The 112,401-nt window shown below is 66.2% G+C and carries 98 protein-coding genes and 1 other RNA gene (1 of these 99 running past the window's edge); 34 read left to right on the top strand and 65 right to left on the bottom strand.

What is annotated here, in order from left to right:
- Positions 1-111: the 5' end (the start) of a M48 family metallopeptidase gene (locus XnspCFBP7698_RS09825; RefSeq protein WP_047693730.1), read on the bottom strand. It extends 417 nt beyond the left edge of the window; the window shows 111 of its 528 coding nt (coding positions 1-111); it begins with the start codon at positions 109-111; its stop codon lies beyond the left edge, outside the window.
- Positions 112-506: 395 nt separating this feature from the next.
- Here XnspCFBP7698_RS09825 and XnspCFBP7698_RS09820 point away from each other — a divergent pair, with 395 nt between their 5' ends.
- Positions 507-680 carry a DUF1328 domain-containing protein gene (locus tag XnspCFBP7698_RS09820; protein ID WP_003489471.1) on the top strand — a complete coding sequence of 58 codons (174 nt, stop codon included), beginning with the start codon at positions 507-509 and terminating at the stop codon, positions 678-680.
- Between the two features lie 132 nt (positions 681-812).
- Here XnspCFBP7698_RS09820 and XnspCFBP7698_RS09815 read toward each other — a convergent pair whose 3' ends face one another.
- Positions 813-1,067 carry a DUF2789 domain-containing protein gene (locus tag XnspCFBP7698_RS09815; RefSeq protein WP_104581567.1) on the bottom strand — a complete coding sequence of 85 codons (255 nt, stop codon included), beginning with the start codon at positions 1,065-1,067 and terminating at the stop codon, positions 813-815.
- Positions 1,068-1,209: 142 nt separating this feature from the next.
- Between XnspCFBP7698_RS09815 and XnspCFBP7698_RS09810 the strand changes: the two genes are divergently transcribed.
- Positions 1,210-1,476 carry a DksA/TraR family C4-type zinc finger protein gene (locus XnspCFBP7698_RS09810; protein WP_047693724.1) on the top strand — a complete coding sequence of 89 codons (267 nt, stop codon included), beginning with the start codon at positions 1,210-1,212 and terminating at the stop codon, positions 1,474-1,476.
- A gap of 125 nt (positions 1,477-1,601) precedes the next feature.
- On the opposite strand, the gene XnspCFBP7698_RS09805 is transcribed toward XnspCFBP7698_RS09810, so the two are convergent.
- The 5 genes from XnspCFBP7698_RS09805 to XnspCFBP7698_RS09785 all read right to left on the bottom strand — a co-directional run bounded on the left by XnspCFBP7698_RS09805 (position 1,602) and on the right by XnspCFBP7698_RS09785 (position 6,375).
- Entirely contained in the window at positions 1,602-2,195 is a 594-nt protein-coding gene (locus XnspCFBP7698_RS09805) for a mechanosensitive ion channel family protein (protein WP_039406540.1), read from the bottom strand.
- 408 nt (positions 2,196-2,603) lie between these two features.
- Positions 2,604-2,789 (bottom strand): hypothetical protein, encoded by a 186-nt coding sequence (locus XnspCFBP7698_RS09800; protein WP_029221706.1) that lies wholly within the window; start codon positions 2,787-2,789, stop codon positions 2,604-2,606.
- Positions 2,790-2,977: 188 nt separating this feature from the next.
- On the bottom strand, positions 2,978-4,354 hold the full coding sequence (locus tag XnspCFBP7698_RS09795) for an Hsp70 family protein (RefSeq protein ID WP_104581568.1): 1,377 nt from the start codon (positions 4,352-4,354) through the stop codon (positions 2,978-2,980).
- 124 nt (positions 4,355-4,478) lie between these two features.
- The gene (locus XnspCFBP7698_RS09790; protein ID WP_047693718.1) at positions 4,479-4,952 is read right to left on the bottom strand and encodes a peptidylprolyl isomerase; all 474 of its coding nucleotides are present in this window, start codon (positions 4,950-4,952) and stop codon (positions 4,479-4,481) included.
- A gap of 340 nt (positions 4,953-5,292) precedes the next feature.
- Positions 5,293-6,375 carry a cation diffusion facilitator family transporter gene (locus tag XnspCFBP7698_RS09785; protein WP_146093285.1) on the bottom strand — a complete coding sequence of 361 codons (1,083 nt, stop codon included), beginning with the start codon at positions 6,373-6,375 and terminating at the stop codon, positions 5,293-5,295.
- Between the two features lie 96 nt (positions 6,376-6,471).
- Between XnspCFBP7698_RS09785 and XnspCFBP7698_RS09780 the strand changes: the two genes are divergently transcribed.
- The gene (locus XnspCFBP7698_RS09780) at positions 6,472-6,807 is read left to right on the top strand and encodes a zinc ribbon domain-containing protein YjdM (RefSeq protein WP_104581570.1); all 336 of its coding nucleotides are present in this window, start codon (positions 6,472-6,474) and stop codon (positions 6,805-6,807) included.
- Between the two features lie 207 nt (positions 6,808-7,014).
- Here the strand turns inward: XnspCFBP7698_RS09780 and XnspCFBP7698_RS09775 are convergent, their stop codons facing one another.
- The 3 genes from XnspCFBP7698_RS09775 to XnspCFBP7698_RS09765 all read right to left on the bottom strand — a co-directional run bounded on the left by XnspCFBP7698_RS09775 (position 7,015) and on the right by XnspCFBP7698_RS09765 (position 10,383).
- Positions 7,015-7,815 carry a hypothetical protein gene (locus tag XnspCFBP7698_RS09775; protein WP_104581571.1) on the bottom strand — a complete coding sequence of 267 codons (801 nt, stop codon included), beginning with the start codon at positions 7,813-7,815 and terminating at the stop codon, positions 7,015-7,017.
- Between the two features lie 182 nt (positions 7,816-7,997).
- Complete coding sequence (locus XnspCFBP7698_RS09770) at positions 7,998-9,047, bottom strand: L,D-transpeptidase (RefSeq protein WP_047693714.1); 1,050 nt, start codon at positions 9,045-9,047, stop codon at positions 7,998-8,000.
- 241 nt (positions 9,048-9,288) lie between these two features.
- Positions 9,289-10,383 carry an alkene reductase gene (locus tag XnspCFBP7698_RS09765; protein ID WP_047693712.1) on the bottom strand — a complete coding sequence of 365 codons (1,095 nt, stop codon included), beginning with the start codon at positions 10,381-10,383 and terminating at the stop codon, positions 9,289-9,291.
- Positions 10,384-10,627: 244 nt separating this feature from the next.
- On the opposite strand from XnspCFBP7698_RS09765, the gene XnspCFBP7698_RS09760 reads away from it, so the two are divergent.
- The 7 genes from XnspCFBP7698_RS09760 to XnspCFBP7698_RS09730 all read left to right on the top strand — a co-directional run bounded on the left by XnspCFBP7698_RS09760 (position 10,628) and on the right by XnspCFBP7698_RS09730 (position 16,169).
- Positions 10,628-11,836 carry an MFS transporter gene (locus XnspCFBP7698_RS09760; protein WP_199680132.1) on the top strand — a complete coding sequence of 403 codons (1,209 nt, stop codon included), beginning with the start codon at positions 10,628-10,630 and terminating at the stop codon, positions 11,834-11,836.
- Between the two features lie 277 nt (positions 11,837-12,113).
- Entirely contained in the window at positions 12,114-12,290 is a 177-nt protein-coding gene (locus XnspCFBP7698_RS09755; RefSeq protein WP_104581608.1) for a hypothetical protein, read from the top strand.
- A gap of 212 nt (positions 12,291-12,502) precedes the next feature.
- A complete protein-coding gene (locus XnspCFBP7698_RS09750) occupies positions 12,503-12,958 on the top strand; it encodes a PA2169 family four-helix-bundle protein (RefSeq protein ID WP_104581572.1) in 456 nt (151 codons plus the stop codon).
- A gap of 271 nt (positions 12,959-13,229) precedes the next feature.
- Positions 13,230-13,829, top strand: a complete 600-nt coding sequence (thpR, locus tag XnspCFBP7698_RS09745; protein ID WP_104581573.1) for an RNA 2',3'-cyclic phosphodiesterase — start codon at positions 13,230-13,232, stop codon at positions 13,827-13,829.
- Between the two features lie 45 nt (positions 13,830-13,874).
- Complete coding sequence (locus tag XnspCFBP7698_RS09740; protein ID WP_104581574.1) at positions 13,875-14,480, top strand: hypothetical protein; 606 nt, start codon at positions 13,875-13,877, stop codon at positions 14,478-14,480.
- Between the two features lie 63 nt (positions 14,481-14,543).
- Entirely contained in the window at positions 14,544-14,726 is a 183-nt protein-coding gene (locus XnspCFBP7698_RS09735; RefSeq protein WP_047693696.1) for an oxidoreductase-like domain-containing protein, read from the top strand.
- Positions 14,727-14,795: 69 nt separating this feature from the next.
- Positions 14,796-16,169, top strand: coding sequence for an AcvB/VirJ family lysyl-phosphatidylglycerol hydrolase (locus XnspCFBP7698_RS09730; protein ID WP_104581575.1), 1,374 nt, complete (start codon positions 14,796-14,798; stop codon positions 16,167-16,169).
- A 294-nt stretch (positions 16,170-16,463) separates the two neighbouring features.
- Here the strand turns inward: XnspCFBP7698_RS09730 and mprF are convergent, their stop codons facing one another.
- Entirely contained in the window at positions 16,464-19,028 is a 2,565-nt protein-coding gene (gene mprF / locus XnspCFBP7698_RS09725) for a bifunctional lysylphosphatidylglycerol flippase/synthetase MprF (RefSeq protein ID WP_104581576.1), read from the bottom strand.
- Positions 19,029-19,326: 298 nt separating this feature from the next.
- Between mprF and XnspCFBP7698_RS09720 the strand changes: the two genes are divergently transcribed.
- Together XnspCFBP7698_RS09720 and XnspCFBP7698_RS09715 are read left to right on the top strand one after the other, a co-directional pair.
- Positions 19,327-20,004, top strand: a complete 678-nt coding sequence (locus XnspCFBP7698_RS09720; protein ID WP_104581609.1) for a DUF998 domain-containing protein — start codon at positions 19,327-19,329, stop codon at positions 20,002-20,004.
- Positions 20,005-20,014: 10 nt separating this feature from the next.
- Positions 20,015-20,362 (top strand): RidA family protein, encoded by a 348-nt coding sequence (locus tag XnspCFBP7698_RS09715; protein WP_039412318.1) that lies wholly within the window; start codon positions 20,015-20,017, stop codon positions 20,360-20,362.
- 152 nt (positions 20,363-20,514) lie between these two features.
- Here XnspCFBP7698_RS09715 and XnspCFBP7698_RS09710 read toward each other — a convergent pair whose 3' ends face one another.
- The 18 genes from XnspCFBP7698_RS09710 to XnspCFBP7698_RS09625 all read right to left on the bottom strand — a co-directional run bounded on the left by XnspCFBP7698_RS09710 (position 20,515) and on the right by XnspCFBP7698_RS09625 (position 40,083).
- On the bottom strand, positions 20,515-21,585 hold the full coding sequence (locus tag XnspCFBP7698_RS09710) for a cyclopropane-fatty-acyl-phospholipid synthase family protein (protein WP_047693688.1): 1,071 nt from the start codon (positions 21,583-21,585) through the stop codon (positions 20,515-20,517).
- A 17-nt stretch (positions 21,586-21,602) separates the two neighbouring features.
- Entirely contained in the window at positions 21,603-22,385 is a 783-nt protein-coding gene (locus tag XnspCFBP7698_RS09705; RefSeq protein ID WP_104581577.1) for a DUF1295 domain-containing protein, read from the bottom strand.
- Positions 22,382-22,927, bottom strand: a complete 546-nt coding sequence (locus tag XnspCFBP7698_RS09700; RefSeq protein WP_047693684.1) for a DUF2878 domain-containing protein — start codon at positions 22,925-22,927, stop codon at positions 22,382-22,384. The genes XnspCFBP7698_RS09705 and XnspCFBP7698_RS09700 overlap by 4 nt, the downstream gene beginning before the upstream one ends.
- Positions 22,924-24,216, bottom strand: a complete 1,293-nt coding sequence (locus tag XnspCFBP7698_RS09695) for a class I SAM-dependent methyltransferase (RefSeq protein ID WP_104581578.1) — start codon at positions 24,214-24,216, stop codon at positions 22,924-22,926. The genes XnspCFBP7698_RS09700 and XnspCFBP7698_RS09695 overlap by 4 nt, the downstream gene beginning before the upstream one ends.
- Complete coding sequence (locus XnspCFBP7698_RS09690; protein ID WP_104581579.1) at positions 24,213-25,097, bottom strand: DUF1365 domain-containing protein; 885 nt, start codon at positions 25,095-25,097, stop codon at positions 24,213-24,215. The genes XnspCFBP7698_RS09695 and XnspCFBP7698_RS09690 overlap by 4 nt, the downstream gene beginning before the upstream one ends.
- Entirely contained in the window at positions 25,097-26,347 is a 1,251-nt protein-coding gene (locus XnspCFBP7698_RS09685; protein WP_104581580.1) for an FAD-dependent oxidoreductase, read from the bottom strand. Before XnspCFBP7698_RS09685 ends, XnspCFBP7698_RS09690 begins: the two co-directional genes overlap by 1 nt.
- The gene (locus tag XnspCFBP7698_RS09680; RefSeq protein ID WP_104581581.1) at positions 26,344-27,342 is read right to left on the bottom strand and encodes an acyl-CoA desaturase; all 999 of its coding nucleotides are present in this window, start codon (positions 27,340-27,342) and stop codon (positions 26,344-26,346) included. Before XnspCFBP7698_RS09680 ends, XnspCFBP7698_RS09685 begins: the two co-directional genes overlap by 4 nt.
- A gap of 346 nt (positions 27,343-27,688) precedes the next feature.
- On the bottom strand, positions 27,689-28,522 hold the full coding sequence (locus XnspCFBP7698_RS09675) for an anti-sigma factor (protein ID WP_199680131.1): 834 nt from the start codon (positions 28,520-28,522) through the stop codon (positions 27,689-27,691).
- The gene (locus XnspCFBP7698_RS09670) at positions 28,519-29,082 is read right to left on the bottom strand and encodes a sigma-70 family RNA polymerase sigma factor (RefSeq protein ID WP_039412353.1); all 564 of its coding nucleotides are present in this window, start codon (positions 29,080-29,082) and stop codon (positions 28,519-28,521) included. Before XnspCFBP7698_RS09670 ends, XnspCFBP7698_RS09675 begins: the two co-directional genes overlap by 4 nt.
- A gap of 58 nt (positions 29,083-29,140) precedes the next feature.
- Entirely contained in the window at positions 29,141-29,506 is a 366-nt protein-coding gene (locus tag XnspCFBP7698_RS09665; RefSeq protein WP_047693671.1) for a DUF4345 family protein, read from the bottom strand.
- Positions 29,507-29,591: 85 nt separating this feature from the next.
- Complete coding sequence (locus XnspCFBP7698_RS09660) at positions 29,592-30,380, bottom strand: hypothetical protein (protein WP_104581583.1); 789 nt, start codon at positions 30,378-30,380, stop codon at positions 29,592-29,594.
- Between the two features lie 173 nt (positions 30,381-30,553).
- The gene (gene rnfB, locus XnspCFBP7698_RS09655) at positions 30,554-30,973 is read right to left on the bottom strand and encodes an Rnf electron transport complex subunit RnfB (RefSeq protein ID WP_104581584.1); all 420 of its coding nucleotides are present in this window, start codon (positions 30,971-30,973) and stop codon (positions 30,554-30,556) included.
- 7 nt (positions 30,974-30,980) lie between these two features.
- Positions 30,981-31,571: an HAD family hydrolase gene (locus XnspCFBP7698_RS09650; RefSeq protein ID WP_047693667.1), complete on the bottom strand. Its 591-nt coding sequence runs from the start codon at positions 31,569-31,571 to the stop codon at positions 30,981-30,983.
- Between the two features lie 411 nt (positions 31,572-31,982).
- Positions 31,983-34,067: a methionine--tRNA ligase gene (gene metG, locus XnspCFBP7698_RS09645; RefSeq protein ID WP_104581585.1), complete on the bottom strand. Its 2,085-nt coding sequence runs from the start codon at positions 34,065-34,067 to the stop codon at positions 31,983-31,985.
- Between the two features lie 312 nt (positions 34,068-34,379).
- Positions 34,380-34,829, bottom strand: a complete 450-nt coding sequence (locus tag XnspCFBP7698_RS09640; protein ID WP_047693663.1) for a DUF2147 domain-containing protein — start codon at positions 34,827-34,829, stop codon at positions 34,380-34,382.
- 221 nt (positions 34,830-35,050) lie between these two features.
- Positions 35,051-38,647, bottom strand: a complete 3,597-nt coding sequence (locus XnspCFBP7698_RS09635; RefSeq protein WP_104581586.1) for an ABC transporter permease subunit — start codon at positions 38,645-38,647, stop codon at positions 35,051-35,053.
- A 12-nt stretch (positions 38,648-38,659) separates the two neighbouring features.
- Positions 38,660-39,553 carry an ABC transporter ATP-binding protein gene (locus tag XnspCFBP7698_RS09630; protein ID WP_047693660.1) on the bottom strand — a complete coding sequence of 298 codons (894 nt, stop codon included), beginning with the start codon at positions 39,551-39,553 and terminating at the stop codon, positions 38,660-38,662.
- Positions 39,554-39,693: 140 nt separating this feature from the next.
- Positions 39,694-40,083 carry a VOC family protein gene (locus tag XnspCFBP7698_RS09625; RefSeq protein WP_104581610.1) on the bottom strand — a complete coding sequence of 130 codons (390 nt, stop codon included), beginning with the start codon at positions 40,081-40,083 and terminating at the stop codon, positions 39,694-39,696.
- Positions 40,084-40,673: 590 nt separating this feature from the next.
- Here XnspCFBP7698_RS09625 and XnspCFBP7698_RS09620 point away from each other — a divergent pair.
- The 4 genes from XnspCFBP7698_RS09620 to mmuM all read left to right on the top strand — a co-directional run bounded on the left by XnspCFBP7698_RS09620 (position 40,674) and on the right by mmuM (position 44,762).
- Positions 40,674-41,366: a hypothetical protein gene (locus tag XnspCFBP7698_RS09620; protein WP_104581587.1), complete on the top strand. Its 693-nt coding sequence runs from the start codon at positions 40,674-40,676 to the stop codon at positions 41,364-41,366.
- Positions 41,367-41,422: 56 nt separating this feature from the next.
- Positions 41,423-41,848, top strand: a complete 426-nt coding sequence (locus tag XnspCFBP7698_RS09615) for a hypothetical protein (RefSeq protein WP_104581588.1) — start codon at positions 41,423-41,425, stop codon at positions 41,846-41,848.
- A gap of 551 nt (positions 41,849-42,399) precedes the next feature.
- A complete protein-coding gene (gene mmuP, locus XnspCFBP7698_RS09605; RefSeq protein ID WP_104581611.1) occupies positions 42,400-43,797 on the top strand; it encodes an S-methylmethionine permease in 1,398 nt (465 codons plus the stop codon).
- Positions 43,794-44,762, top strand: a complete 969-nt coding sequence (gene mmuM, locus XnspCFBP7698_RS09600) for a homocysteine S-methyltransferase (RefSeq protein WP_104581589.1) — start codon at positions 43,794-43,796, stop codon at positions 44,760-44,762. The genes mmuP and mmuM overlap by 4 nt, the downstream gene beginning before the upstream one ends.
- A 129-nt stretch (positions 44,763-44,891) precedes the next feature.
- Here mmuM and XnspCFBP7698_RS09595 read toward each other — a convergent pair whose 3' ends face one another.
- The 3 genes from XnspCFBP7698_RS09595 to XnspCFBP7698_RS09585 form a co-directional block, all read right to left on the bottom strand.
- A complete protein-coding gene (locus XnspCFBP7698_RS09595; RefSeq protein ID WP_039564068.1) occupies positions 44,892-46,841 on the bottom strand; it encodes a DUF885 family protein in 1,950 nt (649 codons plus the stop codon).
- A 195-nt stretch (positions 46,842-47,036) separates the two neighbouring features.
- The gene (locus XnspCFBP7698_RS09590; RefSeq protein ID WP_104581590.1) at positions 47,037-47,813 is read right to left on the bottom strand and encodes a queuosine precursor transporter; all 777 of its coding nucleotides are present in this window, start codon (positions 47,811-47,813) and stop codon (positions 47,037-47,039) included.
- A 4-nt stretch (positions 47,814-47,817) separates the two neighbouring features.
- Positions 47,818-48,492 (bottom strand): DUF502 domain-containing protein, encoded by a 675-nt coding sequence (locus tag XnspCFBP7698_RS09585; protein WP_039409647.1) that lies wholly within the window; start codon positions 48,490-48,492, stop codon positions 47,818-47,820.
- Positions 48,493-48,970: 478 nt separating this feature from the next.
- On the opposite strand from XnspCFBP7698_RS09585, the gene XnspCFBP7698_RS09580 reads away from it, so the two are divergent.
- Complete coding sequence (locus tag XnspCFBP7698_RS09580) at positions 48,971-50,338, top strand: hypothetical protein (RefSeq protein ID WP_104581591.1); 1,368 nt, start codon at positions 48,971-48,973, stop codon at positions 50,336-50,338.
- 288 nt (positions 50,339-50,626) lie between these two features.
- Here the strand turns inward: XnspCFBP7698_RS09580 and XnspCFBP7698_RS09575 are convergent, their stop codons facing one another.
- Entirely contained in the window at positions 50,627-52,180 is a 1,554-nt protein-coding gene (locus tag XnspCFBP7698_RS09575; RefSeq protein WP_199680129.1) for an alginate export family protein, read from the bottom strand.
- A gap of 343 nt (positions 52,181-52,523) precedes the next feature.
- Here XnspCFBP7698_RS09575 and XnspCFBP7698_RS09570 point away from each other — a divergent pair, with 343 nt between their 5' ends.
- Entirely contained in the window at positions 52,524-52,886 is a 363-nt protein-coding gene (locus tag XnspCFBP7698_RS09570) for a PadR family transcriptional regulator (RefSeq protein ID WP_104581592.1), read from the top strand.
- On the top strand, positions 52,883-53,800 hold the full coding sequence (locus tag XnspCFBP7698_RS09565; protein ID WP_104581593.1) for a sensor domain-containing protein: 918 nt from the start codon (positions 52,883-52,885) through the stop codon (positions 53,798-53,800). The genes XnspCFBP7698_RS09570 and XnspCFBP7698_RS09565 overlap by 4 nt, the downstream gene beginning before the upstream one ends.
- Positions 53,801-53,886: 86 nt before the next feature.
- On the opposite strand, the gene XnspCFBP7698_RS09560 is transcribed toward XnspCFBP7698_RS09565, so the two are convergent.
- The 3 genes from XnspCFBP7698_RS09560 to XnspCFBP7698_RS09550 form a co-directional block, all read right to left on the bottom strand.
- Positions 53,887-53,962, bottom strand: a non-coding RNA gene (locus XnspCFBP7698_RS09560) — sX9 sRNA.
- 114 nt (positions 53,963-54,076) lie between these two features.
- The gene (locus XnspCFBP7698_RS09555; RefSeq protein ID WP_184369851.1) at positions 54,077-55,420 is read right to left on the bottom strand and encodes a polyhydroxyalkanoate depolymerase; all 1,344 of its coding nucleotides are present in this window, start codon (positions 55,418-55,420) and stop codon (positions 54,077-54,079) included.
- A gap of 372 nt (positions 55,421-55,792) precedes the next feature.
- Positions 55,793-56,395 (bottom strand): class I SAM-dependent methyltransferase, encoded by a 603-nt coding sequence (locus XnspCFBP7698_RS09550; protein WP_104581594.1) that lies wholly within the window; start codon positions 56,393-56,395, stop codon positions 55,793-55,795.
- Between the two features lie 73 nt (positions 56,396-56,468).
- Between XnspCFBP7698_RS09550 and XnspCFBP7698_RS09545 the strand changes: the two genes are divergently transcribed.
- Complete coding sequence (locus XnspCFBP7698_RS09545; RefSeq protein WP_039409600.1) at positions 56,469-56,915, top strand: CopD family protein; 447 nt, start codon at positions 56,469-56,471, stop codon at positions 56,913-56,915.
- A gap of 241 nt (positions 56,916-57,156) precedes the next feature.
- Here XnspCFBP7698_RS09545 and XnspCFBP7698_RS09540 read toward each other — a convergent pair whose 3' ends face one another.
- From XnspCFBP7698_RS09540 to lpxD, 7 genes are all read right to left on the bottom strand, one after another.
- Positions 57,157-58,116, bottom strand: a complete 960-nt coding sequence (locus XnspCFBP7698_RS09540) for an acetyl-CoA carboxylase carboxyltransferase subunit alpha (RefSeq protein WP_104581595.1) — start codon at positions 58,114-58,116, stop codon at positions 57,157-57,159.
- Between the two features lie 158 nt (positions 58,117-58,274).
- Positions 58,275-61,868, bottom strand: coding sequence for a DNA polymerase III subunit alpha (gene dnaE / locus XnspCFBP7698_RS09535; protein ID WP_104581596.1), 3,594 nt, complete (start codon positions 61,866-61,868; stop codon positions 58,275-58,277).
- Between the two features lie 174 nt (positions 61,869-62,042).
- A complete protein-coding gene (locus tag XnspCFBP7698_RS09530; protein ID WP_123137391.1) occupies positions 62,043-62,768 on the bottom strand; it encodes a ribonuclease HII in 726 nt (241 codons plus the stop codon).
- Positions 62,765-64,051, bottom strand: coding sequence for a lipid-A-disaccharide synthase (lpxB, locus tag XnspCFBP7698_RS09525; RefSeq protein WP_147423590.1), 1,287 nt, complete (start codon positions 64,049-64,051; stop codon positions 62,765-62,767). The genes XnspCFBP7698_RS09530 and lpxB overlap by 4 nt, the downstream gene beginning before the upstream one ends.
- Before the next feature lie 29 nt (positions 64,052-64,080).
- Complete coding sequence (lpxA, locus tag XnspCFBP7698_RS09520) at positions 64,081-64,872, bottom strand: acyl-ACP--UDP-N-acetylglucosamine O-acyltransferase (RefSeq protein WP_104581598.1); 792 nt, start codon at positions 64,870-64,872, stop codon at positions 64,081-64,083.
- A gap of 23 nt (positions 64,873-64,895) precedes the next feature.
- Positions 64,896-65,357 (bottom strand): 3-hydroxyacyl-ACP dehydratase FabZ, encoded by a 462-nt coding sequence (gene fabZ / locus XnspCFBP7698_RS09515; RefSeq protein WP_039415369.1) that lies wholly within the window; start codon positions 65,355-65,357, stop codon positions 64,896-64,898.
- Positions 65,354-66,367 carry a UDP-3-O-(3-hydroxymyristoyl)glucosamine N-acyltransferase gene (gene lpxD, locus XnspCFBP7698_RS09510; RefSeq protein ID WP_104581599.1) on the bottom strand — a complete coding sequence of 338 codons (1,014 nt, stop codon included), beginning with the start codon at positions 66,365-66,367 and terminating at the stop codon, positions 65,354-65,356. Before lpxD ends, fabZ begins: the two co-directional genes overlap by 4 nt.
- Before the next feature lie 128 nt (positions 66,368-66,495).
- Between lpxD and XnspCFBP7698_RS09505 the strand changes: the two genes are divergently transcribed.
- Complete coding sequence (locus tag XnspCFBP7698_RS09505; RefSeq protein WP_104581600.1) at positions 66,496-66,687, top strand: hypothetical protein; 192 nt, start codon at positions 66,496-66,498, stop codon at positions 66,685-66,687.
- Positions 66,688-66,767: 80 nt separating this feature from the next.
- Here the strand turns inward: XnspCFBP7698_RS09505 and bamA are convergent, their stop codons facing one another.
- From bamA to XnspCFBP7698_RS09420, 16 genes are all read right to left on the bottom strand, one after another.
- Entirely contained in the window at positions 66,768-69,173 is a 2,406-nt protein-coding gene (gene bamA, locus XnspCFBP7698_RS09500) for an outer membrane protein assembly factor BamA (protein ID WP_199680127.1), read from the bottom strand.
- An 83-nt stretch (positions 69,174-69,256) separates the two neighbouring features.
- Complete coding sequence (rseP, locus tag XnspCFBP7698_RS09495) at positions 69,257-70,615, bottom strand: RIP metalloprotease RseP (protein ID WP_104581602.1); 1,359 nt, start codon at positions 70,613-70,615, stop codon at positions 69,257-69,259.
- A gap of 26 nt (positions 70,616-70,641) precedes the next feature.
- Positions 70,642-71,832 carry a 1-deoxy-D-xylulose-5-phosphate reductoisomerase gene (locus tag XnspCFBP7698_RS09490; RefSeq protein WP_104581603.1) on the bottom strand — a complete coding sequence of 397 codons (1,191 nt, stop codon included), beginning with the start codon at positions 71,830-71,832 and terminating at the stop codon, positions 70,642-70,644.
- A gap of 2 nt (positions 71,833-71,834) precedes the next feature.
- Positions 71,835-72,662 (bottom strand): phosphatidate cytidylyltransferase, encoded by an 828-nt coding sequence (locus XnspCFBP7698_RS09485; RefSeq protein ID WP_047693617.1) that lies wholly within the window; start codon positions 72,660-72,662, stop codon positions 71,835-71,837.
- Entirely contained in the window at positions 72,659-73,420 is a 762-nt protein-coding gene (gene uppS, locus XnspCFBP7698_RS09480) for a polyprenyl diphosphate synthase (RefSeq protein WP_166743292.1), read from the bottom strand. The genes XnspCFBP7698_RS09485 and uppS overlap by 4 nt, the downstream gene beginning before the upstream one ends.
- A gap of 17 nt (positions 73,421-73,437) precedes the next feature.
- Positions 73,438-73,995: a ribosome recycling factor gene (gene frr, locus XnspCFBP7698_RS09475; RefSeq protein WP_039412023.1), complete on the bottom strand. Its 558-nt coding sequence runs from the start codon at positions 73,993-73,995 to the stop codon at positions 73,438-73,440.
- Positions 73,996-74,193: 198 nt separating this feature from the next.
- Positions 74,194-74,916: a UMP kinase gene (gene pyrH / locus XnspCFBP7698_RS09470; RefSeq protein WP_039412029.1), complete on the bottom strand. Its 723-nt coding sequence runs from the start codon at positions 74,914-74,916 to the stop codon at positions 74,194-74,196.
- A gap of 106 nt (positions 74,917-75,022) precedes the next feature.
- A complete protein-coding gene (locus XnspCFBP7698_RS09465) occupies positions 75,023-76,546 on the bottom strand; it encodes a GGDEF domain-containing protein (protein ID WP_039412032.1) in 1,524 nt (507 codons plus the stop codon).
- A 284-nt stretch (positions 76,547-76,830) separates the two neighbouring features.
- Positions 76,831-77,709, bottom strand: a complete 879-nt coding sequence (gene tsf, locus XnspCFBP7698_RS09460) for a translation elongation factor Ts (RefSeq protein WP_104581605.1) — start codon at positions 77,707-77,709, stop codon at positions 76,831-76,833.
- A gap of 168 nt (positions 77,710-77,877) precedes the next feature.
- Complete coding sequence (gene rpsB, locus XnspCFBP7698_RS09455) at positions 77,878-78,681, bottom strand: 30S ribosomal protein S2 (protein ID WP_047693612.1); 804 nt, start codon at positions 78,679-78,681, stop codon at positions 77,878-77,880.
- Between the two features lie 458 nt (positions 78,682-79,139).
- Complete coding sequence (locus XnspCFBP7698_RS09445; RefSeq protein WP_104579998.1) at positions 79,140-79,847, bottom strand: fimbria/pilus periplasmic chaperone; 708 nt, start codon at positions 79,845-79,847, stop codon at positions 79,140-79,142.
- Positions 79,848-79,849: 2 nt separating this feature from the next.
- Positions 79,850-80,176 carry a hypothetical protein gene (locus XnspCFBP7698_RS09440; protein ID WP_104579997.1) on the bottom strand — a complete coding sequence of 109 codons (327 nt, stop codon included), beginning with the start codon at positions 80,174-80,176 and terminating at the stop codon, positions 79,850-79,852.
- Between the two features lie 48 nt (positions 80,177-80,224).
- A complete protein-coding gene (locus XnspCFBP7698_RS09435; protein WP_199680125.1) occupies positions 80,225-81,259 on the bottom strand; it encodes a spore coat U domain-containing protein in 1,035 nt (344 codons plus the stop codon).
- Positions 81,256-83,604, bottom strand: a complete 2,349-nt coding sequence (locus XnspCFBP7698_RS09430) for a fimbria/pilus outer membrane usher protein (RefSeq protein WP_104579996.1) — start codon at positions 83,602-83,604, stop codon at positions 81,256-81,258. The genes XnspCFBP7698_RS09435 and XnspCFBP7698_RS09430 overlap by 4 nt, the downstream gene beginning before the upstream one ends.
- A 16-nt stretch (positions 83,605-83,620) precedes the next feature.
- On the bottom strand, positions 83,621-84,388 hold the full coding sequence (locus XnspCFBP7698_RS09425) for a fimbria/pilus periplasmic chaperone (protein ID WP_146093196.1): 768 nt from the start codon (positions 84,386-84,388) through the stop codon (positions 83,621-83,623).
- Between the two features lie 8 nt (positions 84,389-84,396).
- Entirely contained in the window at positions 84,397-84,948 is a 552-nt protein-coding gene (locus XnspCFBP7698_RS09420; protein ID WP_179455047.1) for a spore coat U domain-containing protein, read from the bottom strand.
- A gap of 290 nt (positions 84,949-85,238) precedes the next feature.
- Here XnspCFBP7698_RS09420 and map point away from each other — a divergent pair, with 290 nt between their 5' ends.
- The 7 genes from map (at position 85,239) to asnB (ending at position 93,895) form a co-directional block, all read left to right on the top strand.
- Complete coding sequence (map, locus tag XnspCFBP7698_RS09415; RefSeq protein WP_039410342.1) at positions 85,239-86,015, top strand: type I methionyl aminopeptidase; 777 nt, start codon at positions 85,239-85,241, stop codon at positions 86,013-86,015.
- Positions 86,012-88,621, top strand: coding sequence for a [protein-PII] uridylyltransferase (locus XnspCFBP7698_RS09410; RefSeq protein WP_104579994.1), 2,610 nt, complete (start codon positions 86,012-86,014; stop codon positions 88,619-88,621). The genes map and XnspCFBP7698_RS09410 overlap by 4 nt, the downstream gene beginning before the upstream one ends.
- A gap of 17 nt (positions 88,622-88,638) precedes the next feature.
- Positions 88,639-89,784, top strand: a complete 1,146-nt coding sequence (dapD, locus tag XnspCFBP7698_RS09405) for a 2,3,4,5-tetrahydropyridine-2,6-dicarboxylate N-succinyltransferase (RefSeq protein WP_047693603.1) — start codon at positions 88,639-88,641, stop codon at positions 89,782-89,784.
- A gap of 396 nt (positions 89,785-90,180) precedes the next feature.
- The gene (locus XnspCFBP7698_RS09400) at positions 90,181-90,537 is read left to right on the top strand and encodes an arsenate reductase (protein ID WP_104579993.1); all 357 of its coding nucleotides are present in this window, start codon (positions 90,181-90,183) and stop codon (positions 90,535-90,537) included.
- A gap of 241 nt (positions 90,538-90,778) precedes the next feature.
- Positions 90,779-91,909: a succinyl-diaminopimelate desuccinylase gene (gene dapE, locus XnspCFBP7698_RS09395; protein ID WP_104579992.1), complete on the top strand. Its 1,131-nt coding sequence runs from the start codon at positions 90,779-90,781 to the stop codon at positions 91,907-91,909.
- 21 nt (positions 91,910-91,930) lie between these two features.
- Positions 91,931-92,071: a hypothetical protein gene (locus XnspCFBP7698_RS21540; RefSeq protein ID WP_158255441.1), complete on the top strand. Its 141-nt coding sequence runs from the start codon at positions 91,931-91,933 to the stop codon at positions 92,069-92,071.
- A gap of 129 nt (positions 92,072-92,200) precedes the next feature.
- Positions 92,201-93,895 (top strand): asparagine synthase B, encoded by a 1,695-nt coding sequence (gene asnB / locus XnspCFBP7698_RS09390; RefSeq protein ID WP_104579991.1) that lies wholly within the window; start codon positions 92,201-92,203, stop codon positions 93,893-93,895.
- A gap of 54 nt (positions 93,896-93,949) precedes the next feature.
- Here the strand turns inward: asnB and hpaM are convergent, their stop codons facing one another.
- The 3 genes from hpaM to XnspCFBP7698_RS09375 all read right to left on the bottom strand — a co-directional run bounded on the left by hpaM (position 93,950) and on the right by XnspCFBP7698_RS09375 (position 100,802).
- Positions 93,950-95,002, bottom strand: a complete 1,053-nt coding sequence (hpaM, locus tag XnspCFBP7698_RS09385) for a type III secretion-associated outer membrane-bound protein HpaM (RefSeq protein ID WP_039410325.1) — start codon at positions 95,000-95,002, stop codon at positions 93,950-93,952.
- A gap of 289 nt (positions 95,003-95,291) precedes the next feature.
- On the bottom strand, positions 95,292-97,430 hold the full coding sequence (locus XnspCFBP7698_RS09380) for a TonB-dependent receptor (RefSeq protein ID WP_047693597.1): 2,139 nt from the start codon (positions 97,428-97,430) through the stop codon (positions 95,292-95,294).
- Between the two features lie 978 nt (positions 97,431-98,408).
- A complete protein-coding gene (locus XnspCFBP7698_RS09375; RefSeq protein ID WP_104580157.1) occupies positions 98,409-100,802 on the bottom strand; it encodes a penicillin acylase family protein in 2,394 nt (797 codons plus the stop codon).
- Positions 100,803-101,059: 257 nt separating this feature from the next.
- On the opposite strand from XnspCFBP7698_RS09375, the gene bfr reads away from it, so the two are divergent.
- The gene (gene bfr / locus XnspCFBP7698_RS09370; protein ID WP_068838502.1) at positions 101,060-101,545 is read left to right on the top strand and encodes a bacterioferritin; all 486 of its coding nucleotides are present in this window, start codon (positions 101,060-101,062) and stop codon (positions 101,543-101,545) included.
- 87 nt (positions 101,546-101,632) lie between these two features.
- Here the strand turns inward: bfr and XnspCFBP7698_RS09365 are convergent, their stop codons facing one another.
- From XnspCFBP7698_RS09365 to XnspCFBP7698_RS09355, 3 genes are all read right to left on the bottom strand, one after another.
- The gene (locus tag XnspCFBP7698_RS09365) at positions 101,633-102,289 is read right to left on the bottom strand and encodes a thiopurine S-methyltransferase (RefSeq protein WP_104579990.1); all 657 of its coding nucleotides are present in this window, start codon (positions 102,287-102,289) and stop codon (positions 101,633-101,635) included.
- A gap of 247 nt (positions 102,290-102,536) precedes the next feature.
- Positions 102,537-104,780, bottom strand: a complete 2,244-nt coding sequence (gene parC / locus XnspCFBP7698_RS09360) for a DNA topoisomerase IV subunit A (protein ID WP_047693589.1) — start codon at positions 104,778-104,780, stop codon at positions 102,537-102,539.
- A gap of 60 nt (positions 104,781-104,840) precedes the next feature.
- The gene (locus XnspCFBP7698_RS09355; RefSeq protein ID WP_104579989.1) at positions 104,841-105,692 is read right to left on the bottom strand and encodes a helix-turn-helix transcriptional regulator; all 852 of its coding nucleotides are present in this window, start codon (positions 105,690-105,692) and stop codon (positions 104,841-104,843) included.
- A 122-nt stretch (positions 105,693-105,814) separates the two neighbouring features.
- Between XnspCFBP7698_RS09355 and XnspCFBP7698_RS09350 the strand changes: the two genes are divergently transcribed.
- The 5 genes from XnspCFBP7698_RS09350 (at position 105,815) to XnspCFBP7698_RS09330 (ending at position 112,260) form a co-directional block, all read left to right on the top strand.
- Complete coding sequence (locus XnspCFBP7698_RS09350; RefSeq protein ID WP_039410307.1) at positions 105,815-106,255, top strand: MarR family transcriptional regulator; 441 nt, start codon at positions 105,815-105,817, stop codon at positions 106,253-106,255.
- A complete protein-coding gene (locus XnspCFBP7698_RS09345) occupies positions 106,252-107,766 on the top strand; it encodes an AdeC/AdeK/OprM family multidrug efflux complex outer membrane factor (RefSeq protein ID WP_104579988.1) in 1,515 nt (504 codons plus the stop codon). The genes XnspCFBP7698_RS09350 and XnspCFBP7698_RS09345 overlap by 4 nt, the downstream gene beginning before the upstream one ends.
- Positions 107,767-107,776: 10 nt before the next feature.
- Entirely contained in the window at positions 107,777-108,970 is a 1,194-nt protein-coding gene (locus XnspCFBP7698_RS09340; protein ID WP_104579987.1) for an efflux RND transporter periplasmic adaptor subunit, read from the top strand.
- A 6-nt stretch (positions 108,971-108,976) separates the two neighbouring features.
- Positions 108,977-110,557, top strand: coding sequence for a DHA2 family efflux MFS transporter permease subunit (locus XnspCFBP7698_RS09335; RefSeq protein WP_047693582.1), 1,581 nt, complete (start codon positions 108,977-108,979; stop codon positions 110,555-110,557).
- 269 nt (positions 110,558-110,826) lie between these two features.
- Complete coding sequence (locus XnspCFBP7698_RS09330) at positions 110,827-112,260, top strand: serine hydrolase domain-containing protein (protein ID WP_233548952.1); 1,434 nt, start codon at positions 110,827-110,829, stop codon at positions 112,258-112,260.
- The last annotated feature ends 141 nt before the right edge of the window (positions 112,261-112,401 follow it).

Here is a 112,401-nt window from a genome sequence, read left to right as displayed (position 1 = left end):
GGCAAGCTTGTCCTGCGCTATCAGCGCGCGCACCTGATCCAGGACGGCGGGCGGATAACCGGCGAGATAACGAAGAGTGTCCATGGCCAATGCAGGCTGCGAGAACTCCATGATCGCGCATGCGGAGGATGCTGGCTAATCCGTGTCATTGGACTGTAGCGCGCAGCTCTCTAAACGCAGCGGATGGCAATGGGTGTCGCCCGGCAACGCGGGCGTGCGCCGGGCAAAGGATGCAGCCGGCGTGATGGCTGCGATGGTGCTGCGGTCACGCGCGGTGATTCGCACGGCAGCGCTCTGGCCACGTCAACGCGCGGTCAATGGCGATCCGCACGCCCCCGCATCTGCGGGGCGCCGATACTGCGCAACGCAGCAATGTGGCAGCGTGTGTCATGCGTATTCACGAATGCGGCACGCCGGAATCGGTAGCGTGCAGCGCATGTTTTGCGGCGACGCGTCGCAAGCACACGATCGAACAACGGCGCTGTGCCGGATTAGGAGACGACAACATGATCAAGTGGGCCATTATTTTCGCCATCATCGGACTGATTGCCGGTGCGCTCGGTTTCGGCGGGATGGCAGGCGCTGCGATGGGAATTGCCAAGTTCCTGTTCTGGGCCGGCATCATCATTGCCATCGTGCTATTTGTGCTGGGCATGACGATTGCCAAGAAGGTGACCTGACGCGCAACCGCAGCCGGACGCCATGTGCCGTCGGCTGCAGTCACGCAAAGAGCGGCCATTGGCCGCTCTTTTTTTGGGGCGAAACTCAACCGCAAGGATCGCTGCCGGGCTCGACCGTCAAGTGACGGTCGATCAGACGCCGGTGTCGTCCGCTGTGGTGTGCAGCGCGATGTTCAATTGATCGATGGTCACGATCCAGTCGGCATCGTCGAGACGCTCTTCACGCAGCAACTGTGCCTGTGCCGGCGTCCAGAACGGCGCTTCTTCCAGGCGCATGTCGCCCGGCAACGGCGAATGCGCGGCGATGAACGTGCGAATGCTGGCTTCATCGGATGGCAAGCCGAGCTGGGCGAACAGTTCGGAGAAGGGGTGGACCGGTTGTTCCATTGCAAATCCCTCGTAGGTGCGGATGACGGGTGCGGATGAATGAATGGTAGAGCACCTGGCTTGAGGACACTGTGCACGGCTGGCTTGGATTTGCCTGCGGCCATGACCATAGTGTCTGCCTGACCAGCAAGGCGAGACGACCATGGCAACCGGATGGGCGGGTGATGGGGCGGTGCAGGACCAGATCGATGCCACCGTCGAGGACGCGATCAAGCGTGCGCGGAGCCAGTTGCACCAGGGCCCGAGCCTGACCCACTGCGAGGAATGCGAGGCGCCGATTCCCGACGCGCGTCGCAAGGCAGTGCCTGGCGTGCATCTATGTGTGCAGTGTCAGCAAGCGCATGACCAGGAGCAGGGCGCGCTAAGTGGCTTCAACCGTCGTGGCAGCAAGGACAGTCAGCTGCGTTGAACCAGCGGCGTCGAAGCTGGACCGACCAGTGTTATGTAATGGCCCGATGCGCTACAGCGATAGATACGCAATGCACGCGCGCGAAGGCTCCGGGAATGTGCGGAGCGCAGCTGCGTCTCCTGTACTCAGTTGGCGTTGAAGCCGCTGCTCTCGCGCCAACGGCGCGTGGTGCGCTGGAAAAACAGGCTGTTGGGCACTTGCAGCACGCTGCCGGCATGGTCGCCGGTTTCTTCGAGCGTGGTGTAGATCACGTTGATGTCGATCACGCGGCCTTTCAGGCCGGGCTTGTCGCCGCCTTCCAGCAGCTCGATGTGATCGTGCAGCCGGAACGGACGCGTGGTGATGATCAGGAAGGTGCAGAAGATATTCGACAGCACGCTCCATGCAGCGAAGAACGCTACTGCGCCGACGGCCGCGAAGCTGGTGAAGGCGGTCCACAGTACGCCGGTGGAGACACCGAGGATATGCAATGAGATCAGGACGGCGCTGAGCGAGATCACGAAGCTGCCCACACGCCGGATGCCGATCGTGATCTCGACAGGCACGTTGTAATGCGCGCACAGCCGCCGGAGCAGCTGCCGCAGCAGCAGCCGCGTCAGCGCGGCAACCGCCAGGATCAGGACGATGTTGATGGTGGGCACCGCAACCGCCAGCCATTCCGGATTCCAGTGCGGCAACAGGCTTCGGATCATTGCGGGCAAGGCGTCGGGCGCGGACATCACATCATGCGAAAGCAAAAGAGCCGCCATTGTAATGGTGCACCCTGCGTGCACCAGATGCGTGGGATGAATGCATGCTCATCCGGCAGTGCGCCGGGCGCGCCGCGCGAGATGTGAGCGGCGCTGGATGCGGATGTCTTCAGTGGCGACACATCATTCGGTGGCTGCCCAGGGCGACGGCCGGGCAACTGTGCCGGCAAAGCGCCTGCCTGCGACGCTCGGCGCGGCGAACGGTGGCATCACACTGAAATCGCACTCCGGGTCGATACGCCCCGATGACGCCAGGAGGCCGGAAACAAACGTGCCACCTTGCGGTGGCACGTCGGTTCAACACTTCAAGGCAACCCTTGCAGGCAGCTACCGGTCTGCACGCGTAGCGGCGGGCATCGACGGCAGCCTGTTTGCCGCTCAGCCGATCTTGTCGCCATCGTTGCGCGCGGGGCCGAAGTTGGTGGTGAGCACTTCGATCCGGCCGCCGGTCTTGCGGAACGCGGCGATGTCGGCAGCGATACGCTCACGACTGAGCGGCTGCGACTTGCCTTCGCTGCGAGCGATGCTGGGCTGGGATTTCTGCTTGGTCGCGGGACGTGCCATGTGGCCTCCTGTAGCGGGGAAGTGCAAGGACACCGCATGCGGCAAGGGTGGCGCGCGCGGAAGCGGTGTCGAGAGGTGCGAGTGCGTTCGGTGCGCAATCGCGGCGGCACGGCGGGCGTGCCTTGCAGACAAGACGGCGGGGCGTCAGGCAGCAACCGCGTATTATAGGCGCCAAGTACCGATTTGTGTTAATGCTCCGACGGACGGGCGTCGCCCGCCGCGGCCCAGGCCAGGCCCTGCACCACGCCGAAGGACGGATCGCCGTGCACCATGCGCGATTCCGGAAATGCCGCCGCCACCGTGTCGCGGATGTAGCCGGCACGCGACATGCCACCGGTGAGAAACAGCGTGGCCGGAGGCGTGGGCAGGTCGGCGCGCACCTGCGCCAGCAGTCCTGCCAGTTCCTGGAGGTAGTTCGAGGCGGACGCAACCAGTGCGCTGGCCTGCACGTCTACGTGCAGGGCGCGTTCGATGAACTCCAGCGATGCCTGGTGCTGGTCGAGCTCGCTGAGCGCGATCTTGCAGGCTTCCACGGCGCGATACAGGCGCGCGGTGTTGCCGGTGTCCTGCAGGGCCTGCAGGCGGGTGTCGAACGGGGCAGGGACGTCGCGGTACGTGTGCAGGCGGAATTCGCGTTGCCGGGTCATGTCCTGCACCATCGCCGCTTCCACGTAATGGTGCGCCGGAACGCGGGTGATGCCGCGGCCGAACAGCGGCATGTAGGCGGCCAGATTGAGCGCCAGATCGATATCGGTGCCGCCGCGCGCGATCCCCCAGGCGCGATGCACCTGCGGTGGTGCGCTGCCGCCCACGCTGGCATGGGCGATATCGGTGGTGCCGCCGCCGATGTCCACCACCACGGTGTCGTGCCGGGCGTCGTGGCTGACGTGGTAGTGCATGGCGGCCGCGGCGGGCTCTTCGAGAAAGTCCACGCTGTCGAACCCGGCGGCGATGGCGGCGGTCTGCAGGATCTCCAGCGCCTGTGCATTGCCGGCTTCGCCGATCGAACTGCGAAATTGCACCGGGCGGCCGATCACGGCGCTGCGGATGGTGACGTCGAACTGACGCGAGGCAGTGAGGCGGATGTGCTCCAGCACGTGCGTGGCGATGCCGGTGATGGTCTGGCGGGCACGCGGGTGCAGGTTGTAGCCCAGCATCGATTTGGGGCTTTGCACCAGATTGCCTTCGCCTTCCAGGAAGTACGCATCCAGCGCGTCGTCGCCGTAGACCGCGTTCTGCAGCAGCGCCGCCGAACTGCGTGGCTCGCGCACCTGTTCTTCCATCCATTGGCGACGCACGATGCGCAGCGCTTCGCGGCGCAGACTGTCCTGAGTCGGCGTGCGGCCGGCGGCGGTGGCGTCGCGGCGCGCGGAGTCGATCAGCCGCTCCATCTCGTATTCCAGCGCGGGCGTGAGGCTGAAATCCTCCGGGTCGCGCATGGTCTCGGGAAAGTACACCGTAGTGCGGAACTGCAAGGCGTCGCCGAAGCGCACCGGTTCCACCTGGCCATCGACGATTGCGGCGGCGGCGGAGTTGCTGGTACCGAAGTCGATGCCGAGTTTCATGCAGACAGGCCTTCAAAGCGGGCCGCGCACTTTACTACGGCCGCCGCAGCTGCCGTCCAGACCGGCGTGCCAGGCGGCGTGCCGGCCGATGCGCCGCGCGCCGCCTGGCACGCGACGCGCCGGCTCAGGCGGCGATGTCGTCGACGTGGCCCTGATTCAACTCATCGGTGGTGGCTTCGCGCACGTCCACTACTTCCACCGCAAAGTGCAGGGTCTGGCCGGCCAGCGGGTGATTGCCATCTACGGTGACCTGTTCCGGGCCGACCTCGGTGACGGTGACCAGCACCGGGCCCTGCTGGGTGCGGGCTTCGAACTGCACGCCCGGGACCACGTCCACATCGGTGGGGAAGGCCTCGCGCGGAACGTGCTGGATCAGCTGCTCGTGGCGCGGGCCGTAGCCTTGTTCGGGCGCCACGTCGGCGGTGAGTGTGTCGCCCACGCGCCGGCCGTCCAGCGCCTGCTCCAGGCCGGGCACGATGTTGCCGGCACCGTGCAGATAGCTCAACGGGGTGTCGGGAGTGGAGCGGTCCAGGACCTGGCCGCTGTCGTCGGAAAGGGTGTAGTGAATGGTCGCAACGCGACCCTGGCTGATTTCCATCGGAAACCTCCATGCGGGTGATCGAGGGGGAAGTGCATCGGCTGATTCACGATGCCAAGAGGTGCTGCACCCACACCGTAGGCAATCGCACCGGATCATGCAACCGCTGCGGAACCTGCGGTTGGGCGAGGATCAGGTTCGCCGTCGTCGTGCATCGCTGTGGACGTGCGGCAGGCATTACGGGGTGAGGACCGACCCTGCTGCGGCCCGATGGAGAGTGCGGCAGCGGCCCCGGCCTGACGTTGACCGCGATTACCCGGCATTTCCGCTCACCGGCAACGCCGCTGATGTCGTGACCATTGCGGCGCCTGTGGTGGCCGTAGCCCGTGCACGTGGTTGCCTACTCGGTCTGCGCGCCGCGTTCGATCTGCGCGCGACGTGCGCGCCAGGTTTCCGGTGTCTGCGGTTTGACGAACAACGCGGTGAGTTCAGGATGCTGGCGCTTGGCGGCGGCTTCGATGCGCCCCACGCAGGCTTCGATCTGCGGCGTGCTGCGGCTGTCTTCGAATTCCGCGCTCAATGCGGCAACGACCTGGTTGGGGCCCATCTGCATGGTCAGCACGCCGTTGGCGGCGCGCACGTCCGGGTCGCCGGCGGCAATGCGCAGCAGCGAGTCGGTGACGTGCGCATGGGCCGGCTCGCCGATCAGCAGCCCCTTGGTCTCGCGCGCCAGCAGGAAAGCGGTAAAGGCCAGCACGCCGGCGATGCCGATCGATGCGATGCCGTCGAGTTCGGGCATGTCCAACAGCTGCGCACCGGCCAGGCCGAGCAAGGCCATGAACAGGCCGATCAATGCGGCGCTGTCTTCCAGCAACACGGTAAAGGTGCTGGGGTCCTTGCTCTGGCGAAATGCTTCGAAGTAGCCCATGCGGCCCTTTTTTGCACGGAATTCGCGCAGTGCCACGATCCAGGAAATGCCTTCGAACACGATCGAAACGCCGAGCACGCAATACGCGATGAGATGACTCTTGGCCGGCTCGGGGTGACGCAGGTGCACGATGCCCTCGTACAACGACACGCCGGCACCCATCGCAAACACCAGCAACGCGACGATGAAACTCCAGAAATACAGTTCGCGCCCATAGCCGAAGGGATGCGTCGGCGTGGGAGCCTGCGCAGCGCGACGTAGACCATAGAGCAGCAGCACCTCGTTGATGGTGTCCACCAGCGAATGCACGCCCTCGCTGAGCATGGCCGAGCTGCCGGAAATTCCGGCGGCAATGAACTTGGCCACCGCAATGGCCAGGTTGCCGGCCAACGCGACGTAGACGACCAAATGCGCGCCCTTGGGCTTGCCGGGGCGCTCTGCGGGACTGTCGGGATGGCCTGGCGCGCCAGACGCGTTGCCAGGCTTCAGGGTGGCTGGTGCGGCGCCTGGCGCGGGGTGGACTGGCTCGTTGGACACGCGCAACCTGCAGGGCATTCGATAAGCGCTGCACTATCGCGCCGCCGCCGTGCCGGATGCGTGATCGCGCGGCCGTGGCGCTACAATCCACGCCCGTTTCGATCAAGGAATCGCATGTCTACCGTTCCCGCCTGCCCGCAATGCGGCCAGGACAACACCTATGCCGACGGCGCCTTGTCGATCTGCGCGGACTGCGGTTTCGAATGGAGCGCAGCCGAGGTCGCCGCGAACACGACCGTGGTGCGCGACAGCAACGGCAATGTGCTGCAGGCCGGCGACACGGTGACGGTGATCAAGGATCTCAAGGTCAAGGGCTCGTCGATTCCGCTCAAGCAGGGCACGGTGATCCGCAATATCCGCCTGGTCGAGGACGACGCCGAACATATCGAAGGCAACTCGGAAAAGATCAAGGGCCTGGTGCTCAAGACTTGTTTTCTGCGTAAAGCCTGAGTCCGCTCCCGTAGGAGCGCGGCTGAGCGCGACAGGTACACCGATAACGCCTCATATCGCGCGAGCACGCGCCTGCGGTTCGTGCGCAGCTCGAGCCGCCCGGCGGCAAGACGCGGGTGACGCGCCTCAACGCGATGGCGGTACCGATCGCACCACGCCACGCGCCAGCGTGTCCTGCCCGGCTGGTACCGCGCCGGGTGTGGCGGCTCAATCGCGCGGGTAGACCGCCGCCACTGTGCAGCTTTGGCGCATGCGCGAAAACTTGCCGCCGCGCGAGGTGCTGAGGTCGCCTTGCTGGCCGGCGCCCACGCCTGCGCCGGCAATGCCGATTTCGTCGAGCACGTCGACCTTGTCGCCGGGGTTGCCGCAAATCGCATTCAGGCCCATGCCGGATACGAAGCGGATCGGCGGTGCGCCGCTGAGCTCGCGGCAGCTGTCCATCAATTCGACGCGATAATGGCGGTGCGCGCCGGGATGGCGCGGCGACACTTCCACCACCAGACCCTGCGCGTCCTCCGACCACGCCCGCACCATGCCGGGCTGGAAGCAATAGCTTGCGGAGCCGGCGAAGTTGCGACGACGCGCTTGCCGCACGCTCACGCCGTCCAGGGTGGGGATGCCGTCGGCCTGCCGCTGACGGGCCATGCTGGCGTAGTCGCGTGCACTGAGCGGGGCGACCTGGCTGATCGCGCACCGTTGCTGCCCGGTGCTGACGGATGCCTGTGCACCATTGCAGACCCAACCGTGCGGTGCGAGCACGGTGGCGTCTGCGTGCACGGTCAGGCGCGGGCAGTCCTGTGCCAATTGCAGGCGGAACAGGCGGCCGTCGCGTTCGGCAACGGCCAGGGTCCGCGCATCGGTCTGATGCAGCTCGCTCACCTGGCGGGCATCCAGGCACTCGGGACCGGGCGCGGCAGGGCGCGGGGAGTGCGCCGCTGCGCCGCCCACCGTGCAGGCCATGATGCTGGTGCCGAGCAGGACCACAGGGAGCAGGCGCATCACGCACATCCTTGGCAATGAGATGGCTGCATCATGTGCCGGCGTCGGCGCCGTGACAATCGCCCGGCAGCGGGACGCGGGCGTGTGCCGCGATCAAGCCGGCACACCCAGGCAGGCCCTACACGGCGTGGGCGCCGTATCGGCAAGCCGAGCTTGGCGAACCCTGCGCCACGCGTTGGTGCGCACGTGCGCTACGGCGTGTCGGGCGGGTCCGAATCCAGCACCTGCAGCTTGCCGCCGGTGGTCTCCGGCAGGATGCGCTGGTCGGTGGCGACCAACACCACGCCCGGCGTCAGCAGCGGCAGCAGATTGGCCAGGAATGCCGGCGGCACCTGCAGGCGCGCAATGGTGTCGGCATCCAGCGCCTGGCCTGCCGCCGCAGCGCTGCCGGGAATGCCGATGCGCATCCAGTTGGGCATGCGATGACCGGGCAGGCCGGGAATGTCGCCCGGCAGGAAGCCCTGGCCGACGATGAAGGCCTGCGTGCCCAGCGGCGCTGCGCCAGGGGGTGCGTGCAAGGCCACCTGCGCGCGGCCGATCTCCATGCCATTGCGGTACACCACCAATTGCTGGTCGGTGCTGCTGATCAGCATCGAGATCGGGCCGGTGGGCGCCAGCGCCGGTTGCCAGGCAAATGCCTGGCCATTGGGGAGCGGCAACACGGGGCGCTCGGCGCCGGTGGTCGGGTCGATCGGGCTGAGCGCGCGTGGATGCACCACATCGTCGGCACTGACACCGGCCTGCGCGACCACCACCACCATGCCCATGTTGGAATTGTCGAACAGCAACCGGGCAAATTCCGATGGCAGATGCACGCAGCCATGCGACTCCGGGTAGCCCGGCAGGCCGCCGGCATGCAGCGCCACGCCGTCCCAGGTGAGCCGCTGTTGATACGGCATGGGTGCGGCGTTGTAGAGATTGGAGCGGTGGTCCTTGTCCTTCTGCAGGATGGTGAACACGCCGGTGGGTGTCTCGTGCCCGGGCTTGCCGGAGCTGATGGTGGACACGCCGATCAGGATGCCGTTGCGATACGCATAGGCGCGTTGCTCGGTGAGGCTGACGATGACGGCCATCGGGCCCCAGCCTTTACTGACACCGCCCCAGATCCATTCGCCCGGTTTGAGCTGGGCCGGCAGGGTATCGGCGGGACTGGACTGGCGCGCACCCCAGAACGGCACGGCCAGCGCCTGGCCACCGATCAGCAATGTGCAGAGCAGCGCAAATGGAAGAAGGCGGCGCATGGGCGTTCCAGGATCAGGGGCTGCCTGGATGCTAGCGGGGAGCGCTGTGCGCGTCATGTGGCGACGGCGCGCAAGCGACGTGCGAAGCGAACCTGTCGGTGCGGTCCATGCGGCCAACCGGCCACTGCGATGGATGCGGAAAGAGAGCGCTTAGGCAGTGCGTGGTGCGCGGACGCGACGCGCCACCGGCCGGCCATCGCCGCGCTGGATGCGGCAATGGCCGGCCAGTGTGCCTAGAGGATCACTCCGGCAGTGCGGGGTAGTCGGTGTAGCCCTTGGCGCCGCCGCCGTACATGGTGGCCTGATCGACCTCGGCCAGCGGTGCGTTCTCGCGCAGGCGACGCACCAGATCCGGGTTGGCGATGAAGGGGCGCCCGTAGGCGATCGCATCGGCATAGCCGCTGCTGATGGCCTGTTCGGACATGGCGCGGTCGTAGCCGTTGTTGGCGATCCAGGCACCGTCGAACTTGGCGCGCAGCGCCGCGTAATCGAAGGCGATGTTGTCGCGCGGGCCACCGGTGGCGCCTTCGATCACATGCACGAAGGCCAGGCCGCCGATCAGGTTCAGCCGCTCCACCGCACGTTCGAACAACGGCTGCGGGTTGGAGTCGTGCGCGCCATAGACCGGAGTGACCGGCGACAACCGCACGCCGGTGCGCTCGGCACCGATCTCGTCGGCAATGGCCTGCACCACTTCGACCAGCAGCCGGGTGCGGTTTTCGATATCGCCACCGTAGGCATCGGTGCGCTTGTTGGCGCTGTCACGCAGGAACTGGTCGAGCAGGTAGCCATTGGCGGCATGCACTTCCACGCCATCGAAACCGGCGTCGATCGCGTTGCGTGCGGCACGGCGGTAGTCCTCGATCAGCGCGGGGATTTCATCCAGCGCCAGTGCGCGCGGTTCGGACACATCCTCGAAGCCGTTCTGGGTGTAGGTCTTGCCTTCGGCACGAATGGCGCTGGGCGCGACCGGTACTTCGCCGGGGGGCAGTACGCTGGTGTGCGACACGCGGCCGACATGCCACAGCTGGAGCACGATCTTGCCGCCACGGCGATGCACTTCATCGGTGACGGTGCGCCAGCCGGCGACCTGTTCCGGAGTGTGGATGCCGGGCGTGTCCAGATAGCCCTGGCCGAGCGGACTGATCTGCGTGCCTTCTGCCACGATCAGGCCGGCGGTGGCGCGCTGGCCGTAATACTCGGCGGCAAGCGGCGAGGGCACCTGCCCGGCACCGGCGCGGTTACGCGTCAGCGGCGCCATGATCACGCGGTTGGCAAGATCCAGCGCGCCCAGGCGCACCGGGGAGAACAACGGAGATTCAGTGGATTTGGACATCAGCAACCAGTGTTTGGGATCACACGCAAGGCGCGGCGCCACGACGATCGCGGTGCCCCACAGCGATGGTGGCGCGGCGGGCGGGATTCGAGCAGCGTCAGTAGGACACAGCGTCTTCTGCGGGCATCCAAGCCGAGCGAACCGTGACCCGCGAGGCCTTGGCGCGGCATCGCTGTGACGTGCGGCCTTTCGTCGAATGCTGCATTGCACAATAATAAGCTGCCCCGTCATTCTGGAGTCGGGCATGTCCGATACCGAGCTGTCCGCGCCGCGCGTGCCGCGCCGCGATTACGTGCTGATCCTGCTCGCGCTGGCGATGGGCGGATTTGCGATCGGCATCAGCGAATTTTCCACCATGGGCCTGATGACGCAGATTGCGCAGGGCCTGCAGATCAGCGAACCGCAGGTTGGCCATGTCATCAGCGCCTATGCCTTGGGCGTGGTGGTCGGCGCACCGCTGCTGGCGATCCTGGGCGCGCGCTGGCCGCGACGCACCTTGCTGTTACTGCTGATGGTGTTCTACGCACTGGGCAACCTGGCCAGTGCGTTGGCGCCCAGCTACCACGCCATGTTGGTGTGCCGCTTCATCGCCGGCTTGCCGCATGGCGCGTATTTCGGCGTCGCCTCGCTGGTGGCAGCCTCGATCAGCCCGCCCAATCAGCGCGCCACCGCCGTCGGGCGCGTGCTGCTGGGGTTGAGCGTTGCGTTGCTGGTCGGCAACCCGCTGGCGACCTGGCTGGGGCAGGTCGTCAGCTGGCGTTGGTCGTATGCCTCGGTCTCGGTCATCGCGCTGGGAACGGTGGCCGCGGTGGCCGCGCTGTTGCCGCCCGCACCGGATGAGCCGCGCCAGCAGCCGCTGCGCGAGCTGCGTGCGTTCAATCGGGCGCAGGTGTGGCTGGCCCTGGCGATCGGAGCCGTCGGGTTTTCAGGCATGTTTTGCGTTTTCAGTTATCTGGCGCCGACCCTCACTGCTGTTACCGGCGTGGCACCGGCACGCATTCCGCTGGCCATGGCGGCGTTCGGCGTCGGCGGTGTGCTCGGCAGCATTGCGGGCGGTTGGTTGTTCGACCGGATGCAGTTCCGTGCGGTGCCGGTGCTGCTGGTGTGGTCGATCGTGGTCATGTTGACCTTTCCGATGGCCGCGCATGCGGGGCAGTGGGTGTTCGTCTCCATCGTGGCAGTCGGCACGATGGGCGCGCTGGCGCCGGCCTTGCAGACGCGCCTGATGGACGTGGCGGCCGAGGCGCAGACGCTGGCAGCGGCCTCGAACCATGCCGCATTCAACACCGCCAATGCCCTGGGCCCCTGGCTGGGCGGCATGGCGATCACCGCTGGCTGGGGCTGGACATCCACCGGCTATGTCGGTGCAGCAACCGCGCTCGGCGGACTGTTGGTGTACGCATGTGCGGTGTGGCAGGAGCAGCGCCAGCGCAGCCTGGCGACCAACTGCTGAGCAAGTGCGCCGGGCGGCCGCACGCATCGCCCGGCGTGCACGGGCGCGCATCTCGATCGATGGCCTGCGCGTTGCGTGCTGCTGCATGCCATTCATCATCCCCGGCACTCGGCTGCACACAGACACGTGGCGAAGACCTCACTGCAGTGCCGTGCCTTGACGCGCGTGCTCGCCGTCGGAGCGGCGATGCCAACCGCGCACGCCAGCCGCATCCACAGCCAACTCACGGCACGCGCCCGAGACTGCGCGCTTGACCACAAGCGAGCAGGACCGCGCCATGACCGACTTCACGCCACCGCCGTGGAAGCGCCCCAATCCGACGTCCAAACGCGCCTCGACGCCACTGACGGACGCCCAGAAGGCAGCGGCAAAACAACGCGCCGAAGCAGCCGGGCGGCCGTACCCGAACCTGGTTGACAACATGTGGGCCAGCCGGCAACCGAAAGGGTCTTGATGCGCCGTTGGCATCGATGAATCGCGATTCATCGGCCGCACGAAGGCGTGAGGATGACGCCCACATTGCTCACATGTCGATTATGGGTGCGAGCCCAGGATGAGGCCGTACACAACGCAAGGCACCGCAATCAACGCATCGATTGCGCTTCTCCCCGAAAGCCGGCGCATTGCACCCCCGTGCAGCGCGGCCCATCCAACAAGGAGCGACACATGAGCATTCAGAGCAAGACCGAGCACAGCCTCAACGACCTCATCGCCATTTCCCGCGACGGCAAGGACTTCTACGATGAAGCGGCGTCCAAGGTGGGCGATGCAGAGCTTGCAACGTTGTTCCGCCGCATTGCCGGCGTCAAGACCGACATCGTGAGCAGCCTGAGCAGCGTGGTCACCTCGGTGGGCGGCACGCCGGAGCAGCACGGCACCATGGTCGGCAGCATGCAGCAGTTTTACGGCAAGGTCCGTGCAACGCTGGGCGACACCAAGTACGGCTACGTGGCCGAGCTGGAAGAATCGGAAGATCGTTTGCTGAAGGCGTTCGACGAAACCATTGCTGATGCAGACACGCCGGCCGCCGCGCGCGATGCCGCAGTGCGTCTGCTGCCGGAAGTGCGCGCATGTCACGACGTGATGCGTAACCGCAAGCACGCGATGAAGAGCGCCGCATAAGAGCGCGGCGCGTCCGAAGTGCATCTGGATTGATGCAGCTCCGGAGTAAATCGATACAGGCGGGAAACGGGTGGCGCAAGCTGCCCGTTTCTTTTTGTGTCAGATGCGAAGCGACAACGCGACAACGCGAAAACGCGCGGTGGCGGTTCCACGTCAGTATCGCGTTCCACGTTGAAGCCGATGGCAGGCGGCGTATTCGCCGCGCGTCGTGTCTGCTAGTATCCGCCGCCCTTCTTCACCCAGGCCTGCGCAGGCGGTCGTGGACTTACCCATGAAGCAGCAGTTTCTGTATTTGTCATCGGCCGAGGCGCAGTTGTCGCTCGGTCTGGGGGAAGAAAAGACGACCGAGCGGCTGTTCTTTGCGGTGATGGCCGATGCGGACACCGCCGAACGCGCGGGTCGTATCTGTGAGGGCCTGCTGCAAGGCGGGGTCGATGGAAAGCCGCTATCACGCGACCGCCTGCATGTGACCCTGCACCATCTCGGCGACTATGCCGGGGGTTTGCCGCCGTCGCTGGTCAGCCGTGCCAGCCAGGCCGCCGACCGTGTGGCCTTGCAGGCGTTCGAGGTGGAGTTCGACCGGGTCGGTACCTTCGGTGGACGGCGGTCGCAACTGCCTTGCGTGCTGCGCGGCGAAGAGCGCGTGCGCGGCCTGTACGAATTGCAGGGCGCGCTGGGCCGTCAGCTGGCGCGTGTGGGCATTGCCGGCGATGCGCAGTACACGCCGCACATGACGCTGCTGTATTGCAATCAGACCGTGCCGCAACGGCGCTGCGACGCGCTCGCGTGGACCGTGCGCGAGTTTGCGCTGGTACGCAGCTTCCTCGGCCAGTCGCGCTACCAGTTCGAAGGACGCTGGCCACTGCGCTGAGCGCCTGTGTGTGGGACGCAGGCCCGGGTGCGGTAGCCTGCACGGATGGATACTTCAACGCCCCTGCCGTTGCACGCCGATCACCTGGCCGCGCTGGAGCAGGCCTATGCCACGCCGCCGCGCGCCTATCACCACTTCGGCCACGTGCGCGCGCTGCTGCAGCACTATGCCGAGGTCGCCAGCGGGCCGGGCTGGCAGCAGCCGGCCGAGGTGTGGCTGGCGGTGCTGTTCCACGATGCGGTGTATCAACCCGGGCGCAGCGACAACGAGGCGCAATCGGCGGCGTGGGCGCTGGAATGCAGTGCGCGCTGGTGGCCGCAGGCCGCCGTGGATCTGCAGCGCGTACAGGCGCTGATCTTGCTCACTGCGCGGCACGGCCAACTCGAGCCGCAGGACGTTGACCAGGAGGCGGCGCTGTTTCTGGATTGCGATATGGCGATCCTGGCGGCGCCGGCGGACGTCTTCGATGCCTACGACCGGGCAATTGCCGAGGAGTACCGCGGCCATGTCCCCGCGCTGCTGTTCCGGCTCAATCGCCGCCGCTTCCTGGCTGGTCTGCTCAAGCGTCCGCGCATCTTTCTCAGCGACTATTTCCACGCGCGCCTGGATGCTGCCGCGCGGGCCAACCTGCGGCGGCGCCTGGGCCGCTGAACTGTCCGCAGCAGGCGGCTCGCATCAACCGGGCGCTGCAGGTGCGCACGCTACAATGGCTGCATGCACGAGCGCGCCGTTTCCACCGCCGATCCACGTCCGCAACCGCCACAGGCGCCGGCCCCCAACGAGTGCTGCGAAAGCGGTTGCCCGTTGTGCGTGCACGATCTGTATGCCGAGGAACTGGCCCGCTACCGCCAGGCGCTGGCCGCATGGGAAGCCCGGCAACCGCCGCAGGCGCGATAAGCGAAGCGCCACGCTTCGCGATGCCGCCTGGAACGATTATCTTTGGACCACTTTCCGCGATGGTGCGACATGCGACGACTTGAAATGTGGGGCGCGCTCTGCGGCGCGGCGGTGTTGACGCTGTCGGGATTGGCCGCCGCGCAGGCGCCTGAGCCGGTCACTCACGGCCGTTTCGAGCAGGTGCCGGTGCTGATGCCCAAGGGCGAACCGCAACGGGTGGTGATCTGGTTCGCGGGCGCCGGCAATGCCGCAACGCGCCAGGCGCAGGTCGAGGCATTGCGCGACGACGGCGCGATGGTGGCGGTGGTGGATACCGCGCACCTCTACGCGGTGGTGCGCAAGGACGGCGGCGCCTGCGCGTTTTCGGTCGGCGACGTGGAGAATTTCTCCCGCTATGTGCAGGCCTTCTATCACATCCCCACCTATCGTCTGCCGCTGCTGGTCGGCGACGGCGAAGGCGCAGCGTTGGCCTATGCCATCGGCGCGCAGGCCAAGCCGCATGTGCTGGCAGGCGTGCTCACCGATGGCCTATGCCCGGCGACGGTCTCCGACCAGGCGATCTGCCAGCCGGGCGTGCGTCCGGGCAGCAACACGCTGGTGCCGTCGCCGCTGCAGATTCCGTGGGTGCTTGCCGGCAGCCAGGACAAACGGTGCCCTGCGGCGGCCGAGGCGGCCTTCATCAAGCAGATCCCGCAGGCGCGCACCTTCACGCGCTCTGCCAAGGGCGACATCCTGCCGGGCCTGCGCGCTGCGGCGCGCTCGCTGGGCGAGCAGAAGGGCGTGGCGTTGCCGCCGCCGCCCGGTGGCCTGGCCGACCTGCCGGTGGTCGAGTTGCCGGCCAAGCCGGACGGCGACAGCGACGACGACACCTTCGTGATCTTCGTTTCCGGCGACGGCGGCTGGGCCGGACTGGATGAAGAAGTGGCCGACGCGCTGGCCGCGCAGGGCATTCCGGTGGTTGGCCTGGATTCGCTGCGTTATTTCTGGACCGAGCGCACCCCGCAGGGCTTTGCCACGGATCTGGACCGCATCGCACGGGTTTATGCGCAGCGCTGGCAGCGCAAGCGCGTGGTGCTGATCGGCTTCTCGCAAGGTGCCGATGTGTTGCCGGCGGCGATCAACAAGCTACCCGCACAGACCAGGCAAAACATTCGCATGACCGCGCTGTTGTCGGTGGGCAAGCTGGCCGACTACGAATTCCACGTCAGCAACTGGCTGGGTTCGGACGACGAAGGCCTGCCGATCGCGCCGGAGGTGCAACGCCTGCCCGCCAGCACCACGGTCTGCATCTACGGCCAGGACGACGACGACGCGCTCTGCCCCAGCCTGCCGGCGCAGGCGGCCACGCGGGTGGCGCTGCCGGGCGATCACCATTTCAAGGGCGATTACGCGACCCTAGCCAAGGTGATCATGGAGCAGTTGCACGCGCTGTCGAAGCCGTAAAAGAGCAGGGCATGTGTGAGCTGGTTCGGCCCGACGCCGGGCCGACGCAGGCCAACAACCCGGTCGTCGCCGTTCGGTTCGGCCTCCGTCCAGCCTGGCAGGCCTTCGGCGTTTCTTTCCGCAACCGCCAACAATCGGTGGTGCTTGCAAGGGTGCCGGTGTGGGACCTTGAGTGGCATGGATGCCGCGCCAGAGCCTGCATGGACGGACTTGCGGCGTGCCCCACGCCGGTACGCGTGCAAGCGCCCGAGGCAAAGCGAGGCATTCGCCTAGGACCGCAGGGATCGAGCGGCCTTACTCCTGCCGGCCCGGATCCACCGAGATCAAGCGGGTGACATCCAGCAATGCGGCCGGCAGATGCATGCCGCCAGGCGCCACCAGGTAGCGCGGGCGCCAGGTCGGGGCGAACTTCGACTTGAAGCGACGTAGCCCGCTGAACCCGTAGAAGCGTTCGCCATGGCGTGCCACCAGGCTGGCGAAGCGGTTCCAGCGGCCGGCCAGGCGATGCTCGGCCAACCCGGACAATGGCGCCATGCCCAGCGAGAAGCGCTTGTAGCCGTTGGCCTGGCCCCACAGGAACAGCTCGATGAACAGGAAGTCCATCGTGCCCTTGGGGGCTTCGGCGCTGTGCCGCATCAGGTCCACCGACAGCTCGCCGCCGGCCGGCGCCCACCACACGTTGGCGAAAGCCACGATCCGGCCTTCCGCCTCGGCCACCGCCACCGGAAAACGGCGCAGGTAGTCGGCATCGAAGCTGCCCAGCGAAAAGCCCTTTTCTTCGCCGGCCTTTTCGTCCAGCCACTGCTCGGACACCTCGGCCAGGCGCGGCAACACCGCATCCACCTGGTCGGGCTGCAGCATGCGGAAGGTCAGGCCGCTGCGCTTGCCGCGGTTCCAGGCCTGGCGCAGATCGGCGCGGTCGCGGCCCTCCAGGGTGAAGTTCTCCAGCGGCACGATCGCCTCTTCGCCCAGCTTGACCAGGGTCATGCCCATGTCCAGGTAGCTCTGCCAGTATTTCTCGCCCACCTGATAGAACACCGGACGCAGGCCCATGTGGTCGGCCTCCTCGCGGAAACGCCAGATCAGTGCGCGCGCCACTTCGGGCGGGCCCACCGGGTCGCCCATCGAAATCAGCGACCCGCCATAGCGCTGCATCATCACGAAGCCGCGGTTGCCCTCATCGAACAGGAACGCCTTGTCGCCGGTCAACGCCAGGCAGGCCTGGGTGTCGGTGCTGGTCTCCAGGATCGGCGCCAGCGCCTGCAGGGCCTGCGCATCGGCCGGCGGCATCGGCCGGCGCCCGCCGCGCAGCAACCGCGCCATGCCGAACATGATCACGCCCACGCACAGGATCAGCGCCGCGCGCAGCGCACGCGGTGCATTGGCCGAGGTGGCGAACTCCCACCACAGATCGTTGCTGTATTCGACGTGGCTGTAGACGAAGAACAGCAGCCAGAACGTGGCCACCAGCACCAGGCCCAGGTTGCTCAGCCAGCGCCAGGACCACGCTTCGTCCAGCAGCGCGCCCTGGCGGTAGAACTCGCGGCGCGCCGCCCATAGCGCCAGCGCGGCCAGTGCGGCCGACAGCGACACCGAGATATGGCTGCCGCGCAGCAAGGCCAGCGGCGGCACCAGCACGCACACGCCCAGCGCCAGCATCCAGGCCGCGTGACTGCGGCGCTGCAGGCCCTGGCCGATCAGCAGCAGCATCATGCCGCCCAGGCTGACCAGCAGGTGCGAGGTTTCGATCAGCGGCAATGGCGCCACTTCCTGGCGCGCGCGCGGGGTGGGCAGGGTGCCATCGATCATCAGCGCCGCGCCCACCGCAAACACCGCCAGGGCCAGGATCTGCGGCAACCACGGGCGCAGCGCCTTCCACACCGTGCGCGCAGTACTGGCACTGGCGCGTACCGGTGCGCCCAGCCCCGAGGCGGCGGCCATGGCCACCGAAATCAGCAGCGGCACGATGTAGTAGGTGACGCGGTACGCCAGCGCCGCGGCCAACACGGCGGCAGGCGTCACATGCGGCAGCAGCTTGAGCAGGCTCCATTCGAACACGCCCAGCCCGGCCGGCACGGTGGAGATCAGGCCGGCGACCACCGCCACCAGCCAGATACCGATGAAGCCGAAGTAGCCGGTGCCCGGGTCCGGCGGCAGCAGCACGTAGAACGCTGCAGCGGCCAGGCCCAGTTCGACCACGCTCAGGGCGGTCACGCCGAGCACGGTGGTGCGGTCGGGCAGCCAGAAGCGATGGCTGCGGATGCCGAATTCGCGGCCCTGTCTGCCCACCAGCACCAGCATGGCCACATATCCCACCAGCAAGGCGATGCCGGCGATGCGGATGGCCTCGGCGGTGATCGGCAAGGCGCGCGCGGCCGCTTCCGGTTCCAGCATCAGCGCCAGCCCGAGCAGGACCCAGGCGCCGAAGATGAAGCCCAGCGTGCTCATCAGCACCACCTGGCCGATCTCGGCCAGGGTCAGCCCGACGCTGCCGTAGCCGCGCAGGCGCACGGCGCCGCCGGTGAGTGCGGCAAAGCCCAGGGTCTGGCCCACCGCATGCGCCATGAAGGCGGTGATGCCCACCCGCGCCGGATGCAGCCGCTTGCCGGTGCGCTTGAGCCCCACCCAGTCAAAGCCCACCAGGCATGCGTAGCTGCTCAACCCCAGCAGCAGCGTCAGTGCGATCTGCCCCGCACCCAGCGCACGGAACGCCTGGCGGATCTGGCGATACCCATGGTCGGTGAACTGCGCCGACAGCGCATGCAGCGCCATCGCCAGGATGGCCAGGCTGATGATGACCGGCAGGGCGCGACGCCAACCGCTGGAAGGCGCTTCGGTAGACACGGGGGTATCCGTCATGAGGGCAACGGGATCTGCATAAGAGGGAAGGAAGACGCATGCACGAGATGTGCCGCGGGCGCGGTGGGTCTGCATGGGCCGGACGGTTGGAGAAGCATGCAGCGTGATCGCGTCAGTGCCGAAACAGGGTGAACGCACGGCGCGATCGGGCCGGCACCTGTCGGCACGGGCCGGCCGCGCGCATCATAGGGCAAAGGCACACGCAGGTGCCGCAGGGGACACAGATGCACTGCACCACAGTTGGAAGGCAGACAGGCTACTGATGGGCACTCCGGACCTTGGCGCGCCGGCAGCGCCCATGTCGGCGGCAACGTCGCCGCCGCCGCACTGGAGCGGCCAGGCCGGTGCGCTTGCCGCCGGCGCCGGCAGCGCCTTCATCGGCCTGGTGGTGCTGCTGCAATGGCTGCGCGACGACCTGTGGTGGATCGATGCGCAACTGAGCGCCTATCTGCATGGATCCTACGGCCTGCTGCTGCGCACCGCGTATTGCCTGCTGGCGGCGGCAATGGCGTGGCTGGCGGCGGGCGTTTACGCGGCGCTGGCGCCGGTGGCACGCAGCCGCACGGTACTGGGCCTGTTCTGGTGTGCGGCGCTTGGCCTGTGCGCGGTGTCGATCGGCGACAGCTGGATGCCGCAGCTGGCGCCGGATGCGGCACCGATGGTGCACGTGCTGTCGGCGGACGCCACGTTCCTGTGCGTGATCGCTGCGGTCTTGCTGCAATCGTGGTATTTCCGCCGCGATCGGGCGTGGCGCGCGCATTTTGTCGGCGCTTTCGCGTTGGGCTGGGCAGCGTTCGCGGCCTTGCTGTTCCATGTCACGGTCAGCGGCGCGCCGCTGGGCATCAGCCAGAAGATCGCCATCGTGCTGATCGTGGTCTGGATGGTGCGGGTCGGGCTGTGGCTGCGGCGCGTCGCGCGGGATGGGGCTGCACGCCTCGCGCATTCGCGGGACAATGGCCGGGTCCACCAACCGTAGGAAGTCAGAAATGCTGCAGCGATTCGATGCGGGTCCGCGTATGTCCGAGATGACCGTCCATGGCGGCGTGTGTTACCTGGCCGGCCAGATTGCCGAAGACACCAGCGAAGACATCACCGGGCAGACCCGCCAGGTGCTGGGCGAGATCGACAAGCTGCTGGCGCTGGCCGCCAGCGACAAGACCAAGATCCTGCGCGCCGAAATCTACCTGGCCGACATTGCCGACTTCGACGGCATGAACGCCGCCTGGGACGAATGGGTACCGCATGGCTTCACCCCGGCGCGTGCCACCGTCGAGGCCAGGTTGGCGCGGCCGGAATGGAAAGTGGAAATCGTGATCACCGCCGCGGCGGGCTGATCGCACGATTCGCCGCGGCGATCGAGCGGCTGCACGGGGCAAGGCGCCGCCCCGTGCACGGAAGTGCATGCACTGCGGTTCCGAGTGCGTGCCGCCTCCGATGCCTGCGACGCCAGCCATCACTGCACGCCTGTGCCAACCGCCGCGGACGATCAGCGCTTGACGAAGCGGTAGTGCGCCACGCCCCATTCGCGGCCCTGGTCGTAGCCGAACAGTTCCGCGCAGGCCAGCCAGAACATGCGCCAGCGCTGCCACCAACGCTGCGCGTCATCGCCATAGGTCTGGCGCAGCAACGGCATGATCTGGTCGCGGTGGCGGTCCTGGTTTTCCAGCCAGGCATTGGCGGTCTTTTCGTAATGCTCGCCCGACAGCACCCAGCGCTGTTCGATGACCACGTCCTGCTGAAAATGCAGCAGCGTATCGGCTGCCGGCATCAGCCCGCCGGTGAAGAAATGCCGCCCCATCCAGTTGTCTTCGCCGGCCACTTCGAACGGGTAGGCCAGATCGCGGTGGCAGAAGATATGCACGAACAACTTGCCGCCCGGCGCCAGCCAACTGCCCACGCGTGCCAGCAGGTCGCGGTAATTGCGCATGTGCTCGAACATCTCCACCGAGACCACGCGGTCGAAGTTGCCGGGTGGCAGCGCCAGTGCGTTGACGTCGGCGGTGATCACCTGCACGTTGCCCAGGCCGCGGATGCGGCACTGCTCCAGGATATGCGCGCGCTGCGGGCGTGAGTTGGACACCGCCGTGATGGTGGCATTGGGGTAACGCTCGGCCATCCACAGGGTCAGCGAGCCCCAGCCGCAGCCCAGCTCCAGGATGCGCTGGCCGTCGGCCAGTTCGGCGCGCTCGCCGTACAGCGCCAGCATGCGTTCTTCGGCCGCATCCAGATCCGGCGTGCTCGCATCCCAGTAGCAACTGCTGTACTTCAGCCGCTTGCCCAGGCACAGGGTGAAGAACTGCGGCGGCAATTCGTAGTGCTGGCGATTGGCCGCATCGGTTTCGATGGCGATGGCGCTGGCGCGCAGGCTGTCGATGAAGGCGCGCTGGCGCTCGCCGTTGGCATCGGCATCGTGGCCGCGCTCATCGCGCAGGCGCTGCGCGCACAGACGGCGGATGCCGTAGCGCAATGCGGCGTCGGGCAGCACCCCCGATTCGGCCAGGCGGGTGGCAAAGGCTTCTTCGGGCAGCGAGGAGGGCGGGGCGGTGACGGTGGACATGCAACTCTCCAGGCAACTCAGGACGAAGGGGGAAGCGGGAAAAACGCACTGGTGGTGCGCTGGTAGTGCGCGTAGTCCTCGCCACGCGAGCGCAGTGCCTGCTGCTCGGTGTAGGGAATACCGGTGAAGCGATACAGGAACACGAACATCACCACCGGCCCGAGCGCGCATAGCGCCAACGGCCAGGGCCCGGCCCCGACCGCCAGCGCCAGATAGGCAAACCAGTGCACGAACTCGAAAAAATAATTGGGGTGGCGCGAGTAGCGCCACAGCCCCTTGCGGCAGGTGGTGCCGCGATTGGCCGGGTTGGCCTTGTGCGCCGAGAGCTGCCGATCGGCCAGGGCCTCGCCACCCACGGCGATCAACCACACCACGATCGCGATACCGCTCCACACGCTCCAATGCGGCTCCGGATTGCTTGCTGCAGCCAGGAACGGCACCGCAAACAACACCACCACCACCGCCTGCGCCAGGAAGAAGCCGAGAAACTTGGCCTGGTTGCCGTTCCAATGCTCACGCAATGCGCGGTAGCGGCCGTCTTCGTGCGGGTCGCCGAACACGCGCACACCCAGGTGCCAGGCCAGGCGCGCGCCCCAGACGCCGCCGAGCACCGCCACCAGCACGCGCGGCAACGGCGCGCCGTCGGCCATCCACGCGCAATAGGGCGCGGCCAGCGCCAGGCAGCCGGCCCACAACACATCCACCGGGCCTGCATTGCCGCTGCGGCGCTGCCACAGCCAGCCCAGCACCATCACCCCCGTGGCAAATAGCGCGACATGCAGCAGCGGCCAGGCAGTCATTGCAGTTCTCCGGTCATGGTCTGCGGCAATGGTCGCGCCAGGCGCTGTGCATACAGCGACAACACGCCGCAGGCCAGGCCCCAGCCAACACTCAGCGCGAGCGCGGCATGCAGTTGCGGCGGCAACAACTCCACCGCATGCCAGCTGCGTTGCGCCAGCCAGTAGGACACCGGCCCGAACACCGCGCCGAGCAGCACCGCCAGCCATGTCCGCTGCATCACGCTGCGCAAGGAGTGGTTGAGCGTGAGCGCAAAGCCCAGCCACAACGCCAGGATCCACGGCGGCGCCAGCACGCTGCCGGGCCAGGGCGCGGCGTAACGCAGCCAGCCGCCGGCGGCCAGGGTGGTATCCAGCAACAGCCCCAGCGACAGGCCGGCAACCATCAACTGCACATCGCCCGCAGCGCGTCGCGACGGCCACAGCTGATAAAAGGCAAACAGCGCCAGCACCAGCAGCGTGGGCCACACCCGCGCATGCGCGGCGGCGCTGACGGCTACCAGCCACAGCACCTGCAGGCCGAGATAGTTGCCGAGTTGCTTCATGCGCCCGCAAGGCCCGGCACGAACTGCGGTGGACGTGCGCCGGGCTTGCTCAGCCACAGGTGCACGTCGCCGATCGAGCGCTCCAGAAAGCCGGCCTCGCAATAGGCCAGATAGAATTCCCACATGCGGATGAAGCGCTCGTCGTAGCCCAGCGCACGCACTTGCGGCAGTTGCGCCATGAAACGCTGCCGCCAGGCGCGCAAGGTCAGCGCATAGCTGGGGCCGATGTCTTCCAGATTTAACAGCCGCAGGTCGCTGGCGCGTGCGATCGCTCCGGTCATCGCCGCCACCGACGGGATGAAGCTGCCGGGGAAGATGTGGCGCTTGATGAAGTCCACCGAATGCAACGCCTGCTTGTAGCGATGATCTTCGATGGTGATGGCCTGGATCAGCGCTTCGCCGTCGTCGGCCAGCAGGCTGCCGACCTTGGCAAAATAAGTGTCCAGATACTGGTGGCCAATCGCCTCGATCATCTCGATCGAAACCACGCGGTCGAACCGGCCTTGCAGGTCGCGGTAGTCGCTCAGCAACACGGTGACCCGGTCGCCCAGGCCGGCATCGGCGATGCGTTGCGTGGCTAGGTCGAACTGCTCGCGCGAAATGGTGGTGGTGGTGACGCGACAGCCGTGCTCGCGCGCGGCATGCAGGGCAAAACCGCCCCAGCCAGTGCCGATCTCCACCACGTGATGCTGCGGACCCAGGCGCAGTTTCTGGCAGATGCGTTCGAGCTTGCGGGTGGCGGCGCGTTCCAGGGCCGCCTCGCCCTGCGCTTCTTCGCCATCGACGAAGATCGCCGAGGAGTACATCAGGTTCTCATCCAGGAACAGCTTGAACAGCGGGTTGCCCAGGTCGTAATGCGCAGCGATGTTGCGGCGGCTGCCGCTGCGGGTGTTGCGGGCTAGCGCGTGCAGGCTGCGCATCGCCCAGCCACCGATGCGTGCGGTGCCGGTTTCCATTGCATCGAGCCGCGCGCGGTTGCGCAGCAGCAGGCGCATCAGCGCGACCAGGTCGTCGCACTGCCACTGGCCATCCATGTACGACTCGCCGGCGCCCACGCTGCCGTTGAGCGCAGCCTGGCGATAGAAGCCGGGGTCGATGACGCGCAACTGCACCTGCAACGCCTGCGCGCCGCTGGCGTTGCCGAGCGTGGTGACGCCGTCGGCCTCGTGCAGGTGCAGTTGCCCGTCGCGGAGCTCGCCGAGTGTGGCCAGCAGGCGCTTGCGCAACAGGCGGTCCGTCCAGGAGGCCGCGCGCGGCGCAGCGGTATCGGGCAGGGACGTGGCGTTCATCGGGGATCTCGCACAGGCGGATGGGGATGGTCGTGGACCGGGTTGCCGCGCAGCCACAGGCGCAGTGCCTGCCAGTGGATGGCGACCACCACCTGCACGGTCATCAGGGGATAAGCGAACAAGGTGCGCGCCAGGGTGCGCGCAGTCAGCGGCTGGCGTTGCAGCACCAAGGTGGCATCGAAGCGGCGCACCGGGCTGTTGTCGATGGCGCCCGCGGCATCGTCGTCGAGCGCATCCAGCACGTCCATGTGCACACGCAGCTGCGCATCCGGCACGCTGAAGCGCCAGTCGTAGCGATGCTGCATGCCCATGAACGGCGACACGTGGAAGCGCTTATCGAAGCGCCATGCGTGCACATCGCGATAGGTACGCGCCTGTGCGACGGGCAGCACGTAGGTGTGCCGTTGTTGCCACGGTGTGTTGGTGATCTCCGCCACGATCCAGCGCAGCGCATCGTGGCGATCGAAGCAGTAATAGAAGCTCACCGGGTTGAACACATGCCCGAAGTAACGCAGATGCGTCAGCAGGCGGATCGCGCCCTCCGGGCGCTCGCCGGTGTGCGCGTGCACGCACGCACGTACCGCCTCGTCCAGCGGAATCTGCGGGTCGCCGAGATAATCGCTGCGGCGAAATTGCGCGAGATTGGCCCGGCCCACCGACCACAACCAGCGGTGCGCAAACACCCGATCCAGCTCGGACAGGTCCAGGTACATCAGGAACAGGCGATAGCGGAAATCCAGCGGCTTGGGCACGAAGCGCCGATGCCGCACCCATCCGGTATAGACCGCGCTGCGCAGTGTGCCTGCCATGCTGGCGGAGCCGCTGTCCTCACCGGGAGGCAGCGGCACGGCCCCCTGGCCGGCTTCGCGCAGCAACTGCATCACCAGCTCACTCCCAGCGCGTGCGCCACGTCCGCGCCGCTGCGCAGGCCGTCTTCATGGAAACCGAAGCCCCATGCGGCGCCGGCAAACCAGGTGTGCTGCACGCCCTGGATCTCGGCCTTGCGGCCCTGTGCCGCGAGTGCGGCCGCGTTCTGCACCGGGTGGCGATAGCGCATGCGTCGCAGCACCTTGTCCGGGTCGATGTCGTGATCGCGATTGAGGCTGACGATGAACGGCTGCGGCGATTCGATCGACTGCAGCGCGTTCATCCAGTAACTCACCGTGCAGGGTGCCTGCGGGTCGGCTGGTACGTGCGCATTCCACGCCGCCCAGGCACGCCGGTCGCGCGGCAGCACGCGGGCATCGGTGTGCAGCACGGTGTCGTTGTCCTGGTAGGTGATCCCGCCCAGGATCTGTCGCTCGGCATCGGTTGCATCGCTGAGCAATGCCAGCGCATCGTCGGCGTGGCAGGCCAGGACGACTTCATCGAAGTGTTCCTGGCCGCGCGAGGACGTCAACACCACGCCATCGGGCGCGCGCCGGATCGCGTGCACCGGCGTGGAGAGCCGCTCCAGCACCTGCCAACGCCGACGCAGCGCACGCACGTAGCTGTTGGAGCCGCCGCGCACCACCTGCCATTGCGGCCGGCCGCTGATCTGCAGCATGTGATGGTTGGCCATGAAGCCGATCAGCTGGCCCATCGGAAATTCAAGGATGGTCCGCGACGGCGAGGACCACAGCGCCGATGCCATCGGCACCAGGTGCTGGTCGCGGAACGCTGCCGAGTAGCCATGCCGCTGCAGATACGCGCCCAGGGTGCTGAAGCGCTCCTCGCTGTGCAGTACCGCCGGCGCCTGGCGGTAGAACCGGCGCAGGTCGGCCAGCATGCCCCAGAAGCGCGGGCTGAGCAGATTGCGGCGCTGGCAGAACAGCCCGTCCAGCGTGCCGGCGTTGTATTCCAGCCCGCTGCCGGCATCGTGCACCGAAAAACTCATCGTGGTCGGCTGGGCGGCCACGTGCAGTTCGGCAAACAGGCGGGTGAGCAACGGATAGTGCTGCGGGTTGAACACGATGAAGCCGCTGTCCACCGCATAGCGCTGACCGTCCAGCTGGAGGTCATGCGTATGCGTGTGACCGCCCAGGTAATCCGCCGCCTCGAACAAGGTGACTTCGTAACGACGCGACAACAGCCACGCGGCGCCCAGGCCGGCAATCCCGCTGCCGACCACGGCAATCTGGCCCTCGCTCATCGCGACACCCGCTGCGCGCGGCGGGTGAGTATGGCCGGCATCGGCTTGAGATCCCACACCAGCCCAACCCACGACATCGCCTTGAGGCCGTACCAGGTCATGTCGTACTCCCACCATCGCATGCCTTGCCGCGCCGAGCCGGGGAAGAAATGGTGGTTGTTGTGCCAACCTTCGCCGAAGGTGATCAGCGCCAGCAGCCAGTTGTTGCGGCTGTCGTCGCGCGTGTCGAAGCGGCGGCTGCCGAAGCGGTGCGCCAGCGAATTGATGGTGAACGTTGCATGGAACAGCGCCACGGTCGAAATCGCGAACCCCCACACCAGCAGCTGCGGCCCGGTGGTCTGCAGCACCGGCGCCGCATCGGCCAGCCAGTCGCCAAGCAGGTACAGCCCCAGCGCCAGCAGCACCGGCATCACGATGTCGAAGCGGTCGAGAAAGCGCAGCTCGGCAAACCGGCGCAGATCCGGGATCACCTCCCAGTCGGTGCGGAAGTTGCACGGGGTCAGGAACCAGCCGGTATGGCTCCACCAGAAGCCATGCTGGGCCGGCGAATGCGGGTCGCGGCCGGTGTCGGTATGCCGATGATGGTTGCGGTGATGCGCCGCCCACCACAGCGGCCCGCGCTGCACGCAGGTGGCGCCAATGGCCGCAAACACGAACTGCAGCACGCGCGAGGTCTTGAACGCGCGATGCGAGAAATAGCGGTGATAGAACCCGGTAAGGGCGAACATGCGCAGCGCATACAGCGCCAACGCCGTGCCGACCGCAAACCACGACGCGCCCACCCAGAACACCGCCAGGCAGGCCACATGCAGCGCAATGAAGGGCAGGGCACGCAGCCAGTCGATCCGGTCGGCGCGCGCCTCGTCCAGCGGCTCATCGGTTTGCGAATCTACCCAGCGGCGCAGGCTGCCGACACGGGACGCAACCCAGCCACGGCGCTGCGTGGATGGCGGCTGGGGCGGTGCAGCGCGAGGGTCGAGTTCAGTACTCGGCACGCATGAATCTCCATGGATAGTCGTGACCCTCTACGGAAACGGCCGGCCAATAGATGCACCAGCCCGCTTGATCGTCGCATGCATGGATGAGGCCCGGTTGGCTGCGCCAGGCAATCGCGCAACGCGCACACCAATGTGTGCGCCCAGTATCACTGACGCGGATGAGGCTGCTTGTGAAAGACGCTGCGCAGACAGGGACGCATGCCAAGCAGATCGGCCCGCCTTACGCAGGCCGGACGGCCCCCTGTCGACGGGAGCCGGCGCGGGCCAATGCACTGCGAAGACGGTTGGCTACCACCTGCTGCGCACCGTCATGCGACGCGCAGCAGGTGGGTGCCACGATGGATCAGGGCGCCATTGCCAGCGTGCTGATGCCACCCTTGGCGACCACGGTGCCGGTGGCCACGCCACCCGGTGCACCGCCCGGTGGCTCCAGCGTCACGGCCAGGATCGCCTCGTTGCTCAGCATGGGCATCAGCTGATCGGGAATCTGCGCGCGACGTGCGCGCTGGTCGTCGAAGGTGCCCATCGAATGCGCCTTGCCGTCGGGAGTGATCAGCCACAGCTCCGGCACCTTGTCGGCGGTGGCGGTGCGATCCAGTGGCGTCACGGTGATGGTGTGCTTGTCGGCATCCATCAGCGCCACATAACCCGGCCGGCCGTCCTCGGTGGCGAGGGTGGACGTCATGGCGATGCCGGTGGCTGGCGGCGGCGTGACTGCAGGCGGGGTGACCGGCGTCTGCACCACAGGCCCCGAGGTCGGTGGCGGCACCGGTGCCTGCGGCGTGCGCAAGGTCAGCAGTGCGAGCACGCAGACGGCCGCTGTGGCAACGCCACCCGCGCTGGCCCAGCGCCAGAACCGCACGTTGTTCCACAACGGCGCGACCGGCGCGGTGGTCATGGCCGGCGTTGCCGAAGGCACGGCACGGAGCGGGGTGTCGAAGCCCAGGCTCTGGCGCACCTGCGCCCAGACCTGGTCGGGGGGCGTCACCGCGGCGATTTCTTCCAGTAATGGCGCCAGATGCGCCTGCCACTGCAGCACCGCCTGCGCGAACTGACCGTCGGTGGCAATGCGCTGTTCGGCTGCCAGGCGCTCTTCGGCGCTCAGCAGACCCAGTACGTATTCGCCGGCAAGCACGTCGCGCGGCGGTTCCTGGTCGATGGGAAAGGGCGTGCTCATCGTTCCAGACATGCCTTGAGTTTGGCCAGGCCGCGGCGGATCCAGCTCTTGACCGTGCCGATCGGTGTATCGGTGCGCGCGGCGAGTTCTTCGTAGGTGATGCCTTCGAAGAACGCGGTGCGGATCAACTCGCTGCGTGGCGGCTCGAGCTCGGCCAGGCAGTGGTCGATGCGCCGCCGCGTGCTGGCACGCTCGGTGCGCTCCAGCGGCGAGACATCGCCATCGCGCAGTTCACCTGCATCGTCCAGTGCCACGTTGCGGCGCTGCGGCGCGTTGGCGCGCAGGTGATCGATCGCCTTGTTGCGCGCGATCATCGCCAGCCAGGTCAGCCCGCGCGCACGGCTGGGGTCGAACTGGCCGGCCTTGTGCCAGATCAGCGTGAACACGTCCTGCAGCACCTCTTCGGCTTCGGCACGTTGCGGGATCATGCGCAGGCAGACCCCGAACAGTTTGGGCGAGGTCTGCCGGTACAGCGCTTCGAAGGCATGCCGGTCGCCGCCCGCGGTTGCGGTCAGCAGGCGTCCGGTTTCATCGTCGTCGTGGCCAGGAATGGCACTCATGCGGTCGGGCGTTGGGTAAGGTGGGGGCGATGCTACCGGACTGGGCAGGCGCTGTCTGTCACTTGCGCAGCCATAGCAGCACGGCGGCGAGCAGCAGCAGGATCTCCACGCCGGCAAGCGCCACGGTAGGCGCGGAGACCGGCCACAGGCGCGCCAGCGAGACGCTGCGGAACAGCACGATGGGGACGTAGAAGGCCAGTGCGACCAGCAGGCCGGTGCGTGGCTGGTCGATCCAGGCGAAATAGCCGAACAGGAACGCCATGCCCAGCTGCAGGCCGCCATAGATGACCAGATATTCCGACTGGCCGGCCGGCGACAGCTGCGTGTAGCCGACCGCGTTTGCGGTCTTGGTCGGGGAGAGCGTGCACCAGATCGCCAGAACGACGTAGAGCACTGCGTTGATCCAGAGATAGGCTTTTGCCATGACGGTGGTCCTGTACGAGGAATGGGTGCCCGGGCCGTTGTACGCAACGGCGTGTGGTCGGGCGTGAAGATGTGGCGCGTGTGGCTCACGGCGCCTCGCAGCTGCGGGCCAGCGCCTGCTCGCGCGCCTGGCGCAGCTCGTCATCGGTGCTGGCACGCGCAGCGGTGTCCGGGAAAACGATGCGCACCCGCGGATAACGCCCCTGCGCATCGCGCAGGTTGCCGACGCCGCGGAATTCGAGCAGACGCTTGTTGGAGATGGAATAGCGCACCTCCAGCGACGGCACCGCCGCGCCGTACCACGCATCGAGCGAAATGCGCAAACGCCGCTGGCCGCCGCTGTCGCCGATGCGTTCGACCTTGAACGCCAGCTGCCGCTGCAGGCTGGGCAAAACGAAGTCCACGCGCTGCGGGGCGCCGGCGAGTGCGTCCCAGTGGGCGCGCAGATACGCATCGAAGCCGGCATCGATCACGCGCTCGTCTTCGCTGGCCGGCAGTGGCGTATGGCGTTCGGGCTTGCCGGGCTGCTGCTGGAACATTTCGCGCACGCCATCGCGCCGACGCACGCCTTCGCGATAGCCGTCGCGTCCATCCAGCAGGCTGAAGTCGGGCGCGGTGCCGCCGCCTTCGACCTGCTTGCGCGCAAAGGGTTGCCCGTTCGGGCAGCGATACAGCACCAACCGGCCGCCGTCGTCGAGCAGCCAGTGCGATTCGCGATACCGCAGTGCGCCGTTGTCGGCATCGAAGGCATCGCCATCCACGCGCGTGACCGCGGCGGCCGACAGCGGTGCACTGCCCAGCACCAGCAGCAGCAACGGCGGAATCGGCCGGCAGTGTCTGGCCAGCGCGGCAACGGCAGCAGCAAATGGACGCATCGGTGGAGTCCTCGATGGGAGTGCCTAGCAATACGGGCGCGGCCGCAGCACGGATGCGCCGGCGGGGTCAGGACGTTCCTGACTGCATGTAGGACTGGGGCCACCGGTCCGGCGCCGCGCCGGGTCGCGCGGCTGGGAGCGCGCAGGGCCAGTACCGGTGCGCAGGCCGATGCCTAGCCGGCGGCGTGCAGCACGATGCAATCCACCGGGCATGCCGGCAGGCACAGCTCGCAACCGGTGCACAGCGGTGCGATCACCGTGTGCATGTGCTTGGCACCGCCGACGATGGCATCCACCGGGCAGGCCTGGATGCATTTGGTGCAGCCGATGCAATCGGCTTCCACGATCCAGGCCACCTGCGGCGGTTTGTGCGCGCCGCGGCTGCGATCGAAGGGGCGCGCCGGCACATCCAGCACCCGGGCCAGCGCACGTGCGCCGGCATCGCCGCCGGGCGGGCAATGGTCCACGCCGGCGCGCCCATCGGCCATGGCCTGCGCGTACGGGCGGCAGCCGTCGTAGCCGCACTGGCCGCATTGGGTCTGCGGCAGCAGGCGGTCGAGGCGTTCGACCAGATCGGGCGCAGGCGTGTTCATTGCCGCATCAGTGCAGCGGATGGCCGCGAAACCAGCGCTGTTGCGCCAGTGCGAGCATGGGTTTGTCTTCGCGGCTGTCGCCATAGGCATGCACGCACGCATAGTGCGACAGATCGTAGCGCGCGCGGATCTGCGCGGCCTTGTACGGCCCGCAATCGCCCTCGGCATAGCGCCCGCTGAGGCGGCCGCCGTGGTGCTCCAGCCGGTTGCAGATCAGCGACAGCCCGTGTTGCGCGCACCACGGTTGCAGGTACAGATCCAGCGATGCCGACACCAGCACCACTTCGTGCCCCTGCGCCTGATGCCAGTCGATACGCTGCATCATCTCGGCACGCAACACGCCCGGGAGTGCGGTGCGCGCGTAATCGGCGCCATGCGCGACCATCTCGTCCAGCGCGCGGCCACTGAACACCAGGCGCGTCACGCGGGCACGCAAGGCCGCTGCAGACACGATGCCCATGCGATAGCCAAGTACCCAGGGGCCAACCTGCCACTTTGCCGCTGCCACCTGCGCCGGCGCCGCCACCTTGCGCAGGAAGCGCGCGTAGGTGTCGCAGGTGGTGATGGTGTGGTCGAAATCGAACAGGGCCAGGTGCATGGGGGGCTGGGATTTGGGATTTGGGATTGGGGATTCGTGGGAGTTGGGGCGAGAGTCGGTTCGGGAGCGAGAGTTGGTAGCGAGAGTCGGGGGAGGGCGCTGTATTTCTCGGGCCAATCCGCTTTCCCTTCTCCCTGTGGGAGAAGGTGCCCCGCAGGGGCGGATGAGGGTACGGGCGAAGCCACGTGCAGTCTGGCAAGACGTCAGGGCTTCGCACCGTACCCTCACCCCGAGCCCTCTCCCGGCGGGAGAGGGGCTTTCAACCCGGGACGTATGGAGACGGGCTAGGCACTCGCTTTTGAAATCTCTTAGTGGTCAGATCCTGGAGCTTCACCGAGCATGTCTCGCAGACCAAATCAGGTGTTGCTTCTACGAATCCCCAATCCCCAATCTCCAATCCCGAATCCCGCTTCACCGAACAGGCATACCCGGCTGCGCGCCATCATCGGCATCCAGCAGCGCCAGTGCGCCGCCGTCGAAGCCGGCCGACAGGATCATGCCTTCGCTGATGCCGAAGCGCATCTTGCGCGGGGCCAGGTTGGCGATGAACACCACGCTGCGGCCGACCAGCGTTTCCGGTTCGCCGTAGCTGCCGCGGATGCCCGAGAAGATCTGGCGCTTGCCCAGCTCGCCGGCATCCAGTTCGAAGCGCAGCAGCTTGTCCGAGCCTTCCACGAATTCGCAGACCAGCACCTTGCCGATGCGCAGGTCGAGCTTGGCGAAATCGTCGATGCCGATGAGGCCGGGATTGGAGATTGGGGATTCGGGATTCGCCGCAGCGGCGGGCTTTGCGTCGGCCTTGGTTGATACCGGCTTGGCGGTTGCAGCGGGTACAGCAGGGGCGGCGAGGGTGTCTTTGGAAGCGTCGGTCATGGCGTCGATCAGTTTGGGGTCGATACGGGTGAACAGGGCGGTGTAGGGCTGGATCGTATGCGTCGTCAGCGGGCGCTCGACGTCTTCCCAGCTGGTCATCGGCGCAGACAGAAACGCTTCGGCTTCGGCGCAGGTGCGCGGCAGGATCGGCTTGAGCGCAGCCACCAGGATGCGGAACAGGTTCAGGCCCTGCGTGCACACCGACTGCAACTGCGCATCGGCGCCGTCCTGCTTGGCAATGACCCACGGCTTGGTGTCGTCGATGTACTTGTTGGCCTCGTCGGCCAACGCCATGGTCTGGCGAATCGCGCTGGCCGCATCGTTGCGTTCGTAGGCCTCGCGAATCGGTGCCAACGCCGCGACGAAACGTTCGTATTGCGCGGCATCGGGCAGCGCCTCGGCCAGCTTGCCGTCGAAGCGCTTGCCGATGAAGCCGGCGCAGCGGCTGGCCAGGTTGACGAACTTGCCGACCAGGTCCGCGTTCACCCGTGCGATGAAATCGCCCAGGTTGAGATCCAGGTCGTCCACCCCGCCGGAGGATTTGGCCGCGAAGTAATAACGCAGCGCTTCCGGCTCCAGGCCGACATCCAGGAACGTCCGCGCCATCACGAAGGTGCCGCGCGACTTGGACATCTTGGCGCCGTCCACGGTGAGATAGCCGTTGACGTGCAGGCGCGTGGGCGCGCGGTGGCCGGTGCCGTGCAGCACCGCCGGCCAGAACAGGCCGTGGAAATTGACGATGTCCTTGCCGATGAAGTGATGCAGCTCGGTCTGCGTGCCGGCCACCAGATGCGATTCGAAGTCTTCGCCCATCTGCGCGCACAGCGTCTTGAAGCTGCACAGATACCCGATCGGCGCATCCAGCCACACGTAGAAATACTTGCCCGGCTGGCCGGGGATCTGGAAGCCGAAATACGGCGCATCGCGCGAGATGTCCCAGGCGCGCAGGCCGCCTTCGGTGTCCAGCCATTCCTTGAGCTTGGCCTTGACGCCGGGCAGTGCCACGTCGCCGGCCAGCCACTCTCGCAGGAAGCCGTCGAAATGGCCCACTTCGAAGAAGAAATGCTCCGAATCGCGCAGCTCCGGCGTGGCGCCGGAAATCACCGACTTGGGCTCTTTCAGCTCGGTCGGCGCATAGGTGGCGCCGCAGACTTCGCAGTTGTCGCCGTACTGGTCGGCGCTGCCGCAATTGGGGCAGATGCCCTTGATGTAGCGGTCCGGCAGGAACATGCCCTTGGCCGGGTCGTAGAACTGCGCCACCGAGCGCCGGCTGATATGGCCGGCGGCCTCGAGCCGGGCGTAGAAGGCCTCGGTCAGCTCGCGATTGACCGGCGAATTGGTCGAATCGTAATGATCGAAGGTCACCCCGAACGCGGCGAAATCGCGCTCATGGCTGGCCTGGACGCTGGCGATGAAGGCTTCCGGGGTCACCCCGGCCTTCTCGGCGGCCAGCATGATCGGCGTGCCATGGGTGTCGTCGGCGCAGACGAACCAGGTCTTGTCGCCGCGCAGGCGGCGCGCGCGCACCCAGATATCGGCCTGGATATAGCCGACCAGATGGCCAAGATGCAGCGGGCCGTTGGCATACGGCAGGGCAGTGGTGACAAGTGCGGTGCGGGTCATGGCAGGCGTAATGCGGGGGACACGCGATTATCGCACTAGTCGGGAATGGAGATTCGGGAATCGGGAGTCGGGAATCGGGAATCGGGAATCGGGAAAGGCAGGATCAGGTCGCCAGTTCTGTTGAGGCGTGAAGCGTTCGGGGAGAAGTTCCTGATTGGGTATGGGGGACGGGCTTCGTTTTGGGCAACCGGTTGCTCATCGACGGAGTGCCTTGAGAGGCGATGGTCGCCTGCCACATCGCGCCGCACAGATCGACGAGCACAAAAAAAGGCGCCCCGAAGGGCGCCCGCTTTTACGATTCCCGATTCCCGGCTACTCACGCACCCAGGTCTGCGTGCGGCCCAGCGCTTCGATGCCGACATAGCCGCGCATCTGCAGCTTCTTGCCGCCTTCGGTCAGGGTGATCTTGGCCTTGTAGGTCTTGCCCTTGGCCGGATCGAGCACCGAGCCGCCGTCCCACACGGCGGTGCCGTCGGCCTTGAGGCCCCACAGGATGGTCATGCCCTTGATCGGCTTGCCCTTGCGCTCGCCCTCGCACTTGTCGCAGAGCGGGTTCGGGCCCTTGGCCGACTGCAGGATCTCGACGACTTTGCCGCTGAGGGTGCCGTTGGCGGCCTGTTCGATCTGCACCACCGACTTGGGCTTGCCGGTTTCATCGTCGATGGTCTTCCAGCGACCGACCGGCGAGTCGGAGGCCTGGGCCAGCAGCGAGGCGGCGGCCAGCGGCAGGGCCACCAGCAGGGTCTTGAAGGTCTTGCGCATATGTCCCCTCCCAGGGATTGCTAGGGCCGCCGTCGGCGGCCTGATCGCGAATGTATACCGTGGAGTATGGTGCGGGAAAGACGCCCTGGAAGATGCGTTCATGCGCGGCCGCTGCAGGGTGAGCACAGCCCCGGCCTTCCGAACCACGCGCGCGCGACTACGGCGGATGCCGCAGCCACGCCAGGTTGCTGCGGCCATCACAGCCTGCTGCACCCGGCAGGTCAGTGGGTCAGCAGACTGATCCGTTTGCGGTTGTCGTCCGGCACCCGGTCGATCAGCTTGTTGTCGGAGTCGAACCCGGCTTCGATGGGCAGGGCGTCGACGGTCAAGGTGAAGCTGGGCGTTGCGCTGGTGATGTGCTGGCGTTGCAGCGCCAGCAGTGGCGCCGTGGCGTTCTTGCCAGAGGGCAGGCCGTAGATCGCCACTTCGATCCAGTCGTCCATCGGCACCGCATGTTCCTTGCCGCGGCCATCTGCCTGCATCTTGGCCGCCTGCGCCTGCACGGTCACATCGAAGCGTCCATCCGGGCGCTTGCGGGCCTGCGCGCTCACCACGCGGTTGTCGTAGAAGGTGATCCTTTCGAACAGGTCGGTGATCATTGCCTGCTGATCGGGGCGTGCCTCGGCACGAATGGCCTGCAGCAGCTCGGCGGAGGTGGTGTAAGGCGGCTGCTGAAATGCCTTGGCCTGCAAAAAACGCTGCAATGCGCGATTGAGCGCCTGCCCGCCGATTTCCTCACGCAGGCGATAGAACACCAGCGAACCCTTGCGGTAGTGGATGTACTGCTGGTTTTCCACCCGATACAACGGCAGCTCATCGATCGTTTCGCCGCTGCGTCCTTCCAGGTAGCGGTCCAGCTCGTACTTGAGGAAGCGGCGCATGTGCGCGCGGCCGTATTCGCGCTCCATTACCATCAGCGCCGAGTACTGCGCCAGTGATTCGGACAGCATCGTGGCGCCTTGCACATTCGCACCGATCACCTGATGCGCCCACCATTGGTGTGCCACTTCATGCGCGGTGACGTAGAACACGTAGTCGATGTCGTTCTTGTCGCGCAGGTCGGCGATGAAACCGATCGATTCGGAATAAGGGATGGTGTTGGCGAACGACTGCGCAAACCCCGCATAACCCGGGAACTCGATGATGCGCACCTGATGGTGCTGGTAAGGGGTGAAATTGGCTTCGTAATAGGTCAGCGACTTCTGCACGCCTTCGATCATGCGTTGCACGTTGTACGGGTGCTTGGGGTCGTAATAGATCTCGATCGGAAGCTTCTTGTAGTAGGCCTCGCGCACCTGCCAGCGCGCCGACAGGTACGCATAGAAGTTGAGCATCGGGCGATCCATCACGTAGCGGAAGCAACGCCTGCCAGCCTGCTGGAACTCCTTCTGCAGATAGCCCGGCGCCAGTGCGATCTGATCCGGGGCAGTGCAGATGGTGCTGGCGAACTGCAGCCAGTCAGCATCGTTGCTGACATACGTGTTGGCGCGGGCAGCCTGGTCTTCCAGCTTGGGCATGCGCGTCGGTTCGCTCAGGCCACGCTTGCGGCGGTCGTTGCGGTCGGTGATCTCGGTTTGCGTGTTGTAGCCGAACCAGGGCAACGACCTGCTGTTGAAGAAAGTGCCGTTGGCGACCAGATCGGTCTGTGCCTGCGCGGCGGTAAGGCCATGCGGGTGCTGGTCCACGCGGAAGCGGAACATGCGCTCCTCGCCAGGTTGCAGCGGGTGCTGCAATCGATAGATGCGGTAGCCGGCCGGAATGTCATGTGTGATCAGCGTCTGCCCGCCCAGATCCACTGTCACCAAGCTACGGTCGCCGCTGCGGCCCTGCATGCCGATGTGCACCTCGCTGATCGGGACGCTGTGGGTATTGCGCACGGTCCAGGTGGCATCGATCACGGCCGACTGCGTTTCCGGATGCAGGTCGATGTGGTTGTCCACGGCGATGATGCGCGGCTGCGGCAGGTCCTTGTACTTACGGTATTCGCGCTCGTAACGTGCTTGCAGGTCCAGCTCTTGTTCCGGCGACAGGAAGCTGTTGTAGACGTTGGTGTTCCAGTACAGCCAGCCGCCGATTGCTGCAAAGCCGAGCAGGCTGATCGCCAGTGCCGCGCCGGTGGGGCCGCGCAGGCGCCGCAGCGCCACGCGCACACGTTGGCGCAGGCCATGGCCGATGCCACGCGGCCAGAACGCCGAGGACAGCAGCAACAAGGCCAGCAGGAACACGCCCCAATACGCCTGGAACCACAGCTGCCCGGGCAGGAAGTGGCCGAAGCCGTTCATGTCCGAATACGGTGCGTTGGGCCAGCTTCCGAAGTTGTACAGGTTCTGCGTGTAGTCGAGCAGCGACAATACCGATTGCCCGATCAACACCAGCATCAATAAGGCGTAGCCGACGAACTTGTTGTTGCTCAACACCTGTAGCACCAGGGCCATGCCACCCATCAGCACATACAGCACCGAGCCGAGCGCCAGGGTCTTGAGATACAGCAATGGCTCGATCGTGGTGTAGCCACGGCCGAGTTGCAGCACGATCGAGGTCAACGCGCCAGCGAACTGGAAGCTGGCGATCACGGCCAGCAAGGCGACGAACTTGCCGAGCAGCGGAACCCAATCCGGCACCGGCATGGCATCGGTGATGCCGTCGATGCGGTTGCCGCGTTCCTTCCACACCAGTTCGCCGGCATAGAACAGCACCACGATGATCAGTAGAAAGCTGTAGCTGTTCTGCAGTGCTTGCAGCATCAGCGAAGTGACCGGCAACACGGCGGTGCCGTAGAGGCGCGCATTGAACAACGCGGTCGGGATGAAGTTGGCCAGGCCCATCATGAGCAGCACCACGAACGGTGCGCTGCGCAGCACGCCGAGCGTATCGAAACGGATCTGGCGCAGCAGCTGCCGGAAGGCGGTGGTGGCCGCGAAGGCGGGCGTCACGGTGAGGCCGGTGGCGATCACGCGCACGCTGGCTGTTTGCGCGCTGGAAGATGCCGCAGGCGTCGTGCCGCGGCGACCACGCGTGTCGCTACGTTCGGTGCGGAACAGTGCGAAGGTCGCAGCGAACAGCAGCCCGCTCATGCCCAGCCACAGCGCGCGATTGGCGAGCAGGTAGCCGGCCAACGGAGGCAACTGCAGGTTGCGTTGTTCGGCCGACCAGTAGCGCAGCGTTTGCGATAGTGCGCGGATGCCGAGTGGGTCGGACAGGGTTGCAACCCAGACGTTGTCCAGATCGGCCAGCAGTGCACGGCTCACGCCATACAGCACGAAAAACACGATGACGCCGATGTAGACCCACAGGATGCTGCGCGTGGTGACCGCCAGCAGCGACAGCAGCGCGGTGGTGAACAGCAGGTTGGGCAGCACCAGCACCAGCAGCGACCACAGGTACGGCAGTAGCGAGACCGGCCCCAGCCGCGCCGGGTCGATCCAGGGCATGAATTGCGCTACGAACATGCCCAGCGCGATCACCAGATACATCACCGTGCCGGCGATCAGCGCCGCGCCGATGCGGCCGCACAGGTAATCGCGGCGACGCACCGGCGTGGAAAACACCAGCTCTGCGGTGCCCAGCTCGAAATCACGCAACAACGCATTGCTGACGAACAGCGCAGCCACCAGCAGGCCGAGCAGACTGAAAATCGCCAGCACGCTGGCGATCACGGTCGGCGCGTTGCGCAGCACATTGCCGATGCCGCCACCGATCTGCACCGCATCGCTGGCCAGCGCGGCAAAGGCCAGCAACGCGTACAGCGCGGCCAGCAGCCACAGGAAGGGCGAGCGCAGTTGTTCGCGCAGTTCGAAGCACAGGAACGCCAGGATCATGGCCGCGCTCCGTCAGGCAGCCAACGCTTGCTTGCGCAGGCGCTGGAAATAGACATCCTCAAGATCGGGGGCGACCTGTTCGAAACCCGGTTCCGGGCAGTCCGCACTGAACACGTGGATCACCGGATGGCCGGCGATCAGGCGCGTGGACAACACGGTGAAGCGTGCTTCGTAGTCGGGCAGGGTGCTCTTGCTGACCTGCTTGCGCCAGACCTGTTGCTTGAGCATGTCGATGGCGTCGGACGGCCGTCCTGTCAGCAACACCTGGCCCTTGTTCATGATGGCCATCGTCGGGCACAGGTCGGTGACGTCTTCGACGATGTGGGTGGACAGGATGACCACCACGTTCTCGCCGATTTCGGCCAGCAGATTCAAAAAGCGGTTGCGCTCTTCCGGATCCAGCCCCGCGGTGGGCTCGTCGACGATGACCAACTGCGGGTTGCCCAACAGCGCCTGCGCAATACCGAAGCGCTGGCGCATGCCGCCGGAGTAGGTGCCTAGCTTGCGCTTGCGCGCATCCCACAGATTGACCTGCTGCAACAGGCGCTCGACCACCTCCTTACGCTGTGCACGGTTGGTCAGCCCTTTCAGCACCGCGAAATGATCGAGCAGGTCCAGCGCGCTGACTTTCGGGTACACGCCGAAATCCTGCGGCAGATAGCCCAGCCGGCGCCGCAACAGGTCTTTTTGCTTGAGTACGTCGATACTGCTGCCGTCGGCGCCGGTCAGCGTCACGCTGCCCGAATCCGGCTCCTGCAGGGTGGCGAGCGTGCGCATCAGCGAGGACTTGCCGGCGCCGTTGGGGCCGAGCAACCCGAACATGCCGCGGGGAATGTCGAGCGTGACACCTTGCAGCGCATGCACGCCATTGGCGTAGGTCTTGGACAACGCGCGGATCTGCAGCATGGACGGTTCCTTTGCCCTGGGTACTGAGGATCTTCACGGTGTTGCCGCATTGCCGCATGCGCCGGAAGTCATGCCACATTGACGCGCAGATGCGGTGGATGTGACCGTACCCTGCAACTGGGCTGCGAGGTCCGCAGGTTCTAACCGACCTCGTACAACTCCAGCGGCAACGCATCCGGGTCGGCGAAGAAGGTGAAGCGGCGGCCGGTGTATTCGTCGATGCGGATGTCCTCGGTGGCCACGCCGTGCGCGTTGAGATGCGCGACCGCGCTGTCCAGATCTACGACGCGAAACGCCAGGTGGCGCAGCCCTTGTGCTTCCGGGCGGCTGGGGCGTGCCGGGGCAGCGGGGAACGAGAACAGCTCGATCTGTCCGCCATCGGGCAGCGCCAGATCCAGCTTCCACGAATCGCGCGCCTGCCGGTAATGCTCGTCGAGCACGCGCAGGCCCAGGATCTCGCAGTAGAACTGTTTGGAGCGCGCGTAGTCGCCAGCGATGATGGCCACATGGTGGATGCCGGCGAGCATCATGCCGCGCTCCGACGCATTGACGTTGAGCAGCCGGGCAGTGCCGGCACGCTTGGCGGCGCCGCGCATGCAGATGGCAGGCGCGTGCCCGCGATGCAGGACGCAGCAGCGTCATCGCACGCAGGGTGCTGTGACATTGGCAGCGTTGTGGGCAAGCCCACAGCAAGCAGGCAGTGCGCGGATGTTTGCGCAGATGGAAGGTAATGGTCTGGCATGTCAGCGGACCAGCAGAAACCAGTCGGCAGCATAACCGCCCGAGCGTTAGCCGCAGGCCCTGTTTCGCCGCTCGCCTGCGCATGGCTGTGCCCGTCTGGGTCCGTTGGGCAGGTTGGCCGATCGACATCGGGCGGAAGTGATGCAGTGCGCCTGACGCAGCGCTTCGCGCGTGCACATCGGGGACCACCGCACGGCTGACTCGCGCACGGCGCCAGCACGGACGCGCAGCGCCAACATCCTCCGCCTGGCAAGCCGATGTCAGGAGTTTGCCGATGGGCTGCACTGTCGACGCCACCGATGCTGGACACCGATGTCGTATCGGTGCGCGTTTGCATTGCGCCGCCGGGGCATCGTCCTTCCATGCCAGGAACTTACCCATGCCCATTCTCGCGTTCCACCCGCCGCATCTCAAATCCATCCCCAAGGGCGTACATGTGATCCAGCACCCGGCCGACACGCTGCCCGGTCGCGATGCGATCGTCGCAGCCTTGCCGCGCACCGCGCAGGACACGCCGCAGTTGCAGTACGACACGGTGTGGATCGGCGGCGGCCACGGCAATGTGGACAACCACGGCGCTCCGACCCAGTTCAACGGCTGCAGCGATGCTGCCGTGTTCCAGCGCTTCATCGCGGATCTGGTCGCCATCGGCATCCGCACGCCGGCGCTGATCGTTGATACCTGTTTTTCGCTGGCCTCGCTGCCGCAGCTGGTCCCGCTGCTCACCGAGCACGGCGTGTTCGCCGGCTGGTCGGGCATCTGCAACAGCAGTCGCATCGAATCGCTGACATCGGGCCGCTTGCCTGCGCTAGTTGAGCAGCCTGAGACCGTGCTGGCCCAGGTGACCGCGGCCGCGTCCAGCCAGGTGGTCTACACCGCACACGACCGGGTGCTGATCCGCTATGCACGGTTGACCGTGAGCGAGGGAGTGATGACTGCCTGCGATATCCGCGATGCCGAGGCAACTCTCGCGCGCGTGGGCAGGGCGACCTGGCAGGACAGGCCGCTGATCGCGGCCGAACAGTGCATCGAGGACCGCGCCGGGTTCATCGAACGCCTGCACCGACTCTGACCGGCACTGCACCGCCGCCCATCCGCGCATCCACCCGACACAAGAGGACTGTCTCCATGACCACCTACACCAACAACGGCACCGGCACGTTCAGCAGTGCCAGCAGCAAGATCCGCAAGCATGTGCTCGACGACTACCTGACGGCGAAGATCGCCAACTATGTCGGCATCGGCCGCACGAAGGTCAACGACGATACAGTGATCCAAGTCCCCGCCGACTATGCCAACAGCGAAGGCGTGATCGTGGGCATGGATCTGGTCAAAGGCCTGCGTGTGGACCTGCAACGCGCCCAGACCCACGACGGCAACACCTACGCGACCTGGCAGGTGCAGTGGGGCACCGGCAGCGACGGCAAAACCGGCGGTGCCTATGCCGGCGTGTTGATGCGCGTGGCGACCGACTTCACGTTCGCCGAGTTTCGCAACGCGATGCGCGAGAGCTTCGGCTATACACCGGGCGCCTACTGCCGGCTCGATCCCTGACCGGCACGGCGAAACGTCCTGCCCCCGCGCTCCCTGCGCGAGATCTCGCGCGAACTGCTGCACGACGTGCGGCCGAAGGTGTGCAGGTTTCGCGCAGCGCCTCATTGGGCGCGCCGCGCAGCATGCGGCACGGCATGATCGAGGCGCCGGCGATCACGCTCGGCGCCAACGTGCAGCATCCCAGGTTCGGCGGCGTGGTCATCGACGACCAAGACAGTGGCGCGCGTGCCCGCGTGTCTAGTTGGACCCGGCACGGTCAAGGGCGCGTCGTACCTACAGGGCAGGCGTGTGCCTGCGATGCAGAGCGCAGCAAGGTCATCGCATGCACGGTGCTGTGGTATTGGAAGGTTCGTAGGCAAACCGGCCGCGCGCAGAGGTTTGCGCAGCTGGCTGGTGATGATGCGGCAGGTCGAGGGCCTGCGGACACCAATTGGCGGCATCGCCGCCTGTCAGTCAGCGAAAGCCCATGGCTCACGGCGCGTCCGCACACGGCTGTGCCCGCCTGCCTGCGCGTGGCAGGATACGGCTTCCCCCCCCGTCCAGATGCGCCCGTGCCCGAATCGCCGCCGACCACCGCACCGCAGTTCCAGCGCAGCATGCAGGTGCGCCATCTGGTGATGCTGTCGCTGGGCGGGGTGATCGGTACCGGGCTGTTTTTCAACACCGGTTACATCATCGCCAGCACCGGCGCGCTGGGCACGGTGATCGCGTATCTGATCGGCGCGCTGGTGGTGTACCTGGTGATGCAATGCCTGGGCGAACTGGCAGTGGCGATGCCGCAGACCGGCGCATTCCATGTGTATGCGGCGCGTTACCTGGGCCCGGCCACCGGCTACGTGGTGGCATGGTTGTACTGGCTGACCTGGACGGTGGCATTGGGATCGAGCCTGACCGCCGCGGCGTTCTGCATGCAGTACTGGTTTCCGCACAGCCCGGCATGGCCGTGGTGCCTGCTGTTCTGCGCGCTGATCTTCGGCTTGAACACGGTGTCGGCACGCTGGTTTGCCGAGGGCGAATTCTGGTTTTCGTTGATCAAGGTGATCACCATCGTGGTGTTCATCGTGCTGGGTGGCGCGGCTGTGATCGGTGTGCTGCCGCTGGCCGACGGTTCGCCTGCACCGGGGCTGCGTCATCTGCGTGCCGACGGCTGGTTTGCGCAGGGCAGCTTGCCGATCCTGATGACGATGGTGGCGGTGAACTTCGCGTTTTCCGGCACTGAATTGATCGGCGTGGCCGCCGGCGAAACCGCGCAGCCTGCACGCGCGATTCCGCTGGCGATCCGCACCACGCTGGTACGGCTGGTGGTGTTGTTCGTGGGTACGGTACTGGTGCTGGCCGCCTTGCTGCCGGCCGGGCAGGCAGCGGTGGAAAAAAGCCCGTTCGTGCGCGCATTCGAATTGCTGGGCATTCCGTATGCGGCGGATATCTTGAATGCGGTGATCCTCACCGCGATCCTGTCGGCGGCCAATTCCGGCCTGTATGCAGCCGCGCGCATGCTGTGGTCGCTGGCCAACGAGGGCACCCTTCCGGCGGGCCTGGCGCGTCTGACCCGCCGCGGCATCCCCTTGCGCGCGGTGTCGCTGAGCATGCTGGGCGGCTTGCTGGCGCTGCTCACCGGCGTGTATGCGGCCGACACCGTGTTCGTGGCGATTTCGGCGGTCTCCGGCTTTGCGGTGGTGGTGGTCTGGCTGAGCATCTGCGCTGCGCATTACCGGTTTCGCCGCCAGCTGCTGCGCGATGGGCGCGCGCTGGAGACACTGGCGTACCGGGCGCCGTGGTATCCGTGGACGCCGATTCTGGGCTTTTTGCTGTGTCTGCTGGCCTGCCTCGGGCTGGCGTTCGATCCGCAGCAGCGCATCGCGCTGTACTGCGGCATTCCCTTTGTCGCGCTGTGTTATGGCGCCTACGCATTCACCCAATGGCTTGCGGCCCGGAGACTGCACCCATGACGATTCTTCCCCGCCAGCCGCGCGCCGATGCGCCTTTCAGCCAGGTCTTGCAGCACGACGGAGTCGTCCTGCTGGATGGCGCCCTGGCCACCGAACTGGAAAAGCGCGGCTGCGATCTCAACGATGCGCTGTGGTCGGCGCGCGTGCTGATGGAGCAGCCGGAGCTGATCTACCAGGTGCACCGCGATTATTTTGCTGCCGGCGCGCAGTGCGCCATCACTGCCAGTTACCAGGCCACGCCGTTGGGTTTTGCCGCGCGCGGCCTGGACCTGGCGCAGTCGCAGGCCCTGATCGCGCGCAGCGTGGCGCTGGCCGCACAGGCGCGCGCCGATCATCTGCAGGCGCAACCGCAGGACGCGCCGTTATGGGTGGCAGGGTCGGTCGGCCCGTACGGTGCCTATCTGGCCGATGGCTCGGAATATCGCGGCGACTACGTGCTGCCGCTGGCCCAAATGATGGACTTCCACCGTCCGCGCATCGCCGCGCTGGCCGCGGCCGGGGTGGACGTGCTGGCCTGCGAGACCCTGCCTTCGGCCAGCGAGATCGACGCCTTACGCCGGGTGCTGGAAGAATTTCCGCAGCTGCATGCATGGTTCTCGTTCACCCTGCGCGACGCAGCGCATCTGAGCGATGGCACGCCGTTGGCGCAGGTGGTGCCGGCATTGGATGCCAGCCCGCAGGTGGTGGCGGTGGGGATCAACTGCATTGCGCTGGACCAGGTCACGGCAGCGTTGCAGAGCCTGGCGGCGCTGACCACGCTGCCGTTGGTGGTCTACCCCAACTCCGGCGAACACTACGACGCCAGCGACAAGCGCTGGCACGCTGGCGATGCGCCGGCGTGCAGCCTGGCCGACCAGCACACGCAGTGGCTGGCCGCCGGTGCGCGCCTGATCGGCGGCTGTTGCCGCACCACGCCGCGCGACATCGCTACGCTGGCCGCGGCGCGGGCGACCGCCCGGGGCTGACGATGGTCACGGCGGCGGTGTGCCGTGGCCGCCGCCGCGGTGATCTGGCAGGCGTGTCGCGTTTGCCGGCGTGCGATGGCACGCCCTTTCCGGGGCGCGCGCGACGGGACTGTGCCGCGCGTGTCTGCCTCAGCCCTTCTGGGTGGCGATCCAGCGCTGGATCTTCTCCTGCAGGATCTCCAGCGGCACCGAGCCGTCCTTGAGCACTTCGGTGTGGAAGGCGCGCACGTCGAAGCGCGGCCCCAGCTCGCGTTGGGCCTGTTCGCGCAGCTGCGCGATCTTCATCTCGCCCACCTTGTAGGCCAGCGCCTGGCCGGGGATGGCCATGTAGCGATCGACCTCGGCTTCGGCATCGGTGCGGCTCATCGCAGAGTTGTCCAGCATGTAGTCGATGGCCTGCGTGCGGGTCCAGCCCTTGCTGTGCAGGCCGGTATCGGCGACCAGCCGGATCGAGCGCCAGAGCGCGTTCTGCAGGTAGCCGTAATAGTTGTACGGGTCCTGATACAGCCCCAGCTCGCGGCCCAGCGATTCGGCGTACAGCCCCCAGCCTTCGATGTACGCGGTCTCACCGCCCAGGCGGCGGAACTTGGGCAGGTCGGTCAGTTGCTGCTGCAGGCCCAGCTGGTAGTGATGGCCGGGGATCGCCTCGTGCAGGTACAGGCTCTCCGCTTCCCAGGTCTTGCGCGAGGGCAGGTCGGAGGTGTTGACGTAGAAGATGCCCGGCGTGCTGCCCGCGCTGCCGTTGGCACTGGGGCGCATGTACGAGCCGCTGGCCGCCGACTGCGCACGCTGCGGTTCCACCGCCCGCACTTCCAGCTCCGGCATGCCCTGGACAGTGAACAGGCGCGGCACCGCGCCCTGCACGCGCCCCTGCAGGCCCCGGTAATACCCCAGCAGCTCGGTCTCGCTGCGGAAGCTGAAGCGCCTGTCGGTCTGCATGAACTTGTAGAACTTGGGCAGGTTGCCGCGGAACTTGACCTGCTTGGCCAGCGCCTGGATCTCGCCCTGCAGGCGCGCCACCTCGTCCAGCCCGATCTGGTGAATCTGCTCCGGGCTCAGCTCCGAAGTGGTGCTCTGGCGCACGTCGTAGGCGTACCAGGCCGCGCCGTTGGGCAGCGCCGCCAGGCCGTCGGTGTCGCGACAGGCCGGCAGGTATTCGGTGGCGATGAAGCCGCGCAGCGCGCGGTAGGCCGGCAGGATGCGCACCTCGATCAGCCGCTTGTATTCGGCGGTGAGGCGCTGCTTGTCGGCTTCGGGCATGTCGGCCGGCAGGTTGCGGATCGGCCCCCAGAACAGGCTGTCTTCGGCACTGCGCGCAATGATCGCATCCAGCTGCGGCAGCACTTTCTGCATCAGCACCTTGGGCTGCACCACCCCGGCCTGCATGCCGGCGCGCATGTTGGTGATGGCCTGGTCGAACAGGTCCGGGATGCCCAGCGCACGCCGCGACCAGTTGTCGTAATCCTTGACCGTCTTGAACGGCTGCGCGCCGGTGCCCGAGCCCAGCACCACGGCGATGCTGGCGATGTTGTAGAACTGGTTGATCGGCAGCATCCAGCTGGGGAACTGCTCGGCGGCCAGCGCACTGCGCGCATCGCGCACGAAGATCTGATAGCTCAGCAGGTCCTGGCCGCTCAGACCGTCCGGCCCAAGCGCCTCGGCCTTGCCCAGCCACAGCACGGTGAAATCGTGCGACTGCTGACGGAATGCCGGCGACAGGAAGTTGGGCAACTGGTCGTTGTAGCGGCTCTCGCCCTGGAAGGTGGCCTGCAGCGGGTTGAGCTTGAGCGAGGCGTCCCAGTACTGGTCGTAGAGCAGGTTGAGTTGCTGGGCCTTGGTCAGCACCACCGGGGCGACGACGGGCCGCGGGCGCGCCTTGGCTGCCTTGCTGCCCTTGGCGGTCCTGGAGCCCTTGGCCGCGGGTTTGGTGGTCTTCTTGGCTTTGCCCGCCTTCGCGCGCGTCTGCGTGGTCTGTGCCTTGGCGGTCTTCTTTTTGGCCGCATCGGCGGGCGCTGCCACTGGCAGGCTCAACACGGCGGCGAGGGCCAGCGACAGCAGGCGGGAAAAGCTGAGGGGCATTACCGGCTCCGGAAACAAGCGAGCGGGGAGCTTGCCCGATCCGCACGGTTACGGCCACCCATCGCGGTCATACCGCCTATCGGCAATTCATGCGGCGCACTGGCTGGACGCGGTTCCGCTTCGGATGATGCAGCGCGGCAATCGGCGGATGCCTTGCAGCGCCAGGGAAGCGCGCCACCCGGCAAGCCTTGCCGCTCAATCGGCCGCGGCTTCCTGGCGCAACTGTTCGGCCCGCTCGGCACCCAGGTAGGCGCCGATGCCGCGGCGCGCCAGATACAGCAGCGGGATCAGCAGGACGGCAAAGCCCATCTTGTACACATAGTTGAGCGTGCTCACCGCGAGGAACTGATCCATCGACCAGTGCTGGGGCCCGAGCACGAAGGCAATGTAGATCACCACGAAGCTGTCCACCAGCTGCGACACCGCAGTGGAGCCGGTGGCGCGCAGCCACACGTGCCGTTCGCCGGTGAGCTTGCGGATGCGATGGAACACCGACACGTCGATCAACTGGCCGACCAGGAACGCCACCAGCGAGCCGCCGATGGTCCACAGCCCTTGCCCGAACACCGCCGCAAAGGCGGCCTGATAGTCCGGCACGCCCTGGCTCTGCGCCGCGGTCACCCACCACCCGGCCGGCGCCAGTGCGATGGCCGCAAAGGCGAACACGAAGCCGTAGCCGATCAACGCCACCGCCACCCACGAGATGAAACGCACCCCGCGGCTGCCGAAGAACTCGTTGATGGTGTCGGTCATGATGAACACCACCGGCCACAACAAGGTGCCGGCGGTGAAGCTCAGCGAGCCGCGTTGACCGAACAGGTTCCAGTTCAACGGCGCGATGCCCAGGGTGTCTTCCAGCGCGAAGATCTTGACGCCGATGAACTCGGCCAGTGCCGCGTTGACGCAGAAGAACGCGGCCAGCGCAATGAACAGGCGTACCGCACGATCGTCGAGGGTACGCATGTGTGTCATGGTCTCAGCGGTCCGCAGTACGGGTGAAGGGCACCGATTCCGGCGCCACTGCGCCGCCGGAGATGATGAAGCTCATCGCCTGATCCACGCTCCAGTCGGTGGGCGTGAGTAATTCCACCGGCACGATTTCCAGATAGCCGGAGGTCGGGTTGGGCGTGGTCGGCACATACACCGCCGCCAGCTCGCGGCCGGTGCCCTGTTCCTTGATGACGCGGGTGACCAGGCCGACCGACTTCATGTCGCGATGCGGGAAGTCGATCAGCACCACGCGCTGGGTACTGCCGGGCTGGGTCTGCAGGATGTCGAGCAACTTGCGCGCGCTGTCGTAGACCACGCTGGCCAGCGGGATGCGCCGCATGATCGCCTCGAACCAGCGCAGCAGGCGCTGGCCGATCACGCGTCTACTCAGGATGCCGACAAACAGGATCGCCGCCACGGTAGCGATCAGGGCAATGGTGTTCTGCACCCAGAGCGCCTTGATCCAGCCCAGGTTATCCGGGAACGAGGCGGCGATACGCTCGGACAGCGGCACCACCCACGGGCTGCTGATGCCCGAGAGCAGCGCGAACACGAACTTCACCACCACCCAGGTCAGCCAGACCGGCAGCAAGGTCAGCAACCCGGTGAGAAACACGCGTTGCAGGGAAGGGCGGGAATGCGGAGTGGGAGATTCGGACATCTGCATAGTGTAGGCATTCGGCCGCGTCCGGTGGAGGTGGTGCCGGGATTGGGGAGTGGGCATTCGGGATTGGTAAACGCGCTCACTCACTGTTGGACTGCCGCGATCGGTAATTGCTGTGGCAACTGCAACTGCTGGGCAGAGGCAGGGGCAGTTGCAGTGTCAGTGGCGCCGGCAAGGCAAGGGCAAAGGCAAAGGCCGCTCCCTTCTCCCGCCGGGAGAAGGTGGCGCGTAGCGCCGGATGAGGGCACGACCGCCACTGATGTCCGCAACCCGGCCTTCCCAACTCCGCTGCCTGAAAACCGGCAGGCTGTCGCCAGCGTCCGCCGTCCTTGCCCGGACATTGCGCGTGCGTGTCGTTCAATCGGTTGCCGCTGCTTTTGCCTGCTGAAAGAACGCAATGCCGATACGTGGACGCGTCTTCGTCTACCCGTCGCGGTGCTGCGCCGATGGCACTAAGATGCGCAGCTTCCCAGGGATGGATGTGCAGATGCTTGCCAAGTTCCTCAAGACCGCCTTGCTCGGTGTTTGCATCCTGCTTGCGGTAGTGGCGGCGCTGTATGCCGTCTCCCAACGTTGGCCCATTCCCGATGCACAGCGGCAGGCGCTGGCGCAGCTGCGTCAACCGCTGCCGCCGTTGCGTGGGGCCAATATGTTCGCGGCGCTCTGGTCGCTGTCCTACGCGGTTCCGGAAGCGCAGCGAGAGACCGTGCTGGCCCGGGACGTGGAACGCCTGAATCGGCTGCCGCGGCAGGCGCAGTTTCGCAGTGCCGTCGCGGACTATCCGCGCCTGCCAAGCTGGCCAGCCACCGCGCCAGCCCTGTGCAGTGCCAGCGCAGGCGGATGTTTACAGCAGGTGCGCGAACAACCGCAGGCCTATGCCGATGCGCTGGCCGCACAAGCGCCGATGCTGAGCAGGATGCGGGCATTGGCCAACTACACCGACTACCGCAGCCCGTTCCCGCCACGCGCCGATATGACCTTGCCCGAGCTGCCGCGGATGCCGCTGTCGATGACCGCCAGCGCACTGGATTTCGTCCAGGGGCGTACCACCCAGGCCTTGAGCGATGTCTGCACCAGCGCGCAGGTTGCCCGGGTGCTGCTGCGTAGCAGCGACAACCTGGCGGTCACGATGATCGGCGCGGCGATGCTGCGCGGTAACGCGCAGCTGTTTGCGGACATGCTGGCCGAGCTGCCTGCGCAGGCGCCGTTGCCCGCGCAGTGCGCCGCGGCGTTCGCACCGGCGGCGATGGAAGAGATTTCGCTGTGCAATGCGCTGCACGGCGAATCGCGCTTGGTGTTTTCGATGCTGCAGGACGCGTCCGTCCAGGATGGCGATCGCGACTGGCTGGATCGCATCTCACCACGGCTACTGGACCGCGAGCGCACCCAGGCGCTGCTGGCACCGACCTTTACTTGGGCCTGCAGCGCCCCGGTGCGGGCATTGCTGGCGCAGGATCAGGCGCTGCCGCCCGGCATGGTGGCAACGCCCGACACGGCCACGGTGGCCTGCGTGGCCAATGCCACCGGCTGTCTGTTGGTCAGCGCGGCGCGTCCGGACTATGCCAATTATCAGCACAAGCTGCAGGACACTGCCGCGGCAGTCCATACGGTGGCAGCCCTGCTGTGGTTGCGCGATCGCCCGGCCGATACACGGCCGCTTGCGCAGCGACTTGCCGAGCTGCCGCCTGCGCTGCGCGGACAGATGCGCCCGCTGCAGGCCGGCGGCGACGGCAAACATCTGACTATCGCTCGGTATGCCAGACGTGAGGACGGTGCCGGAGACGATCGCTGGCCACTGCCGGCCAGCCGGCTTGCCGAGCGCGCGAGCACTACGATCCAGTAGTGTCGCGACGCGTCAGTGGCGTGGTGCATCCTTCAGGTCGCTAGTGGAGCCTGTGAGGCCACGACCTGGTCCGTCAGCAGCGCCTCTGGAACTTCATGGCCGCGCCGGTGCGATCAGCACGGGATTGCGAGGCATGCGCGCCGCAGTCGTGGCACCCCACTGCAGTCAGCTGCGCTGAAAAGCAACATGCCGCGTCCCTGACAGGACGCGGCATGTCGATGTGTCGCTGTGCAGACGCGCAGCAATGACGCACACCGCATCGGTGTGCGCAGGCGTACCGCCGCGTGCTTAGAACCGGAAGTTCAACCAGCCCATCACGAAGGTCGAATCGCCATAACCGGCTCTTTCCAGCGCGGGGCCGGCCATCAGGTGCTCGGCGCGGAAGGTTACCGACCAGTTCGGGTCGATGTTCCAGGTGGCATTGACGCGCGGCATGGTGCCGATGCGGCGCTCGCCCGTGTTCTGCGTGCGTGCATAGGCGCGTGCCTGGTTGTTGTAGATCGCATCGCTGGTGGTCTGGCGCCACAGGGTTTCCCATTCCAGATTCACGGTGAGCTTGGAGGTGGGCGAGAAGGTGAAGGTCGGCGCAGCGGTGACCAGATTCACCGGACCGAAGAAGGTGGCCCAGCTGAAGTAGATCGTGTTGCCGTACAGGAAGTTGTTGTTGCGCAGCGTGCCGGTACCGGAGGTGCCGCCACCGCCGGAGGCGATTTCGCTATGGAACCCCAGGCGCGGCTTCCAGCCGGTTTCGCTCAGCGACCAGGCGTTGGAGGTGCTGGCCATGTAGGCACGCAGGTCGCGTCCGCCAAAGCTGCCGCGCTGCACGGTCACGAACGAGTCGGTGCGCAGCTTGCCCACGTTGCCCCACAGGCGCAGGCCGTAGTAATTGCGGTGCTCTTCGGCGGTCTGCCGGCCCCACACCTGATTGTCGTTGCGGAACTGATAGAAGAACGGTTCCAGGTACATGGGCTTGGCGGTCGGCAGGCGGTAGCCACCGACCACACCGCGGAAGTGCCGCGAGCGGTCGATACGGTCGTCGCCCAGGCCTTCGGTGCCATCCAGGTTGAAATTGAAGTCGAATACGTCGACACGCGTTTTTTCGCCGATCGCCCAGGCGCGCGCACCGTTGAAGGTGACGAAGATGTCGGTATTGTCGCGCAGCGCCATCAAGGTGGTGGGGCCATCGACGAAGACCTGACGGCCTACCCGCAAACCGGTGTCGGCGCTGCCGATGCGGCCTTTCACGTCGAAGAACACCTGCTGCAGGATGGCGTTGTTCTCCTGCGTGCCGGTCTTGGCGCCTTCGTTGCGCCCATCCAGGCTGCCGTGCGCCAGTTCCGTGTACAGACGGAAGTGTTCGCCCACGTGCAGGTCCGCGCCGAAGAACGCGCGCAGCAGATACTGCTGTTGCGAGTGGCTACCGGGAATCAGCCCCGGGTTGGTGATGGTGTTGCTGCGCACGCGCAGCTCGTTGCTGAGCGAAACGTAGACATCGCCGTCTTCGCTGAGCGGGATGTACTTGAGCGGATCGAACGGGCTCTTGCGCTTGGACGTGTCTTTCAAATACGACCAGTCTTCGGCCCAGCGCACCTGCCACATGTTGCCGCCCTGCTTGGCGCCCCAGCCCTGGGCTTCCTGCGGATAGCCCTTTGCGGTGGCCGGCGCGGTGGTCACCGGCGCCTTGGCCGGCTCTGCAACGGCCTGCTCGGCGTTGGCCGGTGCCGGCTGCACCTGCGCCAGCGCCAGGCCCGGCAACGCCAACCCGATCGCAAGGCACAGGCGCCGTGTGGCACCAAAGGAAGTATCAGCCATGGCCGGCTGCGCCAAGCGTGTCAATTGCATCGTCTTGCCCCATCGAAAAATGAAAACCCCTGAGCGAAGCTTATCGGCACGGGGGGCGTTGACTGTAGTAAAGCCGTGCCGGAAACGCAGTAACCCAAAGGTTCTAAGCTCATGAACGCACTGGGGTTTGCGCAGGCGGGCGCGACAGGGGCGGGAATCGGGAATCGGGAATCGCAAATCGCAAATCGCAAATCGCAAATCGCAAAGGCGGATTCCAACTTGGCGTGTTGGTATCGGTGCTTTTCCGATTCCCAATTCCCCATTCTCCATTCCCATGACTACCGGCACATTCACTATAGCTAGGTTCTACATAGCATCACCTTCGACCTAGCGGAGATGGCCGATGAGCGAGCCGGATATCCACCTACGCAAATTTCAGAAGGAGCTGAGTGCGGGCACCGTGTCGCTGGCCTTGCTGGCCGTCCTGGCACAGGCCGACGAGCCGCTGTACGGCTATCTCATCGCCAAACGGCTGGAGCGGCTGGAAGGCGTGCTCAGCGGCAAGCAGAGCGCCTTGTATCCGGTACTGCGCAATCTGGAAGGGGCAGGGCTGTTGCAGAGCCATATCGAGCCATCCGCGTCTGGGCCGCCGCGCCGTTATTACCGCATTACCGACAGCGGGCGTGACTGCCTGCGCGACTGGACCGCCGCCTGGCGTGCCACCCGAGATTCCGTTGATTCAGTGCTGCAGGGGACCCACTCATGAATACAGTTGCGCAGTCACATCCGTTGCCAACCACCATTTCCGATTACCTGGCGCAGCTACGACAGGCGCTGGCGGGGGCCGACCCGGCGATGATCCAGGACGCGCTCTACGACGCCGAAGAATATCTGCGCGCCGAGCTTGCGGAACAGCACGGCAAGAGCGAGGCGGAGGTCATTGCAGACGTGGCTGGCAGCTACGGCGCGCCGGAGGAAGTGGCCGAGATCTACCGCGAAACCGAAGTGACCGTGACCCGCGCGTTGCGTCCTCCGGCGCCGCCCAAACGCGCATCGTGGATTGCCAACTTCTTCGGTGTGGCAGCCGACCCGCGCACCTATGGCGCACTGTTCTACATGCTGCTGTCGCTGCTTACCGGCGTGTTTTATTTCACCTGGGTCGTCACTGGCGCGAGCCTGTCGATCGGGCTGCTGATCCTGATCATCGGCGTGCCGTTGCTGGTGTTGTTCTTCGGCTCGGTACGGGTGTTGTCGCTGGTGGAAGGCCGCGTGGTCGAGACGCTGCTGGGCGTGCGCATGCCGCGTCGCCCGCAACATCCGGGCCTGCAGGGCAGTTGGCTGCAACGCATCGGCGCGATGTTCACCGACGTGCGCACCTGGAGCACGATGCTGTACTTCGTGTTGATGCTGCCGCTGGGAACTCTCTACTTCACCGTGTTTTGCACGCTGCTGTCGCTGTCGCTGGGGCTGGCCGCTTCACCGCTTGTCGTGTTGTTCGACAACACGGCCGTGCTGACCTGGGATGGCGTGGACATCACCGGTTCCTGGCTGACGTTGCCGTTGTTCGCGGTGGGCGTGCTGTTGTTGTTTGTCACGCTGCATCTGGCGCGCGCCTTCGGCAAGCTGCACGGCATGTTCGCCAAGCAGCTGTTGGTCAAGAGTGGCGACGCGGCTGCGTGACGCGCGCGAGCGATGTATCAGCATGCACGGCATCGATGATGGCGTTTGCAGGCCGGCATTGCTTGGCGTGCTGTCGCACGTAGAACAGCTGACAACACGTGGCGAGCAGTTGTCGGTCGGGTGTGGGCAGCGCACAGGAACCGGAGTGTGCGAGCGAGATATACCGATTGTGGACGCCTGCCGCGCACGCCTGGCGGTTGCGTAGCAGGTTTGCCGGGCGACCTCAGTGGCGATGCAAAAAAATCCCCGGCCGTGCCGGGGATTTTATTTCTTGGTTCAGGCGCGTTTGCCGCGCTTGCGGATCGGGGTCACGGTGGCCGGGTCGCGGCTGCCGACCGGGTCGGCATCGTAGCGGGCGATGAATTCGCGTACCTGCGGATACACCACTTCACGCCAACGACGGCCACTGAAGATGCCGTAGTGACCGGCGCCTTCCACCACCAGATGGCGGCGATGCGCCGCATCGATGCCGGTGCATAGATCGTGTACCGCTTCGGTCTGGCCGAGGCCGGCGATGTCGTCCAGCTCGCCTTCGATGCTCAGCAGCGCGGTATTGCGGATCGCCGATGGCTTGACCAGTTGGCCATCCACTTTCCACTTGCCCTGCGGCAGCAAAAACTCCTGAAACACCACGCGAATGGTATCCAGGTAATACTCTGCCGGCATGTCGAGCACAGCGTTGTATTCGTCGTAGAACTGCCGGTGTGCTTGCGCATCCTGCAGGTCGCCCTTGACCAGATCGGTGTAGAAATCCCAGTGCGACATCACGTGCCGGTTGGGATTCATCGACAGAAAGCCGGCGTGTTGCAGGAAGCCCGGATACACCTGACGGCCATGGCCCGGATACGGGAACGGCACGGTGTGGATCAGGTTGTTCTGGAACCACTCGATGCCGTTTTCCGTGGCCAGGTTGTTGACCTGGGTAGGGCTGCGACGCGCATCGATCGGCCCACCCATCATCACCAGCGAGCGCGGGGTGGGTTCGTCGTTGCTGGCCATCAGCGACACCGCCGCCAGTACCGGTACCGTGGGCTGGCACACGCTCACCACATGCAGGCGCTCGGCGCCGATATGGCGGATGAACTCCTGGATGTAGGTGATGTAGTCCTCCAGCCGGAACGCGCCTGCTTCCAGCGGCACCATGCGCGCGTCCACCCAGTCGGTCACATAGACCTTGTGGTTGCGCAGCAGGGTGCGCACGGTGTCGCGCAGCAGCGTGGCGTGGTGGCCTGACAACGGCGCAACCACCAACACGGCCGGCTGCTCCTTCATCTTGCCGATCAGCTCGACGTGGTCGCTGAAACGCTTGAAGCGCAGCAGCCGGCAGAACGGCTTGCTCAACACTTCGCGTTCGATGATCGGCAGCGAGTGGCCATCGACCTCGACATCGTCCAGCGCCCAGGCAGGCTTTTCGTATTCCTTGCCCAGCCGATGGAACAGCTCGTTGCTGGCGGCCATGCGTTCGGCACCGGGAAGCGATGCCCACAGGCTGTCGGGGTCGGAGAACATCTTGGCGTTCGCCTGGGCCTGATGCACCCAGGGGGCTAGCAGATTGCGGGTCAGCTCATGCAGTTGATAAAGCATTCCACCCATCCGTGCGGTTTTGCTGCCGCGCAGCATACCGGGTTTGGCGCATTTGCACCTTAATGGGGCTCCGGGCGGTTGAGGCTGTCATGGGAGCTATGGCAGACATAGGCTGCGTTATCTGCTGCTGTCTGTGCTCATCGGATGGTGCGCACGGGTGGGAGATCGCGTTCGGCGCCGGATAACGTTGGGAGCGATGCGACCAGCATGTAATCGGCGGTCCTGTCGAAGTGCCTGCAGAAGCAAGCCCCTCTCCTGCGGGAGAGGGGTTGGGGTGAGGGTACGGGCAAAGCCCTCGCGGACTCAAAGACGACCTGGCGATACACCAACCACGTCGAGCCTGGCACGTCACCGCAACCCGTTCCTGCGAGGGACTTCTTCCGGTCGCCGGTAGCCGCGAACACCTGCTCAGCTGCGCTCCAATGCAGACGTCTCTCCAGCCAATTGCGGCGACAACCAGCAGTGCGACCCGAGCGCAGTAAAGCCCACGCTGGCGAAGCGGCGCCGGTACCAGCGCGATGGCCGCGCCTGAAAACCGTCATGGTCGCCTTCGAAGGCATCTTCTTCGGCAAAGGTTTCCAGAAACGCCACGCCTGCGCACATTTCGGCCAACCCGGGCAGGCCCTGATTGAATTCGCGCGTGGGCACGTAATGCAGGACATCCGAGCAGATCAGCAGGTCCACCGGTGCGCAGGGGCGCAGCCAGGCGAAGTCGCCGAAGCGGGCAGGGTGGATCTGGCGGCTACGGCCGTAGCGCCGGACGGCGTAGTCGCTGCTGTCAAAGCCCAGGTAGCTGAGCTTGGGCCGCAGCGCCAGCAAGGGCGCGCGCCATGCGGCTTCGCCGCAGCCGACATCCAGCACGCTGCGGATCGGGCGTTCCAGGTAGTACTCGGCCTGTGCGACCGCGAGTGCGACCTTGCGTCGCAGGCGGACGGGGTCGGCCAGCCCGGCATCGCGATACCAGCGGCGGAAATACTGGGCGTCGTACTGTTTCTGGTCTGACTGCTGCATGGTCTCAGCTGCTTTCGCGCGTGCGGATGGGTGAAAATGCGGGCCATCCTACGCGAGCCAACGGAGCCAGCGCATGACCCTGTATTTGTGGATCAAGACCTTCCATCTGTTGTTCGTGATCGCCTGGATGGCGGCGGTGTTCTATCTGCCACGCATCCTGGTCAACATCGCCGAAGCCGGCAGCGAATCTGCAGTGCGCGCACGCCTGGTGCTGATGGGCCGGCGACTGTACAAATTCGGCCACAGCATGCTGGGGCTGGCGCTGCTGCTGGGCGCAGTGCTGTGGCAGGGCTACCGCGTGATTCCCGATTTCCCGACCATGGTGACCGGCGGTTGGCTACACGCCAAGCTGTTCGCGGTTGCGTTGATCCTGGCGCACTACATCGTGGCCGGGCGCTGGCTGAAGGGCGTGGACCAGGGCCGTGCCGTCCCGAGCGGGCGTGCACTGCGCTTGTTCAACGAGGTGCCGGTGATCTTGCTGGTCGGTGTGATCTGGCTGGTGCTGGCCAAGCCGTTCTGAGCGGCGTTGCGTGCAAGGCGGCATGGCGTCGCCTCGTACGCAGGAGCCGAGGCTGACGTCGCCGCGATGCCGGCCTGAAACGTCAGCAGGATCACCATCCGGTAGGACGGACCACCGCTGCGCACCACGTGCACGCAGCAGGCCAGCTGCAACACGATCGACCGCAGCAGCGACTCAGGTTGGCTGGGACGTCCTTTCGTGCAGCGGGTTGCGCGCGCTCCGGGCCACGGAGCGCGAAGGTTCAGTGCCCCTCGTAGGCACCGTAGCTACGCAGGCGCTCGTAGCGCTGCTGCAGCAAGGTTTCCACCGGGATCTTTTCCAGCCCGTCCAGCTCGTTGAGCAGCACGGCCTTCAGGCGCTTGCCCATCTGCTCGGGATTGCGGTGCGCGCCGCCGGTGGGCTCGCGGATCACCTTGTCCACCAGGCCCAGGCCCTTCAGACGCTTGGCGGTCAGGCCGAGCTGTTCGGCGGCGTCCTTGGCCTTGGCCGCGTCCTTCCACAGGATCGAGGCGCAGCCTTCCGGCGAAATTACCGAATAGGTGCCGTATTCCAGCATCAGGGTGCGGTCGCCCACGCCGATCGCCAGCGCGCCACCGGAGCCGCCTTCGCCGATCACCGTGCAGATCACCGGGATCTTGAGTTCGGCCATTTCCAGCAGATTGCGCGCGATCGCCTCGGACTGGCCGCGCTCTTCCGCACCGATGCCCGGGTAGGCGCCGGGGGTGTCGATGAAGGTCAGCAATGGCAGGCGGAAACGCTCGGCCAGCTTCATCAGGCGCAGCGCCTTGCGGTAGCCCTCCGGGCGCGGCATGCCGAAGTTGCGCGCCACCTTGGCCTTGGTGTCGCGGCCTTTCTGGTGCCCGATGATCACCACCGGGCGGCCGTCGATACGGCCCAGGCCACCGACAATCGCCTTGTCGTCGGCATAGGCGCGGTCGCCGGCCAGTTCCTGGAATTCGTCACAGATGGTGCCGATGTAGTCCAGCGTGTACGGGCGCTGCGGATGACGCGCCAGCTGCGAGACTTGCCAGGCAGACAGGTCACGGAAGATCTGCGCGGTACGCACGCGCAGCTTGTCGCGCAGGGCGCGGACTTCGGTTTCCACGTTGACTGCAGGCCCGGTACTGGCCTTGCGCAGTTCCTGGATCTTGGCTTCCAGATCGGCGATGGGTTGCTCGAAGTCGAGGTAGTTAGGATTCATGCAATGGCGTCGTCAACGTAAGGCGGGGAGTGTAGCTGAAGCGGTGTGGCTGGCCCGTACGGGGGCGTTGGGAGCGGAATCGGGAATGGAGAATCGGGAATCAAAGCAAGGTATCCGGGCCGCCACGCTTTTGCGATTCCCCATTCCCGATTCCCGATTCACTGCGCCCACGGCGGGCTGTACTTGATCTTCACCGTCCGCACCGCCGGGTCGGCGCGCAGGCTGTCCATCAGCTGCTGGTCGATGCGCACCGAGTGGCTGCCGTTGAGGTCGAGCATGCCGGCCACCCCGCCGCCGGGGGCGCGCAGCAGCAGGTCCAGGCGCAGGGGGGTCTTGCCGGGGCGGTGCTTGGCCAGCAGCGCGTCGATGCGCTTGAAGGCCTGCTTCTCGCGCAGGTCCAGGCGCAGCGACAGTCGCTGCGCGTGGTCGGCGCAGATCTGCTCGTAGTCCCAGCACTGGCGGATGCGCAGGCTGTAGCCGCCGTTGAATTCGTCCTCGCGCAGGCCGCCCTTGACGATCAGGATGCGGTCGCGGGTGAGCAGGTGGCCGAACTCGGCCATCGCATCGGAGAACGCGCTGCACTCCACCCGGCCGCGGCCGTCTTCGAGCTGCACGAACACCTGGCTGTCGCCCTTGCGGCGCACGCCGACCACCTGGCCGGCAAGAATGGCGCTCACCTCCGGGCGCCAGGCGCGTTTTTCGCCGTCGCCGCCACCACCGCCGCCGCCACGTTGTTGCGAGGCGAGGATCTTTTCCAGCGCGCCGAGGTCGCAACCGACCAACTCGCGCACTTCTTCGCGGTGCGGGTCGAACGGGTGGCCGCTGAGATAGAAGCCCAGCGTTTCGCGCTCGCCGGTGAGCAGCTGGCCCAACGGCCATTCCTTGCTTTCGGGCAGGTCCAGGCGCATCGCCGGCGCGCTCGGGTCCGGACCGCCGAACAGCGAGTTCTGCCCGGATGCGCGTTCGCGCGCCATCTGCTCGGTGGCCTTCATCACCTCAGGCAACTGCAGCATCAGCGAGGCGCGGTTCTTGCCCAGCCCGTCCATCGCGCCGGCATTGATCATCGCTTCCAGCGTGCGCCGGTTGAGCTTGGCGGTACCCACGCGCGTGCAGAAATCCAGCAGCGTGGTGTACGGGCCGCCGCGCCGGCGTTCTTCGACGATGGCCTCGCACGCGCCCTGGCCCACGCCCTTGATCGCGCCCAGCCCGTATTGAATGGTGTCCGGGCTGGCGGCCTCGAACTGGTAGGCCGATTCGTTGACGCGCGGCGGCTTGACGGTGAGGCCGAGGTTGCGCACCTCATCCAGGAAGCCCACCACCTTGTCGGTGTTGTCCATGTCCGAGGACAGCGTGGCGGCCATGAACTCGGCCGGGTAATGCCGTTTCAGCCACGCAGTCTGGTAGCTGACCAACGCGTACGCGGCGGCGTGCGACTTGTTGAAACCGTAGCCGGCGAACTTCTCCATCAAATCGAAGATTTCGTCGGCCTTGGCCGCGCTCACGCCGCCCTTGGCTGCACCTTCGCGGAAGATTTCGCGGTGCTTGGCCATTTCTGCCGGCACCTTCTTGCCCATCGCGCGACGCAGCAGGTCGGCGCCGCCCAGCGAATAATCGCCGACGATCTGCGCCATCTGCATCACCTGCTCCTGGTACACCATGATGCCGTAGGTGTCTTTCAGGATGACTTCGGTGCGCGGATCGGGATACACGATCTCCTGCTGGCCATGCTTGCGCGCGTTGAAGTCCGGGATCAGGTCCATCGGGCCGGGGCGATACAGCGACACCAGCGCAATCAGGTCTTCGAAGCGGTCAGGGCGCGCGTCCTTGAGCAGGCGGCGCATGCCCGAGGATTCGAACTGGAACACTGCACCGGTATTGCCCGAGGCGAACACGCCCTTGTAGGTGGGCACGTCGTCCAGCGGAATGGTGGTGATGTCGACCGGGTCGATGCCGGCGCGCGCATGGCGCACATTGATCGCCTTGACCGCCCAATCGATGATGGTCAGCGTGCGCAGGCCGAGGAAGTCGAACTTCACCAGGCCCACCGCTTCGACGTCGTCCTTGTCGAACTGGGTCACCGGGTTCTTGCCGCGGCCGTCTTCGTCGTGTTCGGCGAACAGCGGGCAGAACTCGGAGAGCGGCTCGGGCGCGATCACCACGCCGCCGGCGTGCTTGCCGGCGTTGCGGGTGAGGTCTTCGAGCTGGCGCGCCAGATCCATCAGGTCGCGCACATCGTCTTCGACCTGGTAGCGCTGGATTAGGTCCGGCGAGGCCATCTCCGAATCCTTGCCTTCGCCCATGGCATCCTTGAGCGTGATGCCCAGGATGTTGGGGATCAGCTTGGCAACGCTATCCACCAGACCGTAGGTGAAACCGAGCACGCGCCCGGCATCGCGCACCACCGCCTTGGCGGCCATGGTGCCGTAGGTGATGATCTGGCTGACGCGCTCGCGGCCGTACTTGCGCGCCACGTAGTCGATGACTTCGTCGCGGCGGTCCATGCAGAAGTCGATGTCGAAGTCGGGCATCGACACGCGCTCGGGGTTCAAGAAGCGCTCGAACAGCAGGTTGTACGGCAGCGGGTCCAGGTCGGTGATCTGCAGCGCCCAGGCCACCAGCGAACCGGCACCGGAACCGCGCCCCGGGCCAATCGGAATGCCCTGGTTCTTTCCCCACTGGATGAAGTCGGCCACGATCAGGAAGTAGCCGGGGAAGCCCATCTTGATGATGGTGTCCAGCTCGAATTCCAGCCGGTCCACGTAGTCCTGGCGCGTCTTGCCCGGTGCGATCGGGCTTTTTTCCAGGCGTGCGGCCAGACCGTCGCGCGACTGGCTGCGGATCCAGCTGTCCAGCGTCTCGTCGTCCGGCACCGGATAGGCGGGCAGGAAGTAGGTGCCCAGGCGCATCTCGATGTTGCAGCGCTGCGCCAGCGCCAGCGTGTTGTCGATTGCGTCGGGGATGTCGGCGAACAGCGCCGCCATCTCCTCGCTGGACTTCATGTACTGCTGGTCGCTGTAGTCGCGCGGGCGCTTGGGGTCGTCGAGCACGCGGCCCGACGAAATGCACACGCGCGCTTCGTGCGCGTTGAAGTCGCTGGCGTACAAAAAACGCACATCGTTGCTGGCCACCACCGGCAGCCCGCGCACGCCGGCGGCATGCAGCGCGAACTGGTTGAAGCGTTCCTCGCCCTCGCGCCCGGTGCGGGTCAGTTCCAGGTGCAGGCCATCGCCGAACACGCGCTGCCAGTCGGCCAGCTGCTGCTCGGCAAGGTCCGCGCGGCCCTCGTTGAACAGGCGCCCGGCCAGGCTGTCGCGGCCGGCCAGCGCGAACAGGTTGGCGTGCCCGGCCTGCAGCCATTCCGGATGGATCGCCACGCCGCCTTCGGGGCGGTGGCCTTCCATCCAGGCGCGCGTCAGCAGCCGCGACAGGCTCAGGTAGCCTTCGCGGTCGCGGCACAGCAGGGTCATGCGCCACGGTGTCATGTCCGGGGTGGCGATCATCACGTCGGCGCCGGCGATCGGCTTGATGCCCACGCCTTCTGCAGCCTTGTAGAACTTGACCAGGGCGAACAGGTTGTTGAGGTCGGTGACTGCCAACGCGGGCATGTCGAGCTCGACCGCCCGGCTCAGCAGGTTGGCCTGCTTGGCCTTTTTCGGGTCAGCCTGATCCGGTTTCTCGGGCACACGGATGGTGGAATCCGCCAGCGAGAACTCGGTGTGGACGTGCAGATGGACGAAGCGGGAAGTGGACATGCGAGACCGGAATAATGCGCGGTCAGGGTACCGGCGGGGGCGAAGGCGAACAAGGCTTGACAGCTGGGCGGCGGGACCCGGGACCCGGGACCGGGGACCCGGAACAGCGGTGGATCACCTGGTTGAAAGCCCGCGCCTCGCTTCCTGCACGGGCGGTGGGGCGCCGGTCCGTGCCTAGACGGCGCCGGCGTGTTGCACGATCCGCAGCTGTTCCGGGTCCCCGGTCCCGGGTCCCGGGTCCCGGCCTTCCAGCGCCAACCGCACCGGCGCAAAGCTGCGCCGATGCTGCGGGCAGGGCCCGTGGCTCTGCAGCGCGGCCAGATGGATCGGAGTGCTGTAGCCCTTGTGCTGGTCGAAGCGGTATTCCGGGTGTTGCGCGTGCAATTCGTGCATCAGGCGGTCGCGGGTGACCTTGGCCACGATCGAGGCCGCCATGATGGCGCGGTCGATGGCATCCCCGCCAATCAGTGCCTCGGCGGGGCAGGGCAGCCCCTTGGGCACCCGGTTGCCGTCGATGCGCGCAAATCCGGCCACGTGCGCCACACCTTCCACCGCGCGGCGCATGCCGAGCATGGTCGCCTGGTAGATATTGATGCGGTCGATCTCTTCGCTGTCGATCAACACCACCGACCAGGCCAGCGCCCGGTCGACGATGCGCGCATACAGCTGCTCGCGCCGTTCGGCGGTGAGCTGCTTGGAATCGTCCAGCCCGTTGATGCGCGGCTTGCCGGGGTCGAACACCACCGCCGCCACCGCGACGGGACCAGCGAGCGGGCCGCGGCCGGCTTCGTCGACGCCGGCGGTCAAGCGGGAATCGGGAATCGGGAATGGGGAATCGTGGAAGAGGGCGTCCTGCGTCGTCGGAACGACAATCGCACCGTGGGAGCGTGAGCGCTTCATGGCCCGGCTCCTGCCGATTCCCGATTCCCGATTCCCAATTCCGGCTGCGTCAGCAGCCCCGCCACCGCGTCGGCCGCGCGCGCCGAGGCGTCGCGGCGCAGTTCGGCGTGCAGGGCCAGGTAGCGCGATTGCAGGGCGGCGACCTTCTCGGGGTGTTTGAACCAGTCGAGCAGGGCGACGCACAGCCGCTCGGGCGTGCAGTCGTCCTGCATCAGCTCCGGGGCCAGGTCATCGTTGGCCAGGATGTTGGGCAGCGCGTAGCGGTTGACCTTGAGCAGGCCCAGCGTCTTGACGATGCGGTAGGTGAGCGGGGCCACCTTGTAGCCGACCACCATCGGGCGCTTGACCAGCATGGCTTCCAGTGTGGCAGTGCCGGAGGCCAGCAGCACCACGTCGGCGGCCAGCATGGCGGTGCGCGCCTGGCCGTCGAGCAGGTGCGAGCGCAGCACCGGCAGCGACGAACGCGAGAGCTGCTCGGCCAGCACTTGCTTGCAGCCCGGATTGGCCGCGGGCACCAGTACGTGCAGGTTGTGCAGATGCTCGGAGACCAGCCAGGCGGCCTGGAAAAAGGTGTCGCCGAGCCGGCTGATCTCGCCATGCCGGCTGCCCGGCAACACGGCCAGCACGGTGCTGGAGGCGGAGATGCCGAGCTTGGCGCGCGCGGCCTCGCGGTCGGCCTGGTAAGCGATGTCGTCGGCCATCGGGTGGCCGACGAAGCGCGCATCCACGCCGTGCCTGGCGTAGATCGGCGGCTCCATCGGGAACAGGCACAGCACCAGATCGGCACTGACGCCGATCTTCTCGGCGCGCTTCTCGCGCCACGCCCACACCGAGGGGCTGACGTAATGCACGGTCTTGATGCCGCGCTGCTTGAGCCAGCGCTCCACCGGCAGATTGAAATCCGGTGCATCGATGCCGATGAATACATCCGGCTTCCACGCCAGCACGCGCTCCCGGAACGCGCTGCGCAGCTTGAGCAGGCGCGGCAGATGGCGCAGCACTTCGGTCAGGCCCATCACCGCCAGCTCGCTGGCATCGAACCAGGTCTGGCACCCGACGCCACGCATCGCATCGCCACCGATGCCGACGAATTCGGCAGTCGGATAGCGCAGCCGCAGCTGCTCGATCAGCCCCGCGCCAAGGATGTCGCCGGAGGCTTCGCCGGCGATCAACGCGATACGGGGTGCGCGCTCGCGCGCACCCGGAATCGGGAGTGGGGAATTGGGAATCGGTAGCGCAGTCGGAACGCTGCCGACTGACGCGCCGTTGCGCTGCCCGTCCACGATTCCCGACTCCCGATTCCCGATTCCCGTCATCGCAACAACGGCCGTTCTGCCGCGTCGATGAACTCGAGCATCCCGCGCACGTCGTCGCTGCTCTTGGCCTGTTCGGCCAGCTGCAGTTTCGCGTCGGCCAGCGGCAGGCCGGCCACATACAGCGTGCGGTAGGCGCGCTTGATCGCGGTGATGCGTTCGGCGTCGAAGCCGCGGCGCTTGAGCCCTTCGCTGTTGATGCCGCGCGGGCGGCCCAGCGATTCGCTGCCGACCATGGTGAACGGCGGCACGTCGCCGTTGGTCAGCGCGCCCATGCCCAGGAAGGCGTGCGCGCCGATGCGGCAGAACTGATGCGCGCCGGCAAAACCGCTGATGATCACGTAGTCGCCCACGGTGACGTGGCCGGCCAGGGTGGTGTTGTTGGAAAACACGCAGTGGTTGCCGACATGGCAGTCGTGCGCCACGTGGGTGTAGGCCAGCATCCAGTTGTCGTTGCCGACCACGGTGATGCCGCCGCCGCCGCCGGTGCCGCGGTTGATGGTGACGAACTCGCGGATCACGTTGCCGTCGCCGATCACCAGCTCGGTGCGTTCGCCGGCGTACTTCTTGTCCTGCGGCTCGCCGCCGATGGCCGCATGCCCGATGAAGCGGTTGTTGCGGCCGATCCGGGTTGGGCCATGGATCGAGCAATGCGGCCCCACCTCGGTGCCGGCGCCGATCTCCACGTCCGCGCCGATCAGCGAGAACGCGCCGACGCGCACATCGCTGGCCAGCTGCGCCGAGGGATCGACGACGGCGGTGGGATGAATCAAGGGTGCTTGATCACGCATCGTGTCTCACCTCCAAAAACGGATTATTCCTTGGCGCCGGCGCACATGACTTCGGCACTGGCCACGATTTCGCCGTTGACCTTGGCCTCGCCGTAATAGCATCCCATGTTGCGGATCAGGCGCTTCATCTGCACTTCCAGAATCAGCACGTCGCCCGGCACCACCTGCTTGTTGAAGCGCGCGTTGTCGACCTTGACCATGTAGAACAGCTTGGACAGCGCATCGCGCCCCAGGCCGAGCTGGGTCATCACGCCGCCGGCCTGCGCCAACGCTTCGATGATCAACACGCCCGGCATCACCGGACGGGTCGGGAAGTGGCCCTGAAAGAAAGGCTCGTTGATGCTGACGTTCTTCTGCCCGACGATGCGCTTGGCCTCCAGGTCCAGCTCGATGACCCGGTCGATCAGCAGGAACGGGTAGCGGTGCGGAATCAGCGTCTGGATCTGGTTGACGTCGATCGGCAGCTCGTAAACGGGGTGACTCATGCGTTCTCCTTGCCCACAGCCAGGATGCGCCTTGCCAGCGCATCGAGTTGTTTGAAGCGCGCGGCATTCTTGCGCCACGTGCGATTGTCGGTGAGAGGGGTGCCAGACGAATACTCGCCCGGCTCGTGAATGGAATTGCGCACCACCGACTTGCCGGTGATCACCACCTTGTCGCAGATCTCCAGGTGGCCGACCACGCCGACATGCCCGCCGAGCAGGCAGTAGCGGCCGATCTTGGCGCTGCCGGCAATGCCGGTGCAGCCGGCAATCGCGCTGTGCGCGCCGATGCGGCAGTTGTGCGCGATCTGCACCAGGTTATCCACGCGCACGTCTTCTTCCAGCACGGTGTCTTCCAGCGCGCCGCGGTCGATGCAGGTGTTGGCGCCGATCTCGCAATCGTCGCCGATCACCACCCCACCAAGCTGTGGCACCTTGATCCAGTGGCCGGCATCCATCGCCAGGCCGAACCCATCGGCGCCGATCACCGCGCCGGGGTGGATCCGCACGCGCTTGCCCAGCCGCACGCGGGTGACCAGGGTGACCCGGGCCAGCAGCTCGCTGCCCTCGTCCACCACGCAGTCCTCGCCGATGATGCTGCCGGTGCCGATCACGCAGCCATCGCCCACGCGGCTGCGCGCACCGATGCTGACGAACGGGCCGACATGTGCACCCGGCGAAACCTGCGCGGTGGGGTCGATCACTGCCGACGCATGGATGCCGGGCGCGCGCACCGGCGCCACGTCGAACAGCGCGGCGATCTTGGCGAATGCGGTGTACGGGTCCTTGGCGACCAGGGCGGTGCCCTTGGCTGCCTCGGCATCGTCGGCGCGCACCACCACCACTGCGGCTTGGGTCTCGGCCAAGTGCGGGCGATAGCGCGGGTTGGACAGGAAGCTCAGCTGCCCCGCGCCGGCATGGGCCAGGGTGGCGACACCGGTGACTTCGGTGGTGCCGTCGCCGACGACGGTCAAGCCAAACTGTTCGGCAATCGCACTGGCGGTCAAGTGCATCAGGGTGAACCTCGCGTAAACATTAAGTGGCTGTTTTTACGAAAAAAAAACCTGACCAAAGAGTCGCCAAACAAGCGGGCGTATCTCTTCGCAGGTCGCAATCGTGCGGCGAACCTAGGAAGAAGCATATGAAAACTGCCCTCTCCATTGTCGGAAGCCTGCTCCTGTTTGGCGCCGTGACTACTGCGTCGGCCGATGACTTCGCCGATCAGCGTGCCCAGGCGCATAGCTTCTGGGATCAGCAAATTGCCTGCGTCGATGCGTCCGACTGGAGCGCCACCTACACCTGCCTGAGCACCGTTTGGGATAGCTACCGCTAAAAACTGCGCAGGATCCAGCGGTTCCTAAACAAACAATGGCGGCCCGAGATATCGGGCCGCCATTGTTGTGCTCACGTCTCTTAGAACTGGCCGCCGAAGGTGAACTGCAGGCGTTCGATCTCGTCGTTGTCTTCCTTCTTCAGCGGGAATGCGTAGCTGATCGAGATGGGGCCGACCGGGGCGCGCCACAACAGCGCCACACCGGTGGAGGCGCGCAGCTCGTTGGCCTTGAAGTTGTCGACGCCGCTGTAGACGTTACCGAAATCGAAGAACGCCGACACGCGCGCCGACGGGCTGTCGAACAGCTTCGGGAAATACATTTCCACCGAGCCGACGGTCTTGAACGAGCCACCCAGCGGCTGACCGCGGGTGAAGCCGTTGATGGCTTCGGAGCGCGGACCCAGTGTGTTGTCTTCGAAGCCGCGCACCGAGTTGGTACCGCCGGCGTAGAAGTTCTCGTAGAACGGAAGGCCGGTGGCAGTGACGCTGCGAAGACGGTTGGTGCCGTTACAAACCTGCTGGTTCAGCGTCCCATTGGTGACCACACCACAGATGTCGGCCGTACTGTCCTTGCCGTAGCTGTCGCCGTAGCCCAGTTCAAAGCGCGTGTTCAACACCAGCGCCGGAATGATCGGCCAGTAGTTCGAGATCTGATAGTTGAGCTTGTAATACTCCACCGTCGAGCCGGGCAGGGTGGTTTCCAGGCCCACGCGCTGGTACATGCCGCGCGTCGGCATGAAGAAGTCGTTGCGGGTGTCGCGCGCCCAGCCGAACTCGGTACGCACGGCCTTGAACGTGTTGGTGCCGATCGCGCTGATGTAATCGACAATGGCCTGCGGCGTGGTGCCGGGGAAGGTGGTGATCTGGTTGCTGTCCACACCGACCATCGCCGAGACGGTATCGTTCTCGGTGATCGGCACGCCGAACACCACCTGCGCCGAGCCGTTCTTGCTGTTGAACTGCGCCGTGTTGAAGTCCGAGTAGTCCAGCGAACGCCACGACAGGTTGTAGCCCAGCGACACGCCGTCATCGGTAAAGAACGGGTTGGTATACGAGAACGCATAACGCTGCTGGAAGGTGCTGCGCGACGCTTCCACTGCCACACGATTACCACCGCCCAGGAAGTTGTTCTGCGACAACTGCACCGAGGTGGTCACACCGAAGGCCTGTGAGAAACCCAGGCCGAACACGAAGCTGCCCGAGGTGGTTTCCTTGACGTCATAGATCACGTCGACCTGGTCGTTGCTACCGGGCACCGCAGGGGTTTCCACGTTCACCGACTCGAAGTAGCCCAGGCGCTGCAGACGGATCTTGGAACGGTCGATCGCCGCCTGCGAGTACCAGGTGTTTTCGAACTGGCGCATCTCGCGGCGCAAGACTTCGTCCGAGGTGCGGCTATTGCCCTTGTAGAGGATGCGGCGCACGGTCACGCGCGGGCCGGGCACCACCTGCAGGTTCACCGCAACGGTGCGATCCTCGCGGTTCGGGGTCGGGATCGGATTGACCTTGGCGAACGCGTAGCCGACGTTGCTCAGCGTGTTGGTGATCGCATCGGAGGTGTATTCGAGCAGCGCGCGCGAGAAGATGTCGCCGGCCTTGGGAATCACCAGGCGCTCGATGTCGGCCTGCGGCAGCACGGTGTCGCCGGTGACCTTGATCTCGGAAATCTTGTACTGCTCGCCCTCGGTCACGCCGGCGCTGACGAACATGTCGCGCTTGTCGGGGCTGATCGACACCTGGGTGGAGTCGATGCTGAAGTCCACATAGCCGCGGTCCAGGTACCAGGAATTGAGCTTTTCCAGGTCGCCGGACATCTTTTCCTTGGAGTACTGGTCGTCGCGGCGGTACCACGAGGCCCAGTTGTGCTCCTTGGACTCCCAGTTCTCCAGGATGTCCTCGTTGGCGAACTTTTCCGTACCGATCAGGTTGACGTGGCGGATCTTGGCCGCCTTGCCTTCCTTGATCGCGATGGCCACATCGACGCGGTTGCGGTCCAGCGGGCTGACCGTGGGGGTGATTTCGACGTTGTACTTGCCGCGGTTGTTGTACTGGCGGGTCAGTTCCTGGGTCACGCGGTCCAGGCTCAGGCGGTCGAAGGTGCCGCCCTCGGTCAGGCCGATGTCGCCCAGGCCCTTGAGCAGCTCCTCGGACTTGATGTCCTTGTTGCCGGTCACGGTGAGCTTGTTGATCGCCGGGCGCTCCTTGACCGTGATCACCAGGATGTTGCCCTGGCGGTCCAGCTGCACGTCCTCGAAGAAGCCGGTGCGGTACAGCGCGCGGATCGAGTCGGCCACCTTGGCATCGTCCACGGTATCGCCACGGTTCACCGGCAGATAGGTGAACACGGTGCCCGAAGCGATGCGCTGCAGGCCGTCGACGCGGATGTCGCTGGCAACGAACGGCTCGGCGGCCAGGGCAACGGCTGGCAGGCTGAGGCCGGCGGCAAGAGCGAGGGCAAGCAGGCGGCGAGTGGGAAGACGCGTCATGTCACATCCGGTTGGAGTCGATTTCAGGTGTTGCTGGGTGCCGGCGTATGACGACGACAACAGGCGGAAAGAGTGGAGCAGTTTCATCGTGGAACCAGGCCAAGGATGTCGTTGTAGAACGCCAGTCCCATCAGCCCGGCCAGGACCGCCAGGCCGACGTATTGCCCGGCAATCATGGCCCGTTCGCTGATCGGGCTGCCCTTGACCAACTCAATAAGGTAATACAGCAGATGCCCACCGTCCAAGATCGGGATGGGCATCAGGTTGATGATCGCAAGGCTCAGCGACAGCAGGCCAAGGAAATACAGGAACCAGTCGAGCCCGCGTTCGGCCGAGGCATTGGCGGCGCGCGCGATGGTGACCGGGCCGGAGATGTTCTTGACCGAGGCCTGGCCGGTCAGCATGCGCTTCATCATGCCCAGCGAATCGGCGGTCATCCGGCCGGTTTCGCGGATCGCGGCCGGCACCGCGGCAAACAGGCCGTACTGCTGGCGGCTGTCGTACGCCGGGGCGGGCGCGGCGGCCGGGCGGATACCGATCATCCACTGGCCCTGCGGCGACTTGCGCGGGGCGATCTCCAGCGCCAGGCGGTCTTCGCCCTGTTCGCCCTTGCGCGCCACCTCGATCATGCCCTGGCCGCCGTGCTCACCCAGCGCCTGCACCTGCGGAATGATGTCCTCGGCCGAGCGGATCGGCTGGCCGTCGATGGCCACGATGCGGTCGCCCGGCTTGAGCAGGCCGTCGGCGACCGAGCCGGGCACCACCTCGGCGATCACCGGCGGCTGCAGCATGAACTGCCAGCCGATGCCGGCCAGCGAGGCCACGCGGCGCTCGTCGAAGCCGACCGGCAGCTGCGACAGGCGCAAGGTGTGCTCGCTGTTGCCGGCGCCCTCGGTGGCGGTGAGTACCTGGATGTCGCGCCGGTCCATCGCCGCGGTGGTGAGCTGCATGCTGGCATCGCTCCAGCTGCTCACGCCGCGGCCATCGATGCGCACGATACGCTCGCCCGGGGTCAGCCCGGCCTCGGCGGCCAGGCCGTCGACGCGGCCGACGGTGGCCGAATAATCCTGCTTGCCGACCACGAACATCGCCCACAGCATCGCCATGCACAGCAGCAGGTTGGCGATCGGGCCGGCGGCCACGATGGCGATGCGCTGCCACACGGTCTTGCGATTGAATGCCTGATCCTGCTCGGCCGGGTGCACGTCGCCTTCGCGCTCGTCGAGCATCTTGACGTAGCCGCCCAGCGGAATGGCCGCCACCACGAACTCGGTACCGTGCCGGTCGCGACGCATCCACAGCGGCTTGCCGAAGCCCACGGAGAACCGCAGCACCTTGACGCCACACCGGCGTGCGACCCAAAAGTGGCCGAATTCGTGGAAGGTCACCAGCACACCCAGGCTGACGATCATCCACCAGACCGAACCGATGAAATCACCCATGGATGCAACTCGGTTGCGTGGTTCGATCAGGCATGAAAGGCGTGTTGGGCGAGGGCGCGTTCGGTGATCTGCCGTGCTTGCGCGTCGGCAGAAAGGAGGGTGTCGAGGGTGTCGGCATTGTGCCGCGGAAGCGTTGTCAGCGTTTGTTCGACCAACGCTGGGATCGCTAGGAAACCTATCCGGCCCTGAAGAAACGCTGAAACAGCCACTTCGTTGGCCGCGTTCAGGATGGCCGGGGCGGTTCCGCCAGCACGCAAGGCCTCCCAGGCCAGCCGCAGGCAGGGGAAGGCCGCGGTGTCGGGAGCTTCGAAATCCAGCCGGCCCTGCTGCAGCAGGTCCAGCCCCGCCACTCCGGAGTCGACCCGCTCCGGCCAGGCCAGACCAACGGCCAGGGTGGTGCGCATGTCCGGCAGGCCAAGCTGGGCCAAGGTGGAGCCGTCGACGAACTCGACCAGCGAATGCACCAGGCTCTGCGGGTGCACCAGTACATCGATCTTGCCGCCAGGCAGTCCGAACAGGTGGTGCGCCTCGATGACTTCCAGGCCCTTGTTCATCAGCGTGGCCGAATCCACCGAGATCTTCGGCCCCATCGACCACTTCGGGTGGGCCACCGCCTGCGCAGGCGTCACGGCCGACAGCGCAGTGCGGTCCCAGCCCCGGAACGGGCCGCCAGAGGCGGTGAGGATCACCCGGCGTACGCCGCGGCTGGCATCGCACGAGCGCAGGCACTGGAAGATGGCACTGTGCTCGCTGTCGATCGGGATGATTTCAGCGCCGGCGGCAGCAGCGGTGCGGGTCAGCAGCTCGCCGGCCAGCACCAGCGATTCCTTGTTGGCCAGCAGCAGGCGCTTGCCGGCGCGCGCGGCTGCCAGGGTCGAGGGCAGGCCGGCGGCGCCGACGATGGCCGCCACCACGGTATCGCAGGCATCGCTGCCGGCCAGTGCGTCCAGCGCTGCGGTGCCGGCATGCGCCTGGGTGGCCAGGCCGGCGGCGCGCAGGCCGTCGCGCAGTAGCGGGTACAGCGCCTGGTCGGCGATCACCGCATGCGCGGGCCGGTGCGTGGCGCACAGCGCCAGCAGGGCATCGACCTGGCTGCCGGCCGACAGCACGCAGGCGCGCAGCCGGTCCGGATGGCGGGCGATGACGTCCAGGGCCGACGTGCCGATCGAGCCGGTCGCGCCGAAGACGGCGACCTGGCGGGGAGAAGAGCCAGCCATGCTTAGAATCCGAGAATTTCCTTGCCGAGTGCGAACACCGGCAGGGCGGCGAGCACGCCATCGATACGATCCAGCACGCCGCCGTGGCCCGGGATCACCGTGCCCGAGTCCTTGGCGCCGGCATGGCGCTTGAGCAGGCTCTCGAACAGGTCGCCCAGCACCGAGGCCAGTACAGCGACGGCCGCAACCAGCACCAGCTGTGGCACATGCGCCAGGGTCAATCCGGCCAGCCAGCCGAACGCGCAGGCCACCGCGATACCGGCGACCATGCCGCCGAGCAGCCCTTCGATGGTCTTGTTGGGGCTGATGCGCGGCGCCAGCTTGTGCTTGCCGAACGCGCGCCCGGCGAAATACGCGCCCGAGTCGGCCGCCCAGACCATGGTCAGCGCGGTCAGCAGCCACAGGTTGCCCTTGTCCGGGTTGGCATGCAGCAGCACCAGCGCGGCCCAGGCCGGCAGCACCGCCAGGGTGCCGGCGGCCAGTTTGAGCGCGCGTGCCTGGCCGTTGCCGTGATCGGCACCAAAGGTGAAGAAGCGCAGCCACAGCAGCGCCAGCACCCACCACACCACGCCCACCAGGGCGGCGATCTGGAACAGCACCATGGAGCCGGCCGAAGCCCACACCATCAGTACCATCAGCAGCAGGTTGAGCATCAGCAGCACGGTGCGCGGCAGGCTGTCGTCGATGCCGGAGAGCTTGAGCCATTCCCACAGCCCGGTCAGGAACAGCACCGCCGCCAGCGCCGCCAGCCACTGCGTGGGCAGCAGCACGATCGCGCAGATGGCGAGCGGCGCCATGATCAACGCGGCAATCACGCGGGTCTTGGTCATGCGGAGGAAGTCTCCGTCGCCTTCTCGGCGATCTGGGCGCTGGTCAGGCCGAAGCGACGTTCGCGCCCGGCGTAATCATCCAGCGCCTGCTGCAGGACGCCGGCATCGAACTCCGGCCACAGGGTTTCGGTGAACCACAGCTCGGTGTAGGCCAGCTGCCACAGCAGGAAATTGCTGATGCGGGTATCACCACCGGTTCGGATGAACAGATCCGGCGCCGGCAGGTCGGCCAGGGCCACCCGGCTGGCGAGCAGGGCTTCGTCGATCTGCTGCGGTTGCAGGCGACCGGCGGCCACCTCTTCGGCCAATGCGCGGGCAGCCGCAGCGATGTCCTGGCGGCCGCCATAGCTGGCCGCGATGCTCAGCACCAGCCGCGCGTTGCCGGCGGTGCTGCGTTCGGCTGCCGCCATGCGGTCGCGCAACGGGGCGGCGAAGCGGCTGCGCTCGCCGATGAAACGCACCTGCACGCCGCGTCGCTGCAGTTCGTCGACCTCGCGGTCCAGCGCGTGCAGGAAGAGCTTCATCAGCGCATCCACTTCTTCCTGCGGGCGGCCCCAGTTTTCACTGGAGAACGCGAACAGGGTCAGCGCGCTGACGCCTTTTTCAAGGCAGAAATCGATGGTGCGGTTGACCGCCCGCGCACCGGCGCGATGGCCGATCATGCGCGGACGTCGCCGACGCTGCGCCCAACGCCCGTTGCCATCCATGATGATGGCAATGTGGCGCGGTATCGCGTCGGAGGAAGGGACTGGATGCATGGCAGGCGATGCCACGATCAGACCGTCATCAATTCCTGTTCCTTGCCCTTGACGACCTCATCCACGTCCTTGATGGCCTTGTCGGTCAGTTTCTGGATGTCGTCTTCGGCGCTGCGGGCCTCGTCTTCGGTGACGGCCTTGTCCTTGAGCAGATCCTTGACCTGCTGGTTGGCATCGCGGCGGATGTTGCGGATCGCCACCTTGCTGTCTTCGCCTTCGCCATGCACCGACTTGCTGAGCTCCTTGCGGCGCTCCTCGGTCAGCGGCGGCAGGTTCAGGCGGATCACGGTGCCCACCACGGTCGGGGTCAGGCCCAGATCCGAGGCATAGATGGCTTTTTCCACGTCCTTGATCATGCCCTTGTCGAACAGGCTGATGACCAGCGAGCGGCCTTCGGAGACGCTGATGCTGGCGACCTGATTCAGGGGCGTGTCGGTGCCGTAGGCCTTGACCTTGATACCGTCCAGCAGCGCCGGCGAGGCACGGCCGGTGCGGATGGTGGTGAGGGAATGGCGCAGAGCATCGATGCTCTTGGTCATGCGCGTCTGCGCGTCTTGTTTGATCTGGGTGAGCATCGCCGGAATCCGTGTGGAGCTGAATCCGGGGATTATAGCCGGGACTGGGGTTTCACGACTCGCAGGCCGTCAGGACCCGCGCAGCCGGTTCACTTGCAAGCGTCGCTTGCCGCTGGAGGCGCTCGACGGACAGGCATCAAGGCAGGCGTCAGCACTGCGCTCTAACGATTCCCGATTCCCCAATCCCGATTCCCGGCCTCAGCTACGGCCCTGCACCAGCGTGCCGATCTGCTCGCCGCGCAGGATGCGCAGCAGCACGCCGGGCTCGCTCATGCCAAAGATGCGCAGCGGCAGGTCGCTGTCGCGTGCCAGTGCGAAGGCCGCGGTGTCCATCACTTCCAGGCCCTGCAGGATGACTTCGTCGTAGGTCAGGCTGTCGTAGCGCACCGCATCGGTGTGCTTCTTCGGGTCCTTGTCGTAGACGCCGTCGACCTTGGTTGCCTTGAGCAGCAGGTCGGCGCCGATCTCGATCGCGCGCAGCGCCGCGCCGGAGTCGGTGGTGAAAAACGGGTTGCCGGTGCCGGCAGCGAAGATCGCGATGCGTCCCTTTTCCAGGTGACGCATGGCGCGGCGGCGGATGAAGTCTTCGCAGACATCGTTGATCTTGATCGCGCTCATCACGCGCACCTTGGCGCCGAGCTTCTCCAGCGCATCCTGCATCGCCAGCGCATTGATCACCGTGGCCAGCATGCCCATGTGATCGCCGGTGACGCGGTCCATGCCGCTGGCGGCCAGACCGGCGCCGCGGAAGATGTTGCCGCCGCCGATGACCAGCGCGACCTGCGCACCGGCCTGCTGGGCTTCGATCACTTCATGGGCCAGGCGATTGATGACTTTGGGGTCGATGCCGTAGTCCCCGTCTCCCATCAGCGCCTCCCCGGAAAGTTTGAGAAGGATGCGGCGATAGGAAAGTTCGGACATGGGGGAGGCCTCGGGGGTAGGGGACGGCAAACGCCGGCAATTCTAGCGGAAGCCTGTCCCCGGGCGTGGTAAAAATTCCTTTGTCGGTGGCGACGTGACGCGTTGCTCAGTGTGCGCGCGGGTTGGGCGGCGTCGGTACATCGGTCGCATCGTAGGCGGTGACACGGTTGCGGCCGCGATGCTTGGAGCGATACAGCGTGCTGTCGGCGGCCTGCAGCAGGTGCTCGATGCTTTCGAACTGGCGCTCGATACCGCCGTGCGTGGCCAGGCCTGCAGAGAAGGTGATATGCAACGGGCCGCCCTGCAATTGCGCCATCGGCGTGCGCGCAGTCTCGGCAAGAATGCGCTCGATCACCATCAGCGCCGCGTCGGCCGGTGTGTTGGGCAGGATCACCAGGAATTCTTCGCCACCGTAGCGCGCCACCAGATCGCTGGTGCGCACCATGCGTTGCAGTGTCTGCGCAAAATTGCGCAACACCTCATCGCCAACCAGATGGCCATGCGCATCGTTGACGCGCTTGAAGTCGTCCAGGTCGATGAAGGCGATCGACAGCGGCCAGCTCTGCCGCGAGGCCAGTTCGAACTCATGCGTCAGCGCGGTGCCGAGCTGATGGCGGTTGAACACGCCGGTCAATGCATCGCGGCTGGCCTGTTCGGCCAGATGGCGCATGCGGTTTTCCGATTCGTCGGCATGCCGGCGCGCTTCGGCCACGTCCTGCAATTCGCGCAGGCTGCGCAGCATCGCCAGTTCGCGCGCCTGCTCGAAGATCATCTGGATGTGCTCGGGTTGCGGCACGCGGATGTCGAACAGCGCTTCCAGCTCGGGCAGCGATTCGGCGATGCGTTCGATCACTTTCTCGAAGCGCTCGGCATCCAGTTCCAGGATGTCCTGGGCCTGGCGCTGCGCGCGCTCGGTGGCGGTGACGGCGCTTGCCGAGAGCCAGATGTCGGCAAGCCGCCCGGACAGCGCGACGCAGGCCATGAACGGCTCCAGGCTCGCCGGTTCGTCCTCGCTCTGCGCGATCGCATTCTGCAGGTACGGCGGCAATTGCCACTGATGCGCAAGCCAGGCGCCCACCTCGGCATGGGTGGCACCCAGGTGTTCGCGTTCGGCATCCAGTAGCGATGCATTGTCCGGCGCCTGGTCCAGCAGTGGCCCGTACAGCTCGGGCGCACCTTGCAGCAGCGCCAGCTTGCCGATGTCCTGCAGCAGGCCGGCCAGCATCAATTCTTCGGGTTTGCGGATGCCATAGGCCTGGCCCAGGATGCGGCTGGCCAGCGCGCACAATCCGGCGCGACGCCAGATGTGCTCATGCAGGGGATGGGCGGTGAAGGTGTTGCGCACGCCGTGCACCATCGAAAAGCCCAACGCCAGACTCAAGGTGGCATTGAGTCCCAGCATGGTCAGCGCCTGGCCCAAGTTGTCGACGCGGCGGCGGCTGGCGTAGAGCGGCGAGTTGGCCACGCGCAGCATGCGGGCACTCAAGGCCATGTCCATGCCGATGACGTTCGCCGTGGTGGTCATGTCCACGTCCGGGTCCTGCGCCAGTTCGATCACGCGCAGCGCGACGCCAGGCGGCGATGGCAGGTTGCGGCAGTAGTGCAGGGCGGCCTGAAGATCTGGTTGCATGAGTCATCGCCGACGGTGATCGCAAGCATACAGCTGCGTTCGTTGAGTAGGGCACGCCATGCCCCGCCATCACCGCGCATGCGCGATGGGTGTCGAGAGCCTGGTCGGTATCTGGATTTAGCGGCACCCGTCAACCGATCTGTAGCGTCGAGCACGGTTCGCCACGTGGCGGATGTGTTTGCTTCAGGTTCGGGCGCTGGGCCTGTCGTGCGGCAAGGACGGGCACAAAACGGGCACAAAAAAAGCCGCGGCATGCCGCGGCTCCTTCTGCAGTGTGGCGAAGATCAGGCCAGGCCGGCCTGCTTCATCACTTCGGCGGCGTAGTCTTCCACCACCTTCTCGATGCCCTCGCCAACGGCCAGGCGCTGGAAGCCGATCACGTCCGCACCGGCGGCCTTGACGGCCTGCTCGACGGTCTGATCGGTGTTCAGCACGTACGGCTGGCCGTACAGCGTGACTTCGTTGACGATCTTGCTGATCTTGCCGCTGATGATCTTTTCCAGGATCTCGGCCGGCTTGGACTTGTCCTTTTCGGACATCTTGGCCAGTTCGATTTCCTTTTCCTTGGCGACGAATTCGGCCGGAACGTCGGACGCCTTGACGTGCGGCGGGTTCATCGCCGCGATGTGCATGGCGATGCCGCGTGCCAGCTCGATGTCGCCACCCTTCAGCTCGACCAGCACGCCGATGCGGCCGCCGTGCACGTAGGCCGCGACGTTGTTGGCGCTGTCGATGCGGACCAGGCGACGCACCTGCAGGTTCTCGCCGACCTTGGCGATGACTGCGGCGCGACGCTCTTCGATGGTCTCGCCGCTGTCGAGCTTGACGCTCTTGAGCGCCTCGGCATCGGTAGCGTCCGAGTTCAGTGCGGCATTGGCCACGACCTCGGTGAAGGCCAGGAAGTTCTCGTCCTTGGCGACGAAGTCGGTCTCGGAGTTGACTTCGACCAGCACGGCCTTGCCGCCGGCCTGTGCGGTGGCGATGCGGCCTTCGGCGGCAACGCGGTCGGCCTTCTTGTCAGCCTTGGCCAGACCCGACTTGCGCAGCCATTCGGCAGCGGCGTCGATGTCGCCAGCGTTTTCGACGAGTGCCTTCTTGCACTCCATCATGCCGGCGCCGGTGCGCTCGCGCAGTTCCTTGACCAGGGAAGCAGTGATTTCCACGGGATTACCTCATTGGACGAATGCGTGCGGCGGAAAGGATTCCGCCAGTAGGAGACGGTGCAGCGTGCTGGCCGCCCCCGTTGTGTCTTCAGTGGCCCGTACGACGGGTCGCGATGGACCCGCCGGGGCTGCGGCCGCACAGCATGGTGCGGCCGCATTGCATGCCGGTTACTCGGCAGCGGCGGCGTCAGCCTTCTTGTCGCCCTTCTTGGCCGGAGCGCGACGGCCCTTGCCTTCGTCGCCGGCATCGGCCGAGAACTCTTCTTCGCGGACCGACGCCGAGTTCGGCGCAGCAGCCTTGCCTTCCAGCACGGCATCGGCGGCGGCGCGTGCGTACAGCTGCACGGCGCGGATGGCGTCGTCGTTACCCGGGATGGCGTAGTCGACCAGGGCCGGATCGTAGTTGGTGTCGACCACGGCGATCACCGGGATGCCGAGCTTCTTGGCTTCCTTGATGGCGATGTCTTCATGGCCGATGTCGATCACGAAGATCGCGTCGGGCAGGCGGTTCATTTCCTTGATGCCGCCCAGCGAGGCGTCCAGCTTTTCGCGCTCGCGACGCAGGCCCAGCACTTCGTGCTTGACCAGCTTTTCGAACGTTCCATCGGTCTCGGCCGCTTCCAGTTCCTTCAGGCGGGCAACCGACTGCTTGACGGTGCGGAAGTTGGTCAGCGTGCCGCCCAGCCAGCGCTGGGTCATGAATGGCATGTTGCAACGCTCGGCTTCTTCCTTGATGGACTCGCGCGCGCTGCGCTTGGTGCCCAGGAACAGCACGGTGCCGCGCTTCTGCGCGATCGAGGAGAGGAAGTTCATCGCATCGTTGAAGAGCGGAACGGTCTTCTCGAGGTTGATGATGTGGATCTTGCCGCGCGCGCCGAAGATGTACGGCGCCATCTTGGGGTTCCAGTAGCGGGTCTGGTGGCCGAAATGGACGCCGGCTTCCAGCATCTGGCGCATGGTGACTTGGGGCATTGAAGTAACTCCGTAAGAGCGGAATCGCCGTGCGCGGCCTTGACTTTTAGAGTCCGCGCATGGGTATGCGGACTGTTGCGAGGGACTCGCATCAAACGCACAAGATTCCGGGGTTGGGCTTCCCTGTTGCCTCCGCGACGAACCCCTTGTGAGGGCACCCCGGCGCGAATGGCGGCAGCAGGTGTGGATTCGTCGGTGACGTCCGACGTGAACGACGCAATGCGTGAGAGACGCAAAACAGCCGGCGGAGTATAGCCGGCTGGGTGACGTGGTGCAATTGGCGGGAATCGGGAATCGGGAATCGGGAATCGGGAATCGGGAATCGGGAATCGGGAATCGGGAATCGCAGAGGCTAGATCACTTGAACGGATACGAGTCCACAAAAACAATCAGCCATCGGAAAGCACCGCGCCGATTCCTGATTCCCCATTCCCCATTCCCCATTCCCCATTCCCCACTCACGGCTCCAGCGTCAGCGTGCTCTCGATATCGCTGTTGACGCGTGCCACGAAGCGGCCGGTACCGGGGAGCAGGCTGGCCGGCAGTGCCCATTGCCGGGTCTGGCCCGGCAGCACATAGCCGGCCAGGTCGTCACGAATGCTGCGGCGGCTGCCGCCGGCATCGATGAAGGCCAGGTCGGCCAGGCGTGCGTGACTGAGCCCGGCATTGTGCACGCGCAGCGTCCTCTCGCCGCCCTGGCCGGTCAGCGAGACCTGCAGGCGCGGATGCCCGCTTCCCGGTTCGCTGGGCAGCGCGAACACCGGGGTGGAGTACCGCAGCAGCTCGGTCTCCTGGCCAGTAGCGTGCTGGGTCACCACCAGGCGGTAGCTGTCTTCGGTGGTCGCGGGGCTGGGGCCGAGGCGGATCACCCGCAACAACTGCCGGCCTTGCGGCGGGATATCGAACTGGCTGGGGCTGACGGTGGCGCCCAAGGCCGGTTCCAGCACCTCGCGATCGCCTTGCTGGCGCCATCGGTAGAGCCTGGCATCGGCGCGCCACGGGTGGGCGTCCTGGTTGTAAAGCCAGACGGCGGTCTGATCGGTATCGGCCGGGATATGCGCGGTGGTCGGTGCGATGGCGATTTCGGCACCGGCGGCGCTGCCGCTGGTTGCCAGGACGGCCAGGCCCAGCGCCAGCCAGGCCCGACGGAAGCAGGACGTGGCCATGGTCAAAACGCAATGGTGGTGATGCGCGCCGCGCCGCTGGGCGCAGGCCCGGCGAGGGCGCTGGCGTCCTGGCCGGTGCTGGCAAGCGGCGGCGTCCCGGCGCTCGGCGCTGGTTGGGCGATCGCGACCGGGGTGCCGCGCGAGCAGCTGGCGCGCGGCGGTGCGGTGCGCAGCTCGCAACCGCTGAGCACGCGCAGGCCGATGTGCAGGGTGGAGTTTTCAGGGCCGCGGTTGCCGGCCGCGCTCGCGATGGAGGCGCTGCAAGCGAGGGCAAGCAAAAGCACGCACTTCGGCAAAGTGACCGTCATCATGAAGGCAATCGTTTGCAGCGGAGACGTAACAGATAGCGACGTGCCCCAAACGAACTTTATTAACTGTCAATAAGTGATCGAGACTGTCACCGTATCGTTGTAGGCGCCCGCGATAGGCAACTGCGGAGCCGGGGCGCGTCCGTAGACGGTGACGGTCTGCGCCACCCCGTTGCCGGTGCCGGCCAGGGTGTCGACCCCGATGGTGGTGCCCCAGCGGCTGCTGCGGCCGGGGTCCTTGTAGAGCTCGTAAGTGATGTAGTTGGCGCTGCTGGCGTGGCGCATGCGGCGGGTGCTGCCACTGGCGTTGACGCCGACATCCAGGCCGATGTTCCAGGCGGTGCGGTTGGTGCAGGCCAGGCTGATGGTGGAGCTGCGGTCGATGGCGGTGGCGATGCTGCCGGCGATGCTGCCGAAATCCAGGTCGGTGGTGACATAGGTATTGCAGCGCGCCGGGACGCTGGCTGACGCGGTGAACGGGAATGCATTGCTGGCGGTCTTGGCGCCGCTGCCGCCGGTGGTGCAATTGGCCGGAACCGGCGGGACGCCAATGATGCTTTCGTTGTAGGCGTAGCGCAGCACGGCATCGGCACCGCCGAAGTTGCTGGTGTGATTGCCGGTCGACAGGATCTGGTTGGCGGGAATGCGCCCGTACAGCGTGATGCTGGTCATCTGCGAGCCGCCGGTAACCACCGGAACGCCGTACGACAGCGTCAACAGGCCCGGCGATGGGCTTGACGACCCGGTGGCTCCCCAGACCTGGGTGCGTGCGGCGTCCTTGTAGATCTGGAAGTCCAGGCTGTCGCCGGTGGCGTTCAGCATGCGGCGCGGGGCATACAGCCCATTGCTCGCGCTGCCTGGGCCAAGATCCAGGCACAGGCTCACCTGCGCATACCCCAGAACGCTGAGCGCGGCGGTCGCACACGTGACGTTGAGCGTGGCGACCGCATCGGTCGTGCCATTGGCCGCGACATTGCCGAAGGCCATGGGCGTTCCCAGCGTGACCGTGCAGGTGGTGTCGGCGCGCGCGTGCTGGCTCGGTGCCAGCCACAGGCTGCAGAGCGCCAATGCAAGCAGGAGTGGCCAGCGCATCGTTGGTGTCATGGCGCGGGCTCTGTCGTGCAGCGCAGCGGGCCGACCCGCGGAATGCCGCCGGCCTCGGTCGGGTACGCGAACTGCGCCACACAACGGCCCTGCGGCAGATCGACCAGGATGCGGTTGTCGGCCTGCAGATTGTCCAGATAGGTTTCGCCGTCGTAGCCGACCACCACGCGTTCGGCGTTCCCCTCGCGCTGCGCCACGCTGCCCACCGGCAATGCAGCGCCATTGGCATCGTGCAGGACGATCACCGCAGCGCGCACGCGGGTGATGCCGAAGCGCACGGCCACACCGGACTGCTGGCGCGGGGTCACCGTGGTGTCGACGCGGTCCACGCGCAGCTCCGCGGGCAGGTTCAAGGTGTCGATCGACAACTGATTGCGCTGCCACGACTGCAGCGGCGTCACCAGCAAGGTGCCGCGTGCATCGGTGACGCCGATCAGGCGGTTTTCCAGCCGGACCGGAATGCCGGCCTGGCCATCGGTGGAGACCACCGCAAACGCATCCTGGACGTCGCGCGCCGCAAAGCTCCGTCCATCCATCCACACCAGGCTGCCGCTGGCGCTGGCATAGCCAAAGGTAGCGCCATCCTGGCTGGCCGCACCGAAGTTGTAGCGGCCGACCCGGTTCAGCCAGCCCAGTTCGGCCAGCCCGCCACTGGCATCGTCGCCGGCGCGTGCCTGCAGCCGCCATCCAATGCCGCCCAGGTCGCCGTCGCCGGGTAGCGGCTGGCTGACATCGGCGACAAAGCCGGTGCGGTTGCCATTGCGCTGCATCGATGCACTGGCCTGGCGCAACTGGCCGAAGGTGGTCGACAGCGACAGATACAGGCTGCGATCGCTGCGCTCGTCCAGGTTCTGGTTGCCGGACAGGTTGGCCGCCCAGTTGCGCCCGAAGCTGCGCGACCAGAACACGCTGGCGTAGCGCGAGGTGTCGCCTTGCGGGTAGCTCAGGCGCACGTAGCTGGTACCCAGCGAACCGATCGGGTCGACATTGATGCCGAACGCGGCGCGGTCGCTGACGCGTGCCGGCAGGCTGCCCTGCAGCGCCCCCAGGTCGCGGTAGTCGCCGTGGGTACGCTGGGTGCCCAGGTTGACGTTGAAGCGCCGGTTGTTCCAGGCGTAGCCCAGCACGTACTGTCCGCCGCGCAGGTCATGCATCCGGCTGTGGGCGTAGGCAGCGTTGACTACCCCGCCTGCACCCAGCAACCACACTCCGCCCGCACCGGCATTGATCACGCCGCCGCCGGCTTCGGCATGCGCCTCGACGGTGAAATCGTCGCGCACTCCCTTGCGCAAGGTGGCGCTGGCGATCGGCTGCGAGGCATAGGAAAACGAGCGCACCCCGTAGTCGCGACGCAGGTGGCCGATGCCGGCCGACCATTCGGAAATGCCGCGCGCCAGCAGTTGCGGCGTGCCGTAAAACGCGAAATTCAGCTGGCGCACGCGACCGAAGGCGTCGGTCACCACGATCTGCGCCTGGCCGGTGCCGCTGATGCCCGGTTGCGCGGCCAGCTGGAACGGACCGGCCGGCACCTGGCCGCTGTATTGACGCAGGCCATCGACGTAGAGCTCCACCGTGGAAGGCACCGCTGCTTCGCCCAGAAAACTGGGCGTCGGCGTCAGCACGCGATACGGCTGTAGCGCGTAATTGCGGCCGATCTGCACGCCCCCCAGCCGCAGCGAGCGGCTCCAGTCGACGAAGCCGCTGTAGAAGTCGCCCACCGTCAGGCTGGTGGCGCTATCGGGGAAATCCATCTGCCAGGCGCTGTCCAGACGCACCGCTTCACTGCGCCAGCGCTCGTCCTGCGGGCGGTCGTAGGCCAGAAACACCGCCGTGGTGTCGAACATGCCGCGGCCGATGCCGAAGCCACGCAGTTCGGTCGCCAGCGACACGTTGCTGGCACCGGTGGTGCGCGTGGCATACAGGTCGTAGTTGAGCAGGACGCCGGGCGATGCGGTGGCGCTGGGCGGGGCGGCTTCTTCGGGCTTGAGCACGGTGGTGGACAGCGCCAGCTGTGCCACCGGCACCTGCAGCGCGAGCCGCTGCAGGGCGGCGTCGTAGCGCACTTCCACGTCGGGCAGGCGATCCAGATCGACCGACTGTCCCGGCGCGCGGTCGGCCAGGATGAAGCCGAGCTTGCGCAATGTGTCCACCGAGGCCCGCAGATGGCCGTCGACCAGCTCGAACGGCGTCAGGCCGCGCTCGGCCTGATTCAGGGTGACCTCCAGATACAGCGTCTGCGGCTGCCCGCTGGCGGGTTGTGCGGTCTGATCGGGCAAGGCGTCGATCTCGGCGAGGTCGCCGGCCGTCGCGTCTGCCCACCCGGTGGCGGCCGCCAGCAGCGTCATCGCCAGCCGGGCCGCATCACGGCGCCGTCGGCGCGGCCGACAGGGTACGTTCGTCAGCCTCACCATTGATCCTTGCGATGATGGCGCCGCGGGCGAACTGGGCCAGCGGTGCACCCAGCGACCAGCGCATGGTCTGCCCCGGCAGCACATAGCCGACCAGCCCGTTCAAGGCGGTCTTGGTGGCGCCGTCGACTCGGTGCTGCAGATCGGCGATCTGTGCATGCCCGCTGCCGGTATTGCTGATCTGGATCTGCGCAGTGCCGTCGCTGCCGGCCACTACCTGCGCGCTCAGGGTCGGGGTGGGCGCGGCCTTGCCGGGCGGCAGCACGAAGATCGGCACCGAGTAGCGCAGCACGAACTGCATGCCCTTGCGGTCGGCATCGGCGCTGGGCAGTTCGTCGACGATGATGCGGTAGCAGGCTTCCTGGCTGCCGGGTGCGGGGCCGGCACGGATCACCCGGATCAACTGGCGCTCGCCGGCGGCCAGGGTGCGCATCGGCGGGCTGATCAGCAGCTCCTGGGTCGGGGCGAGCTGGTCCTGGCCCTCGCGCTGGGTCCAGCGGTAGGCGCGGGTCTGCACCTGTACCGGCGCGCCGCCACTATTGCTCAGCCACAGCCCATCGGCGCTCTGTTCGGCGCTCAGGGTCAGCGAGGTCGGGGCCAGCTGCAGGCTGGCCGCCTGCGCGGCGGGCAGCGTCCAGGCACTGCCCAGCAACAGGCCCAGGGCCAGTCCGGTCAGGACCAGCCGTGCGCGCACAGGAAACCGCAGGGCAGGCAAGGGCATGCGTGGTCTCAATAGACGATCGTCGCGGTGATCGTGTCCAGGTAACTACCGGTGGCGGCGTTGGCGACCGACGGGTTGGTCACGCGGCCGTAGACCGGATAGACCTGGTTGAGGCCGGTGGCGGTCCGGCTCAGGGTGTTGGTGCCGGTGGTGCTGCCCCACACCGAGCTGCGCGCCAGGTCCTGGTAGAGCTGGTAGGAAATGAAGTTGTTGGTGGTCACCAGCGGGTCGGCGTTCTTCATCCGGCGGGTGGTCACGTCATTGGCGGTGCCGGCGTTGCTGCCTGCGCTCAACGCGATGTTGTAGGGGGTCAGTGCCGTGCACTGGGCGGTCACGCTGCCGTTGGCGTCGACATTGGCGGTCGAGGTGGACAGCACCGAGCCGAAGTCGACGTCCGTGGCAGAGGCGGCAGTGATCGTGCAGGCCTTGGTCACGGCGATCTTGACGTTGAAGGTGGTGGTGTCTGCAGCAGTCGCCATACCGATGGTCGAGAGCAGGCCGAAGGACAGCAGGACAGGGCGGACAGTACGCATGGACATTTCCTTGACCGGTCGGGTCAGCAGTGACGCGACAACATGTCGCCCTCCCTGCAATGCATCAGCTGTGCCAAACATAACGGCGATTGCGCCCGCTATCCAGCTGTTTTCGAAGGCCGATCTGACGAATGTGCGATGTCCTGCGGATGACTCCGTTCACGCCAACTTTGACGCGTTCGGGACTGCGTCACACATGAATGGGCGGGCGGCGGCGGTTTTCTGTTGCCCTGTCCGTTTGTGCGACGGCAATGCGTCTTGAAAAAAGCCGGGCATGGGTCGTTCAGATTCAGCCCGGATCGGCGATAATCCGGGCCATGAGCGTCAATCTGAAAACCAAAGAAGAAATCGAACTGATGCGTATCGCCGGCCGACTGGCCGCCGAGGTGCTCGATATCGTGGGCCCGCACGTCAAGCCAGGCGTCACCACGGCCGAGCTGGACCGCATCTGCCATGACCATATCGTCAATGTGCAGGGAACCATTCCTGCCAATGTCGGCTATCGCGGCTTCCCGAAGAGCGTGTGTACCTCGGTCAACAACGTGATCTGTCACGGCATCCCGAGCGCGGCCAAGGTCCTGAAGGATGGCGACATCGTCAATATCGATGTCACCGTCATCAAGGACGGCTGGCATGGCGACACCAGCCGCATGTACTACGTGGGCACTCCCTCGGTGATGGCCAAGCGCCTGGTGGACACCACTTACGAAGCCATGTGGCGCGGCATCCGCGCGGTCAAGCCGGGTGCGACGCTGGGCGATGTGGGCCATGCGATCCAGAAGTTCGCCGAGGCCGAGCGCTTCAGCGTGGTGCGCGACTATTGCGGCCATGGCATCGGCAAGGTCTATCACGACGAACCGCAGGTGATGCATTACGGCCGTCCGGGCGAAGGACTGGTGCTCAAGCCGGGCATGACCTTCACCATCGAGCCGATGATCAACGAAGGCACCTACCACCATAAGACCTTGCCCGATGGCTGGACCGTGGTCACCAAGGACCGCAAGCTGTCCGCGCAGTGGGAGCACATGGTGGCGGTGACCGAGGACGGCGTGGATGTGCTGACGCTGTCGGCCAACTCTCCCGCGCCGGTATGACGGCCACGCCGGCGGATCGACCCGACCCGGGCGTCGCCGGCGACGCGGACTGGGCCGCGCAGGCCCGTCCGCTGCTGGTGCACGCCGACATGCGGCTGTGCAAACGCTTCGATCAGGGCGAGCCGATCGAGCGGCTGGTGGCGCTGCGCGCACGCGCCGTCGATCAACTGATGCGCAATGCCTGGACGCGCTGCATTCCAGCCGACAGTGGCCTGTCGCTGCACGCGGTCGGCGGCTACGGGCGCGGTGAGTTGTTCCCGCGCTCGGACGTGGATGTACTGGTGCTGGGCGACACCGCTGCGCAGCAAGACCAAGAGCAGGCGCTGGCGCGACTGTTCGCGCTGTTGTGGGATGTGGGCCTGCCGATCAGTCATGCGGTGCGCTCGCCTGCGCAGTGCACGGCTGCAGCGGTCGATCAGACCGTGCTCACCGCGCTGATCGAATCGCGCGCACTGGTGGCCGATGGCGCGGCGCGCGCGGCGCTGGCAGCGGCCATCGCGCCGCAACAGGTGTGGCCGCCACGCGACTTCTTCCAGGCCAAGCGCGAGGAGCTGCTGGCACGGCACGAGCGCTTCGGCGATACCGCCGACAACCTCGAACCCGACATCAAGGATGGCCCGGGCGGGTTGCGCGACCTGCAGACCCTGGGCTGGATGGCGTTGCGCGCGTTCGGAGTGAAGGATCTGGACGCGCTGGTCGGGCTGGGGCATGTGGGCCTGGACGAAGCGGCGGCGCTGCGGCGCGAGCGCGAGGAACTGGCGCGGCTGCGCTTTGGCCTGCATATCGTCGCCAACCGCCCCGAAGAACGCCTGCGTTTCGATTACCAGAAGACCCTGGCGCAGCGGCTGGGATTTGCCGACGACCCGGAAAGCCTGGGCGTCGAAAAGATGATGCAGCGCTTCTACCGCAGCGCGGCGCTGATCCGCCGCATCAGCGACCGGCTGCTGCAGCGTTTCGAAGAACAGTTCGATGGCGAAGCGGTGCCGGAGCCGATCGGCGGCGGGTTCAGCCTGCGTCGTGGCTATCTTGCCGCCGATGCAGAGACCTGGCCGGACGGCGACGTGCTGCAGATCTTTGCGCTGTTTGCGCAATGGGCGGCGCATCGCGAGGTGCGCGGGCTGCATTCGTTGACCGCGCGTGCGCTGGCCGAGGTCCTGCACGAGCTGCCGGCCTACGACGTGGCCGATGCGACGGCACGCGAGCGTTTCATGGCGCTGCTGCGTGGCCCGCGCGCGGTGGAAACGCTCAATCGCATGGCGCGGCTGGGCGTGCTCGGGCAGTGGATTCCGGCGTTTGCCAGCGTCTCCGGTCGCATGCAGTTCGACCTGTTCCATGTCTACACGGTGGATCAGCACACCTTGATGGTGCTGCGGAACATCGCGCTGTTTGCGGCCGGCCGTGCCGATGAGCGTTTTTCGATCACCCACGAAGTCTGGCCGCGCCTGCGCAAGCCCGAGCTGCTGCTGCTGGCCGGCCTGTTCCATGACATTGCCAAGGGCCGTGGCGGCGATCATTCTGAACTGGGCGCGGTCGACGCACGTGCGTTCTGCCTGGCGCATCGCCTGAGCGAAGGCGATACCGAGCTGGTGACCTGGCTGGTGGAGCAACACCTGCGCATGTCGGTCACCGCGCAAAAGCAGGACATCTCCGACCCGGAGGTGATCCATCGCTTCGCCACGCTGGTGGGTACGCGTGAGCGGCTGGATTATCTGTACCTGTTGACCTGCGCCGACATCGCCGGCACCAGCCCCAAGTTGTGGAATGCGTGGAAGGACCGGCTGCTGGCAGACCTGTACTTTGCGGCGCGCCGCGCCTTGCGCGAAGGCCTGGAGCATCCGCCGCCGCGCGAGGAGCGTCTGCGCGAAGCGCGCGACTCCGCGCGCGCGCTGATGCAGGCGCAAGGGCACGACGATGCCACCATCGACCGCCAGTTTGCCGGCATGCCGGATGAAAACTTCCTGCGCTTCCGCCCCGAGCAACTGGCCTGGCAGGCCGCATCGCTGATCGAAGTGGAGATCGGCCAGACCCTGGTCAAGGCGCGCCGTGCAGTGCCGGACAACGACGCGCTGGAAGTGTTCGTGTATTCGCCCGACCGCGATGGCCTGTTTGCGGCGATCGTGGCCACGCTGGACCGCAAGGGCTATGGCATCCACCGCGCCCGCGTGCTGGACGCACCGCACGATGCGATCTTCGACGTGTTCGAAGTGCTGCCGCAGGAGAGTTTTGCCGACGGCGACCCGCAGCGGCTTGCTGCGGTGCTGCGCCAGGTGCTTGCCGGCGATCTGCAGAAAGTGCGCCCATCGCGGCGCGCAGTGCCGCGCCAGCTGCGGCATTTCCGTTTTGCCCCGCGCGTGGAATTCAGCGAAAGCGCCGGCGGCCGGCGCACCCGCATCAGTCTGGTCGCCCCCGATCGCCCCGGCCTGCTGGCCGATGTCGCGCACGTCCTGCGCATCCAGCACCTGCGCGTGCACGACGCGCGTATCGCCACGTTTGGCGAGCGTGCCGAAGATCAGTTCCAGATCACCGACGAGCACGATCGCCCGTTGTCCGAATCCGCCCGGCAGGCGCTGCGCGATGCGCTGTGCGCCTGTCTCGATCCCGCCTAGTCCGTCCGGAGACCCCCATGGCCACCCCTAAGAAGACCACGCGCAAGCCCGGCGCCGCCACCACCGCCAGCAAGCGTGCAGCCACGCCTGTCGGCAAACCCACCAAGGCCGCTGCGGCGGCTAGCGCCAAGCCGCCGGCAAGCGCCGCCGCCAGGCGCGATGCCAAGACGGCCGTTGCTAAGAAAGCGCCGGCAAAGAAAGTTGCCAGTGCTGCGCGTGTGGCCAAGCAGGCCACCCGCGTGGTCTCGGCACCGGCCGCCAGGAAGGCCGCAGCAGCCAAGAAGTTGCCGATCGCCGAGCAGGCCGTACAGCGCGCAACAGCGCATGTGAGCAAGGACGAATTGAAGCTTGGTATCGAAAGCGCCTTCGAGCGCCGCGCCAGCCTGACGGTGGACGAGATCGAGGGCTCCACGCGTGCGATCGTCACGCGTGTGATCGACGGACTGGAAAGTGGCGAATTCCGCGTTGCCGAGCCGGACGGGCAGGGCGGCTGGACGGTCAACGAGTGGTTGAAGAAAGCCGTGCTGCTGTATTTCCGCGTCAACGAGATGGCGGTGATCGACGCGCAGCCGGCGCCGTTCTGGGACAAGGTGGAATCACGTTTTGCCGATTTCCACGAAGCCGACTTCCGCAAGGCCGGCGTGCGCGTGGTGCCGGGTGCGGTGGCGCGCCGCGGAAGCTATTTCGGCAAGGACGTGGTGCTGATGCCGAGCTTTACCAACATCGGCGCCTACGTGGGCGAAGGCACCATGGTCGATACCTGGGCCACGGTGGGGTCGTGCGCGCAGATCGGCGCGCACTGCCATCTGTCCGGCGGCGCCGGCATCGGCGGCGTGCTCGAACCGCTGCAGGCCAGCCCCACCATCATCGAAGATCACTGCTTCATCGGTGCGCGCTCGGAAGTGGTGGAAGGCGTGGTCATCGGCCATCACAGCGTGATCGGCATGGGCGTGTTCATCAGCCAGAGCACGCGCATCTACAACCGTGCCACCGGCGAGATTTCCTACGGCTACGTGCCGCCGTACAGCGTGGTGGTGTCCGGCCAGCTGCCGTCGAAGGACGGCTCGCACTCGCTGTATTGCGCGGTGATCGTCAAGCAGGTGGATGCGAAAACGCGCAGCAAGACCAGCGTGAATGAATTGCTGCGCGGGCTGGCGGATTGATCCATCGTGCATCGGGACGAGGCCTGCGAGTCGCTCGGGCGCTGGACGCGTGCCTCCCTTCTCCCACCGGGAGAAGGTGGCGCGAAGCGCCGGATGAGGGTACGAGCAAAGCCTGATGCGCGTTCTGTACAAGGCTTCGCCCGTACCCTCACCCCAACCCCTCTCCCGGTGGGAGAGGGGATTTGCAAGCTGCTCGCGCTAGAGGAGGCAAGCTGCTCGCGCTATGGGAGGGGAGGTGTGCTTTCCCTTCTCCCACCGGGAGAAGGTGGCGCGAAGCGCCGGATGAGGGTAGGAGCGAAGCCTGATGCGCGTTCTGTACAAGGCTTCGCCCGTACCTCACCCCAACCCCTCTCCCGCAAGGAGAGGGGCGTTATAGGCCGATTTTCCGGGATACAGATGACGACGCTCTACGGATTGAAGAACTGCGACACCTGCAAGAAGGCCACCAAGTGGCTGGACCGCTTCAATGTCGCCTATACGTTTGTGGACTACCGGGACAACACGCCGTCGCCGGAAACGCTGCTGGAATGGGCAGGCAAGGCGGGTGGATTCGAGGCCTTGATCAACAAGTCCTCCACCACCTGGCGGCAGTTGCCCGACAACAAGAAGACGCCCGGTTCGGATGCGGAGTGGAAGCTGCTGCTGCGCGAATACCCGCAGCTAATCCGTCGCCCGCTGGTGATGACCGACGACGGCGAGTTGAGTCAGGGCTTCTCCGATAACGGCTTCAAGAAGCGGTTCGGCATCGGCTGAGCGACTGCGGTTCCGACGGCGATGCCGGAGCGTGCTGCCGCTGGTGTCGTTGCTGCCATTGGTTCGCCGATCGCCAGTTCGTCCATCCGCTCGGCAAGCCGGTCGAGGTGGCGTTGGCATGGCTTCCGGCAGCAAGGTAGTCCGACCCCGCGACTGCGACCGCGATCGAACCACACCGATCGATGCAAACCCGCTCCATTCCATCAACGCCGCTGATGCGGCTCCACTGCGGTGACGTTTCATGAGCGATGTGCTGGACCTGACCTGTGACCTCATTGCACGTGCCTCCGTAACGCCGGTGGATGCCGGATGTCAGGCACTGATCGCGCGGCGCCTGGGCGCGGCCGGATTCGCCTGCGAGCACCTGCGCCTGGGCGAGGTCGACAACCTGTGGGCCACGCATGGCAGCGGCGCGCCGGTGCTGGTCCTGCTCGGCCATACCGATGTGGTGCCGCCGGGCCCGCGCGAGGCATGGACCAGTGATCCGTTCGCGCCGCAGATCCGTGACGGCGTGCTGTACGGCCGTGGCGCGGCGGACATGAAAGGCAGCGTCGCGGCATTTGCAATCGCCGCAGAGCAGTTCGTTGCCGCCCATCCCGGGCATCCCGGCACGCTGGCAGTGTTGCTGACGTCCGATGAAGAGGGCGATGCCATCGACGGCGTGCGCCATGTCGCACGGCTGTTCGCCGAGCGCGGCCAGCAGATTGATTGGTGCATCACCGGTGAACCGTCGTCCACCGAGCGGCTGGGCGATCTGTTCCGCGTGGGCCGTCGCGGCAGTTTGTCCGGCATGTTGAGCGTGCGCGGTATTCAGGGGCATGTGGCGTATCCGCACAAAGCGCGCAACCCGATCCACCAGGCCGCACCGGCGCTGGCCGAACTAGTGGCGCGGCAGTGGGACGAGGGCTTTGAAAGCTTCCCGCCGACCAGCCTGCAACTCTCCAACATCCACGCCGGCACCGGTGCCAACAACGTGATCCCCGGCGAGCTGCAAGTGGCCTTCAACCTGCGCTACACCCCGCACTGGGACGCGCCGCGCCTGGAAGCGGAGATCACTGCATCGCTGGATCGGCATGCGCTGGATTACACGCTGCAGTGGCATCGCAGCGGCGAACCGTTCTACACCCCGGAAGGCCGCCTGCGCAGCGTCGCGCGCGCGGTGCTGGGCGAGTTCGCCGGTGCGCCGCCGGAAGAGAGCACCGGCGGCGGTACCTCCGACGCGCGCTTCATCGCGCCGCTGGGCGCGCAATGCATCGAAGTCGGCCCGGTGAACGCGTCCATCCATCAGGTGGACGAGCACGTCCGCGTGGCCGACCTGGAAGCCTTGCCTGCGTTGTATCGCACGCTGATCGAGCGCTTGTTGAGCGCATGAGGTGTCGGCGTCGGACCGTCGTTGCCGCTGAAACAGTTGCGCCAGCGAAAACGAACGGTTAGCGTCGACGCCATGGTCATCCACCTCGCCAACGTCAATAACGCCAACCGCAACACGCTGCGCGCGAATAATCGTGCGCGGCCGATGCGGGTCTGCGACTAGGCGAAGTTCACCCAAACGCCCAGGAATCAGAAAACCCGCATCGGCCGATGCGGGTTTTTTTATGGGTGTCATTTCGTGCAGCACGCGTGTCCACCGGCCACCAATCCCGCAGTTCATCAGGAGTTTTCCATGTGTTCCATCTTCGGTATTTTCGGGCTGCAACCCGGTGACGATCTGCAGGCGCTACGCCGGCAGGCTCTGGAATGTTCGCAGCGTCAGCGCCATCGTGGCCCCGACTGGAGCGGCGTGTATGTCGATGGCGGTGCGATCCTGGTGCACGAGCGCCTGGCCATCGTCGACCCGGCCGGTGGCGCACAGCCGTTGCTTTCCGAAGATGGGCAACTGGTGTTGGCGGTGAATGGCGAAATCTACAACCATCGCGAAATCAAGCAGGAACTGCAGCAGGCCTACGCGTTCCAGACCGGCTCCGATTGCGAAGTGATCAATGCGCTGTATCGCGAAGATGCGCCGGCGTCCTATCTCAATCGCCTTAACGGCATCTTTGCCTTTGCGTTGTGGGACAAGGCCGCCGGCCGCGTGATCATTGCGCGTGATCCGATCGGAGTGGTGCCGCTGTACTGGGGCCACGACCGCGAGGGCCGCCTGCGGGTGGCATCGGAGCTGAAGTCGCTGGTGGACGACTGCGCCGATGCCGCGCAATTTCCGCCGGGGCACTGGTACGACAGCGCCACCGGCGAACTGAGCCGTTACTACGAGCGTGCCTGGCGCGAATACGCTGAAGTGGAGGGCGTGCAGGTGCAGCTGCAGGAATTGCGCGAAGCCTTCGAGCGTGCCGTGCACCGGCAGCTGATGACCGATGTGCCGTACGGTGTGCTGCTGTCCGGCGGCCTGGACTCGTCATTGGTCGCAGCCGTGGCTGCGCGTTATGCACGTCACCGCATCGAAGAAAACGACACCACCGAAGCATGGTGGCCGCGGCTGCATTCGTTTGCGATCGGCTTGAAGGGGTCGCCCGATCTTGCCGCCGCAGAAGTCGCGGCGGCGGCGCTGGGCACCGTGCACCACGGCTTCGAATACACCTTCGAAGAAGGGTTGGATGCGCTGCCGGAAGTGATTCGCCATATCGAGACCTACGACGTCACCACCATCCGGGCATCGACGCCGATGTTCCTGCTGGCGCGGCGGATCAAGGCGATGGGCGTCAAGATGGTGCTGTCGGGCGAAGGCAGCGACGAAATCTTCGGTGGCTACCTGTATTTCCACAAGGCGCCCAATGCGCGCGAGTTCCACGAAGAACTGGTGCGCAAGCTCGATGCACTGAACAACTACGATTGCCTGCGTGCCAACAAGTCGATGATGGCCTGGGGCGTGGAGCCGCGGGTGCCGTTCCTGGACCGCGAGTTCCTGGATGTGGCCATGCGCATGGACGCCAGCTTCAAGATGATCGACAAGACCAGCACGGGCGCCACGCGCATGGAAAAGGGCGTGTTGCGCGAGGCCTTTGCCGGCTATCTGCCCGAATCGATCCTGTGGCGGCAGAAGGAGCAATTCAGCGACGGCGTCGGCTACGGCTGGATCGATGGGCTCAAGGAGCATGCCGCCTCGCACGTCAGCGACCGCGAGCTGTCTGCGGCCGGCAAGCGTTTCCCGGTCAATCCGCCGCAGACCAAGGAAGCGTATTTCTATCGCAGTGTGTTCGAGCAGTTCTTCCCGAGCCAGGCGGCGGCGGAGACGGTGCCCGGCGGCAAGTCGATTGCCTGCTCGTCGCCCACCGCGATTGCCTGGGATGCGAGTTTTGCCGCGATGGCCGACCCATCCGGCCGGGCGATCGCAGGCGTGCACGCACAGGCGCTGGCCTCCTGAGGCAGTGGGCTTGCAGCGGCCGGCACGCGCCAACGCGCGGCCGGCCGCCTTGTCTTACTGCTCGTGGCGCACGCAATAACCGTATCGCTGCGGCTCGATATCCACGCCGGCCACATCGGCCTGGTTGTTACGCCACAGGTTGGGCTTGAAGTCGGCCGCCGTGCAATTGGCCGCGCGGTCCACGCCGATGGTGTAGGTGAACGGCGTATTGGAGAAGCGGTTGTTCTCGAACACGTTGTCCTGGCTCATGCTGTTGTCCCAGCACAGGATTTCCGGCGTGCGATAGCGGATGGCGCAGGCCAGGAAGACGCCGGCGACCTTGTTGCCGTCGAACTGGTTGTTGCTGAAGCGGTTGCGCCGCGCATCGGACAGGTAGATGCCCTGGCTGCCATTGCGCTCGAAGCGGTTGTTGCGGATCTCGCTGTCTTCCAGATGCTCGGTGGTCAGGCCTGCAGCCACGTTATCGTGGATGTAGTTGTTGACCATCGTGACCTTGGCTGTGCGGTTGAACGACACGCCATCCCAGATGGCGCCGGAGACATCGTTGTTTTCGATGGTGATCTCGCGGGTGTCGTACTCGCTCAGCAGGCAGGCACTGCGGCACTTGTTGACTTGTAGACCGGCAAGCCGGATGCCCTGGCCGGAGCGCACCACCACCGCGCTGTTGCTCAGGTACGGGCGCTCGGGCATGAACTCCTTGTCGCCGGTGCTGGCCACGATCTGCATGTCTTCGATGCTGACGTTGCGGATCACCCCGGTGGGCTGCTGGTTTTCGTAGTCGCCTACCACCAGCACAGGTTGTTGCACGCCGTCGGCCATGCGCAGCACCGTGCCCGGACCCTTGCCGCGCAGGGTCAGGTTGCCACGATGGATCGATACCAGCCCGTTGAGCGGAAATTCGCCTTTTTCCAGGCACAGCACGGCCGGCGTGTCGCCCAGCGGCAGTTTGTCGATGGCTTTTTGCAGATCCTGCCCCGGCTTCACCTTGGCGGTGCAACTGGCCACCGGCGCGGCAGGCGGGCCCGGAGTGGTTGGTGGCGCGGCCGAACAGGCGGCCGAGAACAGCAGGGGCAACAGGGCGGAAACGGAGCGGGCAAGCTGAGGCATGCGGATTCCGGTCAGTGAGGGGAGGAGGGCGATGTGCGGTAGCTCTCTACCGATCGCGACGGCCTCTAGTGTGTCCCACCGAACGTTAAGTTCCAGCCCATGCATGCCCGCGCGATTCGGCGCAGGTTCATTGCGCGGCCATCGCCACCGCCGCAACCGTGCGTTGTTGCACAGTTGCCATCGCCACACGCAGACGCGTGGCAGCGATGGCGATGGCACGAGCTGAATTACAGGATCCGCACTCTGCACTCCGCATGCATGCAGGAGTGCGCACCACTGCAAGCGGCGATCAGAAGCTGTAGGCCAGTTGCGCGTAGATGCGTCGCGGCTCGCCCGGGAAGTGGCCGCCGCGCGCATTGAAACCGCTCACCGCGTACACCTTGTCGAACAGGTTCTTGACGTTGATCTGCAGCTTCCATGCGTCCCACTGCGTCTGCCAGCTGATGTCGTAGATGGCGTACGGTTTGACCCGCTGGCCTTCGAGGCTGACCCGCTCGCCCACGTAGTCGGCGCCGAACGCGACCGCCGAGCGCCATGCCGGCAGGTCGTAGCGGGTCCATAGCCCGAAGGTGTTGCGTGGTGCGTTGGCGAAGCGATCGCCGGAGGCATTGGTGATGCCATTGGTCCCCGCGTCCAGCACGCGTGCATCGTTGTACGCATAGGTGAGGTTGAGCACCCAGCGCTCGGTGAGGTCGGCCAGCAGATCCACCTCCAGCCCTTCGCTGCGCACCAGTCCCAGCGCGGACAGCTGATTGACTCCATCGACGACGGCTCCATTGGCCTGCACGATGTTGCTGCGTTCGATGCGATACAGCGCGGTGTTGAGGGTCAACCCACCATCGTTGAGCGCGGTTTTCAGGCCAAGCTCCCACTGCGTGCTGCGTTCCGGATCGAATGGCCCGCCCACGCTGGCATCCTGATTGGCCGCATCCTGCGGCAGGAAACCGCTGGCATAACTGGCGTAGGCATTGACGCCATCGCGCAGCACGACGGTGCTGCCCACGCGCCAGCTGAGGTCGTTGCCGGTGACGCGCGAATCGTCCAGCAGGTTGTCGTCCTTGAAGCCGTCCCAGCGCACGCCGGCCATTGCATGCCAGCGCGGCGTCAGCGTGAGTTCGTCCTGCAGATACGCGCCATAACGCTGGCTGCGCGTGCTGGTGGCGCGCCAGGGCAGTGTGTCCAGCCCGTAGTCATAGAAGCCGCTGCGCCCGTACACCGGGTTGAACAGATCGATACCCGGCACCGGCCCGCGCACGCGCCCGGTATCGGCGGTGTTGGCGGTCTGTGCACGGAAATCGGCATCCAGACGGTAGTAATCGGCGCCCATCAGCAGCTTGTGCTCGATCGCGCCGGTGCTGGTGCGGAACACCGCGTTGACGTTGCTGGAAATCGCATCGTTGTCGCGATACTGGTTGCGCAACTGGCGCGTCATCCACTCGGCCGTACCGTCGCGATCGCGGTCGATCAGGCCCATCGGCTCGTGATAGATCTGATGTTCGTCGTTCTTGAACCAGCGCACCGCCATGTCCACGTCCCACGCGCTGGACGGCGCAAACCGGTACTGCGCGAACGCCACCTTGGCGCGCATGTCGAGAAAGTCGGTGGGCTCGTTGTGGTTCCAGCGGCGGTCGGTGAGGAAGTTGCCGTCGTCATCCACCGGCACCCCGCGCAGGCGGTTGCCGCCCAGGTTCTGGGTGATGTCGGTGTACTGCAGGGTGAGCTCGCCGGTGTCGCCGATATCGAAGGCCACCGACGCATCGCCGATCTGGCTTTGACTGTCGGTGTTCCAGCGAAAGCCGTCCTCGCCATCGGCATAGGCGCCGACGCGGTAGCGGATGCGGCCGTCCGCGCGCGCGGGGCCGGTGGCTTCGAACGAGGCCGCGCCGAAGGACTGATTGCCCACCTGCAACTCGATCCGGCGCTGTGCCTGATGCGCCGGCTTGCGGGTGACATAGTTGATGACGCCGCCCGGCTCGCCGCCGCCATACAGCGCACCCGCCGGACCCTTGAGCACCTCCACGCGTTCGATGTTGAACAGCTGCGGCACCGAGAAGCCGGCGTACGGGTCGCCGCGCAGTCCGTCGTAGAGCACGTTTTCCTGGCGGAAACCGCGCAAGGTCACGCCGGCATAGCTGAAGAAACTGATGCCGCTGATGCTGCGATACAAATCGGTGATCTGACGCGCGGCCTGGTCGTCGATCAACTCGCGCGGCAAGACCTGCACCGATTGCGGCACCAGTGCCAGCGGCGTGTCGGTCCGCGTGGCCACGGCGGCATCGTCGGATTTGTAGAGGGTCTGCGCGCGGCCGACGACATTCACGCCATCCAGCTCGGTCAAGGCCGGAGGGGTGCTGTGTTGAGCGAAAGCAGGCAGGGCAGGCAGGGCGAGCGCAGCGGTGAGCGCGGTGACAAGGAGCGTGGGGCGCATTGGTCACTAATGGGAATGGTTATCAAATGCATCTTAGCACGATGTGATTGGCCAATTGCAGAGGTCGCTGCGGAGGGGCGAAATGTGTGGGCGTGGTTGTGTGATTTGCTTGTGTGCGTGTGCGGATGCAGTCACGCGAGATGCGAGCTGCGAGCTGCGAAGGCAGAAGGCAGAAGACAGAAGACAGAAGGCAGAAGACAGAAGGCAGAAGGCAGAAGGCAGAAGACGTAAGGGAGGAGACAGAAAGCAGAGAGCACAAGGCATGACGGCACGAGGACATGAGGACCTTAAGGTCGAGGGCATAGCCTTCCTTCTCCCGCCGGGACGTTGTCCTCTTTCATGGGGGAGAAGGTGCCCGAAGGGTGGATGAGGGCGCGTGCGAAGCCACGTGTCGTTGCGTCTGCACGAGCACGTTGAGTGACGCACTAACAGCGGCGTCGATTGCTCTGCAGCATTGCTTGACGCGCCGTACCCTCACCCCAACCCCTCTCCCGACGGGAGCGGGGCTTTGCAGCGCGGTGAGGTGTTGCGATTGTTCTGCTCGTGTGCGTTTGAGCGCTCTCGATGCAAGGGGCATTGCAGCCAACGGCGTGCGGCATTGCGTAATGCGCCGTACCCTCACCCCAACCCCCGCTCCGCGCCCCGGTCCGCGCTCGCGGCGCGGGAGCTCCAGGCACGCGCCTGTGCGCGCAAGCAATGCCTCATCGCCTCGCCGGGGGAGCGGCTTCAGAACATGGCGGCCATGCCCGCAGTCCCTTCTCCCACCGGGAGAAGGTGCCCGAAGGGCGGATGAGGGTGCGGTGCCGCGGGATGGTGCCGGTTGCGGGACTCGCCTCAGCTCTGGCTGATCCATAGGGATGAAGCCCGTACCCTCACCCCAACCCCTCTCCCGACGGGAGAGGGGCTTCCGCATGGCGGCGATACCCGATGGTTCTTGTTCTTTTTCCGTAGCCGCTATGCAGCAGCGTTGCAGCGCTTTTACTGCGGATGCAATTGCAGCGTGTAGCGCGTGGCAGTGGGCAGAAAAGGTGTGGGTCGTCCATGAACCCAATCGTCGTGGCCCGCGCCCCAGAACGGTGACAGCGGGTGGCCGCTCTGGCCGCCGGGCATGTGTACGATGCCGTCCTGTTCGTGCCCGGGAGAGACCACCATGCGCTCGGAGGCGCCGAAAGCCGGGCCTTGCACGCGTGGCATGTCGCGGTCGCCCGGCAGCTGGTCCGGTGGCATGCACAGCCAGCGGCTGGCCAGCGCCGGCAACGCGCGGGCGATTGGATGGCAGATGGCAGCGGTGTTGCGCTCGCCCCAGGTGCGCTTGCCCAGTGGTTCGCCGGGCGCTGCCTGTGCGGCCAGTTCACGCTGCGCGCTACGGGCGGCGTCGCCAAGCAACTGGTCCCAACTGGCGTAGCTTGGTGGCAGCAGATGCGCCGGGCGCTGTTGCAGAAGCGGCCACACGACGCCTTCCAGTTGCGCGCGACGCGGCGGCAGAAAGTCATTGCCAAGCGCAGCTTTCCCGGGGGCAAGCAGGCCGGCTTCCACCGCAGCGATGGTGTTGCTGCGGAACTCGCGCACGATGCGGTAGCTGGCCGAATCGGTGGAGGCATGGCCACTCCACCGCCGCGTTGCGACTTCGATTTGCTGCAAGGCCGGGTCGTTGCTGTGTGCGACCACGCCGCGTAGCACCTGCCACCACCGTGTCAGCAACACCGCGCGATCGTCCAGCTGGATCGCCAGCAGATCGCGCTCGGTGAAGCGCTGCCTGGCGAACAGGGCGTCGCGGATCTGCTGGGCACGTGCGCCCAGGTCGTAGCCGGCATTGCCCAGCGTGGCCAGTTGCTGCGCGTCGACAACCCGGCTGTTGGCGGTCCAGAGCCGATGCGAGGGCGGGTCGATCAGCGCGGGCGCTGCGTCGCTGCGCAGCGGCCACGGTGTGCAAGCGGCCGGCGGCGTGGTGGCCGGCGCTGGCGCGGCGGTCTGTGGCGAGGCTGCAAGGTCGGCGATGCCGGTCGGGCTGCAGCCGGGGTTGCGTGCAGGGCGCGCGCCGATCAGTCGCCAGCCGATGCGCCCGCTACGGTCGGCGACCACCAGGTTCTGCGCGGGAATGCCGGAGCGGTCCGCTACCGCGAAGGCGTCCTGCAGGTCGCGTGCGCGGCTCATCTGCGCAAAGTCCAGGCGGATGGCGCCGGGCAACTGCGCGGCCCAGCGCAGCGCCAGCACGCTGCCGTCTGCATTTTCGTGCAGGATCGGCCCCCATGCCGCTTCGCGCACCTCAAAGCGCACCGGTGCCGCGCCGGCGACGCGGATCGTTTCGACATGCGTCGTCAGTGCCTGCGGGTGATCCGGCGTCGCCGGTGCGATACGCGCGAAGTCGGCGGTGTCGATGTAGCTGTTGGTGAAGGCCCAGGCCACGTGGCCATTGCTGCCGACCACCACCGCCGGCAGACCGGGCAGGGTGAAGCCGGTGACATCCACCTTGCCATCGGCTGCGGCCGTGTCGGAGTAGCGCAGCCGCGCGCGGAACCAGATGTTGGGCGCGCGCAGGCCCAGGTGCATGTCGTCGGCCACGATGGCGCGGCCGTCGGCGGTCAGGCGGCCATCCACTGCAAAATTGTTGCTGCCCGGGGTGGGCTGCTCGGCCTGCGGTGCGGCGGGTGGATGCGGCGGGCGGCGCAGATCCAGCGTCGCGGCATCCGGCAGCACCGCATCGCCCTGTGCGGGGCCGGACAGCGGCGCATCCCAGCTGGAACCCTGGTGATCGAGCAAGGCCGCCAGTGCCGGTGGCACCACCGCGCGCAGACGCGCGGCGGCCAGTTCGGTCTGGTTGTCGCTGTCCTGCAGGTCGGCGTACATCGCCATGCCGGTCAGGATCGAATCTTCCAGGGTCCAGGCACGCGGCGTCTGGCGCAGCAGCAGGTACGGCCAGGGGCGCACCGGCAGCGCGGCCAGCCCCGCGTTCACACCGTCGGTATATGCCTGCAGCGCGGCACGCTCGCTGCCGGCTGCAATCTGCAGGCTGGCCTGCACGCGTGCGCGCAGCCGGTGGACGCGGTTGCGCTTGTCCAGGTCCACCGCCTTGGCGCCGAACAACTCCGACAGCTCGCCGGCGGGCGCACGGCGCATCAGGTCCATCTCGAAATAGCGCTCCTGAGCATGCACGTAGCCGAGTGCGCGCATCGCATCGATCTGGCTGGCCGCATCCAGCGTGACCACGCCGTTCCGGTCGCGCTGGACGCGCACTGGCGCGTGCAGCCCGGCCAGAGCGGTGTTGCCATCCAGCTGTGGCAGGCTGCCGCGCAGCAGCAGATACAGGGCCACGCCGGCTGCCAGGGCCAGCACCACGATTGCCAGTGTCAGCCGGCCCAGCCATTTGCGCATTTTCATGTCCCTGAGTGTGGATTGCTGACAGGCCGCGATGCGGTGGCGGCGGGCTGCGCAGCGTGGGGATCGCCGATCTGCAGGCCGGCCGCGCCCGTCTTGCGGCATGCACCGTCCATCTGGTCGCCACTGTCGAGTGTGCCTGCGGCGCATGACTGCTATGGGTCTGGCCGCAAGCGCAACTGAAAGTGATTCCGATTAGATCATTGCCCGCCGGCTTAGGGCACCATGCGCGCATTGCGTCACTGGAGCACAGCATGAAAGGCCATCCCGAAGTCGTCGAATACCTCAAACAGCTGCTACGCGGCGAACTGGCGGCACGCGACCAGTATTTCCTGCACTCGCGCCGCTACGAGGATCAGGGCCTGATGGCGCTGTACGAGCGCATCAATCATGAAATGGAAGAGGAAACCGAGCACGCCGATGCGTTGCTGCGGCGCATCCTGTTCCTGGAAGGCGACCCGGACATGCGACCGGCCGAGTTTGCGCCGGGCAAGACGGTGGTGGAAATGCTCGAGCGCGATCTGGTCGTCGAATACGAAGTGCGCGCAGCATTGGCTGCCGGCATGAAGCTGTGCGAAGAGCACGGCGACTATGTCAGCCGCGACGTGCTGCTCAAGCAGCTGCAGGACACCGAAGAAGACCATGCCTGGTGGCTGGAACAGCAGCTCGGCCTGATCAAGCGGATCGGCCTGGAGTTGTACCAGACCTCGAAGATCGACAAGGGCCCTGTGGCCGGTTGATGGCCACGGCTGCAGGAACGCGCGGTGCAAGGCCGCGCGCAGCAGCCAGCGTGTGATGCGGCCAGGCGCGTGCCTGGCCGGCCGCCATCAGCCGCGTTGCAGGCGATAGACGGCGGTGGACAGTGCGGTGACCCCATCGGCGCGAAAGCGCGGCTCCTGAGCGAGGATGTCGCGCCGTTCCAGCACTTCCACCTGCCAGTTGGTGTCCAGCAACGCGTGTACCTGCGCGGCGTCCACCGAAAACGGCGGGCCGGCTTTCTCGGCTTGCGGATACTCCAGCGTGATCAGCAGGCCGCGGCAGTCTGCCGGCAGGCGCGCGTACGTCGTATCCAGATAGCGTTGACGCAGGTCCTCCGGTAACGCGACCAGCGCTGCGCGGTCGTACACCGCCCCGCAGTCGGCGAGCAGGCTCGCCTCCAGGGCAAATGCATCGCCGCAAATGATCTCGATGGGACCGGCGACGAAATGCTCGCCTGCAGCGCTGATGCGACGCTGCGGTTGCAGGCCGGCTTCGTCGAAAAACTGCACGACTGCCAGCGGCGACAATTCCACGCCCAGCACCCGATGGCCTTGTGCGGCCAGCCAGTGCATGTCCATCGTCTTGCCGCATAGCGGCACCAGTACGCGGGTGTCGGTGGGCACCTGCAGCTTGGGCCAGTGCTTGCGCAGCAGGGGCATGACCTCCTGCTGGTGGAAGCCGATCTGTCCGTGCTGCCAGCGTTGCAACCAGAAATCTGTGTCCATGGAGGCGTCGTGTCCTTGCGCGGCATGCGCAGCGGTCGTCGCGCCAGCGCGCGCCGCTCGATTGATATGTCGATCAGCGTTGGCACTACAGCTGACGCAGCTCGATCAGCCAACGCGGCGGTGCTGATCGCACCGCCGCGCAGGCATATGGCGAAGCCGCGTTACTGCACTTCCAGCCCGCGCCTCGGTCGCCTAAGGCGACCGCAGTTCCAGCCGCGCCGCTGCGCGCCGGATGGGTGAACCCCCTTTACTGCACTTCCAGCCCATCCACTTTCTGCCACCCACGCGGCAACAAGGACCCACGACTAGCACGCGCGCCCACATACGTGTCCAGATCCTTGAACGACAGGCTCATGGTGCGGGCGCCGCTGCGTACCAGCAGGGTATTGCCCGGAGCGACCGCCACCACCGCCACTACACGCTCGGTACCGAGCTTGGCCTTGGGGATCTCGATGATCTTGTTGCCCTTGCCCTTGTCCAGCTCGGGCACCTCGGTCGCCGGCACCGCCAGCAGGTTGCCGGCGCTGGTCACCGCGACAATCCGGTCGGTCTGCGGGTTGCTCACCTGCGCCGGCGTCAGCACGTGCGAGCCGGCGGTGAGGTTGAGCATCGCCTTGCCGGCCTTGTTGCGGCCGGTGAGGTTTTCGAAGCGGGTGACGAAACCGTAGCCGTGCGAGGACGCCAGCACGAAGCGGGTGGCGTTGTCCGCACTGGCCATGACCTGGAACGCGGCGCCGGAGGCCGGCGAGAAGCGCCCGGTCAGCGGTTCGCCATTGCCACGCGCGGAGGGCAGGGTGTGCACGGCGGTGGAATAGGCGCGGCCATCGGAATCCAGGAACGCCACCTGGTGGGTGCTGCGGCTGCGCACCGCCGCCCGCAGGCCATCGCCTTCGCGATACGACATGCCGGCCGGATCGACCTCGTGGCCCTTGGCGGCACGCACCCAGCCCTTTTCCGACAGCACCACGGTCATCGGTTCGCTGGCGACCATCTCGGTTTCGTCGATGGCCTGCGCGGCGCCGCGCTGCACCAGCGGCGAACGGCGCGCATCGCCGAACTTCTTGGCATCGGCAGTGAGTTCGTCCTTGATCAGCTTCTTCAGCTTGGGCTTGCTGTCCAGGATGGCCATGATCTGCGCGCGTTCCTTGGCGAGGGCTTCCTGCTCACCGCGGATCTTCATTTCTTCCAGGCGCGCCAGCTGGCGCAGCTTGGTTTCCAGGATGTATTCGGCCTGTTCCTCGCTTAGCGCGAAGCGCGCGATCAGCACCGGCTTGGGTTCGTCTTCGCTGCGGACGATGCGGATCACTTCGTCCAGGTTGAGGAAGGCGATCAACAGGCCTTCCAACAGGTGCAGACGGCGCTCGACCTTTTGCAGGCGATGGTTGAGGCGGCGGGTGACCGTGTCGCTGCGGAAGGTCAGCCATTCGCTCAGCAGGTGCTTGAGGTTCTTGACCTGCGGACGGCCATCCAGGCCGATCACGTTGAGGTTGACGCGGTAGCTGCGTTCCAGATCGGTGGTGACGAACAGGTGGCCCATCAGCTGTTCGGCATCCACGCGGTTGGAGCGCGGCACCAGCACCACCCGCACCGGACTGGTGTGGTCGGATTCGTCGCGGATGTCCTCCAGCCATGGCAGCTTCTTGGCGCGCATCTGCTGGGCGATCTGTTCGATCACCTTGGACGGCGACACCTGGTACGGCAGCGCGTCGATGACGATGTTGGCGTGTTCTTTCTTGTAGGTGGCACGTGCGCGCACGCTGCCGTGGCCGGTCTCGTAGATGTTCCGCAGATCCGCAGCCGGGGTGATGATCTCGGCGGTGGTCGGGTAGTCCGGGCCCAGCACGTGCTCGCACAAGTCGGCGACCGTGGCATCGGGGTCGTCGAGCAGGCGCAGCAGCGCGCTCACGATCTCGTTGAGGTTGTGCGGCGGCACGTCGGTGGCCATGCCGACGGCGATGCCGGTGGTGCCATTGAGCAGCAGGTGCGGCAGGCGGGCCGGCAGCCAGGTGGGTTCTTCCAGGGTGCCGTCGAAGTTGGCTGCCCAATCAGTGGTGCCCTGGCTGATTTCGCCCAGCAGCACCTCGGCGATCGGGGTCAGCTTGGATTCGGTGTAGCGCATCGCCGCGAACGACTTGGGGTCGTCGGTCGAGCCGAAGTTGCCCTGGCCTTCGATCAGCGGGTAACGGTACGAGAACGGCTGGGCCATCAGCACCAGGGCCTCGTAGCAGGCGCTGTCGCCATGCGGGTGGTATTTACCGATCACATCGCCCACGGTGCGCGCGGATTTCTTCGGCTTGGCGGCGGCATTCAGGCCCAGCTCGCTCATGGCGAAGATGATGCGCCGCTGCACCGGCTTCAGGCCATCGCCCAGGAAGGGCAGGGCGCGGTCGAGCACCACGTACATCGAATAGTCGAGATAGGCGCGTTCGGCGTACTCGCGCAGCGGCAGCTGTTCGAAGCCGTGGAAGGTAGGGCGGGTCAGATCGGTCATGTAAAGCCAGGTCCTGCGAAAGAGAAACCCGCACCAGGGCGCGGACTCGAAGAGCGCCGATTATCCGGATGCGGCGGGGGATGCCAAGCCGCGCGCATGGCCGGCGGCCAGATAACGGGTGGGCGGGGCGCCGAAATGGCGGTGGAACACACTGACGAAGGCGCTGGGACTGCTGTAGCCGAGCTGGTCGGCCACCTGCGCCACCGGGCTGCCCTGGCTGAGCCGGCGCAGGCCTTCGGCCAGCCGCGCCTGCTGCCGCCATTGCGCAAAACTCAGCCCGGTCTCGGCACGGAAATGCCGGCTCAGGCTGCGCGGCGATAGCCCGCCCCAGTCGGCCCAGGCTTCGAGCGGGCGCGGGTCGGCCGGGGTGTCGAGCAGCTGGCGGGCGATGCGCAGCAGCCGGCGGTCGGCCGGCATGGGCAGGTGCAGGTGGTCGATCTGCACCTGGCACAGTTCGTCCAGCAGCACTGCGGCCAGCCGTTGCTGGGCAGCGTCCAGCGGCTGATCCAGCGGCCAGCTGGCGGCACGCATGATCGCTTCGCGTGCCAGCCCGGTCAGGCGGATCACGCCGCCCTGTGCGGGCAGGGCATGGCAGGCATCGGGCCGCACCACCACGCCCCAGCCGCGCATCGGCCCGGCCAGCTCCACGGTGTGCTGCCGGCCGGGCGGCATCCAGCCGGCGCAGCCGGGTGGCAGCGACAGCGTGCCCTGTTCGGTGTGCACGGTCAGCACCCCCTGTTCGACAAACATCAGCTGGCCGCGCACGTGGGAATGCCAGGCGGTTTCCGGCGCCCACACCGCACGCAGGTCGGCCAGGAACGCGATCAGCACCGGCCCATGTGCCCACTCGAAACTGGCTCGGATGCCGGGTGGCAGGGCATCGACCGTGGTTGGCGGGTTTTCGACAGTCATTGGCGCAATTGTATTACCGGGCCAGCAATCGCGGCGCGTATCGTGGCGATCCTTGCGCGCGGTTTAATACCGCATAAGATATTTGCGTTGACAAATATATTTTTCGGAACAAAATGTCTGGCATGGACCTACCGCCCACCGCCTCGCCGTCGTTCGGCCTGCTATTGCGCCAGGTGCGCGACGCGCTGATGCGCCAACTCGACGCCGAGATGAAAGGCGAGCTGCCCGACTTCGGCTTCAGCCACTACGTGGGGCTGAAGGTCCTGGCAGTGCGTTCGCCCTGCACGGCCAACGAGTTGGCGCTGGCCCTTGACCAGACCCCGAGCGCGGTCACCCGCTTGCTCGACAAGCTCGAAGCGCTGGGCGCGGTGCGGCGCGAGCCGCATGCGCAGGACCGCCGCGCGCTGCAGATCGTCATGACCGACCAAGGCCTGGCGCTGTGGGAGCGGCTGCGCGCGCGGGGCGAGCGTGCCATCGAGCACGGCCTGCGCGACCTGTCGGCGCCCGAGCGCGAGCAACTCACCTCTCTTCTCATCCGTGTCCGCGATGCACTCAACTCATGAACGCTGCTAGTTCCCTTCTCCAGACGCTGCGCCCGCGCTCGATGCGCCTGGCGCGGCCGCTCGTCCTCACCGCGCTGAGCCTGGCGCTGGCGGCATGTGCCAGCAGCCGTGGCCTGGCGCCGCAAGGCACCGTGCTGCAGCCCGGCGACGTGCATGCCGAGCGCACCCTGACGCAGGCCGGGCTGAGTTCCGCCGCATGGCCGGCCAGCGACTGGTGGCGCGCGCTGGGCGATGCGCAGCTGGATGCCCTGATTGCCGAAGGCCTGCAGCACAGCCCCAGCCTTGCCGCAGCCGATGCGCGGCTGCGGCAGGCGCAGGCGCGCATCGGTTCGGCCCAGGCCGACCGTGGCCCCAGCCTGTCGGTGTCCGGCGGCTATACCGGGTTGCAGTTGCCCGAATCGATGGTCGGCGAAGAACTGGGCGGCAGTTACGGCGGTAGCGCGCAGGTGGTGCTGGATTTCCGTTATGGCGTGGATCTGTGGGGCGGCAAGCGCAGTGCCTGGGAAGCGGCGGTGGATCAGGCACATGCGGCCGAGGTGGATGCACAGGCCGCGCGCCTGAACCTGTCCGCAGCGATCGCCGAAGGCTACGCGCAGCTTGCCTATGCCTGGAGCCTGCACGACGTGGCCAACGATGAGCTGGGCCGCGCGCAGAAGACCCTGGAGCTGACCCGGCAACGCCGCAGCGCCGGCATCGATAGCGAGCTGCAGGTGCGCCAGGCGCAGGCGCGCGTGCCGGCCGCGCAGCAGCAGGTGCAATCCGCGCAGCAGCAGATCGACGAAGCCCGCACTGCGCTGGCCGCGTTGGTCGGGCAGGGGCCGGATCGCGGGCTGGACATCGCACGGCCTGCTATCGCCGCATCGATCGCCATGCAGATGCCGGGCAACCTGCCGGCCGATCTGCTGGGTCGTCGCCCCGACGTGGTGGCCGCGCGCTGGCGTGTGGAGGCCGCCGACAAGGACATCGCGGTGGCCAAGACGCGCTTCTATCCCAGCCTCAACCTCACTGCGCTGGGTGGGGTGGTCAACCCGGATATCGGCAAGCTGCTGGAAAGCGGCTCGGTGTTCGGACTGGTGGCGCCGGCATTGAGCCTGCCGATCTTCGACGGCGGCAAGCTGCGCGCCAATCTGGCGGGCAGCGATGCGCAGTACGACCTGGCCGTGGCCGATTACAACCAGAAGGTGATTGCCGCGCTGCGCGAAGTGGCCGACCAGGTCAACGCGGTGCGCTCGCTGCAGCAGCGCGTGCAGGCGCAGGACGAGGCCGTGCAGACGGTCAACGCCGCGTTCGGGTTGGCGCAGCAGCGTTACCGCGCCGGCATCGGCAGCTATCTGGAAGTGCTCAGCGTGCAGGAGCAGTTGCTCGTCGCACGCCAGCGCATGGCCGGGCTGCAGTCGCAACAACTCCTGGCCTCGGTGAGGTTGCAGCGTGCGCTGGGCGGCGGATTCACGCCGGAGCCCGCACGCGACACCGCACGCACCGCGACCACCTCCGCACAACCGAATTCCTGAGACAGCGACGATGAGCCAGAACACTCCAACTTCTTCCCAACCCGCGCCGGCTGCGCCCAGCAAGCGCCGTGCGGCGCTGCGCATCGTGGCCATTCTGGTGATCGTGGCGATCATCGGTCTGGTGGCGTGGTACTTCCTGGTCGGCCGTTGGCACGAAGACACCGACGACGCCTACGTGCAGGGCAACCAGGTCCAGATCACCCCGATGGTGGGCGGCACCGTGGTCAGCATCGGCGCCGAAGACGGCATGCGCGTGGAGCGCGGCCAGTTGCTGGTGCAGCTGGACCCGGCCGACACCGCCGTGGCGCTGCAGCAGGCCGAAGCCAACCTGGCCAAGACCGTGCGCCAGGTGCGCGGTCTGTACCGCAGCGTGGAAGGTGCGCAGGCCGAAGTGTCTGCGCGCGAAGTGACGCTGCGCAGCGCCCGCGCCGACTTTGCCCGCCGCAGGAATCTGGCCGCCAGCGGTGCCATTTCCAACGAAGAACTGGCGCATGCCCGCGAAGAACTGGCGGCTGCCGAGGCCGCGGTGAGCGGCTCGCGCGAGAGCTTCGAGCGTAATCGCGCGCTGGTGGACGACAGCGACCTGGCCAGCCAGCCGGACGTGCAGACCGCTGCGGCGCAGGTGCGCCAGGCCTATCTCAACCACGCACGTACCGGCGTGGTGGCACCGGTGTCCGGTTATGTCGCGCGGCGTTCGGCGCAGGTTGGCCAGCGCGTGCAGCCCGGCAGCGTGTTGATGGCGGTGGTGCCGCTGCAGCAGGTGTGGGTGGAAGCCAACTTCAAGGAAACCCAGCTCAAGCACATGCGCCTGGGCCAGGAAGTGGAGCTGCACTCGGATCTGTACGGCGGTGGCGTGGATTACACCGGCCGCATCGAAAGCCTGGGCCTGGGCACCGGCAGCGCGTTCTCGCTGTTGCCGGCGCAGAACGCCAGCGGCAACTGGATCAAGATCGTGCAGCGCGTGCCGGTGCGCATTGCGGTGGACAGCAAGCAGCTGGCGGGCAATCCATTGCGCATCGGCCTGTCGATGAAGGTCGAAGTCAATCTGCACGACCAGCAGGGCAGCGTGCTGCCGACCAAGCCTGCGACCGGCGCGGTGTTCTCCACCGACGTGTATGCCCAGCAGTTGCAGGCCGCCGACGCCGACATCCATCGCATCATTCAGGACAACCTGCCGTCGCAGGCTGCCACCAAGGCGGGCTGAGCCACCATGTCTTCGCAAGCTCCCACCGCGCCCGGCGGCCCGGCGGCGCCGGCGCCCGCCGCCGGCTTTCGCCCGGCCAGCGTGGCGCTGTGCACCGTGGGCCTGGCCATGGCCTCGTTCATGCAGGTGCTGGACACCACCATCGCCAACGTCTCGCTGCCGACCATCGCTGGCAATCTCGGCGCCAGTTCGCAGCAGGCCACCTGGGTCATCACCTCGTTCGCGGTCAGCACCGCGATCGCCTTGCCGCTCACCGGCTGGCTGAGCCGTCGGTTTGGCGAGACCAAATTGTTCGTGTGGTCCACGCTGGCCTTCACCATCGCCTCGCTGCTGTGCGGCCTGGCGCAGAGCATGGGCATGCTGGTGGTGTCGCGTGCGCTGCAGGGCTTCGTGGCCGGGCCGATGTACCCGATCACCCAGAGTCTGCTGGTGTCGATCTACCCACGCGAAAAACGCGGGCAGGCACTCGCCTTGCTGGCCATGATCACCGTGGTGGCGCCGATCGCCGGCCCGATCCTGGGTGGCTGGATCACCGACAACTACAGCTGGGAATGGATCTTCCTGATCAACGTGCCGCTGGGCATCATCGCCAGCAGTATCGTGGGCTCGCAGTTGCGCAATCGCCCCGAGCAACTCGAAAAGCCGCGCATGGACTACATCGGCCTGATCCTGCTGGTGGTCGGCGTGGGCGCGCTGCAGCTGGTGCTGGATCTGGGCAATGACGAAGACTGGTTCTCGTCCGACAAGATCGTGGTGCTGGCCTGCGTCGCTGCGGTGGCGCTGGTGGTGTTCGTGATCTGGGAACTCACCGACAAGGACCCCATCGTCGACCTCAAGCTGTTCCGGCATCGCAACTTCCGCGCCGGCACGCTGGCCATGGTGGTGGCATATGCGGCGTTCTTCAGCGTCAGCCTGCTGATCCCGCAATGGCTGCAACGCGACATGGGCTACACCGCGATCTGGGCTGGCCTGGCCACCGCGCCGATCGGCATCCTGCCGGTATTGATGACGCCGTTCGTGGGTAAGTACGCGCTGCGTTTCGACTTGCGCATGCTGGCGACCATCGCCTTTGTCTTCATGTCGTTCACCAGCTTCTTCCGCTCCAACTTCAACCTGCAGGTGGACTTCGGCCACGTCGCGACCATTCAGCTGGTGATGGGCGTGGGCGTCGCGTTGTTCTTCATGCCGGTGCTGCAGATCCTGCTGTCGGATCTGGATGGGCGCGAGATTGCTGCGGGCTCCGGCCTGGCGACATTTCTGCGCACGCTGGGCGGCAGCTTCGCCGCATCGTTGACCACCTATTTATGGGCACGCCGCACCCAGGTGCACCACGCGCATATCACCGAACACATCTCGGTCTACACGCCGGGCATGCAGGAGCAGGTCACCGCAATGGGGCAGGGCGACCTGCAACGCGGCGCGGCCTCGCTCAACAACATGATCAACCACCAGGCCTCGCAGATGGGCTTCAACGACATCTTCTACCTGCTCGGCTGGACCTTCCTTGCGATCATCTTCTTCCTGTGGCTGGCAAAGCCGCCGTTCGGTGCGGGTGCCGGCGGCGCGGCGGCGGCTGGTGGGCACTGAGCGCAGCCGACTAGGGTCTGGTCATGCCAAGGACCGCGGTGCGCCTGTTGTACATGCGTAGGGGCAACGATTTGCCTGGGACTCGCATAGACTGACGCTCTCCAAGCGGGAGCAGTTCAATGGCAGCGACGCCTTGCACGACGGGTTTTCCTCAGTCTTCCGCTCCCATGGATGGGGCCAGGCGCGAAGGCCGGTTCGCGAGGTCTCGCGGTGACGGGCGTCTGCATGACGTCCAGCGCCGGCGCCAGTTGCGATATACAGCTCCAGCCATGTGGCGTCTCACGCAGATCGTGCTGTGTCTTGGGCTGTTGTTTCCATTCCTTGCTTCGGCCGATGCATTGGCCGACCGAGTGGCGCAGCAGATGCAGCTCAATCGGCAACGCTATGGCATCGTGGGGCAGGCCGTCTATGTCGCCCACAACGGCAAGCTGCTGTTTCGCGGCGCCGATGGGCAGGCCGATCTCGACAGCCGGCAGCCGGTGACACCTGAGCAGATATTTCCTGCGTTTTCGGTGAGCAAGCTGTTGGTGAGCACCTTGATCATGCAGTTGGTCGAAGCCGGGCAGATCGACCTGGACCGACCCGCTCGCGTCTACCTGCCAGATCTGCCAAGGCGCTGGAGCAAGATCACGGTGCGGCAGCTACTTGATCACACCTCCGGCTTGCCTGAGTACTTCACCGAGGCGCAGGTGAGCGGCTCGCCTGGAGGCAATGCCTCGTTCCCGGAAAATCTGCAGGCGGTTCTCGCTGCGCTGGGCAACCAGTCACTGCTGTTTTCGCCGGGCAGCAACACCCGCTATACCAACACCAACTATCTGCTGCTTTCGCAACTGCTGCAGATCCATTACCGCAAACCGTATCCGCAGATCGTGTCCGAGCGGATCACCGCGCCGTTGACGTTATCGCACACTCTTCTCGGGCGCTCCCGATTGCCAGTAGATGGCGTCGTCAGGGCCTATGTTGGCAGAGAGGGAAAGCTGCAAGATGAGCCGGAAATCGCCTGGCCCGACTACGCGCTCGGGCATGCCGAGCTGTACACCAGCATCGACGATCTGGCGACCTTCATCGAAGCGATGCGAGGTGGAAAGTTAGTCGGCAAGCCAACCCTGCAACAGATTTGGCAGCCGCAGTTGCTGCCCAATGGACAGCGCGGCTGGTTTGCCGGCGGCTGGGAGGTGGGCGCAAGTGGTGCCTATCGGTACGTCGGTCATGATGGCGGCGCACGGGTGAGGGTGCGGCTGCTGTACGCCGACGCCCTGGATGGCGATAGCTACACCATCGTTTACCTGACCAATGGAAGCGCGCGTGGTGTGTGGTCGCGGGTGTTGGTCGATAGCATCATGGCTGCCATCGCGCCACAGACGTTTCCCGCCGAAGCCTTGTCGGAGAAGCTCATCTCCTTCGCCCTGCAGACGCCTGTCGATCACGACACCCAGTTATTGGCCGATGCACTGCATGCCGACGGGAGCATCCCCCTCAATCAACTCGAGGCGGTGGTCAACACGACGGGCTACACCGTTCTGTCCAATCTCGGCGCAGATGCGGCGATTCGTATATTCGCGCTCAACGTGCTGCTATTCCCGGCGTCCAGTAATGCGCTGGACAGCCTTGCCGAGGCGTATGAAGCAAACGGAGATTTCGCCCATTCGCGCGCCATCAGGCAGCGCATCAAGACCGTGTCCGCGCCCCCTGGGAAGCAATGATCCGACTTGTGGGCGTGATAGCTGCTCGATTGCCCGGTTCGGCGGCGCGTCGCTGTTGTCGCATTCCTGCTTCGCTGCTGATCGGCACGCTCACCAATGTCGATAGGCTATGGTCCAAGACATCGCCCAAACGCAAAAAAC

The organism is Xanthomonas sp. CFBP 7698, assembly GCF_003600855.1.
GTDB lineage: Bacteria > Pseudomonadota > Gammaproteobacteria > Xanthomonadales > Xanthomonadaceae > Xanthomonas > Xanthomonas cannabis.
This window is presented reverse-complemented; position numbering and strand designations above follow the sequence as displayed.

Bases quoted from the DNA above. Each gene is read 5' to 3' on its own strand.
- hpaM (WP_039410325.1), bottom strand. From the start codon at position 95,002: ATGCCTCAGCTTGCCCGCTCCGTTTCCGCCCTGTTGCCCCTGCTGTTC.
- XnspCFBP7698_RS09815 (WP_104581567.1), bottom strand. From the start codon at position 1,067: ATGGAACAACCGGTCCACCCCTTCTCCGAACTGTTCGCCCAGCTCGGC.
- dnaE (WP_104581596.1), bottom strand. From the start codon at position 61,868: ATGTCCACTTCCCGCTTCGTCCATCTGCACGTCCACACCGAGTTCTCG.
- dapE (WP_104579992.1), top strand. From the start codon at position 90,779: ATGAGCGATGTGCTGGACCTGACCTGTGACCTCATTGCACGTGCCTCC.
- fabZ (WP_039415369.1), bottom strand. From the start codon at position 65,357: ATGAGTCACCCCGTTTACGAGCTGCCGATCGACGTCAACCAGATCCAG.
- lpxA (WP_104581598.1), bottom strand. From the start codon at position 64,872: ATGCGTGATCAAGCACCCTTGATTCATCCCACCGCCGTCGTCGATCCC.
- metG (WP_104581585.1), bottom strand. From the start codon at position 34,067: ATGACCCGCACCGCACTTGTCACCACTGCCCTGCCGTATGCCAACGGC.
- XnspCFBP7698_RS09750 (WP_104581572.1), top strand. From the start codon at position 12,503: ATGAGCATTCAGAGCAAGACCGAGCACAGCCTCAACGACCTCATCGCC.
- XnspCFBP7698_RS09640 (WP_047693663.1), bottom strand. From the start codon at position 34,829: ATGCGCAAGACCTTCAAGACCCTGCTGGTGGCCCTGCCGCTGGCCGCC.
- XnspCFBP7698_RS09550 (WP_104581594.1), bottom strand. From the start codon at position 56,395: ATGCAGCAGTCAGACCAGAAACAGTACGACGCCCAGTATTTCCGCCGC.
- XnspCFBP7698_RS09685 (WP_104581580.1), bottom strand. From the start codon at position 26,347: ATGAGCGAGGGCCAGATTGCCGTGGTCGGCAGCGGGATTGCCGGCCTG.
- parC (WP_047693589.1), bottom strand. From the start codon at position 104,780: ATGACCGATCTGACCCGCCCTACCTTCCACGGCTTCGAACAGCTGCCG.
- XnspCFBP7698_RS09490 (WP_104581603.1), bottom strand. From the start codon at position 71,832: ATGGCTGGCTCTTCTCCCCGCCAGGTCGCCGTCTTCGGCGCGACCGGC.
- XnspCFBP7698_RS09400 (WP_104579993.1), top strand. From the start codon at position 90,181: ATGACGACGCTCTACGGATTGAAGAACTGCGACACCTGCAAGAAGGCC.
- XnspCFBP7698_RS09555 (WP_184369851.1), bottom strand. From the start codon at position 55,420: ATGCTGCGCGGCAGCAAAACCGCACGGATGGGTGGAATGCTTTATCAA.
- XnspCFBP7698_RS09650 (WP_047693667.1), bottom strand. From the start codon at position 31,571: ATGCACCTGGCCCTGTTCGATTTCGACCACACCATCACCACCTGCGAC.
- map (WP_039410342.1), top strand. From the start codon at position 85,239: ATGAGCGTCAATCTGAAAACCAAAGAAGAAATCGAACTGATGCGTATC.
- XnspCFBP7698_RS09720 (WP_104581609.1), top strand. From the start codon at position 19,327: ATGTCGGCGGCAACGTCGCCGCCGCCGCACTGGAGCGGCCAGGCCGGT.
- XnspCFBP7698_RS09465 (WP_039412032.1), bottom strand. From the start codon at position 76,546: ATGCAACCAGATCTTCAGGCCGCCCTGCACTACTGCCGCAACCTGCCA.
- XnspCFBP7698_RS09585 (WP_039409647.1), bottom strand. From the start codon at position 48,492: ATGTCCGAATCTCCCACTCCGCATTCCCGCCCTTCCCTGCAACGCGTG.
- bamA (WP_199680127.1), bottom strand. From the start codon at position 69,173: ATGACGCGTCTTCCCACTCGCCGCCTGCTTGCCCTCGCTCTTGCCGCC.
- XnspCFBP7698_RS09380 (WP_047693597.1), bottom strand. From the start codon at position 97,430: ATGCGCCCCACGCTCCTTGTCACCGCGCTCACCGCTGCGCTCGCCCTG.
- XnspCFBP7698_RS09690 (WP_104581579.1), bottom strand. From the start codon at position 25,097: ATGCAGTTGCTGCGCGAAGCCGGCCAGGGGGCCGTGCCGCTGCCTCCC.
- XnspCFBP7698_RS09430 (WP_104579996.1), bottom strand. From the start codon at position 83,604: ATGACGCTGCTGGCGGCCGCCACCGGGTGGGCAGACGCGACGGCCGGC.
- XnspCFBP7698_RS09580 (WP_104581591.1), top strand. From the start codon at position 48,971: ATGGATGTGCAGATGCTTGCCAAGTTCCTCAAGACCGCCTTGCTCGGT.
- XnspCFBP7698_RS09530 (WP_123137391.1), bottom strand. From the start codon at position 62,768: ATGAAGCGCTCACGCTCCCACGGTGCGATTGTCGTTCCGACGACGCAG.
- XnspCFBP7698_RS09410 (WP_104579994.1), top strand. From the start codon at position 86,012: ATGACGGCCACGCCGGCGGATCGACCCGACCCGGGCGTCGCCGGCGAC.
- XnspCFBP7698_RS09340 (WP_104579987.1), top strand. From the start codon at position 107,777: ATGAGCCAGAACACTCCAACTTCTTCCCAACCCGCGCCGGCTGCGCCC.
- XnspCFBP7698_RS09620 (WP_104581587.1), top strand. From the start codon at position 40,674: ATGCCCATTCTCGCGTTCCACCCGCCGCATCTCAAATCCATCCCCAAG.
- XnspCFBP7698_RS09705 (WP_104581577.1), bottom strand. From the start codon at position 22,385: ATGACTGCCTGGCCGCTGCTGCATGTCGCGCTATTTGCCACGGGGGTG.
- rpsB (WP_047693612.1), bottom strand. From the start codon at position 78,681: ATGCCCCAAGTCACCATGCGCCAGATGCTGGAAGCCGGCGTCCATTTC.
- XnspCFBP7698_RS09425 (WP_146093196.1), bottom strand. From the start codon at position 84,388: ATGCCCTTGCCTGCCCTGCGGTTTCCTGTGCGCGCACGGCTGGTCCTG.
- XnspCFBP7698_RS09575 (WP_199680129.1), bottom strand. From the start codon at position 52,180: ATGCAATTGACACGCTTGGCGCAGCCGGCCATGGCTGATACTTCCTTT.
- XnspCFBP7698_RS09740 (WP_104581574.1), top strand. From the start codon at position 13,875: ATGGATACTTCAACGCCCCTGCCGTTGCACGCCGATCACCTGGCCGCG.
- XnspCFBP7698_RS09775 (WP_104581571.1), bottom strand. From the start codon at position 7,815: ATGTGCGTGATGCGCCTGCTCCCTGTGGTCCTGCTCGGCACCAGCATC.
- XnspCFBP7698_RS09755 (WP_104581608.1), top strand. From the start codon at position 12,114: ATGACCGACTTCACGCCACCGCCGTGGAAGCGCCCCAATCCGACGTCC.
- XnspCFBP7698_RS09700 (WP_047693684.1), bottom strand. From the start codon at position 22,927: ATGAAGCAACTCGGCAACTATCTCGGCCTGCAGGTGCTGTGGCTGGTA.
- XnspCFBP7698_RS09715 (WP_039412318.1), top strand. From the start codon at position 20,015: ATGCTGCAGCGATTCGATGCGGGTCCGCGTATGTCCGAGATGACCGTC.
- XnspCFBP7698_RS09810 (WP_047693724.1), top strand. From the start codon at position 1,210: ATGGCAACCGGATGGGCGGGTGATGGGGCGGTGCAGGACCAGATCGAT.
- XnspCFBP7698_RS09805 (WP_039406540.1), bottom strand. From the start codon at position 2,195: ATGTCCGCGCCCGACGCCTTGCCCGCAATGATCCGAAGCCTGTTGCCG.
- frr (WP_039412023.1), bottom strand. From the start codon at position 73,995: ATGCTCACCCAGATCAAACAAGACGCGCAGACGCGCATGACCAAGAGC.
- XnspCFBP7698_RS09790 (WP_047693718.1), bottom strand. From the start codon at position 4,952: ATGGAAATCAGCCAGGGTCGCGTTGCGACCATTCACTACACCCTTTCC.
- rnfB (WP_104581584.1), bottom strand. From the start codon at position 30,973: ATGAACACGCCTGCGCCCGATCTGGTCGAACGCCTCGACCGCCTGCTG.
- XnspCFBP7698_RS09355 (WP_104579989.1), bottom strand. From the start codon at position 105,692: ATGACTGTCGAAAACCCGCCAACCACGGTCGATGCCCTGCCACCCGGC.
- XnspCFBP7698_RS09765 (WP_047693712.1), bottom strand. From the start codon at position 10,383: ATGTCCAAATCCACTGAATCTCCGTTGTTCTCCCCGGTGCGCCTGGGC.
- XnspCFBP7698_RS09735 (WP_047693696.1), top strand. From the start codon at position 14,544: ATGCACGAGCGCGCCGTTTCCACCGCCGATCCACGTCCGCAACCGCCA.
- XnspCFBP7698_RS09695 (WP_104581578.1), bottom strand. From the start codon at position 24,216: ATGAACGCCACGTCCCTGCCCGATACCGCTGCGCCGCGCGCGGCCTCC.
- XnspCFBP7698_RS09670 (WP_039412353.1), bottom strand. From the start codon at position 29,082: ATGAGTGCCATTCCTGGCCACGACGACGATGAAACCGGACGCCTGCTG.
- XnspCFBP7698_RS09770 (WP_047693714.1), bottom strand. From the start codon at position 9,047: ATGCGCCGCCTTCTTCCATTTGCGCTGCTCTGCACATTGCTGATCGGT.
- XnspCFBP7698_RS09800 (WP_029221706.1), bottom strand. From the start codon at position 2,789: ATGGCACGTCCCGCGACCAAGCAGAAATCCCAGCCCAGCATCGCTCGC.
- XnspCFBP7698_RS09660 (WP_104581583.1), bottom strand. From the start codon at position 30,380: ATGCGTCCATTTGCTGCTGCCGTTGCCGCGCTGGCCAGACACTGCCGG.
- thpR (WP_104581573.1), top strand. From the start codon at position 13,230: ATGAAGCAGCAGTTTCTGTATTTGTCATCGGCCGAGGCGCAGTTGTCG.
- XnspCFBP7698_RS09595 (WP_039564068.1), bottom strand. From the start codon at position 46,841: ATGCCCCTCAGCTTTTCCCGCCTGCTGTCGCTGGCCCTCGCCGCCGTG.
- pyrH (WP_039412029.1), bottom strand. From the start codon at position 74,916: ATGTCCGAACTTTCCTATCGCCGCATCCTTCTCAAACTTTCCGGGGAG.
- lpxD (WP_104581599.1), bottom strand. From the start codon at position 66,367: ATGCACTTGACCGCCAGTGCGATTGCCGAACAGTTTGGCTTGACCGTC.
- XnspCFBP7698_RS09795 (WP_104581568.1), bottom strand. From the start codon at position 4,354: ATGAAACTCGGCATCGACTTCGGTACCAGCAACTCCGCCGCCGCCGCA.
- XnspCFBP7698_RS09435 (WP_199680125.1), bottom strand. From the start codon at position 81,259: ATGACACCAACGATGCGCTGGCCACTCCTGCTTGCATTGGCGCTCTGC.
- dapD (WP_047693603.1), top strand. From the start codon at position 88,639: ATGGCCACCCCTAAGAAGACCACGCGCAAGCCCGGCGCCGCCACCACC.
- XnspCFBP7698_RS09665 (WP_047693671.1), bottom strand. From the start codon at position 29,506: ATGGCAAAAGCCTATCTCTGGATCAACGCAGTGCTCTACGTCGTTCTG.
- XnspCFBP7698_RS09570 (WP_104581592.1), top strand. From the start codon at position 52,524: ATGAGCGAGCCGGATATCCACCTACGCAAATTTCAGAAGGAGCTGAGT.
- XnspCFBP7698_RS09505 (WP_104581600.1), top strand. From the start codon at position 66,496: ATGAAAACTGCCCTCTCCATTGTCGGAAGCCTGCTCCTGTTTGGCGCC.
- XnspCFBP7698_RS09760 (WP_199680132.1), top strand. From the start codon at position 10,628: ATGTCCGATACCGAGCTGTCCGCGCCGCGCGTGCCGCGCCGCGATTAC.
- XnspCFBP7698_RS09375 (WP_104580157.1), bottom strand. From the start codon at position 100,802: ATGCGCAAATGGCTGGGCCGGCTGACACTGGCAATCGTGGTGCTGGCC.
- XnspCFBP7698_RS09625 (WP_104581610.1), bottom strand. From the start codon at position 40,083: ATGATGCTCGCCGGCATCCACCATGTGGCCATCATCGCTGGCGACTAC.
- asnB (WP_104579991.1), top strand. From the start codon at position 92,201: ATGTGTTCCATCTTCGGTATTTTCGGGCTGCAACCCGGTGACGATCTG.
- XnspCFBP7698_RS09365 (WP_104579990.1), bottom strand. From the start codon at position 102,289: ATGGACACAGATTTCTGGTTGCAACGCTGGCAGCACGGACAGATCGGC.
- XnspCFBP7698_RS09635 (WP_104581586.1), bottom strand. From the start codon at position 38,647: ATGATCCTGGCGTTCCTGTGCTTCGAACTGCGCGAACAACTGCGCTCG.
- XnspCFBP7698_RS09335 (WP_047693582.1), top strand. From the start codon at position 108,977: ATGTCTTCGCAAGCTCCCACCGCGCCCGGCGGCCCGGCGGCGCCGGCG.
- XnspCFBP7698_RS09445 (WP_104579998.1), bottom strand. From the start codon at position 79,847: ATGGCCACGTCCTGCTTCCGTCGGGCCTGGCTGGCGCTGGGCCTGGCC.
- XnspCFBP7698_RS09615 (WP_104581588.1), top strand. From the start codon at position 41,423: ATGACCACCTACACCAACAACGGCACCGGCACGTTCAGCAGTGCCAGC.
- XnspCFBP7698_RS09730 (WP_104581575.1), top strand. From the start codon at position 14,796: ATGCGACGACTTGAAATGTGGGGCGCGCTCTGCGGCGCGGCGGTGTTG.
- mprF (WP_104581576.1), bottom strand. From the start codon at position 19,028: ATGACGGATACCCCCGTGTCTACCGAAGCGCCTTCCAGCGGTTGGCGT.
- rseP (WP_104581602.1), bottom strand. From the start codon at position 70,615: ATGGGTGATTTCATCGGTTCGGTCTGGTGGATGATCGTCAGCCTGGGT.
- XnspCFBP7698_RS09630 (WP_047693660.1), bottom strand. From the start codon at position 39,553: ATGCTGCAGATCCGCGCGTTGTCCAAGACCTACGCCAATGGCGTGCAT.
- XnspCFBP7698_RS09710 (WP_047693688.1), bottom strand. From the start codon at position 21,585: ATGTCCACCGTCACCGCCCCGCCCTCCTCGCTGCCCGAAGAAGCCTTT.
- mmuM (WP_104581589.1), top strand. From the start codon at position 43,794: ATGACGATTCTTCCCCGCCAGCCGCGCGCCGATGCGCCTTTCAGCCAG.
- XnspCFBP7698_RS09780 (WP_104581570.1), top strand. From the start codon at position 6,472: ATGTCTACCGTTCCCGCCTGCCCGCAATGCGGCCAGGACAACACCTAT.
- XnspCFBP7698_RS09785 (WP_146093285.1), bottom strand. From the start codon at position 6,375: ATGCCCTGCAGGTTGCGCGTGTCCAACGAGCCAGTCCACCCCGCGCCA.
- XnspCFBP7698_RS09820 (WP_003489471.1), top strand. From the start codon at position 507: ATGATCAAGTGGGCCATTATTTTCGCCATCATCGGACTGATTGCCGGT.
- XnspCFBP7698_RS09565 (WP_104581593.1), top strand. From the start codon at position 52,883: ATGAATACAGTTGCGCAGTCACATCCGTTGCCAACCACCATTTCCGAT.
- XnspCFBP7698_RS09540 (WP_104581595.1), bottom strand. From the start codon at position 58,116: ATGAATCCTAACTACCTCGACTTCGAGCAACCCATCGCCGATCTGGAA.
- uppS (WP_166743292.1), bottom strand. From the start codon at position 73,420: ATGCATCCAGTCCCTTCCTCCGACGCGATACCGCGCCACATTGCCATC.
- XnspCFBP7698_RS09545 (WP_039409600.1), top strand. From the start codon at position 56,469: ATGACCCTGTATTTGTGGATCAAGACCTTCCATCTGTTGTTCGTGATC.
- bfr (WP_068838502.1), top strand. From the start codon at position 101,060: ATGAAAGGCCATCCCGAAGTCGTCGAATACCTCAAACAGCTGCTACGC.
- XnspCFBP7698_RS09485 (WP_047693617.1), bottom strand. From the start codon at position 72,662: ATGACCAAGACCCGCGTGATTGCCGCGTTGATCATGGCGCCGCTCGCC.
- XnspCFBP7698_RS09590 (WP_104581590.1), bottom strand. From the start codon at position 47,813: ATGACACACATGCGTACCCTCGACGATCGTGCGGTACGCCTGTTCATT.
- XnspCFBP7698_RS09330 (WP_233548952.1), top strand. From the start codon at position 110,827: ATGTGGCGTCTCACGCAGATCGTGCTGTGTCTTGGGCTGTTGTTTCCA.
- XnspCFBP7698_RS09345 (WP_104579988.1), top strand. From the start codon at position 106,252: ATGAACGCTGCTAGTTCCCTTCTCCAGACGCTGCGCCCGCGCTCGATG.
- XnspCFBP7698_RS09350 (WP_039410307.1), top strand. From the start codon at position 105,815: ATGGACCTACCGCCCACCGCCTCGCCGTCGTTCGGCCTGCTATTGCGC.
- XnspCFBP7698_RS09675 (WP_199680131.1), bottom strand. From the start codon at position 28,522: ATGAGCACGCCCTTTCCCATCGACCAGGAACCGCCGCGCGACGTGCTT.